Source organism: Pseudomonas sp. TCU-HL1, from assembly GCF_001708505.1.
In the GTDB taxonomy this organism is placed as follows: domain Bacteria; phylum Pseudomonadota; class Gammaproteobacteria; order Pseudomonadales; family Pseudomonadaceae; genus Metapseudomonas.
Genome location: NZ_CP015992.1, coordinates 684,004 through 795,878 on the forward strand (window position 1 = coordinate 684,004; position 111,875 = coordinate 795,878).

Genomic DNA, 111,875 nt, shown 5'->3' on the forward strand with positions numbered 1-111,875 from the left:
CGCCAAGTGATTGATGCAGCCAGTGACGAAATAATATTTCCCGGAGCCATCTATGAAGTTCCTGTCGTACAGGCGCTTCGATTCTACAGCCGCTTCTATCTGCATGGTCACCGCGTTGGCGGCACAAACCCTTCACTGGTCGAAGCCATGGGTGCCGGTTGCGCGGTCATTGCCCATGACAATCACTTCAACCGCTGGGTCGCAGGCCCCGAAGCAGGTTACTTCAAGGATGAGTCGGCTTGCGCTGCGCTTTTTGACCGTTTACTGGTAGATGATGCCGCTGTCGTACGGATGAGGGCAGCCAGCCGCGCACGCTTTCATGAGCGATTCACTTGGGATCAGGTTCTGTGTGAATACGAAAAATTGCTGACCCATTGGTATCCAGCCAAGGCTAGCGACAAAAACCAGTTAAAAGGATGATGAGCAAGATCTGCACTTGAAGTAGCACTGAAAGACCCCTTACAAGCTCATATTCAAACCAGATTGATATACTTAAAAGACGCTAGGTCAACGCAAAAACCATCCCCATTGAAGGAAATGGATCTGAAGAGATTTCCTAGTTAAATTTTCACCTTGACGACTTATACCTTATCGCAGACAGCCAAGGCGGCTGTTTACATAGCTCCATCCATCTTCAAAAGTACCCCCTATGAAAACCCGTACCCTAGTCACTGGCGGCGCCGGCTTCATCGGATCAGCCGTAGTCCGCCACCTGATTCAGAACACCCCCCATGAGGTCGCCAACCTCGATAAGCTCACCTACTCCGGCGACCACGAGTCGCTGGCTATGATCGCGGACTCACCGCGCTACCGCTTCTATCAGGTGGATATCTGCGATTCAGCCGCGCTGGATCGGGTCTTCGCCGAGTTCCAGCCGACGGTCGTGATGCATCTGGCCGCCGAGTCCCATGTTGACCGTTCCATCGATGATCCTAGCGAGTTTATCCAGACTAACGTCGTCGGCACCTACACCCTGCTGGAAGCGGCGCGTCATTACTGGAGTGGCCTGGCTCCGGAGACGAAGGAAGCTTTCCGCTTCCACCACATCTCCACCGATGAGGTGTATGGCGACCTGGAAGGCACCGACAGTCTGTTCACTGAAACCACGCCCTACGCGCCCAGTTCGCCCTACTCCGCTTCCAAGGCCAGTTCCGACCATCTGGTCCGTGCCTGGCAGCGCACTTATGGCCTGCCGGCGCTGGTGACCAACTGCTCGAACAACTACGGGCCCTATCACTTCCCCGAGAAGCTGATCCCGCACATGATCCTCAACGCCCTGGCCGGCAAGTCGCTGCCGGTGTACGGCGACGGGTCGCAGATCCGCGACTGGCTGTACGTGGAAGACCATGCCCGCGCGCTGGTCGAGGTGGTTACCCGCGGCAGGGTCGGCGAGACCTACAACATCGGTGGGCACAACGAGAAGCGCAATCTGGAGGTGGTAGAGACCCTCTGCGACCTGCTCGAGGAGTTGGCTCCGCAGAAACCGCAGGGCGTCGCGCGCTATCGAGACCTGATCACCTTCGTCAAGGACCGTCCGGGCCACGACCTGCGCTACGCCATCGGCGCCTCGAAGATCCAGCGCGAACTGGACTGGGTGCCACAGGAAACCTTCGAGTCGGGCATCCGCAAAACAGTGCTGTGGTATCTCGACAACCGCGAGTGGTGGCAGCGGGTACTGAGTGGTGACTATCGCTTGGGGCGCTTGGGCGAAAAGGTCTAAGTCGCGAATCGCGAGCACGCTCGCTCTTACAGTTTGTGCATGTTATGAATATCTGGAGCTTTGAATGAAGGGCATCATCCTCGCCGGCGGTTCCGGCACCCGTCTGCACCCCATCACCCGTGGCGTATCCAAGCAGCTGCTACCGATTTACGACAAGCCGATGATTTATTACCCGCTGTCGGTGCTGATGCTCGCTGGCATTCGCGAGGTGTTGATCATCTCCACCCCGGAAGACCTGCCCAACTTCCGCCAACTGCTGGGCGATGGTTCCGACTTCGGCATCGAGCTGAGCTATGCCGAGCAGCCATCGCCGGACGGGCTGGCCCAGGCCTTCCTGATCGGCGAGGAGTTCATCGGCGATAGCAGCGTGTGCCTGATCCTTGGGGACAACATTTTCTACGGCTACGGTTTCAGTGCCATGCTGCGTGAGGCTGCCAGCCGTGGGATCGGCGCGACCGTGTTCGGCTATCATGTCACCGATCCCGAGCGTTTCGGTGTGGTCGAGTTCGATGCCAGCGGCAAGGCCATTTCCATCGAGGAAAAACCCAAGGCGCCGAAGTCCAACTATGCCGTCACCGGCCTGTATTTCTACGACAACTCAGTGGTGGAAATTGCCAAGCAGGTGCGGCCCTCCGCCCGTGGCGAGTTGGAAATCACCGACGTGAACAACGCCTACCTGCAACGCGGCGAGTTGCATGTGAGCGTGCTCGGCCGAGGCTTCGCCTGGCTGGATACCGGCACCCATGACTCGCTGATGGAGGCCAGTCACTTCGTGCACACCATCGAGGCGCGTCAGGGCTTGAAGGTCGCCTGTCTGGAGGAGATTGCCTACCATCAGGGCTGGCTTTCCGCCGAGCGACTGGCGCAGCAGGCCGAAGCACTGAACAAGACCGGCTACGGCCAGTACCTGCAGCGTCTGCTCGCGCAGGAGGCTGCCCAGTGAAGGTGATTGAAACGGCGCTGCCGGGTGTATTGATCCTAGAGCCCAAGGTGTTTGGCGATCAGCGCGGTTTTTTTCTCGAAACCTTCCAGGTCGAGCGCTACCGCGAAGCCGGCATCGATCTGCCTTTCGTGCAGGACAACCACTCGCGCTCGCAGCGCGGCGTGTTGCGTGGGCTGCATTTCCAGCGTACCCGGCCGCAGGGCAAGCTGGTCAGCGTCAGCCGCGGTGCGGTGTATGACGTGGCAGTGGATATCAACCCGGGATCACCGACCTGTGGCCAGTTCGTCGGTGTTGAACTCACTGACGAAAATCATCGTCAGCTCTGGGTACCGCCGGGTTATGCCCATGGCTTCTGCGTGCTCAGCGACTTTGCCGACTTCCAGTACAAGTGCACCGACCTGTACTTCCCCGAGGATGAAGGCGGGTTGATGTGGAACGACCCGGACGTGAACATCCCCTGGCCGGTGGAGGAGCCGCAGCTGTCGGCCAAGGATCAGCGCAACCCCACTCTGCGTCAGCTGTCTGGTAAAGGGGATTGAGCATGCGCGTACTGATTGCCGGTGCCCGTGGTCAGGTTGGCCATGAGCTGATGCGTCGGGTGCCCGAAGTCTTCGAAGCTGTAGGCATGGGCTCGACCCAACTGGATCTTGCCGATACCGAGCAGGTAGCTGCCGTAGTTAACAATGTTCAGCCGCAGTTGATCATCAACGCCGCAGCCTACACCGCCGTGGACAAGGCAGAGAGCGAGCCGGAGCGTGCCTGGGCGGTGAACCGCGATGGCGTTGCTCACCTGGCCATTGCTGCCGAGGGGCTGGGCATTCCGCTGCTGCATATTTCCACCGACTATGTGTTTGCCGGCGACGCCCGCGAGCCGTATCGGGAAACCGATCCTACTGACCCCACCGGCGTGTATGGCGCCAGCAAGCTGGACGGCGAAGTGGCGTTGGCGGCTAACTGCAGTCAACACATCATTTTGCGTACCAGCTGGGTGTTCGGTGCATATGGCAACAACTTCGTCAAGACGATGCTGCGCCTCGGGCGCGAGCATGAAGAGCTGGGGGTGGTGGCGGATCAGCATGGCTGCCCGACTTCGGCGGCGAGCATTGCTTCGGCCCTCTGGAGCCTGGCCAGTCAGTACCGTGAGCAGGGCTCGTTGCAGTGGGGTATTTATCACTACGGTGGCAGCCCGGCCTGTACCTGGCATGGGTTTGCTCAGGAGATTTTCCGCCAGGCGCATGGGCGAGGGTTGCTGGGTCGTGTGCCTGTTTTGCGGGCGATTGCCACCGCTGACTATCCCACCCCGGCCAAACGTCCGGCGTGGTCGGTCTTGGATTGCAGCAAGCTGCGTCAAGCGCATGGCATTGCCCAGGCGGACTGGCGTGAGGAGTTGGGGCTGGTACTGCGAGAACTGGCTTAGCGCCTTGCATTTGCGGCGGGGGGGGCCGCTCACAGGGGCTCATCGCGATTTTTACAGGAGCGCCGCCTCGGCGCGAGCTTTTCGCTTTATTTGAGCGGATGCTTCTTTGTGACTGAAAAAATCTTGGCAACCGGCGGCGCCGGTTAAATCGGTTCACACACCACCTTGGCCCTGCTCGAAGCCGGTTTCGAGGTCGTGGTGCTGGATAACCTCTGCAACAGCTCCGGGGAATCGTTGCTGCGCCTGGAGCGGCTCTGCGGGAAGGCCCCCTTGTTCATTCAGGGCGATATTCGTGACCGCGCTCTGCTCGATGAGCTGTTCGCGACCCAGCGAATCAGTGTGGTACTGCATTTTGCCGGATTGAAGGCGGTAGGGGAGAGCGTGTAAAAGCCGCTCGACTACTACGGCAACAACGTTTCCGGCAGCTTGACCCTGTGCTAGACCAGGGCCCAGGCCGGGGTGTTTCGGCTGGTGTTCAGTTCGTCCGCGACCGTGTACGGCGAGCCGGCGCAGATGCCAATCAACGAAGCCTTCCCAACCGGAACGCCCACCAACCCTTATGGCCGTTCCAAGTTGATGGTCGAGGAGTCGCTCAAGGACCTTTCGCACTCCGACCCACGCTGGAGCATCGCTTTGCTGCGTGCGCTACTTCGTAAGCGCTCCACAAACCCCACCTTCAACTGAACGATCCGCTTGCGGATGCTGGGCTCCCGTTTTCCCAGTGGAGCCCCGTCATGATGCGTCCGGACGCCAAGGTCAAAGCCGTCTACCTCTATCCGAAACCCGTCGACTTCCGGAAATCCATCGATGGTCTGGCGGCCTTGGTGGAGCTGGATATCAAGGTGGCCGTGTTCGACCCGGTGTTGTTCGTCTTCCTCAACAAAACACGCAACCGGGTGAAGATCCTCTATTGGGAACGCAATGGCTTTTGCCTGTGGCTCAAGCGCCTGCAGGCCGAGCGTTTCAAGACCAAGCCTGATGCTGAAGAGTCCATCGTGTTGACGGTGCGGGAACTCAATCAGTTGCTGGCCGGTTTCGACCTCTGGGGGAACCAGCCACACAAGGTGCTGACCCCGCGTTTTGTGAGCTGAGTCGGTATAATCCGGCGCCATGAAATCTGGCGCAGACTCCCTTCCCGACGATCCCGTCCTGCTCAAGGCCTTGGTTCTGCAATTGCAGGAACAGGTTGCTCTGCTGCGCCACAAACTGTTCTCGCCAAAGTCCGAGCGCAGCCCCGAGGATGCCGACTCCCCTCAGTTGGCCATGTGTCGGCGCTGATTGAAAACTGACCCACCCTGCCGATTGAAAAATGACCCAGGGCGGCTTGCTGATTTTCACCTCAGCAATTGTGGATAAGCCTAGCAGTCGTCAGGTGGGTAAACGAAGCTGACCCCACCCAATGCATCCTGTGGTGAGGTCGCTTCGACCGGCTCAAAAGGGATCGTCCTCCGGCTCCACGACATCGGTGCGCTTGCGCTCCCGTGCCTGGATCTTGATCTGGGCAACCAGACTGCTGTGTTGCAAGCGGTAGGATTCGTTGCCGGTTTCGACGATGTGACAGTGATGCGTCAGCCGATCCAGCAGCGCCGTGGTCATCTTCGCGTCACCAAACACACTCGACCATTCGGCGAAGCTGAGGTTGGTGGTGATGATCACGCTGGTGTGCTCGTACAGCTTGGAGAGCAGGTGAAACAGCAGCGCGCCACCGCTTTGGCTGAAGGGCAAATACCCCAGCTCATCGAGGATCACCAGATCCGTTCGCAGCAGCCCCCGGGTGATGCGTCCCGCCTTGCCCTCGTGTTTTTCTCGCTCCAGCAGGTTGACCAGGTCGACCGTGGAGTAGAAGCGCACCCGCTTGTTGTGCTGTGTGATGCCAGATACGGCCAGTGCCGTCGCCAGGTGCGTTTTCCCCGTCCCCGGGCCACCGATGAACACCACATTCTGCGCGGTGTCCGTAAACGTCAAACTGGACAGTTCCTTGACCAGCCTGGCGTCGGCACTGGAGGCACTGAAGTCGAAGCCAGCCAAGTCGCGGTGCAGGGGGAGCTTGGCCATGTTCATCTGGTGGCTCACTGAGCGCACGGCGCGGTCGGCATGCTCCTGTTCGAGCAGATGTTCGAGCAACCATTTGGATGACGCCGTGGTGGATTCGCCTTGCGCGGCCAGCTCTGCCCAAGCGTTGGCCATACCATGCAAACGCAGCCCTTTGAGTTCGTCGGTCAGATCACGCATTGCGCACCTCCTCATCGGTGCTGCGCAGTCGGTCATAGCGCGCCGTATTGGCGACAGGGGCGACCTTGAGTGGCAGGCTGGTCTCGACCGAGGGCGGGGCTTCAGTCGACGTCAAACGGGCCACGACGTTAAGGATGTGATCGGCACTCAGGCTGCCGGATTGCAGTACCAGTTCCACGGCGACCAGCACGGCATCCAGGCCGGCAATGGGAACAGCCGCCAGCACCTGGGTCATGATCCGATCGCCCTGGGCGTGTCGCCTCAGCCCCTGCCTGAGCAGGCGCAATGGCTTAGGCAAATCAGCAAACGGGGCGCCGTTGCGCAAGGCACCGGGTTTGCGCTCGATCAGCGGGATGTAGTGCTGCCAGTCATAGCTGACCTGGTCTCGAACAAACAGGCGCTCATGACTGGCAATCATGCCGTCATCGGCCATCACGACGATCCGAGCGGGATAGAGCCGGCTACTGACCCACTGGCCAACGCGTTCACACGGGACTGAATAGCGGTTGCGTGCCACGCTGATCAGGCAGGTGCTGGAGACGCGAACCGTGCGTTCGACGTAGCCATCGAAGGCGGTGGGCATCGGCATCATTTCCACCCGCTCCAACTCCAGGACTTCCGCCACCGTCAGCCCGTTGTACTGCGGGTGCACCAACTCGCCCCACAATGCTCGACAGCGCTGAGCGAGCCAGGCATTCAGCTCTTCGAAGCTGTGAAAGGTGCAGGCTCGGGCGTCCAACCAGATGCGGCGCCGGCTATCCTGCACGTTCTTTTCGACGATGCCTTTTTCCCAGCCGGAAGCGACGTTGCAGAAGTCTGGGTCGAACAGGTAGTGCGAACACATCACGGTGAAGCGGGCATTGACCGTCCGACCTTTGCCCTTGCTGACCTTGTCGACCGCCGTCTTCATGTTGTCGTAGATGCCGCGCCGGGGTACCCCGCCCAGTGCCGCGAATGAGCGGGTATGGGCATCGAACAGCATTTCATGTCCCTGGCTGGGGTAGGCGACCAACCAGAAGGCACGACTGGCACACAGCTTCATGTGCGAGACCTGGATGCGTCGGAAGATGCCGCCAATCAGCATCCCTTCCTCGCTCCAATCAAACTGAAAGGCCTCACCCAGCGCGAACGCCAACGGCACAAAGGCGCGTACCGCCTTGCCTTGTTCACCACGCCAGTGACGGATGAAGGCGGTGAGCTGGCTATAGCCGCCGTCATACCCTTCAGCCCGGATCATCAACAGCAACGCCTTGGCGCTCCGGCGATTCTGCTTCGCCCTGAAGGCATCAGCCCGGAGTGCCTGCTCCAACGTCTCGTGAAAGGGGCTGAGCTTGTTGAACACGGCCCGCCGCTGGTAGACCAGCTGCGTTGACTCAGGTGCTCTGACCCATTTTCGGATGGTGTTACGCGACAGCCCGGTACGCTTGGCTATCTCATGCAAGGACAGCTTGTCGCGAAAGTACATCCGCCGAATTTTGCCCATCATTTCCATGCTGATCACCCTGTGTTCTCCTGCTCAAAAATTGAGCAGGCGCAGTGGAACACCTGGGTCAGTTTTCAGTCAGCACAACGGGCTTTACTGGGTCAGTTTTCGGTCAGCGGCAACAATGTGTAGCCTGCAGCGCAGCGAGGCACCCAGCTTACGGGGGGGGGGGGGCATATCATGCTCTTGTAGGAGGCCCGGCCTCGGGTGAAACTCTTGTCTTTCCAACGGTCTTACTGACTACAAGCGTTACTTGCAAGGACGGCCGATGAGCATCCCCGACATACGCTGGCAACAGCGCCTTAACAATTTTCGCAAGGCCCTGCACCAGCTTGATGAGGCCATGGAGCTGATGCAACAGCGCAACCTGTCAAAGCTGGAAAAACAGGGCGTGATCCAAGGGTTTGAATGCAGCTACGAGCTTGGCTGGAACACGCTGAAGGACTTTCTCGTCTGGCAAGGCATCGAGGGACTCGTCGGCTCGCGCGACATCATCCGCGACGCCTTCAGCAAGGGGCTGATCAGCGATGGGGAGGGCTGGATGCACATGCTGACCGACCGCAACCGTACCTCTCACACCTACAACGAAGACACGGCCGAAGCCATTCTCCTCAACATCCAGCAGCAGCATCACCCGCTGCTTAAGGAATTGGAGAGCACGCTGTCCAAGCGAGTCGAACCTACAGCATGAAGCCCGACGAGGCTGGTCTTCCAGCGCAGGCCATCCAGGCCATGCAGCAGGTCTTCAGCCAGTTTCCGGCCGTGCAAGAGGCCGTGCTCTATGGTTCCCGGGCCATAGGTACCTATCGGCCCGGCTCGGACATCGACCTGACCCTAAAGGGCGAGAAGCTGACCTACCAGGATCTGCTGGATATCGAACTGGCCCTGGACGACCTGCTGCTGCCCTACAAAATCGACCTCTCGTTGTACCGGCACATCGATAATCCAGTGCTTGTCGAGCACATCGCCCGAGTCGGCAAGGTTTTCTATTCACGCTAATTCCTCAAAGTCCTTCGCTACATCCTGACCTCGGGCATCTTCTTTGCGCGTGCCTTCAACACCCATTCGAAAATTTGCGAGTCTCTAGTTCTTATGCGGTATCTGCGTGCTCTTCCCTTTTTTGTGGTGCTGGCAGTTGTCCTGTTCTCGGGCTTGAAGCCTGAGCCCGTGCCCCAGGTGTTTGATCAGCAGGACAAGTTGCACCACCTGCTCGGTTTTGCGGCGTTTGCCTTTACCCTGCGTCTGGCGTTTCCCCGCCCTCATTTCATCTGGCTATTGCTTGCCAGCCTGGGGGCTGCATTGGTCATTGAGCTGGGCCAGGGCTTGTTGCCGCACCGCACGCCTTCCGTGGGCGACATGCTTGCCAATGGCCTGGGCGTATTGGCGGGCTGGGTGAGTTCGCTGCTGGTGCAAGGTTGGTTGTGGAGAGGCCGCTCCGGCGCGGAGCGGCAGGGTGGTGACGAAGTCATTCGCTAAGCAGGCCGCAGGTTCGCCCTGCCGGCTGCACAGGGGCCCGCTGCGCGGGCCTTCACGACTGAAGTCGCTCCTACGGGATCCGGGACGCGCCGCTTCTTGTCGGAGATTTCAATCGCGATGCGGAGCGCAGGTTTGCCCGGCCAGGTTCCAGGGGCAGCTGCGCTGCCCTTTCGCGAATCAGTTTGCTCACAAGGCCAGGTCATCCTACCTGGCCAGGTTTTTCAACAGCCTGCCAATGCCGGCTCCGTCAGCTCCACTGCGGGCTTTCCTGGCGTGTGCGCGGGTTGCTGTGGCTGTTCGCGAGGATGGCGATGGCGCAGAGCACGACCAGGGTCGCGGCATTGGCCGGGATCTGCAGGTTGAAGTCGGTGCTGGAGTGGATCAGCAGGGCAATGATGCCCATGGCCGCGCCGAAGCCGACCCCGCTGCGGTACACCGACTCTCGGCGCCACAGTGCGCGGAGTGCGTGCCACAAGGCCATCAGCACGAAGGCCGCCAGCGGCAGGCTGCCCAGCAGGCCGAACTCGATGGCGAACTGGATGTAGTCGTTGTGCGCATGGTCGAAGTGGATACGGATGTCTTCGCCCGGGTACTTGGGGTACACCGCTTCGAAGCTGCCGGCACCTTGCCCCAGCAGGGGGCGCTCCTGCAGCAGGGGGATGGCGTAGTTGAACACGTCATCGCGAACCTCGTTGGCCTGCTGGACCACTTCGCCATTGACCACCACGTCGTTGAGGCGGGTGTTGAGCACGCGGTCCTTGAGCTTTTCCAGGCCGAAATACTGGCTGATCACCAGCACGTCGATGAGGATGATGCTGGCGAGGATCAGGCCGTTGCGCAGGCGGTGTTTTTTCTCCAGCAGTACGAAGAGGGTGCCCACCATCAACAGGCTGGCAAAGAACGCGGTGTTGCCCATACGCGAGTGGGTCATGACCAGGGCGATGACCATCACCACCAGGGCCAGGCGCAGCCGTGCCTTGGGTCCCATCAGCAGTTCGAGCAGGTTGATCAGGTTGAAGGGGCGCCCGTCGCGCAGGGCCAATAGCAGGCCAATGCCGCAGGCGAGGGTCATTTCCAGGTAGCCCGCCAGGTGGTTGCGGTTGACGAAGGTGCCGGTGGCATCGCCCAGGTAGCTGGTCTTGGGACCGGCCAGCAGCCACTCCACCCCCGACAGGGTCATGAAGGCGCCGTGGAATGCCTGCAGGGTGCCGCTGGCGATGAGCGTGACCAGGAGCAGGTTCAGCCGCTTGCGCGTGTTGAACTGGCTGAGCACGAGCACAAACAGCAGGCAGTAGGACAGGCCAAGGACCAGGTACTGGAAGGTCGACCCGCTATCCACGCTCAACCCAGCCAGCCATTGCAGCGCGACCCAAGCCTGGCTGAGCAGGAGCAGGCCCAGCATGGGCAGTCCCAACTTCACGGCCTTGCTGTGCAGGCCCTGCGCCGGTGCGCCGCGCAACTGTCCAACGGCCCAGAGGCTGCCGACACCCCCCATGAGGCAGACGAACAGCCCCATGGACCAGTCCCGGTTGCTGCCCAGGGGAAGGGGCAGCCACACCAGGAGGAAGAGGGTGGCGCATAACAGGAACCGCTCGAGGAAGCTTGTGGGCTGGGACATAGGCGCTGCTGGTTGGTGGTGTCGCCGTCAGGCAGACGTGATGTGCCGAGGGGGCTCGGAAGGGCTGCAATTGTAGGGGGTTCTGCGGCTGATCACCACGCTGCGAGGAACAGCAGGCAAGCCTGTGGACGGGCGGCTGGAAGCGCGTAGCTCGGTAAACGGTCAGGCAGCGCAGGTTGCGTGATGATGCCCAGCTTTGCGGTAGCCCGGGCCATTCCCCTGCACCATCACCAGGGGGGCGATCATCCGCCATCAGATATCTTTTTCGCGCCCCCAGGCATTGCCCTGGGGGCGGCGTTCCTCCTTTCGCCGCTCCTCTTCGAAGCGTATCAGCTGGCGGTGATCGGCCAGTTTGCGCCGCTCGTGGTGGCTGCGCGTATTGACCAGGATTTTGGCCTTGCCCGAACCCATCGAGGGGCGGTTCGACATCTTCATGACTTGCCATTGCGCTGCTCCCCATGGCCGCGGCATTGCCCGGCGTTCCGGAAAATACCGAACAGGGTAGTACCGGCTCGTCCCTGGCGCCTGATCCAGCCTTGGCTGGTCGAGCACCGGTCGGTTTGAGCAGACGAACAGGACAGGCTGTGAGTGCCCGGTGCGCGGCCTGTTACGGCTGGACCTGTAACGGTTTGGCGGGTGGCAACAGCAAGGGGCAGGTGGCGTGGGGCTGCGGTCGGGGACCTGTACGACGCCCTTGCCTCGGTGGCTCCTGCGGGGCGGGAGGGCTGAACTGTGCTGTAGCAGCCTGCGCCATGAGTGGGTGTGCATTAAAGGCCACTTGCCATCATTTTGGCTTCATGGCAGGTTCTGTAAGAGCCGAGGAGCAGGCATTTTCATTTGCGCCAATCATAAGCCGTGGACGGCTGTCGGTAGGACGGTCTGCGACGGTTTATGCGGGCCCGCCAGGTCGACGCAAGTTCTGACCTGCCGGGGAAGTCTCCAACAGGGAACGTGCGGGGCTAGGGTGCGTTCTCATTTGATGCCAGTAGCGCCGCCCATTACTCTCGCCACTTTTTGAGGTAACGGATGTGCCGCTATTGGTTGCGTGATGATCAGTGGGAGCGGATCAAGGAGCTGTTGCCGGGTAAAACCAGCGACAGAGGCGTAACTGCCCGAGATAACCGACGTTTTATCGAGGCGGTGCTCTGGATCGCTCGAACCGGCTCGCCCTGGCGTGATCTCCCAGAAACCTATGGCCATTGGCACCGTGTTTATGTGCGTTATAGCTGCCGGTCACGCAAGGGTGTTTGGTTACAGCTGATGGAGTCGCTTGCAGCTGACGCGGATGTGGAGCACCTGATGGTAGATGGCAGCATCGTGCGGGTTCATCAGCATGGCGCGGCAAAAAAACCGATCAGGACACCGAAGCCATGGGCAAGTCCCGGGGTGGACTGAGTACCAAGATCCACGCTGCCGTGGATGCTCTTGGAAATCCGGGGCGCCTGCTGCTGGCGCCCGGACAGACCTCGGAATACGGCCAAGCCCAAGCACTGATCGAGGGCTTTACCCCCGAGGCGGTATTGGCAGGCAAGGGCTATGACTTAGACGCGTTCATTGATGCTATCCAACGCAAAGGAGCTGAAGCGGTCATCCCCTCGAGAAAAAACCGCCTGAAACCTCGCCAACTGGATCGGCATCTTTACAAGGCACGTAACCTGGTAGAGCGCTTTTTCCAGAAGCTGAAGCAGTTCCGGCGGATCGCGACAAAGTATGAGCGACTGGCAAGAAACTACCAGTCGATGCTGAGCCTTGCGTCAGCTGTCATATGGTTGGCCTGATTGAGAACGCCCCCTAGACCGAGCTACGCATGTGAGAGAGGAGCCGAATGCGGCATTTCCGGACGTACGGATCTGTGTGAGACGTGGCACGTAACCTGTCATAGGTTGGCCCTCGCCCAATGAGAAAGGCAGCGGAACGATGGCGCTTATACCTCATCCTGCGTCTCGGTCTCTGTAGTCTCATCCTTGTGCTTGGCCAGGCTGTGGTGGAGGAAGGCTTGGGCGATCACGGCGCGGAGCTGGTCGTCGTCCCAGGGCTTGGTAAGAAACTGGTAGATGGCGCCCTGGTTGATGGCGTCGGTGACGGACTTCAGGTCGGTGTAGCCGGAGAGGACGATGCGGATGGTGTCGGGGTAGAGGTCCTTGACCCGGCTGAGGAACTCGGTGCCGTTCATTCCCGGCATGCGCTGGTCGGAGAGAATGACCTGGATGTCGTGCTTGGCCAGCTGGGCGAAGGCGTCCTGGGCGCGGGTGGCGGTAAGGATCTGGTAGCCGTCGCGGCGCAACACGCGGGTCAGGGCGCGGAGGATGTTGTCTTCGTCGTCGAGCAGCAGCAGGGTCTGGGCGCTGCCGACGCCGGCGCGGGTTTCCAGGTAGGCGACCGGGCGCTTGTGGTGCTCGTGGAGGAACTGCTCCAGCTGCTTGAAAGGCATGGGGCGGGCGAAGTAGTAGCCCTGGAACTCGTCGCAGTGGCTTTTCTTCAGGAAGGCGCACTGGGGTTCGGTCTCCACCCCTTCGGCGATCACCCGCAGGCGCAGGTGGTGGGCCATGGAAATGATGCCCTGGGTGATGGCCGCGTCGTGGTGGTCGCTGATGATCTCTTGCACGAAGGCGCGGTCGATCTTCACCTTGTCGATGGGTAGGCGCTTGAGGTAGTTGAGGCTGGAGAAGCCGGTGCCGAAGTCGTCGATGGACAGGCGCACGCCCAGGTCCTTGAGCGCCTGCAGGGTGGCGATGGCGCGCTCGGCGTTGTCCAGCAGCACGGTTTCGGTGATCTCCAGCTCCAGCAGTTCGGCCGGCAGGCGCGTTTCCTCCAGGATGCGGCGCACGCTGTCGACGAAGATGTTGCGCTGGAAGTGCACCGCCGAGATGTTCACCGCGACCACGGTGCTGCCCATGCCCCGGTCGAGCAGTTCACGGCAGTCACGGCAGGCGGTGGCCAGCACCCATTCGCTGAGCGGGATGATCTGCCCGGTGTCTTCCGCCACCGGCACGAACTGCGCCGGCGAGATGAACCCCAGCAGGGGATGCTGCCAGCGCAGCAGCGCTTCGTAGCCAGTGACCCGGCCGTTCCGGCCGTCGATCTGCGGCTGGTAGTAGAGCATGAAGGCGCTGGCTTCCAGGGCCTTCTGCAGTTCATTGCGCAGGGTCACCCGTTCGCTGACCTTCTGTTCCAGGTCGCTGGTGTACCACTGATAGCAGTTGCGTCCCTGCTGTTTGGCCTTGACCATGGCCAGGTCCGCCTGCTGGATCAGTTGCATGGGCTGTTGCATGCCCTTTTCGCTCATGGCGATGCCCAGGCTGGCGGTGATGCGCAGTTCGCTGCCGGCGATGGGGTAGGGCCGGGCGATGCAGTCGATGACCCGTTCGGCCACCTGCAGGACGTCTTCCTCGCGGGCGAGGTCGGGCAGGATCAGGATGAACTCGTCGCCCCCGAGTCGCGCCACGGTGTCGCCGGGACGCACCTGCTGGCTCAGGCGCCGCGCCACTTCAACCAAGATTTGGTCGCCGATGCCGTGGCCCATGGAGTCGTTGATCGGCTTGAAGCCGTCAAGGTCGATGAACAGCACCGCTAGCTGGCGCTGGTAGCGCTGGCTGATCTGGCAGCCCTGGCGCAGGCGGTCTTCCAGCAGGGTGCGGTTGGGCAGGCCGGTGAGCACGTCGTGGCTGGCGTTGTAGGCCAGTTCGGACTCCACCCGCTTCTGCTCGGAGATGTCGTTCTGCACGCCGATGAAGTGGGTGATCTGACCGTGCTCGTTGGGCACCGGGGCGATGTAGAGGTTGTTCCAGAACGGCGTGCCGTCCTTGCGGAAGTTGCGCAGCACCACATGCACCTCACGTTTTTCCGCCAGGGCGTGGCGGATTGCGGCGATGCCGGGCTGCTCCCGGTCGTTGCCCTGGAGGAAGCGGCAGTTGCGCCCCAGGGCCTCGCCCGCGCTGTAGCCGGTGATGCGCTCGAAGGCCGGATTGACGTAGATGATCGGCAGGTCGGCGGCGGTGGCGTCGCAGATCAGCGCGCCGTTGTAGCTGGCCTCGATGCTGCGCTGGAGGATGCGCAGTTGTTTCTCCGACTCTTTGGCGCGGCTGATGTCGCGGAAGGCGATGACCCAGCCGCCGAGGGCCTGAGGATGCAGGAGCGGTGCGCAGTCGTAGGCGACATGGCGTTCGCCGTCCAGGCTGACTTCGCCATGGCGGCCAGTCGTGGCCAGGGTGCTGTAGAGGTCCAGCGGCAGGTGGTCGGCCAGGACCTGCCCGAGCAGGGCGTCGGCGCTTTGTCCGAGCAGCCCGGCGCCGGCCGGGTTGACGAAGGTCAGGCGCCCCTGGCGGTCCACGGCCAGCAGGCCTTCGCCGACGCTGTCGGTGATGGCCGAGGTGAAATCCAGCTGTTCCTGCAGGCGCTGCTCGCCGGAGAGCACCTGTTGCACCAGGCGGATGTTTTCCAGGGCGGCCACGGCCATCCGGGCGAATTGCTGGGCGATGGCGAGGTCGTCCTGGTTGAAGTCACCGTCGAACTTGTCGGAAAGCTGGAGCAGCCCCAGGTTGTGGCCGGCGTGGTCGATCAGCGGTACGGCCAGCCAGCCCCGCATGGGTGGGTGCTTTGCGCTCTCGGTACTGAAGTTGCGCCAGTGCGGGTGCGCTTCCAACTCCGCCTGGGTCAAAAGCATAGGCTGGTTGCTGGAGCAGACCTGTGTGTAGATGCCCTGGCCGGTGGGGGGCGTTAGATAATTGCGCCAGTCTGCATATTTATCGGAGAGGGAGACGGCGCTGATCCATTGGCTCCAATTGGCGCTACGAGTCAGGCTGAGGGCCGACTGATGGGTTCCGACCAGCAACCGCAAGTGTTCGCACATGAAGTCCAGCAGCGCCTGCGTGTCGAGGATGCCACCGATGCTCAGAGCCGTCTCGCTGAGGCCGCGCAGCAACTGGGCCTTGCGTTCGGATTGGGCGAGGGTTTCCTGCAAGGCGCGGGTCATGCGGTTGCGCTCACCGATGTCCTTGGCGATGCCGAACACTCCGACAATCTCACCTTCGACCACGATCGGCAGGTTGGTGATCTCCAGGTCCAGCGCCCTGCCCACCTGGGTTCGCCCGCGTATTTCAAAGTGCTGTGCCTGGCCAGCGAGTGCGGCACGGAAGTGCTGCCTAGCCCTATCGATATCCTCAGCCTGCACTAGGCTGGAGAAGTGCTGGCCGAGCAGTTCGGGTTCGCTGAAGCCGGTAAGCCTGAAGGCAGCCTGGTTCAGGCTGCGGACCAAGCCATCGCGGTCGAAGGAAAACACCGGGTTGGGATTGAAGGTGAAGAGCGAGCGGAAGCGCTGTTCGCTTTCCTGCAGGCGCAGGCGGTCGTGCTGGCGCTCGATGGCGAGGGCGGCCAACTGTCCGGCGGTGCCGATGAGCTGCAGCGCCTCGTCATCCGGACTGCAGGGCTCGCGATGGTAGATGGCGAAAGTGCCAAGTACCTCGCCATGGTGGGAGATCAGCGGGATCGCCCAGCACGCGCGCAGGCCGTGGCGCAGGGCCAGGTCACGGTAATGGTGCCAGAGCGGGTCTTCGCTGATGTCCTCGCTCACCACCATTCGCCGGCGGAACACCGCGGTGCCGCAGGAACCGACCAGCGGGCCTACAACCAGGCCATTGATGGCCTGGCTGTAGGCCTCCGGCAGGCTCGGCGCGGCGCCCAGCAGCAGGTGCTTCTGCTCCTTGTCCACCCGCAACACCGAACAGAGCGAGCCCGGCAACAGGGTTTCGCTCATCTGGCAGATGGCCTTGAGGATGTCCGGCAGCAGCTGGTCGGTGGAGATCATGCTGAGAATGTCGCGCTGGTCCTCGGCATAGGCCTCGTGACGCACCAGGCTGGTGATGTCGTGGGCGACGGCGAACAGGGTTCGCTCGTTTTCTGACCAACTGATGGACCAGAGCAGGTGGACCACACTACCGTCCTTGCTCAGGCAGCGGTTGCGCATGGCGTCCCGAGATTCACCGCGAATGATGGCCTGGACCTCGCCACGGGTGCATTCACGGTCTTCGGGTAGGATGAAGTCGGTGTAGCGGCGACCGATCAGTTCCTCGGGCCGGTAGCCCAGTACGCTGTGACAGGAGGGGCTGACCTGGGTGAAGCGCTCCTGCTCGTTGATGGAGCAGAGCACGTCCATGGAGTGGTCCATGATCCGCTGGTTCTGCGCCTGCAGCCGAGCCTGGTGCTGCAGGCTGAGTTCCAGTTCGCGGTTGCTCTCGCGCAGGCGTAGGTTGCGCTCAATGGCCAGCCTGGACAGGCTCTGGCTGATCATCAGGAAGCAGGTGAAACCTAAACCGAAGAGCAGGAACAGCGACGAGAGGTAGGCCGATGCGTAGTCGGTACGTGGCAGAGCGAGGTGGGTCGCCAGGCGCCACCGCTCGGCTCCTCTGAGGAATGTGTATTGTTCGCCAACGACAGATAGCGCTTGCTCCACATTGCCTGCGTTCGAGTCGTAAATGCGCTTTTGGCCTTCGTACACATGGAGAATGAAGCCGGCTAAATCCTTTTCCTGGTGTTGAGCCAGGGTGGCGCGCATATCCAGGCTGGCGATGAGAAGGCTAGTCGGCTTTGTGGCGAAATGTAGCGGCACTGCAATCAGAGCAATTTCGTGTCCAACGGAGAGGCTCTGAGTGGCACTAATTTGCGCGGTATTGCCTTGCTGCACCTGGCCCAGCCAGCGACGCAGTTCCGGCTGGCCGAGGAAGCGCGCCAGCCAGTCGCGCGCCGGCTGGTGGCGGCTTTGCATGCGCTGTACGTGCAGGTCGGAGTCTAAGATGCCGACCAGGTGGAGGTTCGGGTAGTCACGCAGGTAACTGCTGGCGTCCTGGCGCCAATACGCGTCCTCCGGCATGCCTCCCTGGACCTGCCAGCGGTCCGCCGCCCGTTGCAGCAGTTCTTGGTGCGACTTGAGGGCTCCTACTATTGAATCCCGAGCGTGCGATAACAACTGGCCGCTCTGTCCGTTGACTGTGGCGATGCCATTGAGGCTCAGCAGGTACCAGCTCAGCACGGTGAGCAGGACGCCAAACATCCCCGTGCCGAGCGCCTGCCGGTCCAGCAGGCGCGTGCGCTGATCGGGCAAGGCGCAAAGCAGCAGGAGGGCTATGCCGAGCAAAGCGATCAGCAGATGGGCGAGATTGGTTGACTCATAGTGCAAAGCGAATCGAAGCAAGTCGTGCTCGGGCCAGAGAATGGCCAACTGCGATAGCAGGCTGAGGCCAATGAGGACGGAGCCAATCAGCTGGCAGAGCCACCGGCCGCTACGCCGGGTGATGGAGAGCGGTAGGGCCAAACCAAGCATGCAAACGATGGTGGCCAGTTCATTGCCCACTCGCTGGGCCCCGGTGACGAGCGACAGGCCTTGGTCGCTGCCGCCGGCCAGCACGTTGTGCCCAAGGCTGTAGCCGGCCAGGCCGATTAACGCCAGCCCCGCCACTAGGACGAGCTTGCGCAGGCCGCGGGTGGCGGCTAGTAGGGCGACGCCGGCGAAGAGATTGAACAGGGCGCTGTCGGGCAGCAGCACCAGGCCGTGGTTCGCGGGGTTGTCGAGGCCTAGGAACGCCATCAGGTTGATGCCGCCCATTGCTATCAGGGCGAAGGCCAGGCCGTGCAGGTAGGCCTGGCTTACTAAGTTGCGGGTAGGGTCGGTCATGGATTCGCACGGGGCCAGGAGCTTGGGTAAGCTGACGGAAGAGGGTCAGTAGTCTACGTTGTAGCCTTCCAGAAGCACCGCGCCGTCGCGGTCGCGCCGCACCTGGGTCAGGCCCGGATGCTCAGCCTCCAGGCGCAGCAGTTCCTCGCGTTGGCGGTAAAGGACGCTCTGTTGGTCCCGTAGTTGCTTCAGCAGGCGCCGGTTTTCGTCGCGCAACAGGTAAAGGTCGAGCGCGCCCCGCAGGGCGCTTTCGATCTCGTCGTCCTGCCAGGGTTTGGAGAGGAACCGGTGGACTTCCGCCTTGTTAATCGCCTGCATCAAGGTATGCCGGTCGCCATGGGCACTGAGCAGCATGCGCAGGGCATTGGGTTGGCGCTGGCGAGCGAACTGCAGGTAGGTAATGCCGTCGAACTTGGGCATTTTCAGGTCGGAGACAATTACCGCGTAGTCGTGCTCGTCGAGCGCGGCCAGGGCGGCTTCAACATCATGGACCAGGTGCAGCTCCCAGTGATACGGCTGCAGCAGCCGTTTCAGAGCACTGAGGATATGGGGCTCGTCGTCCACCAACTGGATCTTGATCATCTTGGCGCGTCCTGTGCTGTGGTTCCGGTCGCCTGGGGATATCGGACGTAGAGGGTGTAGCGGGCGCCTTCGCTGTCTTCGAAGGCAATCAGCTTGTCGATCAGGGTGCGGCTGAGCTGCTTGCCGGCATCGAGCAGCAGTAGGCCGCTTTCGGCCTGGAGGTTGCGCGCCAGGATCATGCCGGGCTCCAGGCGCCGGGTATCGACCGCCAGGATGCTGGGGTCGGCCTCCAGCAGGTCCGGGGCGTGCCGGGTGCAGAGGTCGATGAATTGCTGGCAGAGTTCCGGGTCGTAGAGGCGTCCGGCGTATCGGGCGAGAAACTGCAGGGCGTCTTCGCGTGGCAGGGGGCGTTGCAGGATCAGGCCGCATTGCAGCTCGACGAAGTCCACCGCCAGTTTGAGCAGCCGGGCGCCCAAGGGGATTTCTTCTCCGTGGAGATGGTCGGGGAAGCCGGTGCCGTTCCAGCGCTCCTGGTGGTGGCGGATCAGCCGGCCGGCAGCGTGCAGCGGTTCCAGCGCCATCAGCAAGCTTTCGCCCAGGGCCGGGTAACGGCAGTAGCGCTCGTGCTCCTCGCGGTACAGCAGGTCGCTGGGGCGGTTGAGCAGGTGATCGTCCCAGGTGAGTTTGCCGAGGTTGTAGAGCGCCGCGGCCATGGCGAGGTCGCGGCGGTCCGTTTCCGGCAGCTGGTGTTCGACGGCAAAGGCGCGAACCAGGGCAATGACCTGGGCGTTACCCTGCTTGTCGCCGGGCAGGCGCTGGTTGAGCAGGGCGGAGAAGACTTCGGTCGACGTCACGTAGCTGCGGCGAAGTTCCTCATAGGCCAGGTCGAGCATGTCGGCGGTCTGTTGCAGCTCGGCAGTACGATCGCGGACCCGCTGCTCCAGGCTGGCGTTGAGCTCTTGCAGGCGCTGCTTCTGTTCCCGGGTCAGGCATGTCAGGCGCTGGTGTTCGCGCTCGGCGTGCTGGTGGGCCAGGGCCTGGCGCAGGGTGAAGCGCAGTTCGTCGTCGATCCAGGGTTTGCTCAGGTAGCGGTAGATCTGCCCCTGGTTGATGGCGCGCACGCTGGTGTCCAGGTCGCTTGCACCGGTCAGCAGGATGCGCAGGGTGCCTGGCCAGCGCTGCTGCACCTCGGCCAGCAGGGATGGGCCGTCCAGACCGGGCATGCGCGCGTCGGAGACCACCAGGTCCACTTCGCGCTCTTGCAGTAGCTCCAGGGCGGCGGTGCCCCCGGGGGCGGTGAGCAGGTCGTAGGGCTCGCCGCGCAGGACGCGGCGCAAGGCGCTGAGGATGTGTTCCTCGTCATCCACCAACAGCAGGGTGGGGCGGCGCTGGGCTTCATTCATGTGGTCGATCCGGCAAGCAGCGGCTGGCGTTCAGGCAGCCAGACGCGGAAGCGGGTGCCTTCGCCGGGCCGGCTGACGACTTCGATGCGACCATTGTGTTTCTGCACGATGTTGTAGGAGAGCGCCAGGCCCAGGCCGGTGCCCTTGCCCACGGGCTTGGTGGTGAAGAAGGGTTCGTAGATGCGGTTGAGGATGGCCGGCTCGATGCCCTTGCCGTTGTCCTCCACCTCCAGCCAGACCCAGTCGCCCTGGTGGCCGCTGCGCAGGGTAATGCGGCCGAAGCTTTCAATGGCGTGAGCGGCGTTGATCATGAGGTTCATCACCACCTGATTGACCTGCGAGGGAATGCACTCCACCAGGGGCAGCTCACCGTATTCGCGCACCACCTCGGCCTTGTACTTGAGTTCGTTGTTGACCAGGTTGAGCGTACTGTCGAAGCCCTTGTGCAGGTCGGTGGCGCGAAACTCGTCTTCCTCGATTTGGGAGAAGTCCTTGAGGGCGGTGATGATCTTCTTCACCCGCTCGATGCCATCCTCGGATTCGTGGATCAGCGCTTCGACGTCAGTGCGGATGTAGTCGTATTCCAGGCTGCGCTTGAGTTGCTGCAGCTCTTCCAGGCTGCCGACGCCATCCACGGCGTCGACGATGCACAGCAGGTCGCTGACGTAGCCGCTGAGGGTCTTGAGGTTGGAGAAGACGTAGCCGATGGGGTTGTTGATCTCGTGGGCCACGCCGGCGGCCAGTTGGCCGATGGCGGCGAGCTTCTCCGACTGCAGCAGTTGGGCGTTGGCCTTCTCCAGCGTGTGGAGCAGTTGCTCCTGCTCCAGTTGCTTGCTGCTCAGGGCGTTGAGGGCGGTGGCGAGCGGGTCGTTGGCGCGGGCGAACTCGGTGGTGTCGTAGAGCAGCAGGCCGAAGCAGCGTTCGCCAGCGCAATCGAAGGGGAAGAGCAGGGTGTTTTGCAGGCGCAGGGGCGTCGCCTGGCCTTCGGGGCTGTAAGGCAGTTGGATCAGGTAGGGATCGTCGCGCCAATAGGTGTAGACCTGTTCACCCTGGTCGCGAGCCTGCTCGACCATCTGCTTTAGGCGGGGAGTATCGGCCTCCGGAAAGATGCTGGTGAGGAATTGCAGATGAACCTGCTGCAAGGATTTTCCGCTGCATTGGCTGATAAATGTGTTCCAGTACCGGATGCGCAGCTCGTGATCGAGGATGATGACCCCGACCTCGATATGTTCGACAAGTGCATTGATAAGGTCTGAAGGGCATCTAGCCAAAATGTCCATCCACTCGGGTGAGAGTTTAGGGCAGGCGGGTTCGTTCACTGGTATGTCGCATTTTTTCGTATGACCAGTATGGCGAATTGCTGGCGCTGGAATTATGACAACCCAGGGCCTTCATCTCCACCGAATTTTCGTTTATCCCCAAAGGCAGATGGACCATGACACTGCATGTATTGGGCGAGTCATTTATAGGTTATGACTTCCACTTCCCTGATGGGCGTCGTTGGCACTATCAGATGGATCTTGCCAATCCCCTAGACGAGCTTCTTGACGAGGAGCTGCCGGCCTGGGTCCGCTTGGGGTGTCAGCAATGCAGCCATTGCCCGCTGAAGGAGACAGATGTTCAGTTCTGTCCCTTCGCCAGGGTGCTGGCGAAGCCGGTCGAAGTGCTGGCGCGCTCGCCCTCGTACGAAGAAGTGCAGGTGACCGTGTTCTGGCGCGGCCGGGAAATCCGCCAGCAGACCACCCTCCAGCGGGCCCTGGGCTCCCTGCTGGGGCTGCTCGGAGCCACCAGCGGCTGCCCGCATACCCGGATGCTGCGCGCCATGGCCTGGTTCCACTGGCCCTTCAGTACGTCTGCTGAAACCCTGTACCGCGCCCTCGGCACCTACCTGCTGGGCCAGCACCTGCGCCGGCAGCGCGGGCTGGAGCCGGACTGGGAAATGGACGGCCTGCGTGAGCAGTACCGCAACCTGCGCCTGGTCAACCTGGGCATGGCCGACCGCCTGCGCGCCGCAGCCGAGGAGGATGCCAGCCTCAATGGCCTGATCCTGCTGGATCTGCTGGCGGCCGATACCCTGTATTCGCTGGACAGTTACGAGGGGGAGTTAGACAGCTATTTTGCGGAGTTTTTCGAGGCAGAGTGAAACGGTTCTTAGAGGGCGTAGACATAGTCATGTTGTTAATCGGCGCGCCAATAGGCGGGCTGCGGACAGCCACACCCAGGCCTCGCTGATGCTGTGCAGCCGGTCATGGTGCATGATTAAACGCCGCGCTTTCTTGTTCCAGGCATGGGTTCGTTCCACGATCCAGCGCTTGGGTAACACGGCGAACCCGGTCGTTTGGACTGGAGGCAAGAGCAAGTCCGCCTGGCCCGTGCTCCACTGCCCTGTGTTCCGGTTTCCCAGGCTACACACCACGTGCTGGCGATCCTGAACCTGCTAGGCCCATTTGTCGGCATAGACGCTGTCCACAAACAAGGTCTTGATCGAGGGGTATGTGGCAGTTGCTTGGGTCATCGCTGAGGTACTGGCAATTCATACGCAGCATGGAAGCGCGTGAGTTTGTACTCAACCAGCAGGCGCTTCTCGTTGTAGCCGTTGCAGCATGCGTACGAATTCAAGTGTCAGTCGCTGGTTCTCCGGTGTGAGCTCACGGAAACCTTGCCGCAACTGCATGGCATTGCGGGTGTAGTCGGCTTCCTTCGTGCTTCCCGCATTTCCTTCCAGTTCTACATCAGCGGCGCCCTCCAGGCTCGCATAGATTGCGGTCACGCTGGTCCAGCGCATACGCAAGCCGCTCCAACAGTGCCCCGGAAGGTCGGCGCTGCCCGTTCTCTATGCGTGACAGGTTGCTGGTCGCTGTTTCTGCCGCCAGTGCCAGAGCCTCCTGTGTCAGTCCTTTTTCCTGACGCAGTGCGTAGATGACTTGCCCAATATGCATGGGCTGCGATTGTTTGCCCGTCTTACCTCTGAGGCAAAACCACCATGGCAACTTGCGTTTAAAACTTGCCATGGTGTCAAATCACGAGCCACCTTTAAGGCGGCCTGCGATTTTTCGAGGACAAGACGAGCACCATGCCGACACTGCACTGGGTAGGAAAGGATAAGGTCCGGCAGCACCACAGGGACGTTCCCTACCGTGTCCTGCGCGACCACTACCGCTTCCAGGCGCCCGCCGAAGCACCAGCCAACAGCACTGACAATCGAATTGTCCATGGCGACAACCTGGATGCGCTGAAGAGTCTGCTGCCTGAGTTCGAGGGCAAGGTGCAATGCATCTACATCGATCCGCCGTATAACACCGGCAACGAAGGTTGGGTGTACAACGACAACGTCAACGATCCCCGTATGCGTAAATGGCTAGGGCAGGTGGTTGGTAAGGAAGGCGAGGATATGAGCCGCCACGACAAGTGGCTGTGCATGATGTATCCGCGTCTGAAGTTGCTGCATCGCTTGCTCTCGGAGGATGGCGCGATTTTCATCTCCATCGACGACAACGAAGTGCACAACCTCCGTGGCCTGATGGACGAGATATTCGGGCGTCGCAATTTCGTTACTACGGTGATCTGGGAAAAGGTCTATTCACCCAAGAACAGCGCCCGCCACTTCTCAGAGGACCATGATTTCGTCTTGGTCTACGCAAAGGATGCTGAGCAGTGGACGCCCAACCCCATGCCGCGTTCGGAAAAGCAGAACGAGCGCTACAAGAACCTGGATCAGGACCCGCGCGGCTCCTGGAAGCCTGGTGATATCTCTGCGCGCAACTTTTACAGCCAGGGTACTTACGCAATTCGGTGCCCTGGCGGACGGCTGATCGAAAAACCGCCGACAGGTACCTACTGGCGTTACTCCGAGGAAAAATTGCGCGAACTGGATGCCGACCGGCGCATCTGGTGGGGGCCGGATGGTAACGGTGTTCCGGCCATCAAGCGCTTCCTCAGCGAGGTCAAATAAGGTGTTGTTCCCCAGACACTCTGGCGCTACAGCGAGGTTGGGCATACCCAGGACGCCAAGAAAGAGCTGCTGTCGATCATCGACTTTGACGGCTCGGAACCCGCGTCGGATAACTCGAGCGTGGTCGACGCGACCCTGCAAGTCGCGCTTGCCGCTCAGGTCGAGCTGACCGCCGCGAGTGCCGCTACGGTGGGACGGCCGATCCCCTCGGAAGTGAGAGGCGCAATGGACCTGTACCCGCTACGCCCGGCGTTTGCCGAAGAGATCCGTACCCTGCGCTTGCCACAACTCTTCCGTCAGGCGCCAGTCGGCCTGATCTTCACCGACGAAGACGGTGGCGTTCTTCTAGGCAAAGCGCAGTTGCTCGACCACGAATTTCGCTTGGCCGACTGCGATGTCAACGATTTCGCCTTGGAGCCGGCCGGTGGCGATCTGGTAAAGCTCGACCTACTGCGGGTGGGTGACGTGCAGGGCGATTACGAGCCGACGCGCATCCGACTTAAGGACACGGAAATCCGCAAATGGCGCGACTACCTGTCCAGCCTTGACCCAGAGGCGAAGCGTCGCCAACTGACCGGGTTGGTCGGTAACTGGCTGGGCAGGATGCCGCCGCTGGCGGAAAGCGATCTGCAAGCCTACATTCACAAAATTCTTGCTCGCCTGAGCCCAGCGCAGCTGGACGAAGTGCTGGAGCAGCAGAATGCTTATGTCGATAGCATCCGCCAGCGGGTGCGCCGCGAAATGGTCGACTTTGCACGTCGCAGGTTTCGCCAGTAGATTGACCTGCACAAGGTGGATACCCGGCCGTTTTACCGCTTGCCGGAGGAGATCGCCCCGCGTCAGAAAGCCCCTGTGGCCGCCGACAACAGTCTGTATCTGCGCGAGGAGCGGGGTAATGGCCTGGAGGAGCATATGGCCGACTTCCTGGCTGGCTGCGAGAACCTACGCTGGTGGCACCGCAATCCAAGTGGGCGTGGCTTTTACTTGAACGGGCCGATCAATCATTACCCGGATTTCATACTGCGCTTGCGCTCCGGGTTGATTGTGCTCTTGGAGACCAAGGGAGGTGACCGCGACAACTCCGATTCGGACGGTAAGATCGAACTCGGTCGGCTGTGGGAGCAGTGTGCTGGGCGCAACTTCCGCTACCTGATGGTGTTCGAGGGGAGCCCGTCACCTGGAGCATATTCTTGGGCTGAGGCATGTGAATTGCTAAGGAGTCTGTAATCTAGCGGCTGCAGGCGAGGCCCAGTGGTGTTTCGCCTTCACGCTCAGCGAAGGAAATGGCAATAGGCTTCATGCCGTGAAAAGACTGCACAACGGATGGTCAAAATGAGCCCCAATTTCTACCCGTCTCACCGAATCGCCGACGCCGTTGCCCTTGCGACAACTTTGCACGCGAATCAAACCCGCAAAGCCACCGGCATCCCCTATCTGTCGCACTTGCTGGGTGTTGCTGGTCTGGTGATGGAGCACGGTGGTGATGAAGAACAGACCATTGCCGCCTTACTACATGACGCCGTCGAGGATGCTGGACCGCACGCTGAAGCATTGATTCGGGAGCAGTTTGGCGAGCGGGTTACCCGCATCGTCCTCGCCTGCACCGATGGCGTGCCGGATGCACACGGCGAGAAGGGGGATTGGCACACTCGCAAGCAGCGTTACCTCGCCCACCTGGCCGAGGCGTTGACGGAGGTGTTGCTGGTGTCGGGTTGCGACAAATTGCACAACGCCCGAGCGATTGTCAGTGCTCTGCACGCCCACGGCCCAGCCATGTTCTCGCGGTTCAACGCCGGGCAGGCGGGGACGCTGTGGTACTACGAACAGTTGGCCGGGGTTTTCCTGTTTCATCTGCCCGGTTCGCTTGCCGACGAGTTGGCGCGAACTGTCGCCGAGCTAAAGCGTTTGGCCGCCTAGCCATGGGGAGGGCTGAGCCAGGCTCGAATCCTTTACTCAATCGACTGGACGAGTGGCGGCCGGGCTGCTGGTGCGCCGCCGTCATCCAACTGTTCGCGGCGTTCGAACGCGAGGAGGAGGGAGGGCATTCGCGCTATCCGGCGCAGTGGGCGTATTTCCTGTGGGCACCTACCGATACCGCTATTCCTCAGGCGCTTCCGGATGGCTGGGGAATCAGCCTGGAACCACCCTGGGAGGAGATTGCCTCCGATCTAGCTGGCGCTGCTGTCTTTGTCCTACCCGAACGCGAAGTGGACTGGCCCACTCTCTTGGATATCCTGCGGGTATGCGGGGATCCTGCTCCCTGGCTGCTGCAGGTAATCAGGCAGGTACAACGCACCAAACGGCGAGTACGACAGCGGCGCTTTCTCGAGCTCTACGGCGAGGGTGACAATTACGCCTTCGAGAAATTCATGCGCAGCGCGCTGGCGAAGCCTGCGGAGCATTGAGTTCTCAGGCTCAATTGCCATAGCCGCGAACCGAAACCGCTCGTGGTCGCGAACCGAAACCGAAACCGGAACCCGAACCGAGACCGTTGATAGCGGTGCACCGAGACTGAGAATGAGACTACCCCTGGGCTGAAGCAGCTCCTCGGAATAGAGGGGGCCAACTCGTCGTTCAGCGTTTCACTGAACAGCCTGGCGAGCCCCCCGGCTGTGGACACCAATCCCGGCCCTCAACTCCCCCGCAACACCGCCAACCCGGCCAGCGAAACTGACAGCTCGCGCAGCGCGCGGCCGGCGGTTTCGGTCTCGCGGACGCTGGCCTCGTTGTTCACGGCGATCTCCACCAGCTGGCTGAGGTTGCGCGAGATGTCCTCGGCCACCAGGGTCTGTTCCTCGGCGGCGGTGGCGATCTGCTGCGTCATGTCGCGGATGGTCTGTACCGCGTCGGTCACGCCATTGAGGATGCGCCCGGCCAGGTGCACCTACTCCACGCCTTTCTCGCTGCTGCGCCGGCCGCTTTCGATGGCCTGCACCGCGCTAGCCGCACCTTTCTGCACGGCGGCGATGATGGCGTTGATCTCCGCCGTGGACTGGGCGGTGCGCTGGGCGAGGTTGCGTACCTCGTCGGCCACCACGGCGAAGCCGCGGCCGCTTTCCCCGGCCCTGGCGGCCTCGATGGCGGCGTTCAGCGCCAGCAGGTTGGTCTGCTCAGCGATGCTGTGGATAACCTCGAGCACTTCGCCGATCCGTCCGCTGTCGACTTCTAGTTGGTGGATGACCCGGGCGGTGCTGGTGATCTCGTCGCGCACGTCGTTGATGCAGCTGACCATGCCCACCATGGCCTGCTCGCCCTGCTGGGCGGCCTGTTCCGCGTCGTCCGCCGCGCGGGCCGCCTGGGCGGTGGCACCGGCGACTTCCTGGGCCGCGGCGGACATCTCCTCCATGGCGGTGGCCACCTGGTCGGTGCGCTGGTTCTGCTCCTGGATGCCCTGGCCGAAGTGGCTGGCGATGGTGCTCAGCTCGTCGCTGGCCCGGTCCAGTTGCCGGGTGCCTTGCCCCAGGCTGGCGAAGGTGTCCGAGAGGCGATCGTTGAGCACGTTGGCGGCGGCGGCCAGGCGCCCCAGTTCGTCACGGCGATCCAGGCGCAGCCGCTCGCTGGCGCTGCCCTGGCCGAGCCGTTCGACGTAGCCGGTCAGTTGCCCCAGCGGGGCGACCAGGCGTTGCTGGATCAGCCAGCCACCGAGCAGCCAGGCCAGCACGGCGGCCGTCGGCGGCAGCGCCATCAGCCAGGCCGGCGCTGTGGGCGCACCGAGCTCGCCGAGGCGGTCGGACAGCAGGCCGAGGCCGACCAGGGCCGGAAGCAGCACGGACAACAGGCAGGCGCCGAGAAGCACCAGGGTCTTGCTACGCAGGGAGAGTTCGAGAGGCACGCGGGTATTCCTTTATCGGTTCTTGTCTGCAAGAGGTGGCGCCCGCCACCTCCATGGCCGGGGCGGTTACTTCAGGCTCTTCAAGTAGGCGATCAGGTCCTGGCGTTCCGCCGCGCCGCCCTGGCCCGGGTACATCATCAGGTTGCCCGGCAGCAGGGCGGCGGGGCTGGTCAGCCACTTGTCCAGGTTGGCGTCGTTCCACTCAAGGCCGGCACCCTTGAGTGGCGCGGAGTAGCGGAACCCCGGCGCCTGGGCGCTGGCGCGGCCGTACACGCCGTGGAGGCTCGGGCCCATGAGGTTCTTGCCGGCTTCGGTGCTATGGCAAAAGCCGCATTGGGCGGCAAACAGGGCTTGGCCCTTGGCGGCGTCGCCCTGGGCGAAGGCGAGGGAGGAGGCCAGCGCCAGGCCGGCGGCGATGAGTTGCTTGTGGAGCATGGTGTTTCCTACACGTGAAAAGGCCTCGCCGGGCTAGCCAGGCGAGGCCTTTTTGGTTTTAAAACTTGTTGGCGAGGTCGATGCCGGACTTGCCGGGCGCGAGAATGTTGTTCGGGTCCAGGGCGCGCTTGATGGCGTGTTCCACCTTGCGCTTGACGGTGCCGTAGCTCTGCGCCACGCGCTCCTGGAACGCGGTGTTGACGCGGTACACGGCGTAGCCATGTTTCTCGAACTCATCCAGCAGCTCGTGGAAGCAGGCATTGGCGCGCTGAGTTTCCTCGGGGTTGGTGCGGTCGTACAGCACGTCGATCACGTGGTGCATGTCGCGCCAGCCGACGATGAACTCGCCGACGTAGTCCAGGCCGTGCTTGTTGAGAATCTTCTTGGCCAGCGCCTGCTGCTTGTCGCACTCGCTGCCGCGGGCCTGGCTGACCGGGGCGAACCACATGGAGCCGCCGCCGCCGCGCCAGTTGTACAGGCCGAATTCCTGCAGGTTGGGCACGCCGGACATCAGCTGGGCACGGTACTTGAAGGGCTGGGTATCGCCGGCTTCTTCCTCGGTGACGATCCTGCCCTTGCCCAAGGCTTTCAGCGCCCCGGTGACAATCTTCCAGTTCACGTCCACCTGTTCCTGGGTGCCGTAGAGGGCGGCGTAGACGTTCCAGGCGCCGAGGTTCTTGTCCTTCTGGATCTGCTTGAGGATGGCGTCCGGGGTCGCGCCAGGCTCGGTGGTGTAGTCCGAGCGGCGGGTGTTGCAGGTAGAGGCTTCCCAGAGCACGCCGGCGATCACCACGGAGTTGGGGATGACCTGGGCGATGCGCAGCGGGCGGATGAATTCGACGATCTCGCTGATGTCGGACTCGTTCTCGAACTTGATCTCGAAGGGTTTGAACACCGGCGGCTTGGGCATCAGCCAGAAGCCCATCTTGGTGCAGATGCCGTAGTTGGCCTGGGTGAACATGCCGTCCAGGGTCGGGCCATAGCCCCACTTGAACACCTGCCAGGCGTTGTCGCCCTTTACCCCGCCCATGCCGGTGCGGTAGACGTCGCCGTTGGCCAGCACCACTTCCATGCCGCACTGCATGAGGAAGTGCTCGCCGTAGGGGGTGTAACCCACGCCGCGATCCATGGTGTTGCCCAGCGGGCCGGCGATGGCCGACGGCGCGGAGAAGGACAGCATCAGCGGGAGGTTGTTCTCCTGGATATAGTCGTACAGCTGGCCATAGGTGACGCCCGGCTCGACCAGCGCGGTGCACAGTTCCGGGTCGACGTGGATGATCTTGTTCATCTTCTTCAGGTCGAGGATCACCTGGCCGCGCTGGCCGGGAGCCGCCGAGCCGTAACCGAAGTTGCGGCCGGTGGAGATGGTCCACACCGGAATGCCGTGCTCGTTGCAGATCTTCACCACGCCCTGCACCTGTTCGACAGTGGTGGCGGTGAGCGCTGCGGACGGTGCGTGCTCGGCGTTGTCCACAGCCATCATGATCTTGTTGTAGGGGATCAGTTGGTCGTCCTTGACCAGGACGTTGTCCTCGCCCAGCAGCTTGCGGAACTTGGCCAGGGCTTGCTGGAAGTTGGCGTCATTCACGCCACGGGGAAGCAGGGTGTTCTTGGTTTGCTCGGTCATCTGTCAGCTCCTTCAAGCCACGATCGAGAACGAAACGAATTGGCCGGCAAGCGCCGGAAGCTGGCTGGCGAGGCCTGGGGCTGCGCCGCTGTCGGCGGTGCCCAGGCTGGCCAGGCTATGGCCTAGGCTGGCCGCCCATTGCGCGGAGCCGCCGCTGCGCGCGGCGCTGGCCAGCTTCAGGGGCCGGCCGCCCAGGGGGTGCTCTCCGCTCAGGCTGAAGCCACCGCCGCAGGCGTGCAGCTGCTGGCCCAGGCGCAGGGCGCAGCCCTGGGCGCTGTCGGCGCTGAGCAACTGGTGGCGGGTGCCGCCGGCGAGCGCGCTGTGCTGGCCAAGCCACTGCACCCGCGCACCGCTGCTGCGGGCGAGGTCGAGGATCAGCGCGGCGCTGGCGTCATCCACCAGGCCGATGATGCGTTGCGGCTGGCCGCTCAGAAGGCGCTTCTGCAGGCCCAGGACGAAGTCCAGACCGAGGTCGGTGCGCTGCACTTCCGCCTTGCCGGCCGCAGCGCTTGCGCCCACACCGGCCAGGAAGGCATTGCCGGCCGCCTGGCCATCCACCAGCACCAGGGTGGGCAGCGGCTGGGTCTGGCCGCCGAGCATGGCCTTGGTCATCGCCAGGCTGGAGGCGCCCATGGCGGCGCCGGCCAGGCCGCCCAGAGCCATGCCCTTGAGCAGGGTACGACGTTCGATGTTCATCGTCGGCACCTCAGGGCTTGGTCGCGGGGGCGGGCGACTTGGAGATGTACTCGCCGACCTGTTGCAGGGCCTTGTCGTCGATGTACGAGGCCGGGAAGGCCGGCATGGCGCGGAATCCGTTGCGCACGACGATGGAGATGTACTGCGGCGGCAACTGGCGGCCGGTGATCACCGGGCCCACCTGGTGTTCGTGGCAATGGCCGCAGACCTTCTGGTAGACGTTCTCGCCGCTCTTCCATTGACCGTCGCCATCGGCGAAGGCCTGCCCGGCGAGCAGGGCGAGGGGCAGTGCAAGGCCGGCCAGCAGAGGCCGTTTCACAGCTTGGCTGTTGAGGAGTGAAGACATTTCGTACTCCGTTTTTTATTGGGTGGGTGCGGGGTGTCGGTGATGCGGCCGCATCAGAACGGATAGGGCCGCGGGCTGTGTTGCAGTGTGATCCAGTGGTCGGTGGTGAACTCCTCGATGGCCCAGTCGCCGTTGAAGCGGCCGAGGCCGGAGTTCTTCTCGCCACCGAAGGGGGCGTTGGGTTCGTCGTTGACCGGGATGTCGTTCACATGGGTCATGCCGGCGTGGATGCGCTGGGCGAACTGCACGCCGCGCTCCAGGCTGCCGCAGAACACCGCGCTGGACAGGCCGTACTCGCTGCGGTTGGCCAGCTCCAGGGCGTGCTCGGCGTCGCGGGCGGACTGGATGCCCACCAGCGGGCCGAAGATTTCCTCGCGGGCGATTTCCATGTCGGCGGTGACGTTACCGAACACGTGGGGCGGCATGACGTTGCCCTGGGGCTCGCCGCCCACCAGCAGGGTGGCGCCTTCTGCCTTGGCGGTGGCGACCTTCTCCTTCAGGCCGGCCAGTTGCCTGGCGTTGATCACCGGGCCGACCACGGTCTCGGGCTTGCTCGGGTCTCCGTAGGGCAGGGCCTTGACCCGCTCGACGAAGCGCTGGGTGAAGGCCTCCACCAGGGGGGCCTCGACGATGATGCGGTTGACCGCCATGCAGATCTGGCCCTGGTGGAGGAACTTGCCCACCACGGCGGCGTGCACCGCCTGTTCCAGGTCGGCGTCGGCCAGGACCACGAAGGGGCTGTTGCCGCCCAACTCCAGCGCCACGTGCTTGAGGTGCTCGCCGCCGCTGGCGATGCGGCCGATGTTGCGGCCCACCTGGGTGGAACCGGTGAAGGAGATGAAGGCCGGCACCGAGTGTTCGACGAAGGCGTCGCCGATTTCCGCGCCCGAGCCCACCACCACGCTCAGCACGCCCGCCGGCAGGCCGGCCTCCTCGAAGATGCGCGCCAGCAGCAGGCCGCCGGTGACCGGGGTGTCGCTGGCCGGCTTGACCACCACGGCGTTGCCCAGGGCCAGGGCCGGGGCCAGGGAGCGGGCGGTGAGGTGCAGGGGGAAGTTCCACGGGCTGATGACGCCGATCACCCCGAGCGGCGCGCGGTACACGCGGCTTTCCTTGCCGGGGATGTTGGAGGCGACGATGCGGCCGTGCACGCGGTTTGGCAGGCTGGCCGACTCCAGGGTGATGGCACGGGCGGCGCCCCATTCGATCTGCGCCTTGATGCGGGTGCTGCCGGACTCGCGAATGATCCAGTCGATGATCTCCTCGCGGCGCTCATCGAAGATCTTCACCGCGTCCAGCAGTACCCGGGCGCGCTCGGCCGGTGCCTTCGCCGCCCACTCCCGCTGGCTGTCGCGGGCCATGCGGTAGGCCGCGTCGAGGTCCTCGCGGCTGGCCAGGGTAATGCTCAGCAGGGCCTGGTCGTTGTAGGGGTCGAAGACCTCCAGCTGGCGACCGGTACTGCCGGCGCGCCATTGCCCGGCGAGGGGCTGTAACTCGAGGTTTTGGTAGGCAGGGCGGATGGTGTCCATGGGGCCTCTCTTGTTTGAGCGGAAGGCTGCCGGTAGCAGCGATCCGCTGGTCGTATGGGTGCGTGGTGACACCTCAGGCGTGACGCGCGGGCGTCTGGCCTGTGGCGGTACGGTCGGGGATCAACAACGAAGCCGTGGTGCGGGCGGGATGGTTTGGCGATGGGAAGCGGTTCATGGGGCCGTTACCTGCGTTGTTGTTGTCTTGGGTGCACGCAGCAGGCCTTTAACAACTACTGTGCCATTCTTTTATGTTTTGAGTTTTATCCTTTATAAACAATTAGTTATGAATATTTACCGAAGGGCGGCCGAGTGCGCAGGGGTGGTTGCGAGACGGTTGGCGCGGAAAATTCTGCAGAGAAGTCTCCGGGGTGCTGAAACTTTCCCGGAGCGGCTCGCGGGAGACTGTGCGGTTATCGGGTAACGGCGAGCGTTGGCGCCGAAAGGCCAATTGACCGGCCATTTCACGCGGGCATACTGAATAGCTCTTTTCCTGCCTTCCGCCCATGACCATGACTCGCAAATCCTCGAGCAATCCCGGCCGCGCCATGGGGGATAAATTCCTCAAGCAGTTGCTCGGCCGGCAGAAGCGCCTGATCGTCGACTACGCCAACCAGTTCGGCAGCAGCGGGCTGCCTTCTGCCGAGCAATTGGCGGAGACCGTCGCCTTCGCCCCCCAGGACGGCAATATCTGGCTCTGCGGCCAGCGCATGATGCTGCTGCAGGGGGCCGCCTTCGGCGCCATCCGCCGCGAGTTGGTGGAGGCCCTTGGCCTGGACAAGGCCCGCGGCCTGCTGACGCGAATCGGCTGGCAGGCCGGGGCGCGGGATGCCGCCCAGGTCAGCGCGCAGTGGCCCGAGGGCGACCACGCCAGCCTCTACAGCGCTGGTCCGCGCCTGCACATGCTGGAGGGCCTGGTGAACGTCGAGGTGGTGCGCTTCGACATCGACTCCAGCATCGGCCATTTCTATTCGGAGTTCTTCTGGCACAACTCCCTGGAGGCCGACGAGCACATCGCCAGCTACGGGCTGGGCAGCGAGCCGGCCTGCTGGATGGAAGTGGGCTACGCCAGCGGCTACGCCTCCTCCCTGCTGGGACGTCTGGTGGTGTTCCGCGAGCAGGAGTGCCGCTGCATGGGCCATTCGGCCTGTCGCATCGTCGGCAAGCCGGCGGAGCAGTGGGAGGACATCGACACCGACCTGGCTCACCTGGATGCCAGCGATTTCCTCAGCCGCAGCACCTACGGCTCGGCTGACGAGGCGGAAATGGCAGAGCTGGATGAGCCGCCCGAGGACCAGGCCATGGTGGGCATTTCCGCCGCCTTTGTTGCCGCCAGCCAGCAGCTTTACCGCGTCGCGCCGACCCAGGCCACCGTACTGCTGACCGGCGAATCGGGGGTGGGTAAGGAGCTTTTCGCGCGCACCCTCCACCAGGCCAGCCCGCGTCGCCATACGCCGCTGGTGGCGCTCAATTGCGCGGCGCTGCCGGAAACCCTGCTGGAGGCAGAACTGTTCGGCGTGGAGCGCGGCGCCTTCACCGGCGCCGACCGTTCCCGGCCGGGGCGCTTCGAGCGGGCCAAGGGCGGCACCCTATTCCTCGACGAGATCGCCACCCTGAGCCTCAGTGCCCAGAGCAAGATCCTGCGGGTGCTGCAGGAGGGCGAGATCGAGCGGGTGGGTGGCACCACGGCGATCCCGGTGGATGTGCGGATCATCGCCGCCACCAACCTGGACCTGCGTCGCGAGGTGGAGGCCGGGCGCTTTCGCGAGGACCTCGTGTACCGGCTGAACGTCTTCCCCATTCACCTGCCGCCGCTGCGCGAGCGCCGCGAAGACATTCCGCTACTGATGAGCTACTTTCTGCGCAAGTTCAGCACGCGCCATGGGCTCAAACCCCTGGGTTTCAGCACGCGGCTGGTTAACGCCCTGCTGACCTACCGCTTCCCCGGCAATATCCGCGAGCTGCAGAACCTGATCGAGCGTGGCGTGATCGCCGCAGGCAATGGTGAGCTGATGGACCTGGTGCACCTGGCCGAGGCGGGCGAGCCGCTGCGTTCCAGCGGTATCGGCCTGACCGCTGAGGGCCGCCTGGACGCCACTGCTGGCGAGGGCCCTGCTCGGGGCGAGGCGGCGCATGGCGAGCAGCAGGTGGTGGAGCCGGAGCTGGCCGACCTGCAGGCGTTTCTCAGTGGCCGCGAGCGGGTGCTGGGGACTTCGCTGAAGGAGATCGAGCAACGCCTGGTGCGCCTGGCGCTGGAGCGCACCGGCGGCAACCTCACTGCGGCGGCGCAGATGCTGGGCATGAGCCGCGCCCAGATCAGTTATCGGCTCAAGGGGGAGTGATCCCCCCTGGTCGGTCACGGGTGGCTCAGAGGGGCATGGTGAACTTCAGCCAGTAGGTCTGGCCCTCGGCGCGGTTGCGCACGCCGCTTTCGTTCTGCCATTTGGCGCTGAGGAACCAGCCCTTGCCGCTGTACTGCACAGCCGGGCCGATGGAGAAGGTGCGGCCACGGTTGCCATCATTGGCGTCCACCAGGGCGGCCCCGGCGCAGTCGGAGACGCTGCACTTGTCGTCGCTGATCTGCTTGTAGGCGTGGCCACCCACGCCCACGACCCAGCCGTTGCCTAGGCCCCAGCCCAGGGTGTAGTCGGCGTGCAGCTCGCGGCCGGACTGGTAGTGGGTGTCGTGGTTCTCGAGGTTGTAGTCGTGCATCAGGCGCACATCGGCGTTGAAGCCGTTGGGGTCGGTGTAGGTCATCGCGTACACCGCCTGCACGGTGTAGTAGTTGTTGCCGAGGTTGATCAGGTCGTCCTTGTCGTAGCTGCCGGTGGGGGCCACGAAGTCGACGCCGACGGCGGTGTGGAACTTGTCGCTGTGGTGGAAGCCGACCACCGGGCCGAAGTGGGCGTCGCCGATGCCGCGCTTATGGTCGTGGGGGCCGTTCTTGATGTTCAGGCGGATGTCGTTGAGCGGCAGCAGGGCGTGGAATCCGAGGTTGCCGCCGAGCACCTGCTGCTCGGTGACCCAGACGAAACGCGGCACGATGGTGGTGACCCGCAGGTCGATGTCGGCGGCCTTGTCGCCGGCATTGTCGCGCAGGGAGTCGGCCAGGTAGTTGCCGACGAACACCTGACCGTAGGTTCCGGGCGGCGGCAGGATGCCCATGCCATAGATCTCGATGCCCATCGGCCAGGACGACAGGCCGCCTTCGGTGGCCTGGGCCAGTTGGGTGGTGCCGGCGAGCAGCAGGCTGGTGGTGCATGCAAGGATAGGGGTGCTGAAGAGTTTCTTGTTCATGAAAGGCAGCCTTGTTGTTATTGGGCGCGAGCAAGGCTGGTGACTTGCTCGGAAGCTGCCGTAAACAATTAGCGTGCCAGTCGTTAAGTTCCGGTTTTTGCCGAAGATGGCTTCCTGTTCGCGGTTTTTGTCCCTGGATGGGGCGGGTGGCCTTTGGTGTGGCGACAACCTGTTAAGAAAATTCCGCGGTCTGGAGAATTCTCGACGCCGGCCCCAAGGCATCGGAGCCTTCCTGGCCGCCGGCGCGGCGAAAGGCATTGGGTGTCTGGCCGTTGAGGCGGCGGAAGAAGCGCGAGAAGTAGGTGGGGTCGGTGAAACCTAGGCTGTCGGACACCTGGGCGATGGTCATGTTGGTGTAGATGAGGTTGCGCCGGGCCTCCAGCAGCAGGCGCTGGTGGATGATCTGCAGCGCGGTCTGACCAGCCAGTTGGCGGCACAGGTTGTTCAGGTGGACGCTGGACAGGTCCAGGCGGTGGGCGAAGGCCTCCACCGTCAGGTGCTCGCGGTAGTGCTGTTCCACCAGCTTGATGAAGCGCCCCAGCAACTGCCGGTTGCGTTCGTCGCGGCCGCTGGGCGGCGTGATCTGCTGGCTGCGCCGGCTGATCCAGACCATGAGCACGTTGACCAGAGAGTTGAGCACCAGCTCGCGGGACGGCGCGCTGCCTTCGTACTCCTTAAGCAGGGCAGCGAACAGAGTGTTGATGTAGCGACGGTCTGCCCCCACCGGATAGCAACCCGAGGAGGCCAGCACCGCCAGGGGCGCGCCGAGCTTCGCCTCCAGCTGCTCCACCAGGGGCGCCCCCAAGGTCAGCACATAGCCCTCGATGCTCTCGGAGAACTGGAAGCCGTGAACGCAGAGTGGCGGGGTGACCTGGATCGAGGGTTCGAGGATTTTGCTACGCCGGCCTTCCACCTCCACCACCGCCTGGCCGCGCTGCACATAGAGCAGCTGGAACAGGTCGGCGTGGCGGTGCGGCCTGATCTCCCAGTGGTGCAGGCTGCTGCGTTTTGGAATGGATTCGCAGTGCAGCAGGTCGGGGGTCGGCCAGGCTTGGTTCTCGCCATAGAGCTTGAATACGGGGACGCCTGGAATGCTGGTCTTCATGGGTTGGCCTGGGGGCGCGGGGGAGGGTTGTTCGATAATCGGACGATGTTTTTAAAAGTGCAATTACTGGTGGGATTTTGACCTTCTTTTCCGATTTATTTCAGCAAAAAATGCAGGTGAACCTAAATCCACGTGCTTCAGGCTCATACCCGCGCCCTTGGCCTAAAGCCCTTTTTGCGAGACAACAACAATGAAAACTCAGGTTGCCATCATCGGTGCCGGTCCCTCCGGATTGCTACTCGGCCAACTGCTGTACAAGGCCGGTATCGACAGCATCATCGTCGAGCGCCAGACCCCCGATTACGTGCTCGGCCGCATCCGCGCCGGGGTGCTGGAGCAGGGGACCGTCGACATGCTCCGCGAGGCCGGCGTCAGTGAGCGCATGGACGCCGAGGGCCTGGTGCACGAGGGCGTCGAGCTGGTATTCGATGGCAAGCGCGTGCCCATCCACCTGACCGAACTCACCGGCGGCAAGAGCGTGATGGTCTACGGCCAGACCGAGGTCACCCGCGACCTGATGGACGCCCGCGCTGCCAGTGGTGCGCCGATCATCTACTCGGCCAGCAATGTCGAGTTGCACGAACTGAAGGGCGAGCGCCCCTACGTCACCTTCGAGAAGGACGGTGAAACCCTGCGCATCGACTGCGACTACATCGCCGGCTGCGACGGCTTCCACGGCGTTTCCCGCAAGACCATCCCGGCCGGTGTGCTGACCGAGTACGAGCGGGTCTATCCGTTCGGCTGGCTGGGCCTCCTGTCCGATACCCCGCCGGTGCACGAAGAGCTGATCTACGCCCACCACGAGCGCGGCTTCTCGCTGTGCAGCCAGCGTTCCCTCACCCGCAGCCGCTATTACCTGCAGGTGCCGCTGACCGACAAGGTGGAAGACTGGTCCGATGAGCGCTTCTGGAACGAGCTGAAGGCGCGCCTGCCCCGGGAAGTGGCCGACCGCCTGGTGACCGGCCCGTCCCTGGAGAAGAGCATCGCGCCCCTGCGCAGCTTCGTGGTGGAGCCGATGCAGTACGGCCATCTGTTCCTGGTCGGCGACGCCGCCCACATCGTGCCGCCTACCGGCGCCAAGGGCCTGAACCTAGCCGCCTCGGACGTGTGCTACCTGTACCGCATTCTGGTGAAGGTGTACGGCGAGGGCCGCAGCGATCTGCTGGAGAAGTATTCCGAGCTGGCCCTGCGCCGAGTGTGGAAGGGCGAGCGTTTCAGCTGGTTCATGACCAACCTGCTGCACGACTTCGAAGGCCACAAGGACGCCTGGGACCGGAAGATGCAGGAGGCCGACCGCGAGTACTACCTGAACTCCCATGCCGGCTTGGTGAACATCGCCGAGAACTACGTCGGCCTGCCCTATGAAGAGGTCCGCTAGTGCGACCCGCCCCGCCGCCCGCGGCGGGGCCGAACCCAACCTGGAGGAGTAGTCCATGGGCATCTTCGATTGGAAGCACTGGCTGGTGCTGTTGCTGGTGGTGCTGGTGCTGTTCGGTGGCAAGCGCCTGAAGTGCCTGGGGAATGACCTGGGTGAGTCGATTCGTAGCTTGCGCCGCAGCCTGGCGGCTGAGCCGCAGGCCGAGGACAAGGGCGAGGTGTCGCCCGTCGAGGCCGCTCGTATTCAGGACCGGGCGCGTAGCTGAGTCCGCTCCTTTCCTTCGGGCCCCGTCCTGTGGTTGCAGGTCGGGACCTTTTTGCGCAGGGGGTGTTCGGTTCGCAGCCGTAGGATGGGTTGAACCTGCGATACCCATCAATTCCCGCAGGGGGTATCAGGTGCCCGGCTCGGTCTGCTGCCAACCCCCGCCAAGCGCCATGAAAAGGCCGATCTGCGCCTGGGTCACTTGGCCCTGGCTGGCGGCCAGCTGTTCGTCGATGGTCGCCAGGGTGCGCTGGGCATCCAGTTCGGCCAGGAACGACTCGCGGCCCGCCGCGTAGAAGGCATGGGTCTGCTCGGCGCTCAGGCGTGCCGAGCGGGCGGTTTCTTCCAGGGCGGCGTGCTGTTGCAGGGCGGCTTCGTACTGGGCCAGGGCGGTCTGGGTCTCGCGCAGGGCGTTGAGCACCACGCCGTCGAAGTGCGCCAACGCCGCCTGGGTGGCGGACTCGGCCTGGGCCACCCGCGCGGCTCATGTCGGCGAGGTCCTGCCAGCTGGAGCGGGTCATGCGCCGGGTCATCAGATCGGTGCCGAAGGGGCGGAACACCAGGGTCCAGAGGAAGGCGAAGAGCAGCCCGAGCAGGCCGGCCAGGTTGGCGTTGATGAACTCCTGGACGTTGGCTTCATAGGCGCCCTGGATGCTGATGAAGGTGGCGGTGTTCACCGCGATTAGCAGGGTGGGCAGGTAGAAGCGCGGCTGCACGGTAAGGGTGCCGACACAGATGAAGGGGCCGGCGAAGGCCAGCGCCAGCAGCGGGAAGTCGTGGACGTTGGGCAGCACCAGGAACAGGTAGAGGCTGGCCAGCACCACGCTGAAACTGGTCTAGACGAAGAAGCGGTGGATCTGCACCGCCGGCTCGTCGAGGGTGGCGAAGAAGCAGCAGGCCACCGCGGCCAGGACCACGGCGCTGGCGCCGTCGGCCCATTGCAGCCAGATCCACAGCTGGGTGGCGACGAAGATGCCGAGGACGATGTAGGCGCAGGAGTAGAGCATCAGGCCCCGGTCGAAGAAGCGCGCGCCGTTGCCCAGGTGCCAGTGGCGGTAGACCGGCGTTCAGGGGCTGTGGTCGTCGGCGTCGAGGCGCTGGTGCAGGCTGCGGCAGTCCTGCCAGAGGTCGAGCCACTGGCGCAGCCGGTAGAGGGCGCTGCTGAGCAGCGATTGGCCAGGGGCGGCGAGGCTGTGGATATCCGGTTCCTGTTCTTCCAGCTCGCGGCGAAGCCTGGCGCGGGTGCCTTCATGGCCCGGGCCTTGCAGCCAATCGAGGCAGCCGGTGAGAGTGGGGGAGAGCCGGTCGGCCAGGTGCGGGGCGGTGCTTCGCACGCGGCAGAGGCTGTCCTGCAGGGTGTTCACCGCCGGCAGCAGCAGGGCCATGCGCTCGCGCAGTTCGCGGGCATTGCGCACCACCCGCGGGTGGGCGCCCTCGTGGGGCAACTGGCCGATCATCAGCTCCAGGCCGTTGAAGGTGGTGATCATGTTGGCGCGCAGATGGGCCAGCTTCTGCCGGTCGCCGCCCCGTTGCAGCTGCAGGGCGCAGTAGCCCCGGGCATCACCGAACCAGCGGCGGGCGTTGCCGGCCAGCACCGGGGCCTGGCGGCTGGGCCAGAACAGGCGGCCCACCACGCTGGCGCAGATGATGCCGAGGAGGATTTCGAGAAAGCGCGAGTAGGCGAGGTCGAACACCCCCAAGGGATTGTCCACCACCGGCAGGGCGATCATCGGCATGGTGTAGCCGGCCAGCATCAGCGCGTATTTGTCGGCGGTGCGCACATGCATCGAGAGGAACAGCATGCCGCCGGTCCATAGCGCCACCACCAGGCTCTGCAGCAGGGGCTGCTGGGACAGCAGCGGCACGAAGAACAGCGCCGCGCCGGCGCCCAGCAGGGTGCCCAGGGCGCGATACAGGGCCTTGGAACTGGTGGGCCCGACGAAGGGGTTGGCGACGATGTACACCGTGGCCATGGCCCAGTAGGGGCGGGGCAGCTGCATGTAGAGGGCGATGTACAGCGCCAGCATGGAGGCGGCGAACACCTTGATCGAATAGAACCAGTCGCGGGCGGGAGGCAGTTGCGGCACGGTCATTGCGCCTGGCTGAAGCGGTCGAAGGCGTCGAACACGCGCAGGGCGGCCTGCAGGTCGGCTTCGGGCAGGTGGGCCAGGACCTCGCGGCGCAGCAGGATCAGCTCGCTTTCCAGCCTGGCGGACAGCTCGCAGCCCGTCGGGGTGACGTTGAGGATCTTGGCGCGGCGGTCGCTGGGGTCTTCCTGGCGTTCGATCAGGCCGGCTTCGCAGAGCTGGTCCAGCAGGCGCACCAGGGACGGGCCCTCGATGCCGATGGCCTGGGCCAGTTGCACCTGGCGTATTCCGCCGCCGAGGCGGCCGATGGTCAGCAGGGGCCCGCAGCAGGCCTCGCTGATGCCGAAGCCGGACAGGCTTTCCTGGCAGGTGCGGCGCCAGTTGCGGCCGCTGATCACCAGGCGGCTGCTGACTTGCAGATGAAGGGATTCGACTGGCATGTATAAAGAATGCAGGCTATCTATTAGGATGCTATCTAATCATCCGGATAATGGCCCTTCAAGGGGTGATTCGCGCAACAGTGCGTTGCGCCGGATGCGCCGTCCACCGGCTCCCTGACACCGACCTTCTGAAATCACTGCCCATGACCGCACCCCAACGCCCGGCGACGGCCGCTCCTGTCCATCCACCGCTCGTGGCCGCCCCGGCGAACCTATCCTTGCCAGCGAGCGTCACCACCGGTACCGGCAGGAGCAGCAGGGGATGAACCGCAACGAATTGCGCAAGGCCGACATCAACCTGATGGTGGTGATCGAGACCCTGATGCAGGAACGCAACGTCACCCGCACGGCGGAAAAGCTCTTCCTCGGCCAGCCCACCATCAGCTCGGCGCTCAATCGCCTGCGCGGGCTGTTCAACGACCCGCTGTTCGTGCGCATCGGCCACCGCATGGAGCCCAACGCCCGCGCCGAGCAGATCTACCAGCACCTGTCGCCGGCCCTGGACGCCCTGTCCGTGGCGCTGAGCCTGACCCACGAGTTCGACCCGGCCACCAGCAGCATGACCTTCCGCATCGGGCTTTCCGACGACGTCAGCTTCGCCCTGCTGCCGCCGGTGCTGCAGGCCCTGCGCAGCGAGGCACCGAACATCGTCATCGTGGTCCAGCACGCCGACTACTGGCGGATTCCCGAACTGCTGGCCAATGGCGACATCACCGTCGGCATCACCCGTACCCGTGACCTGCCGGCCAACGCCAAGCGCAAGCGCCTGCGCCGGGTCCACGCTAAGGTCCTGCGGGCTGATGGCGGGGAGGCGCCCCTGAGCCTGGACGAATACTGCGCTCGGCCCCGCGTGCAGGTGTCCCACACCGCGAGCATCCACGGCATGGCCGATGAGTGGCTGCAGGCCCTGGGCCGCAAGCGCCAGGTGGTGCTCTCGGTGCCGCAGTTCAGCGCGCTGCCGGGCCTGTTGGCCGGCACCGACCTGCTGGTGAGCCTGCCGGACTACACCGCCGAGGCCATGGCCGCCTCCGGCCAGCTGCGCTGCGAGCCGCTGCCCTTCGACAGCCCGGTGCTGGAGCTGGACATGGTCTGGCTCAGCCTGCTGGACAGCGACCCGGCGGAAAGCTGGCTGCGCCAGCGGTTGCAGGACCTGATGGGGGAGTAGGGCGTACCCGGGCCCGTTGTACGGGCCGGGCCGTCAGAAGGTGGCGGGGGTGTTCACCCAGAGAATCCGTGCCACCGCCTTGCCGGGGTTGCGATAGCCGTGGGGCAGATTGCTGGGGAAGTGGAAGGAGTCGCCGGCTTCCAGGAGGTAGGTGGTTTCGCCCAGGGTCAGTTCCAGGCAGCCCTCGATCACGTAGCCCATTTCCTCGCCGGCGTGCTCGATCATCTCGCTGACCATGCCGGGGGCGATGATGTGGATATCGCCTTGCAGGAGGCCGCCCTTCTGCGGATGGGTGACCCGTTCCAGGTCGATGTAGCCGCTGTTGCCGCTGCGGGCGAAGCGATTGATCTGGCGGGCGCCGGCACGCAGCACCGGCTCTTCCGATACCCAGTCCTCGGAGGTGAGTTCCGAGACGTTGCTGCCCAGGGCGCGGGCCAGGCGGTGGAGCATGGCCAGGGACGGCGAGGCGGCGTCGTTCTCCAGCTTGGAAATCAGGCTTTCCGAACAGCCAGCGGCCTCGGCCACCTGCTTCAGGGTCAGGCCCGCCACCTTGCGCGCGTGGCGCAGGCGAACGCCCAGGCTGGGTAGGCCGTCGGTGTGCTGGGCCTTGATGGTGGGTGGCTTGCCGGGCTTCGACATGTATCCCTCGTGGCTGGGGTCGGGCGGGCGTGGCGACAGGCATCCTAGAGGGACGGGATGCCCGTCGTCCACAGCGCCGCCGAGGGTCAGGCGTGGACGGAGAACTGGACTTCGACCGGGTTCAGGTCGTTGATCGGGACGATGTCCTGCGGGCAGGCGGACATCACCACCACCACGTCCATTTCGGCACGGATTTCCACGTAGTCACCGGCCTTGGAGACCGGCGGCAACCACTCGACGCTGTAGTTGGCCTTGACCGGGATGTTCATCCACAGGTTGAACGGTTGTGGCACTTCCCGGGAGCGCAGGCCGATGGCCTGAAGGGCCAGGCGCATGTTGTCGGCGCAGCTGTCGTGGTAGCCATCTACGCCGAGGTTGGTGTAGCGGTGCAGGTCACAGGCGGCCATTAGCGTGTCGTGGATGCCGGGGGAGGTGTCGCTGAGCAGGGTGCCGATGGCGCGGCGGCGGTTGCTGAACAGGGCGTCGCCCACTTGGGGAATGATGCGATCGCAGTGGACGCGGGCGTGTTCCATGGAGAGGAATTCACTCAGGTCCTCGGCATTGAACAGCCAGGTATCGCACACCTGGGTGCCGTGGGTGTTGGTGATCTTGATGACCTGGCCGGCCTTCAGGCGCACGGCGCGGCCGCAGCGCGCGGGTACGGTGTAGGTCTCGCCGAGCACCGGGGTGCCGTCGGCGGAGATGGGCTCGTGGAGGGTGGCGTTCAGGCCCAGGGACGAGCCGTTGTCGGTGTGGCAGCAGCCGGGGTAGTCGTGGGAATGGGTGATGGTGTTCATGGTGACTCCTGTGGTTCTAGGGCTGTTCGGCGAGTGAAACCAGGGCCCAGGCCAGGGCTCGGGTGCCTGCTTCCAATTGCGCGGGTTCGGTGAATTCCAGGGGGTTGTGGCTGATGCCGGCGCGGCTTGGCACGAAGAGCATGCCGGTGGGGCAGTGCCCGGCCAGGTACATGGCGTCGTGGAATGCGCCGGAGCGGATCGGCAGCCGGGCCAGGCCGGTGGCGTCGCAGGCCTGCTCCAGCACGTCGAGCACGGCGGGGTGGAAGGTCGTGGGGGCGTGGCTGAACAGACACTCCACTTCGGTGTCGGCCGGCAGGCAGGCGGCCAGGCTCGCGTCGAAGGCGTGCAGCACCGCCGGGTCGGCATGGCGGAAGTCGAGGGTGAAGACCACCTCGCCAGCGATGGTGTTGATGGCGTTGGGCTTCACGTTCCAGCGGCCGAAGGTGAGGCGCTTGTCGTCACCGGCCAGGCGTTCGGCCAGGGCGTCGATGGGGGGCAGGCAGGTCATGGCCAGCAGCAGGGCGTCGCGGCGCATGGACATGGGCGTCGTGCCGGCGTGGGCGGAGGTGCCCTTGCAGCGCACCTGGTACCAGCGCACGCCCTGGATGCCGGTGACGACGCCGAGGGGAATGCCGGCCTGTTCCAGGACCGGGCCCTGCTCGATGTGCAGCTCGATGAAGGCGTGGGCGGCGATGGGCGCGCGCTGGGGCAGGCCGGGGAAGCGCCGGGCGTGGGCATCCAGGGCCTCTCCCAGGGAGACGCCCGCGGCATCGCGGTTGGGCCGATAGCCTTCCAGCCGCGCGGGCTCTACGAAGGCGCTGGAACCCATGGCGCCGGGGCTGAAGCGGCTGCCTTCTTCATTGGTCCAGACCACCAGTTCGATGGGCCGGCGGGTGCGGATACTGGCGTCTTCCAGGGCGTGGAGGCATTCCAGTCCGGCCATCACGCCGTAGCAGCCGTCGAGGGTGCCGCCGCTGGGTTGGGTGTCGATGTGGCTGCCGGTCATCACGGGCGGCAGGTCCTCGCGGCCGTCGCGGCGGATGAACAGGTTGGCGCAGCCATCGGTCCAGACCCGGCAGCCCAGGGCCTGGGTGCGCTCGATCAGCCAGGCGCGGGCCAGCAGGTCGCCCTCGGAGAGCGCCTGACGGTCCATGCCGCCGTTTTCCCCGGGACCGAAGCCGGCCAGGGTCTCCAGCAGGCTGTGCAGGCGCTCGGCACGGACCGCCGCCAATGCGGCCGGGGCGCTCATGCCGGCACCTCCTGACGGGCCACCAGGCTGCGGTTGTACCAGGGTGTGAGGAAGCGCCGCAGGCGTTCGGTCTTCGGCGCCTGGAACAGCGGCCCGGGGGCGCCGGTCTCGACGATCCGTCCAGCCTCCATGAACACGACCTGGCTGGAGATCTGCGCGGCGAAGCTCATCTCGTGGGTCACCATGACCATGGTCATCCCGTCGTCCGCGAGGCTGCGGATCACCTGCAGCACCTCTTCCACCAGCTCCGGGTCCAGGGCCGAAGTGGGTTCGTCCAGCAGCATCAGGCGCGGCTTCACCGCCAGCGCCCTGGCGATGCCGACCCGCTGTTGCTGGCCGCCGGAGAGACGCGCCGGGTAGGTGTCGGCCTTGGCCGCCAGTCCCACCCGCGCCAGGGCGGATTCGGCCAGGGTGCGGGCGTCGGCCCTGGTCATGTGCTTGCCGAGGACCAGGGGCGCCATGACGTTCTCCCGCACGGTCATGTGGGGCCAGAGGTTGAACTGCTGGAAGACCATGGCCAGGGGGTTGCGGATCTCGTCGATGCGTGCCTCGCTGTCGCGGTCCCTGGCCTGGCGGCGGGGACCGCTGTAACCCAGCAACTGGCCGTCGATCCAGATTTCGCCCTCGTCATAGGTTTCGAGGAAATTCATGCAGCGCAGGGCGGTGGTCTTGCCGGAGCCGGAGGGACCGATCAGGGAGACGATCTCGCCAGGACGCACGCTGAGGTCGAAGCCCTCGAGCACGCGGTGGGGGCCATAGGACTTGCCTACGCCGCGCAGTTCCAGAAGGGGGAGTGTGCTCATCGCATCAGCCTCGCAGGTGGCGCGTCGTGCGCTGGGCGAGGTACTCGGCCAGGGCCGCCACCGAGGTGGTCAGCAGCCAGTAGCTCAGTACCAGGAGCGCGTAGGGCACGACGTAAGAGAAGGTGGTGGAAACGATTCGCCCGGCGGTCATGGTCAGCTCCGGCACGGTGATGATGGAGGTCACGGCGCTTTCCTTGATGGTAAGGATCACCTGGTTGCCCAGCAGTGGCAGGGCGAAGGCGAAGGCCTGGGGCGCCTGGATATGCCAGAACACCTGGCGCCGGGTGAGGCCGTGGACCCTGGCAGCTTCCAGTTGTCCGGCGGGCACGCTGGACCAGGCGGAGCGAAACAGTTCGGCGAAGTAGGAGGCGCTGTAGAGGCCGAGGGCGAGGATGCTGGCGTCCACCGCGTCGAGCCGCAGCCCGAGCACCGGCAGGCCGAAATAGACCACGGCGAGCTGGGCCAGGAAGGGCGTGCCACGGATCAGCCAGATGTAGGTCCGGTAAGGGCCGGCGAATGCGGGAAGGGCCAGGCGCAGGGCGTTCAGGCTGAAACCGAGCAGCAGCCCCAGCAGTGCGGCGGCCAGGCTGACGCCCAGGGTGACCAGCAGCGCGGTGCCGAAGTCCGGCAGGTGAATGAGGATCTCGTGCATCAGGCGCGCTCCTGCCAACGGCGTTCAAGCATCCGGCCGAGCAGGCTCAGCAGGCTGGTCAGCGCGAGGTAGAACAGCGCTGCCACCAGGTACACCTCCAGGGGTCGGTAGGTCTGGGAAACCAGTTGCTGGCTGACTCGCATCAGGTCGGTGATGGAGATGACCGAGACCACGGCGGAGACCTTGATCACATCGATCAACTCGGAGATCAGCGCTGGTGACGTGAGCCGCAGGACCTGGGGCAGCTGGATATGGATCAGCGTGTTCCACTTGCCGATGCCGAAGATGGCGGCCGCTTCCAGCTGCCCCTTGGGAATGGCCGCGAAGCCGCTGCGCAGGATCTGCGACTGGTAGGCCGCGGTGTTCAGCGCCAGAGCCAGGGCGGCCGCCGCCAGGGGCGGCACGTCCAGGTTGAGGGCCGAGGGCAGGTAGAACAGCAGCAACAACTGGGCGAGTATCGGCGTGCCACGGAAGAAGCTGACGTAGACCCTGACGAACGCCGCGCCACCCCGGCTGCGGCCATGGCCGAGCAGGTGGAGGAACACGCCGAGGACGAAGCCCAGGACCATGCCAGCGGCGCACAGCCACAAGGTGGTCAGGGCGCCGTCGAGCAGGGCGGGCCAGTAGAGCGCGAGGCGTCCGCTGAAGTCATTCATCGCCGGCTACTCAGATGCTCGGGGCCGGCATGGCGTCGGCGGGCAGTTCCATGGTGAAGCCGAACCACTTCTGCTGCAGCGTCTTCAGGGTGCCGTCGGCATTGGCCCGGGCGATGCCGTCGCTGAAAAGCTTCACCAGGCTGGCGCTGTCGGCGTCCTTGCGGCCTACCCAGCCGAAGTAGGTGGTGGGGCCGACCATTTCCGGCAGCGTGTCGAACACGCCGGGACGCGCCTTCATCAGCGGGCCGAGGTTGGAGAGCGACTGGGCGACGCCGTCGAGGCGGCCGGTGGCGAGGTCGGCGTAGGCCTCATCGAAGCCGACGTACTGCTTGATCTCCTTGATCCCCGGCTGGCCGGCGGCCTTGAGCTTGGCATCGTAATCCTGCAGCACCGCCAGCTGGCCGGAGCCGGACTGGGAACCGATGACCTTGCCGTTGAGGTCCGCCAGGGATTTCAGCGAGCCATCGTCGGCGCGCTTGAGCAGGGCCACGGTGGATTCGGCAATGGGTACGGTAAAGGCGAACTGCTCGAAGCGGGCCTTGTTCACGGTGACGGAGGTGACCACGAAATCGAACTTGCGCGAGTCCAGGCCCGGCAGGATGCCCTGGAAGGGCAGGTCCAGCTGACGCACGTCGACCCCGGGCAGGTCGGCCCCCAGTACGTAATGCATCAGGTCCGCGCCGTAGCCGACGATCTTGCCGTTCTCCACCGACTCGAAGGGGGCGAAGCGGGCCTCGGTGGCGACCACGATCTCGTTCTTCTCCTTAATCCGTTGCATCAAGTCCCCGGCCTGGGCCATGGAGGCGGTGAAAAGTGTGACCAGCGACAGGGACAAGGCTTGGAGCGCATGACGTTTCATTGGTAGTGCCTCATGTTGAATGGACATGATCTTCATTCATGTAACTTGAATAAAAGTACAAAGGCATGAAGTGTGCCAACGCGCTGGAGTGGCGGATCGGGCGGGCGTCGAGGTGTTATTCAGCGGAAACCGTGCGCCGAACGTGCACAGGGATGGGGCGGGGTGCATCGGTTTTGTGCGGAGCCGGCCGCGAATACTGGTTGCGTATTTCTTGCGTTATCGGGAGAGCGCTGTGGAGCAGCCTGGCTACCGACCACCTTCAAGATGCCGCTCGGCTTGGACCAGCAATCGCGTGCTGACCGCCGCCCTACGTTCCTGGTCCGGTTCTTAGTTTGACGCCGCGGCCTGTGGGCGCTTATTGGTCTGTCCCGGAGCTGGTGGACAGGTAGTTAAGAGTTACTGCTCGAATAGCGCCGCTCAAACTCCATCGGACTGAGATAGCCCTGCGTCGTGTGGCGACGGCGGTGATTGTAAAAGCGGATGTAGTCGAACAGGTCGGTTTTCGCCTCTTGGTAGCTGGCATAGCGCATCAGGTACACCCGCTCGGCCTTCAGCGAACGGAAGAAGCTCTCCATCGCGGCGTTGTCCCAGCAGTTCCCCGGACGTGAATGGCTGGCACGATTCGATGTCGCCGAAGCAAGGCTTGATAGTCGTAGGCGCAGTATTGGGCGCGATCCGAGTGCAGCAGCACCTCCGCTTGTCGCTGACAGCGTGCAACGGCCATCTCCAGCGCGGCGTGCATCCCCGGTCGCAATAAGGAAAGAGCGATGGCCACAAAGACCCGCCGCGTGTCGGCGCCCCGACCGGCTTCGTGGTTATGCCCAAGCGTTGGGTGGTGGAGCGGACTCATGCCTGGAATGAGAGGGCTCGGCGACTGATCATGCACCACGACCGACTGCTCGCCGTGAGCGAGGCGTGGGTGTGGCTGGCCGAGGCACGCATACTCGCGCGCCGGCTCACTACATGATTTTGTCTACACCCTCTTAGGGGCTGTTGACGTTTCACATGGGTAGCCAGAGGAAGCCGCAGGCCATGGCTACCAGGCTTTCGTAATTCCGCTTCAGCTTGTCATGGCGGAACGCCACAGGCCGGTAATTGCGCCGCGTAAAGGCGTTCTCGACCAGATGTCGGTAGCGATACGGTCCCCGGTCCAGACCGGCATTGCCCTTGATCGAGTTGCGCTTCCTGGGTATCACCGGTCGGGCCCCTTGCACCGCGATCTGTTCGCGGATGCGCTCAATGTCATAGCCCTTGTCCGCCACAATTACCTCGGCAGACGGTAGCTGTGCAATCAGTGCGGGGGCCGCTGTACAGTCGTTGACGTCGCCTCCGGCAATCTCGAAAGCCACAGGTAAACCGTGCGCATCGACCGCCAGGTGGATCGCGGCTTACCGACATGGTCAGTCACGGCTTAGCGAAAACCTTCCCCTTCATTGCGCATGACCTGACGTGACCGCCTCCCTCGCCCGATTTCGGGAGACGAGGGATGGCGGCGCCGCGACTAGCCGTGCGAAACATCAAAGAATGTCTGCGCCTCAAGCTTGAGGCCGGTCTGTCTCACGAGAAGGTTGTCCGCACCTTACAGCTGCCTGCGGTGCCAGTGGTCAGTCGGGGGCATGTGTGTCCCTCTTCAGCAGCACTTGGCCAGGCATTTCTGCTGCAGCGCGATACATGCGAGAATCCCGGCTTTAGTGCGGGCGCTTCACGATCGTCGACGCAGGGGTATCCAAAGGAAAAGCGGGTATCTAAGCGGGTATCAAATCTGGTGATTGGGTTGAGTGCTCAGTAAAATCAAGAGGTTAATCCGCATATGCTGCTGATGATCGACAACTACGATTCCTTTACCTACAACGTGGTGCAGTACCTCGGTGAGCTGGGCGCGGATGTGCATGTGATCCGCAACGACGAGCTCTCCATCGCCGAGATCGAGGCGCTGAACCCCGAACGCATTGTGGTCTCCCCCGGCCCCTGCACGCCCAACGAGGCGGGCGTGTCGCTGGAGGTGATCCGCCACTTCGCCGGCAAGCTGCCGATCCTTGGCGTCTGCCTGGGCCACCAGAGCATTGGCCAGGCCTTCGGTGGCGACGTGGTCCGCGCGCGCCAGGCCATGCACGGCAAGACCAGCCCGGTGTTCCATAAGGACCAGGGTGTGTTCGAAGGACTGAACCACCCGCTGACCGTCACCCGCTACCATTCCCTGGTGGTAAAGCTGGATACCCTGCCCGACGAGCTGGAAGTCACCGCCTGGACCCAGCATGCAGACGGCTCGGTGGACGAGATCATGGGGCTGCGTCACAAAACGCTGAACATTGAGGGTGTGCAATTCCATCCGGAGTCCATCCTTACCGAACAGGGCCATGAACTGCTGGCCAACTTCCTCAAACAGACCGGTGGAGCGCGCTGATGGACATCAAGGAAGCCCTGAACCGGGTGGTCAACCAATTGGACCTGACCACTGAAGAAATGCAGGACGTGATGCGCCTGATCATGACCGGTCAATGCACTGACGCGCAGATCGGCGCTTTCCTCATGGGCATGCGCATGAAGAGCGAAACTATCGAGGAGATCGTCGGTGCCGTTTCGGTCATGCGTGAGCTGGCCACCCGCGTGGAGCTCTCCAGTCTCAACCATGTGGTCGACGTGGTGGGCACCGGTGGCGATGGCGCCAACATCTTCAACGTCTCCTCGGCCGCCACCTTCGTGGTCGCAGCGGCAGGTGGCAAGGTGGCCAAGCATGGCAACCGCGCGGTGTCCGGCAAGACCGGCAGCGCCGATGTGCTGGAAGCCGCCGGCATCTACCTCGACCTCAAGCCGGAGCAGGTGGCGCGTTGCATCGAAAGCATCGGCGTCGGCTTCATGTTCGCCCAGGTCCACCACAAGGCCATGAAATACGCCGCCGGCCCGCGCCGTGAGCTGGGTCTGCGCACCCTGTTCAACATGCTTGGCCCGCTTACGAATCCGGCCGGGGTGAAACACCAGGTGGTCGGCGTGTTCAGCCAGGCCCTGTGCCGCCCGCTGGCCGAGGTGCTCAAGCGCCTGGGCAGCGAGCACATCCTCGTCGTGCATTCCCGTGACGGCCTGGATGAGGTGAGCCTCGCTGCGCCAACCCACGTCGCTGAGCTGAAAAACGGCGAAGTGACCGAGTACCAGATCCAGCCCGAGGACTTCGGCATCAAGAGCCAGAGTCTGATCGGCCTGACCGTGGGCAGCCCGCAGGAGTCGCTGGAATTGATCCGCGATGCACTCGGCCGGCGCAAGACCGAGAATGGCCAGAAGGCTGCCGACATGATCGTGCTGAACGCCGGCGCAGCGCTTTATGCCGCTGATTTGGCTTCCAGCCTGAAAGAAGGCGTGAGCCTGGCCCAGGATGCCCTGCACACAGGCCTCGCCCGCGAGAAGCTGGACGAGCTGGCCTCCTTTACCGCGGTGTTCCGAGTGGAGAATGAAGCGTGAGCATCCCAACCGTTCTTGAGAAAATCCTGGCGCGCAAGGCCGAGGAAGTGGTCGAACGTCGCGCCCGCGTTTCCCTGGCTGAGCTCGAAGCCCTGGCACGCACCGCCGATGCCCCTCGCGGCTTCGCCCGCGCGCTGCTGGAGCGTGCCGAACGCTACGAGCCGGCGGTGATCGCCGAGGTGAAGAAAGCGTCGCCGAGCAAGGGCGTGTTGCGCGAGAACTTCCTGCCGGCACAGATCGCCAAGAGCTACGAAGCCGGCGGCGCGGCGTGCCTGTCGGTACTGACCGATATCGATTTCTTCCAGGGTGCCGATGCTTACCTGCAGGAGGCCCGTGCGGCCTGCTCGCTGCCGGTGATCCGCAAGGACTTCCTGGTCGATCCCTACCAGGTGGTCGAAGCCCGCGCCATTGGTGCCGACTGCATCCTGCTGATCGTTTCCGCTCTGGATGACGTCCACATGAAGGAGCTGGCCGCCACGGCCAAGGACGTCGGGCTCGATGTGCTGGTGGAAGTGCATGACGGTGACGAACTGGACCGCGCGCTGAACTGCCTGGATACCCCGCTGGTGGGCATCAACAACCGTAACCTGCACACCTTCGAGGTCAGCCTGGAAAACACCCTCGACCTGCTGCCGCGCATTCCGCGCGATCGCCTGGTGATCACCGAGAGCGGCATTCTCAATCGCGCCGACGTGGAGCTGATGGAAGTCAGTGGTGTTTACGCGTTCCTGGTGGGCGAGGCGTTCATGCGCGCCGAGGAACCGGGCGTCGAGCTGGGCCGACTGTTCTTCCCCGAGCGCAATCGCGTGGTGGCGGGTATCGATCCCGACTGACCCGGGTCTTTGCTTCGGACACGAAAAAGCCGGCTTGCGCCGGCTTTTTCGTGTGTGGCCTCAGCGGGTGCCGAAGACCACCATCGTCTTGCCCTTCACATGCACTAGGCCTTGTTCTTCCAGGCTCTTGAGTACGCGGCCGACCATCTCACGGGAGCAGCCGACGATGCGGCCGATTTCCTGGCGGGTGATCTTGATCTGCATGCCGTCCGGATGGGTCATGGCATCGGGCTGCTTGCACAGGTCCAGCAGCGTGCGGGCCACGCGACCGGTTACGTCGAGGAACGCCAGGTCGCCCACCTTGCGCGTGGTGTTGCGCAGGCGGTCGGCCATCTGGCTACCCAGGGCGTAGAGGATTTCAGGATCCTGCTGGGTCAGCTCGCGGAACTTGGCGTAGCTCAGTTCCGCCACTTCGCACTCGGTCTTGGCGCGGACCCAGGCGCTACGTTCCTTCTCGGAGCCTTCCTTGTCGAACAGGCCCATCTCGCCGAAGAAGTCCCCGGCATTGAGGTAGGCGATGATCATTTCCCGGCCATCGTCATCTTCGATCAGGATGGTGACGGAGCCCTTGATGATGAAGAAGAGAGTTTCGCAGCGATCGCCCGCGTAGATGATGGTGCTCTTGGCCGTATAACGGCGGCGGTGACAATGCGCGAGTAGTTTGTCCAGGCTCTTTATTTTTGGTGTAAGGGTGATTGCGACCATGCCCGAGTCCCGAAAAAGAGAAGGTAAGCCTTTGTCCAACAGGCAATTTTCTAATAGTTGTCTGGCTAAGTGTGCCAGTAATCCGGCGCCAGCTTAACAGAGGCCCCTGATTCGACAATGTGATTTTGCGACGCACCTAACACCTGTCCGGGAAGTATTTCGGGCCCGGCGTGGAAAAGGCGCTGTGATAAGCTACCGCACCTTTTTCCGAGCGGAGTTCCAGGCGATGAAAGCACGCATCCAATGGGCAGGCGAAGCCCTGTTCCTTGGCGAGTCCGGCAGTGGCCACGCGGTCGTGATGGATGGCCCGCCCGAGTCCGGTGGTCGCAACCTGGGCGTGCGCCCGATGGAAATGCTGCTGCTCGGCCTCGGCGGCTGCACCAACTTCGACGTGGTGAGCATCCTGAAAAAATCCCGCCAGCCGGTGGAAAGCTGTGAAGCCTTCCTCGACGCCGAGCGCGCCGATGAGGACCCCAAGGTCTTCACCAAGATCCACGTGCACTTCGTGGTGAAAGGCCGCGGCCTCAAGGAGGCCCAGGTCAAGCGTGCGGTGGAGTTGTCCGCGGAGAAGTACTGCTCGGCCTCGATCATGCTCGGCCGCGCCGGCGTTGAGATCACGCATGACTATGAGATTGTCGAGCTGAGCGCCTGACCCGGCTCCGATGGCCGGTCGTCTGAAGACATCCGGCCATCATATTTGCACGGCAAACTCTGGCAGATGGCGCCCGTCGTCTGCATAATTCGCCCCCTTCCAATTTCCGGGGCGTCGGGCCCCGAACCTACGACCACAATCGCCAACGCGAAGAGGTGTAAACCGTCCTACGCAGAAGTGTCGTGCGCTTCTGACGGGCATGCTCAACCACGCGGCAGAGCCGCATATGCACAGAGAGCTCTCAACGGTGAAAAGCAAACTCAAGCTCCACGGGTTCAACAACCTGACGAAGACCTTGAGCTTCAACATCTATGACATCTGCTACGCAGAGACCCCCGAGGACCAGCAGGCCTACGTCCAGTACATCGACGAAGAGTACGACGCCGAGCGCCTGACCCAGATCCTCACCGACGTGGTCGACATCATAGGTGCCAACATCCTCAATATTGCCCGCCAGGATTACGATCCCCAGGGTGCGAGCGTGACCATCCTGATCTCCGAGCAGCCGGTGACCCCCACCGACAGCCAGATCGAGGAGTCTCCAGGTCCGCTGCCGGAAACCATCCTGGCGCACCTCGACAAGAGTCACATCACCGTTCACACCTACCCGGAAATCCATCCGGTGTCGGGTATCGCCACTTTCCGCGTGGACATTGATGTCTCTACCTGCGGCGTGATTTCCCCGCTGAAGGCGCTGAACTACCTCATCCATCAGTTCGACTCGGACATCGTCACTGTCGACTACCGCGTACGCGGTTTCACCCGTGATGTGGAAGGCAAGAAGCACTTCATCGACCACGAGATCAACTCGATCCAGAACTACCTCTCCAATGACACCCAGGACGCCTATCAGATGACGGACGTCAACGTGTACCAGGAGAACATGTTCCACACTAAGATGCTGCTCAAGGACTTCGAACTGGACAATTACCTGTTCGGCGATGCGACCCGCAACCTGACTGCCGAGCAGCGCAAGGAAGTCGAAACGCGTGTGCGTCACGAGATGCTGGAAATCTTCTACGCGCGGAACGTGCCTCACTGAGGCGGTCCGCAGCGGGAAACGAAAAAGGGCGCCTGAGAAGGCGCCCTTTTTCATGTGCGGGGTTCAGACCCGATAGGTGGTCTTGGTCATGACCTTGGAGAGCAAAGTCATGCCGAACTTCACCGGGGCCGGGAAGCGCAGGCCGCCGGCTTCCAGCGCGCTGGTGGCGTGTTGCTCTTCGTCGGTACGCATCTGCTCAAGAATGGCACGGGACTTGGCGTCTTCGGCCGGCAGTTGCTCAAGATGCTCGTCGAGGTGTTTGCACACCTGATCCTCGGTCGCGGCGACGAAGCCCAGGCTGACCCGGTCGCTGATCATCCCGGCCACGGCGCCGACGCCAAAGGACAGGCCATAGAAGATCGGGTTGAGGACGCTCGGGCGGCTGCCCAGTTCGCGGATGCGCTGTTCGCACCAGGCGAGGTGGTCGATCTCTTCCTCGGCGGCGTGCTCCATGGCGGAGCGCACGTCCGGCAACTTGGCGGTCAGTGCCTGGCCCTGGTAGAGCGCCTGGGCACAAACTTCTCCGGTGTGGTTGATGCGCATCAGCCCGGCGATATGGCGGGCGTCTTCTGACTTGAGTTCGGCATCGGGCTGGCCATCGGCGGGGGACGGACGGAAGGGCTGGCCGGTGAACGGCAGCAGGGTGCGCAGCGCGGCATCAGCTTGCAGCAGCAAGCGGTCGGCGGGGGAGTAGGAACGTTCGCTGGCCATGCGGCACCTCCGTGGAATTCCGGCGGGCATTCTAACCCAAGGTGTGGGCCATGGCTTGACGGGCGTCAGGCCCAGGCTCTGTACGAAAAGTGCCTGCGGGCTTCGCGCGTGATGCTGCGTTGAAATCGGCCTCGTGCGCGAGTCCGATCAGAATGCTCATTTACAACGCGTAAACTGCGCTTCTTCGGCCGATTGACTCGCTCGCGCTCGCCCTTCGGGTCAGCCTTCGGCTGTTACTCCCGTTGGTCGTTGCGCCTTGCCTGACCTTCGCTCGACGACTTTTCGTACAAGGTCCAGGGCGATGGGCGGGAGGCTTCTCGCCTTGGACGGTGGCGTCCGGTCAGCCCGGTGGCCAGTGCATCTGGCGCTGCCCGAGCACATGCATGTGGATGTGGTGGACAGTCTGGCCACCCAGATCGTTGCAATTCATCACCACGCGAAAACCTTCGTCGCAGCCCTGTTCCATCGCCAGGCGCTGGGCGGTGTAGGCAATGTGACCGACGAGCGCCTTGTCCGATTCGGTGAGGTCGGTAAGGGTGGGAATGTGCTTCTTCGGAATGACCAGGAAGTGCACCGGGGCCTGCGGGCCAATGTCGTGGAAGGCGACGACCTGGTCGTCCTCATAGAGCTTGCGCGCAGGAATCTCCCCGGCGGCGATTTTGCAAAACAGACAGTCCACGGGAATTCTCCGGCCTGTTATAAGAGCCCCCGAGTTTAACGGCGAGCGAATGCCCCGGCCAGCACTGGCCGACGCCCACAAGGAGCCTCTGTGAAGAACGATATCCATGACCTGGGACTGGTGCTGGACTCGCGGGTCAAGCTGATCCTGATCGAGTCCTGGGATGAGCGGCGGGTACTGGAAACCCTCACCAGTCTGGCGGTCAAGCGCGGGCTCGGACTCTTCACCTGGGCGGTCAGTGAAGGCTTGCAGCGCCTGGGCTTCGGCGGTGAAAGCCTGGGCGAGGGTGACAGTCGTGATGCGGAAACCGCGCTCAAGCTGATCAAGGCCGATCCGCAGCTCAGCCTGTATGTCATGTGCGACTTGCACCCCTTCCTGAATGACAACCCCAAGGTGGTGCGCCTGCTCAAGGAAGTGGCCATGGCCGAGGGCAACCACAAGCCGACGCTGGTGCTGGTGTCCCACGCCCTCAAACTGCCGCCGGAAGTGCAGCGCTATGCGGCGCGCTTCGATCTGGCTCTTCCCAGTGAAGATGAACTGCTTAGCATCGTGCGCGAGGAAGCGTCGCGCTGGAGCGAGCACAATCGCGGCGCACGGGTTCGCACTGATAACCGCACCTTGCAGCAGGTGGTGAAGAACCTGCGTGGCATGAGCCACGGCGAGGCTCGCGCGCTGGCACGCAACGTGATCTGCGACGACGGCGCGATCACCCAGGAAGACCTGCCGGAACTGAACAAGGCCAAGTTCCAATTGCTGGACCTGGAGGGTGTGCTCAGCTTCGAATATGAGACCGCGCGCTTCGCCGAAGTGGGTGGCTTGGCCAATCTCAAGCGCTGGCTGGCCGACCGCCAGGCGGCGCTGCTCGACGCCAAGGGCGTGGACCGTCCCAAGGGCGTGCTGCTGGTCGGCGTTCAAGGGGGCGGCAAGAGCCTGGCGGCCAAGGCGGTTGCGGGGCTGTGGGGACTGCCGTTGCTGCGGTTGGACTTCGCCTGCCTGTACAACAAGTTCTTCGGCGAAACCGAGCGCAACCTGCGCGAAGCCCTGAAACTTGCCGAGCAGATGGCGCCCTGTGTGCTCTGGATGGATGAGGTTGAAAAGGGCCTGGCCAGTGGTGACCACGACGGCGGGGTCAGTCAGCGGGTGCTGGGTACCTTGCTGACCTGGATGGAGGAGCGCAACGCTCCGGTATTCATGGTGGCGACAGCCAACGCGATTGACCGGCTGCCGCCGGAGCTGCTGCGAAAAGGGCGCTTCGACGAGCTTTTTTTCGTCGATCTGCCGCAAGGAGAGGTTCGCACCGAGATTTTCCGCATCCATCTGGGGCGCCGCGAACTGGACCCGGCGCAGTTCGATCTCCATCAACTGGCGGCGGCCAGCGAAGGCTTCTCGGGTGCGGAGATCGAGCAGGCCGTGGTTGGAATGCTCTATGCGGCCCAGGCGCAGCAATGCCCAGCCGATCAGGCGCTTCTACTGCGCGAGCTTAAAAGCACGGCGCCGCTTTCGGTGCTGATGGCCGAGCCGTTGGCGAGCCTGCGTGCCTGGGCGGAAGGCCGTTGCGTGAAGGCCGATTGAGATCGATCAGGGCTGGGCGAAGGTGCGGATGACACGTCCCAGCAGCCGGCGAACCAGCCAGCGCGGGGCCAGGCGGGGAAGCAAGGTGGCCAGCCGATTGCGCCATCCGGGGATGATGATGGCGCGGTTCTTCTCCAGGGCGCGGACGGTTTCCAGCGCCACTTCTTCGGGGCTCATCATCAGTTTGCTGCCGTCGAGCCGATCGACGTTCAAATGGGCGCTGCGGAAGAAGGCGGTGCGGGTCGGACCGGGGCACAGCACCGAGACCTTCACGCCGCGCGGGCGCAGTTCCTCGCGCAGGCCTTCGGAGAAGTTCAGGACGTAAGCCTTGCTGGCGTAGTAGTTGCTCATCCAGGCGCCGGGCTGAAAGCCCGCCACCGAGGCGATGTTGAGGATCTGCCCGCCACCCTGGCGCACCATCAGGCCGCCGATGCCGTGGCAGAGCCGGGCGAGGGCGAGGATATTCACTTCGATCAGTTCCTGCTCGCGCCCCCAATCCTGGTCGATGAACGCGCCAGAGCTGCCGATGCCGGCATTGTTCACCAGCAGATCGATCTCCCATTCGCCCTGTTCGAGGTCCATCAACATGCCGGAGACTTGCAGCGGTTCGGCCAGGTCGCAGTAACGGAACAGCACCTCTACGCCAAAACGTTGGGTCAGCTCGCAGGCGATGCTTTCCAGAACGTCCCGCTGTCGGGCCACCAGCAGCAGGCGCCGCCCCCGACGCGCCAGAGCCTCGGCCAGGGCCAGGCCAATACCGCTGGAGGCTCCGGTAATCAGGGCGTAACGAGGCATCTGGAGGTTCTCCGTATCAGGGCCGGGTTGGACACGCCGGCCCCGGGAGGTTGCTTACTCGGCGGACTCGCCTTCGAGGGCGGGTGCTTCGGCCGGCTGCTCGAAGCTGGCGGCGTCGCCCATCTGGGCGCGAGTCAGGTAGTCCTGATAGGCCGGCATGGAAATGGCGGCGACTATACCGATTACTGGGACCAGAATGATCAGCCAGGCCAGCACTTTCACTGCACGGCTGTTCGGGGGCGGTGGCGGACCGTAGCGGTTGGGGCCATCGGTGCCAGGCATGAACAGCATCAGCAGGGCGAAAACGCTGCCGACGATGGGCGCGAAGTTCAGCAGCCAGAGCCAGCCCGACCAACCCATGTCGTGCAGGCGCTGCACGCCGATGCACACGCTGACTACGACCAGCGCAAGGCAGGCCGCGATCGTCAGCAGCCCGGCCAGGGCATCGGACAGCGCAAAGCTGCCAAGGATGATGCCGCCGATCGGCAGGAAGGCGAGCATCAACGCCATGCTCCACCCGAGGTAGCGCACGCGACCAATTCGACCGCTGGTGCCGAAGACCTTCAGCTCACCGAATTCCGGTAATTGTTCACCAACCTGAGCCTGGGGCGGTGCGTAAGGCGAGACGGATTCACTGCTTGTGATGGAGGCTTTGACTACAGCGGCCTCCTCAGCCAACTGGGCCTGGCGCGCGATGAACTTGTCGATGATGATCCCGCAAGCCTGACACTCGGGTGCCTTGGGTTGCTCGTGGCCGCATTTCGGACAGCTCATGGTGTTGCCGCCGCTAGCGTCTGCTTCAGCGACACCGGGGGCGGCCGGGGCCGGATGGCCTTCCAGGCTGAGGCCGACAACCCTGTCCTGTTCCTTGCGCACCTTGGCACCGGCGCGCTGCAAGGCCGCGAGGTAGTTATCCGCTTCGTCCTCCGCCAGGTCCCGTTTGAGGGCGACACTGCGTCCGACGAACAGGCTGTCGATTTTGCTGGCGTCACTTTTGAACAGTCGGGCGAGGTTTTCCTTGACGGTGTCCAGTGCCACACCGGGCATGGGCTCTCCGTCAAAGACGATCTTGTAGCGGGCTTCGGTCATGCGGGCATCCTTGTCGGTGACGGAAAGATCATGATGGCACAGCGTAATTGCGCTCCGTGCCACGGCACAAGCGGCCTGGAGCACAAAAATGCGCCGGTTTCAGGTCAGTCGCAGGGGGCTCCAGCGACCCACCAGGCTACCGTGGAGCAGCAGCGAACTGGCCCGGTGTACTCTCCGACTGCGCAGGGCGCGGGAAGATCCAGTTGCCACAGGCCGAGGTCGGCAGGTGCACAGGGCCCGAGCAAGGTGCGCCGCCTCATCGTGCCCAGCGCTGGCTCAATTGTCCGGCCTTGTCGCGAGCCGCACGGTACTCATGGTCCAGGCGGGCGACCAACTCTGTCACGGTCGGCAGGTCGCGGATGTTACCCACCCCCTGTCCGGCGGACCAGACGGACTTCCATGCCTTGGCTTCGTCACTGATGGGTTTGAGCTTCTCACCGTAGTTGATGTCGGCCTTGTCGGTGAGGCGCTTGAGATCGTATCCGGCCGCTTCCAGGCTCTGCCGCATGAAGCTTGCGGGTACACCGGAAACGGCCGGGGTGTGGATGATATCCGCGGCACGGGCGTCGAGGATCATCTGCTTGTAGCGGGATTCGGCGTCGCTTTGCTGGGTGGCAATGAAACGGGTGCCCAGATAGGCCAGGTCGGCGCCAAGCATCTGCGCCGCGAAGATTTCGTGGCCGTGGTTGAGGCAGCCGGCCAGCAACAGGGTCTTGTCGAAGAACTGGCGGATTTCCGCAATCAACGCGAAGGGGCTCCAGGTGCCTGCATGGCCGCCAGCACCTGCAGCCACCGCGATCAGGCCGTCTACGCCGGCTTCGGCGGCTTTTTCCGCATGACGGCGGGTGGTCACGTCGTGAAACACCAGTCCGCCGTAACTGTGCACGGCATCTACCACTTCCTTCACGGCTCCCAGGCTGGTGATGACGATGGGGACGCGCTTCTCGACGCAGATTGCGAGGTCCGCCTGCAGCCGCGGGTTGCTGTGGTGGACGATGAGATTGACCGCGAAGGGGGCCGCGCCTGCACCCAGTCCCGACTCGATTTCGTCGAGCCAGGCCTTGAACCCACTGCTCTCTCGCTGGTTCAGCGCGGGAACGCTGCCGACGATGCCGTTATTGCAGCAGGCCAGGACCAACCTGGGGTTGGAAACCAGGAACATAGGCGCAGCCACGACCGGCAAGCGCAGGCGTTGATCGAGCAGGGCAGGCAGGGACATCGGGCATTCCTCTTGTCAGATCAGAAAGGCTTGACCACCACCAGGATCACGATGGCGATCAGGAAGAGCACCGGAACCTCATTGAACCAGCGATAGAACACGTGGCCTCGCCGGTTCTCGTCACGAGCGAAGCGCTTGAGCAGCGAGCCGCAGGCATGGTGGTAGCCAATCAGCAGTACCACGACGGTCAACTTGGCGTGCAGCCAGCCCTGGCTCAGCCAGCCCGGGTTGAGATAGAGCATCCAGATGCCGAAAACCAATGTGGCGATCATCGACGGGCCCATGATGCCCCGGTAGAGCTTGCGCTCCATGACCTTGAACCGTTCGCGGCTGGTTTCGTCCTCGGCACAGGCGTGGTAGACGAAAAGGCGCGGCAGGTAGAACAGGCCGGCGAACCAGCAGACGATGGCGATGATGTGCAGGGCCTTGAGCCACAGGTAGAGCATGGGGACGGTTTCCATCAGGCAGATTGCCCGGATAGTAGAGGCTCGACGGGCCGCACGTCACCTCGGCGGTTGGCCCCTGGCCGATGCGGCCTTATTATCGGCAGCTTTCCAATCGGTTCTTTGAGGGGCAAGTGATGGTCAAGGTCGGAATCGTCGGCGGCACGGGCTACACCGGTGTCGAACTGCTGCGTCTGTTGGCTCAGCATCCGCAGGCGGAGGTCGCAGTGATTACCTCGCGATCCGAGGCCGGGGTGAAAGTCGCCGACATGTATCCGAACCTGCGCGGCCACTATGACAACCTCGTGTTCAGCGTACCGGACGTGGCTACCCTGGGTGCTTGCGACGTGGTTTTCTTCGCCACGCCCCATGGTGTCGCCCATGCTCTGGCCGGCGAGCTGCTGGATGCTGGTACTCGCGTAATCGACTTGTCTGCCGACTTCCGTCTGCAGGACGCCGAGGAGTGGGCCAAGTGGTACGGTCAGCCCCATGGCGCTCCGGCCCTGCTGCCGGGAGCCGTCTACGGCCTGCCGGAAGTCAACCGCGAAGCCATCAAAGGCGCGCGCCTGATCGCCGTGCCGGGCTGCTACCCTACGGCCACCCAGCTCGGTTTCATTCCACTGCTGGAGGCCGGTCTCGCCGATACCCACCAATTGATCGCTGACTGCAAGTCCGGCGTCAGTGGTGCGGGTCGCGGTGCGAAGGTGGGCTCGCTGTTCTGCGAAGCGGGCGAGAGCATGATGGCCTACTCGGTGAAGGGGCACCGCCACCTGCCGGAAATCAGCCAGGGCCTACGTCGAGCTGCCGGTGGCCCGGTCGGGCTGACTTTCGTTCCGCACCTGACACCGATGATCCGCGGCATTCATGCCACCCTGTACGCCAACGTCGCGGACAGAGGCGTCGACCTGCAGGCCCTGTTCGAGAAACGTTATGCCAACGAGCCGTTCGTCGATGTGATGCCTGCGGGCAGCCACCCGGAAACCCGCAGCGTGCGCGGTGCCAACGTTTGCCGTATCGCGGTGCATCGTCCCCAGGGTGGCGATCTGGTGGTGGTGCTCTCGGTAATCGACAACCTGGTCAAGGGTGCGTCCGGCCAGGCGGTACAGAACCTGAACATCATGTTCGGCCTGGAAGAGCGCCTGGGCCTGTCCCACGCGGCCATGCTGCCGTGATGCCTCGTGGCGCCGGTGATTCGTGGGCCGGCGCCGCACTTCGATCCATAGACAGGGTCGAATCGCTTAATAGTTGACCAGTTTTCTAGGGTAAGCGGATAATGCGTCGCCCTAGTGCAGTATGGCGGCGTCAAGCCGGGAGAGTTGCAGCATGAGCGTCGAAACCTTCACCCCTTCAGCCCTGATGTTCACCGAGGGCGCGGCCAGCAAGGTGAAGAACCTGATCGATGAAGAGGGCAATCCGCGCCTGAAGCTTCGTGTCTTCGTCACCGGTGGAGGCTGCTCGGGTTTCCAGTACGGCTTCACCTTCGATGAAGACGTGGCGGACGACGACACTATCGTCGAGCGCGACGGCGTCAGCCTGGTGGTCGACCCGATGAGCTTCCAGTACCTGGCGGGTGCCGAGGTGGATTACCAGGAAGGCCTCGAGGGGTCTCGCTTCGTGATCAAGAACCCGAATGCCACCACCACCTGTGGTTGCGGTTCGTCTTTCTCGATCTGATCCTGCGTCCGAACACAGAAACGCCGTGCCCAAGGGCACGGCGTTTTCGTTTGTGCATCAGGCGGGGTAGATTGCGCCGAGGATGCGCAAACCTCTTGCGCCAGTGACGCTGGGGCGATTGGTGGGAATGCCTTCCAGGCAGCAGTGCGCCAGCCAGGCGAAGGCCATCGCTTCGACCCAATCCGGATCCACGCCGAATTCCGCCGTGCTGCAGACGCGGGTACCCGGCAGCAAGGCGGCCAGGCGCAGCATCAGTTGTCGGTTGTGGGCGCCGCCACCGCACACCAGCAGATCATCGGTCTTTGCCTGCGCCGCACGGAGCGCGTCGGTGATGCTGCGGGTCGTGAGTTCCAGAAGGGTGGCTTGCACGTCTTCGGGTTTGAAGATCGGCAGGCGTGCCAGGTGGGATTGCAGCCAGCTCAGGTTGAACAGCTCGCGGCCTGTGCTTTTCGGTCCGCGGGTGGCGAAGAACGCATCGCCGAAGAGTGCGTCCAGCAGGCGCTGCTGTACCGCGCCGGTGGCGGCCCAGTCACCATTTCGGTCGAAACTGTCTCCGCGCTGGAGGTGAATCCAGGCATCCAGCAGCACGTTACCGGGGCCGCAGTCGAATCCGTGAACGGCGTTGCCGGGCTCAATAAGGCTCAGGTTGCTGAAACCGCCTACGTTGAGCACGGCGCGGTGATTGTCCGCATCGCCGAACAGCGACTCGTGGAAGGCCGGAACCAGTGGCGCGCCTTGGCCGCCGGCCGCAACGTCACGCCGACGGAAATCGCCAACCACTGTGATGTTCGTAAGTTCGGCAAGCAGCGCAGGGTTGCCTATCTGGATGGTGAAGCCGCGACCGGGTTCGTGGCGCACGGTCTGGCCGTGGCTTCCGATGGCGCGGATATCCTTCGCTCCCAGATTGTTGCGAACCAGCAGGGCGTTGATCCCAGCTGCGGCCAGTTCAACCCAGCCTTGCTCTGCCAGGGCCGCCCGGGCCAGTTCGTCTGGACCCGATGCGCAAAGTGCCAACAGCTCGTTGCGAAGCGGGCCGGGCATGGGGATGTAGTGAGTATCCAGGAGGGTGATGCCGTCCTTCTGTTCGACCAGGGCGATGTCCAGGCCGTCAAGGCTGGTTCCAGACATCACCCCCAGGTAGCGTGCCATGAGGTCAGCGCTTGTTCAGGGCCAGCATGCTGGCCTTTTCCTGATCCATGCGAGCCATCAACGGCTGGCTCATTTGCAGGAAGCGCTTCTTCTCGCTGGCAATCAGCGGGTCGGCCATCGGCAGCTTCACGCCCAGCGGATCGACATGCACGCCGTTCACCTGGAACTCGTAGTGCAAGTGTGGTCCTGTGGAGAGCCCCGTAGTGCCCACGTAGCCAATGATCTGCCCTTGCTTCACGCTGCCACCGGTGCGGATGCCCTTGGCGAAGCCTTGCATGTGGCCGTAGAGGGTCTTGTACTTGCTGCCGTGCTGGATGATCACCGCGTTGCCATAACCGCCGCGTCGACCTGCCAGAACGATCTTGCCGTCGCCGGTCGCCTTGATGGGAGTGCCACGCGGAGCAGCGTAATCCACACCCTTGTGGGCGCGGATCTTGTTCAGGACTGGATGACGGCGGCCGTTGGAAAAGCGTGAGCTGATGCGGGCAAAGTCGACCGGGGTACGTATGAAGGCCTTGCGCATGGCAGTGCCGTCGCCGCGTAGGTAGCTTGCAGTGCCCTGCTTGTCCACATAGCGGATGGCCGTGAACGTCTTGCCACGGTTGGTGAAGCGTGCGGCGAGGATTTCCCCGCTGCCAACCTTCTTGCCCTCAACCACCTTCTCTTCGTAGACCATTTCGAATTCATCGCCTTCGCGGATGTCGAGTGCGAAATCGATGTCGTAGCCGAAAATATTGGCCAGGTCCATGGTCAAGTCGTGGGAGAGGCCCGCGCGCTTGGCAGAGAGGAACAGGGAGCTGTCGATCACGCCTCGGGCATAGGCCGAGCGCAGATCCGGCTTGATCAGATCACGCTTGAACGCGTAACCCTTGGATGTCTTCTCCAGGTGAACGCTCTCGAGGCCGCTGAGCTTGGTGCTGATCTTCTCGAGCTCACCGTTGGGAGTCAGCTTGAATTCGAAACTCTGGCCAACCTTGAGGCGGCTGAGTAGCTTTGCGTTTTTGCTGCTGTTCAGGACGTCGTGCAGGACGTTCGCGGAAAGGCCGACCTTGGCAAACACCGTGGACAAGGTGTCGCCATTACCCACGGTCACGGTCTTGAGACTGGGATCGGTAGGCGCTTGCTTGGCGGCGAGGTCGCTGGATTCTTGCTTCTTATCCGCGTCTTTTCCGGCGCTGTTGTGGTTCTCGGCTGGGTTCTCGATCTTGGTGAATGGCGAGATACCCTCATCCCCGGTGACGGAAGCCGGTCGAAGGTCGTCCTTCTCCTGAATCACCATCTCCGAGCCGTTTTCCAGCTCCAGGTTGATGTAGGTCTTCTTCGCCTCGACTTCGCGAGACGGGAACACCAGCAGGGCCAGGCTGAGCAGCGCAGCCACACCGCTAGCAGCCAACAAATGGCTCTTCGGGTACGGCGGCGCTTTGGGTACTGAATGCGTCATGGCGTGTGGTGTTTGTTTTGCATTGTGAACTAACTGCCTAAAATATAATCAAAATCCGCCCTAGGCAACCTTGGAGTGCTGCCTTCCGCTGACTGGCATGGTGCTGGGCGCAAAACTTGTAATTAGTTCGCGATCTTGTATGGTTGGTTCCCCTTTGTCTATCGAACGGTCAACGAGTCCTGTCATGAAGTCGGTTGAAGAGCAGCTGGCGCTGATCAAGCGCGGTGCGGAAGAGGTTCTGGTCGAGTCCGAGCTGGTCGAGAAGCTCAAACGTGGCCAGCCACTGCGCATCAAGGCCGGTTTCGATCCGACCGCTCCCGATCTCCACCTGGGGCATACCGTGCTTATTAATAAGCTGCGGCAGTTTCAGGAGCTTGGGCATCAGGTGATCTTCCTGATCGGTGACTTCACCGGGATGATTGGCGATCCCAGTGGCAAGAGCGCTACTCGCCCGCCGCTGACTCGCGAGCAGGTCCTGGATAACGCTGAGACCTACAAGGCTCAGGTATTCAAAATCCTCGACCCGGCGAAGACCGAGGTGGCCTTCAACTCCACCTGGATGGACCAACTGACTCCAGCTGACTTCATTCGCCTGGCGTCGCAGTACACCGTTGCTCGTATGCTCGAGCGTGACGACTTCAATAAGCGCTACAGCACCAATCAGCCCATCGCCATTCATGAGTTCCTCTATCCGCTGGTCCAGGGGTATGACTCTGTAGCGTTGCGTGCCGATGTTGAGCTGGGTGGCACCGATCAGAAATTCAACCTGCTCATGGGGCGTGAGCTGCAGCGCGCCTACGGGCAGGAGTCTCAGTGCATCCTGACCATGCCATTGCTGGAAGGCTTGGATGGCGTGAAGAAGATGTCCAAGTCCCTGGGTAACTACGTGGGTATCCAGGAAGCGCCGGGCGTCATGTACAACAAGCTGGTGTCCATTCCGGACCAGTTGATGTGGCGCTACTTTGAACTGCTGAGCTTCCGTTCCATGGAGGAGATCGAGCAGTTCAAGCGTGACGTTGATGCAGGTTCCAATCCTCGCGATATCAAGATCAAGCTGGCTGAGGAGATCGTGGCTCGCTTCCATGGCGAGGAGGCTGCGGCCACTGCGCACCGTTCTGCGGGCAATCGTATGAAGGAAGGCGAGCTGCCGCTTGACCTGCCGGAGGTGCGGGTGTCTGCATCAGAGGATATGCCAATCGCTTCCGTCCTTAATAAAGCTGGCTTGGTAAAGAACGCGGCAGTCGCTCGTGATCTGCTCGGCTCTGGTGGCGTGCGCGTAGATGGTCAGGTGGTCGATCGTGGTTTCCTGTTCAAGTTGGGTGCTACCCATGTCTGTCAGGCCGGCAAGAAGGCTTTTGCGCGCATCTCGTTGGTTGCAGAGTAAAAAAGTTCGAATAAGTGTTGACGGCAGATTCTGCATCCCTATAATGCGCCCCACTTCCGGCGCAGTTGCCAAGCAAAACTCCTTGTAAATCAATGGGTTGAATGTTTGGTGAAGGTGGCGGGAGGTTCCGCTTCGCAAGATTCGCCGCAGGCGAATGAAGTGGGAGCGGAGGCGTTGACAGCGGGTTTGAACGCTGTAGAATGCGCCTCCCGCTGACGAGAAGAGTGATTCGGATCGGCAGCGCAAGCGGTTGAGTAGAAAAGAAATTTTCGAAAAACAGCTTGACAGGAAGAAGGGCTGCGGTAGAATGCGCGGCCTCGGTTGAGACGAAAGACTTGATCGAAACGCTCTTTAACAACTGAATCAAGCAATTCGTGTGGGTGCTTGTGAGGTAAGCCTGATAGTCAACTGATTATCAGCATCACAAGTAACACTCGTGAATTCGAGAGTTTATTTGCGATTGCTGAGCCAAGTTTAGGGTTTTCTCAAAACCCAAGCAGTATTGAACTGAAGAGTTTGATCATGGCTCAGATTGAACGCTGGCGGCAGGCCTAACACATGCAAGTCGAGCGGCAGCGGGTCCTTCGGGATGCCGGCGAGCGGCGGACGGGTGAGTAATGCCTAGGAATCTGCCTGGTAGTGGGGGATAACGTTCGGAAACGGACGCTAATACCGCATACGTCCTACGGGAGAAAGTGGGGGATCTTCGGACCTCACGCTATCAGATGAGCCTAGGTCGGATTAGCTAGTTGGTGGGGTAATGGCTCACCAAGGCGACGATCCGTAACTGGTCTGAGAGGATGATCAGTCACACTGGAACTGAGACACGGTCCAGACTCCTACGGGAGGCAGCAGTGGGGAATATTGGACAATGGGCGAAAGCCTGATCCAGCCATGCCGCGTGTGTGAAGAAGGTCTTCGGATTGTAAAGCACTTTAAGTTGGGAGGAAGGGCAGTCAGTTAATACCTGGTTGTTTTGACGTTACCAACAGAATAAGCACCGGCTAACTTCGTGCCAGCAGCCGCGGTAATACGAAGGGTGCAAGCGTTAATCGGAATTACTGGGCGTAAAGCGCGCGTAGGTGGTTCAGCAAGTTGGAGGTGAAATCCCCGGGCTCAACCTGGGAACTGCCTCCAAAACTACTGAGCTAGAGTACGGTAGAGGGTAGTGGAATTTCCTGTGTAGCGGTGAAATGCGTAGATATAGGAAGGAACACCAGTGGCGAAGGCGACTACCTGGACTGATACTGACACTGAGGTGCGAAAGCGTGGGGAGCAAACAGGATTAGATACCCTGGTAGTCCACGCCGTAAACGATGTCGACTAGCCGTTGGGATCCTTGAGATCTTAGTGGCGCAGCTAACGCGATAAGTCGACCGCCTGGGGAGTACGGCCGCAAGGTTAAAACTCAAATGAATTGACGGGGGCCCGCACAAGCGGTGGAGCATGTGGTTTAATTCGAAGCAACGCGAAGAACCTTACCTGGCCTTGACATGCTGAGAACTTTCCAGAGATGGATTGGTGCCTTCGGGAACTCAGACACAGGTGCTGCATGGCTGTCGTCAGCTCGTGTCGTGAGATGTTGGGTTAAGTCCCGTAACGAGCGCAACCCTTGTCCTTAGTTACCAGCACGTTATGGTGGGCACTCTAAGGAGACTGCCGGTGACAAACCGGAGGAAGGTGGGGATGACGTCAAGTCATCATGGCCCTTACGGCCAGGGCTACACACGTGCTACAATGGTCGGTACAAAGGGTTGCCAAGCCGCGAGGTGGAGCTAATCCCATAAAACCGATCGTAGTCCGGATCGCAGTCTGCAACTCGACTGCGTGAAGTCGGAATCGCTAGTAATCGTGAATCAGAATGTCACGGTGAATACGTTCCCGGGCCTTGTACACACCGCCCGTCACACCATGGGAGTGGGTTGCTCCAGAAGTAGCTAGTCTAACCGCAAGGGGGACGGTTACCACGGAGTGATTCATGACTGGGGTGAAGTCGTAACAAGGTAGCCGTAGGGGAACCTGCGGCTGGATCACCTCCTTAATCGAAGACATCAGCTTCTTCATAAGTTCCCACACGAATTGCTTGATTCAATTGCGAAGGCGATTGGGTCTGTAGCTCAGTTGGTTAGAGCGCACCCCTGATAAGGGTGAGGTCGGCAGTTCGAATCTGCCCAGACCCACCAATTGTCGCGGGGTCGACTGACCGCTGGACATTGGGGCCATAGCTCAGCTGGGAGAGCGCCTGCTTTGCACGCAGGAGGTCAGGAGTTCGATCCTCCTTGGCTCCACCATCTCCAGGCTGACCAAGAGCTCAGAATTGAATATCCGTTGTGGGATATTGAATTCTGGACTTTGTTTCAGAATCGTTCTTTAAAAATTCGGGTATGTGATAGAAGTGACTTGTTGAGTGTTTCACTGCACTCAATGATTCAAGGTAAAATTTGCGAGTTCAAGCGCGAATTTTCGGCGAATGTCGTCTTCACCGCCATGCTCACAGGCAGATTGCTTGGGGTTATATGGTCAAGTGAAGAAGCGCATACGGTGGATGCCTTGGCAGTCAGAGGCGATGAAAGACGTGGTAGCCTGCGATAAGCTTCGGGGAGTCGGCAAACAGACTTTGATCCGGAGATCTCTGAATGGGGGAACCCACCTAGGATAACCTAGGTATCTTGTACTGAATCCATAGGTGCAAGAGGCGAACCAGGGGAACTGAAACATCTAAGTACCCTGAGGAATAGAAATCAACCGAGATTCCCTTAGTAGTGGCGAGCGAACGGGGATTAGCCCTTAAGCTTCTTGGATTTTAGCGGAACGCTCTGGAAAGTGCGGCCATAGTGGGTGATAGCCCCGTACGCGAAAGGGTCCAGGAAGTGAAATCGAGTAGGACGGAGCACGTGAAACTTTGTCTGAATATGGGGGGACCATCCTCCAAGGCTAAATACTACTGACTGACCGATAGTGAACCAGTACCGTGAGGGAAAGGCGAAAAGAACCCCGGAGAGGGGAGTGAAATAGAACCTGAAACCGTATGCGTACAAGCAGTGGGAGCCTACATTGTTAGGTGACTGCGTACCTTTTGTATAATGGGTCAGCGACTTATATTCAGTGGCGAGCTTAACCGAATAGGGGAGGCGTAGCGAAAGCGAGTCTTAATAGGGCGTTTAGTCGCTGGGTATAGACCCGAAACCGGGCGATCTATCCATGGGCAGGTTGAAGGTTAGGTAACACTGACTGGAGGACCGAACCGACTACCGTTGAAAAGTTAGCGGATGACCTGTGGATCGGAGTGAAAGGCTAATCAAGCTCGGAGATAGCTGGTTCTCCTCGAAAGCTATTTAGGTAGCGCCTCACGTATCACTCCAGGGGGTAGAGCACTGTTTCGGCTAGGGGGTCATCCCGACTTACCAAACCGATGCAAACTCCGAATACCTGGAAGTGTCAGCGTGGGAGACACACGGCGGGTGCTAACGTCCGTCGTGAAAAGGGAAACAACCCAGACCGTCAGCTAAGGTCCCAAAGTTCTAGTTAAGTGGGAAACGATGTGGGAAGGCTTAGACAGCTAGGAGGTTGGCTTAGAAGCAGCCACCCTTTAAAGAAAGCGTAATAGCTCACTAGTCGAGTCGGCCTGCGCGGAAGATGTAACGGGGCTCAAACTAGACACCGAAGCTACGGGTTCGTCGTAAGACGAGCGGTAGAGGAGCGTTCTGTAAGCCTGTGAAGGTGAGTTGAGAAGCTTGCTGGAGGTATCAGAAGTGCGAATGCTGACATGAGTAACGACAATGCGAGTGAAAAACTCGCACGCCGAAAGACCAAGGGTTCCTGCGCAACGTTAATCGACGCAGGGTGAGTCGGCCCCTAAGGCGAGGCAGAAATGCGTAGTCGATGGGAAGCGGGTTAATATTCCCGCACTTCTAGTTACTGCGATGGAGGGACGGAGAAGGCTAGGCCAGCTTGGCGTTGGTTGTCCAAGTTTAAGGTGGTAGGCCGAACACTTAGGCAAATCCGGGTGTTCAAGGCCGAGAGCTGATGACGAGTGTTCTTTTAGAACACGAAGTGGTTGATGCCATGCTTCCAGGAAAAGCTTCTAAGCTTCAGGTAACTAGGAACCGTACCCCAAACCGACACAGGTGGTTGGGTAGAGAATACCAAGGCGCTTGAGAGAACTCGGGTGAAGGAACTAGGCAAAATGGCACCGTAACTTCGGGAGAAGGTGCGCCGGTGAGGGTGAAGCATTTACTGCGTAAGCCCATGCCGGTCGAAGATACCAGGCCGCTGCGACTGTTTATTAAAAACACAGCACTCTGCAAACACGAAAGTGGACGTATAGGGTGTGACGCCTGCCCGGTGCCGGAAGGTTAATTGATGGGGTTAGCGCAAGCGAAGCTCTTGATCGAAGCCCCGGTAAACGGCGGCCGTAACTATAACGGTCCTAAGGTAGCGAAATTCCTTGTCGGGTAAGTTCCGACCTGCACGAATGGCGTAACGATGGCGGCGCTGTCTCCACCCGAGACTCAGTGAAATTGAAATCGCTGTGAAGATGCAGTGTATCCGCGGCTAGACGGAAAGACCCCGTGAACCTTTACTGTAGCTTTGCACTGGACTTTGAGCCTGCTTGTGTAGGATAGGTGGGAGGCTGTGAAGCGAGGACGCCAGTTCTCGTGGAGCCATCCTTGAAATACCACCCTGGCATGCTTGAGGTTCTAACTCTGGTCCGTCATCCGGATCGAGGACAGTGTATGGTGGGCAGTTTGACTGGGGCGGTCTCCTCCTAAAGAGTAACGGAGGAGTACGAAGGTGCGCTCAGACCGGTCGGAAATCGGTCGTAGAGTATAAAGGCAAAAGCGCGCTTGACTGCGAGACAGACACGTCGAGCAGGTACGAAAGTAGGTCTTAGTGATCCGGTGGTTCTGTATGGAAGGGCCATCGCTCAACGGATAAAAGGTACTCCGGGGATAACAGGCTGATACCGCCCAAGAGTTCATATCGACGGCGGTGTTTGGCACCTCGATGTCGGCTCATCACATCCTGGGGCTGAAGCCGGTCCCAAGGGTATGGCTGTTCGCCATTTAAAGTGGTACGCGAGCTGGGTTTAGAACGTCGTGAGACAGTTCGGTCCCTATCTGCCGTGGACGTTTGAGATTTGAGAGGGGCTGCTCCTAGTACGAGAGGACCGGAGTGGACGAACCTCTGGTGTTCCGGTTGTCACGCCAGTGGCATTGCCGGGTAGCTATGTTCGGAAGAGATAACCGCTGAAAGCATCTAAGCGGGAAACTCGCCTCAAGATGAGATCTCACTGGGATCTTGAATCCCCTGAAGGGCCGTCGAAGACTACGACGTTGATAGGTGGGGTGTGTAAGCGCTGTGAGGCGTTGAGCTAACCCATACTAATTGCCCGTGAGGCTTGACCATATAACACCCAAACAATCTGGTGATTGTGGGTGCGATGGGTGAAGTCGACAGACCGAAAATTGGCCTGAACCGCAAAACCAGACTGTCACATACCTGATTCGGGATCGCGTCTCGCGACGAGATCCCTACCGAATTGCTTGACGACCATAGAGCGTTGGAACCACCTGATCCCATCCCGAACTCAGCAGTGAAACGACGCATCGCCGATGGTAGTGTGGAGCTTCTCCATGTGAGAGTAGGTCATCGTCAAGCTTCTATCCCAAACCCCCGATCCGCTCACGCGGTTCGGGGGTTTGTCTTTGTGCGCGGAAAAGCTCGGGTCTTTTTTGCTGGGGGCAGAGACCGGTAGCGTTTCTATGCAACCTGAGTGTGCATCGATATGATGCCTGCCTCATTGTGAGCCGGACCCGGCATATGCTGACACTATTGAATCTTCTGCAGGATGGGCGATTCCATTCTGGCCAGGCACTTGGTGCTGCCCTTGGTGTGAGCAGAAGTGCTGTCTGGAAGCAGCTGCAACAATTGGAGGCGGACCTTAACCTGCCGATCTACAAAGTTCGTGGTCGTGGTTATCGACTGCAGGCACCTCTGAGCCTGCTCGATTACGCTTCCGTGAATGAAGCGGAGGCTCCCTGGCCGTGTCAGGTGTTCGACTCGCTGGATTCCACTAATGCGGAAGTCATGAGGCTTTTGGCCTCGGGGGGCGTTCCTCCGTTTGCGGTTACTGCAGAGCGGCAAACGGACGGCCGAGGTCGAAGAGGGCGTCGTTGGGTCAGTCCTTACGCTCAGAATCTCTACTACAGCCTTGCCCTTCGCATAGAGGGTGGTGCCCGGCAGCTCGAGGGGCTGAGCCTGGTCGTGGGACTTGCGGTCCTGAGCGTGCTTCGTTCATTTGGGCTGGACGCAGTTGGCCTCAAGTGGCCGAACGATCTCCTGGTCAACAATCAAAAGATTGCGGGTATTCTCCTGGAACTTGTTGGTGATCCAGCAGATATCTGTCACGTAGTCATCGGGATTGGCATCAACGTCAATATGCAGCAGTCGGTCGAGCAAATTGAGCAGCCGTGGACTTCCATGCAGCGGGAGTCTGGCGGGCTGGTCGATAGGAGTGCATTGGTTGTCCGGCTGGGTCAGTGTCTCAATGACTACCTTGAGCGGCATAGACGACAAGGATTTGCGACTTTGCGTGAGGAGTGGGAGGCTGGTCATCTTTGGCAGGGGCGGTCGGTCAATCTAATCGCAGGAGTGCAGCGGATCCAAGGGCGGGTTCTTGGGATCGATGAGACTGGCGCCTTGCGCCTTGATATCGACGGGGAAGAACGAGCTTACAGTGGTGGCGAGCTCAGTTTGAGGTTGAGTGATGATTCTTGAGCTTGACTGTGGCAATAGCTTTATCAAATGGCGAGTCATCGATAGTTCGCAGGTAGTTGTCCTTGCGGGTGGCGTGGTTGGGTCGGACGAAGAGCTGATTTCTGCGTTGCGGGGGGTGGACGGTCTTGCGCTTCGCAATTGTCGATTGGTCAGTGTCCGCTCTGACGACGAGACACGTTCTTTGACGGCGCGATTGCGAAACGCATTTGGGGTGCATTGTGTCTGTGCTGCGCCGGCCCTACATATGGGGGGGGTGCGTAACGGCTACTCTGAGTACCAGCGTTTGGGCTTGGATCGCTGGCTGGCAGTGTTGGGTGCCTACAATATCGCTCATAAGCCTTGCTTGGTACTGGATCTCGGGACTGCGGTGACGTCAGATCTGGTTACTGCCAGTGGCGAGCATCTTGGTGGGTTTATCTGCCCTGGTATGCCGCTGATGCGTAACCAGTTGCGTACTCATACTCGCCGCATTCGCTATGACGATGAGGCTGCAGAGAAGGCGCTACTTGATATGGCGCCTGGGCGTTCGACAGTTGAAGCGGTCGAGCGGGGTTGTCTTCTCATGTTGCGTGGGTTTGTCCTGGCGCAGGTCGCCCTGGCGGCGGAGCATTTGGGCGAAGACTTTGAGGTATTCCTCACGGGTGGCGATGCGCTCCTTGTTCGTGACGTGCTGCCGCGGGCAAGGGTGCTGCCAGACTTGGTATTTGCTGGCCTGGCAATCGCCTGTCCATTGCGTTGAGGTTGATTCATGCGTTGGTTGTTCCTGTTCCTCCTTGTCCTCAATCTTTTCTACTACGTGTGGCACCAGCAGCAGGCCCCGCTGCGGCCGAAGGAAGTCGAGACACTGTCGCTCTATAAGGGCGGGCAGCAGGATATTCGGTTGCTGAGTGAGTCTGGCGGTGGTCAGCCGCGTCGAAACGTTGCGCCTTCGGTGCCGGCGGAGCCCGCTGTGTGCTTATTTCTGGGGGGCTTTGAGCGGGAGGAACAGGCCAGGGAAGTGGAGCAGCGCCTGATCAGTCTCGATGTACGTGCGACGGTTCAGCCCGTCGATGCTGCGGCGGGCACTGATTATTGGGTGTACCTCGCACCACTCGCATCGCGGGAGGCGTCATTGCGCCAACTGAAGGAACTGCAGGCACGGAGAATTGACAGCTACATCGTGACCCAGGGGGATCTCGTAAATGGCATCTCGCTAGGTATCTTCCCGCGTCTCGATTCTGCGGAAAGTGTTATGCAGCGTTTGCGCGACTCCGGTTATGAGCCATTCATGCGTGAATTGTCCCGTGCGCACAGGGATTACTGGGTTCGTGTGGCCCCTGAAAGTCGTCGTCTGGTTGATGATTTGCTGCTCGAACAGCTGTCTCGGGATTTTTCAGGTTTAAAACATCAACTTATCTCGTGCGAAGGTGTTGCATCCCCTCGTTAGCTTGAATAGAATGGCGCCCGCTTCGCAGGGTGGCCCGAAAGGTGGAACTGCGGAGTTGCTGTCAAATGAAGCTAACCTCAAGATTTTAATGAGAAAAAGCTTGACAGTAGGGTGGCAGAAGAAGAGAATGCCGCCTCCCTTGGAGGGATTCCCGAGCGGCCAAAGGGATCAGACTGTAAATCTGACGTCATAGACTTCGAAGGTTCGAATCCTTCTCCCTCCACCAGATTCAAGGCGAGAGCTGCAGGCTCCGCGGGTATAGTTCAGTGGTAGAACCTCAGCCTTCCAAGCTGATGATGCGGGTTCGATTCCCGCTACCCGCTCCAGGTTTGCTGTTTTCGTAATGTGTTTGGCTCATGTAGCTCAGCTGGTAGAGCACACCCTTGGTAAGGGTGAGGTCAGCGGTTCAAATCCGCTCATGAGCTCCATCTCAACAAAGGCAGATATGAAAATATCTGCCTTTGTTTTAATGGTGGCGTGACTCGCTCAATTTTTGATGGGAGACGTTCTCGATGGCTAAAGAAAAGTTCGAACGTAACAAACCGCACGTCAACGTTGGCACCATCGGTCACGTTGACCATGGCAAGACCACTCTGACTGCTGCTCTGACCAAGGTCTGCTCCGAGACCTGGGGCGGTTCCGCTCGTGCGTTCGACCAGATCGACAACGCGCCGGAAGAGAAGGCTCGCGGTATCACCATCAACACTTCCCACGTTGAGTACGATTCCGCTGTTCGTCACTACGCTCACGTTGACTGCCCTGGTCACGCTGACTATGTGAAGAACATGATCACTGGTGCTGCCCAGATGGACGGCGCGATCCTGGTTTGCTCTGCTGCTGACGGCCCCATGCCGCAGACTCGCGAGCACATCCTGCTGTCCCGTCAGGTAGGTGTTCCCTACATCGTCGTGTTCCTGAACAAGGCCGACATGGTTGACGATGCTGAGCTGCTGGAACTGGTCGAGATGGAAGTTCGCGACCTGCTGAACACCTACGACTTCCCGGGCGACGACACTCCGATCGTGATCGGTTCCGCTCTGATGGCCCTGGAAGGCAAGGACGACAACGAAATCGGCGTTTCCGCCGTTCGTAAGCTGGTTGAGACCCTGGACTCCTACATTCCGGAGCCGGTACGTGCCATTGACCAGCCGTTCCTGATGCCGATCGAAGACGTGTTCTCCATCTCCGGCCGCGGCACCGTGGTAACCGGTCGTGTTGAGCGTGGCATCGTCAAGGTTCAGGAAGAAGTGGAAATCGTCGGTATCCGTGCGACCACCAAGACCACCTGCACCGGCGTTGAAATGTTCCGCAAGCTGCTCGACGAAGGTCGTGCTGGTGAGAACGTTGGCGTCCTGCTGCGCGGCACCAAGCGTGACGACGTAGAGCGTGGTCAGGTTCTGGCCAAGCCGGGCACCATCAAGCCGCACACCAAGTTCGAGTGCGAAGTGTACGTGCTGTCCAAGGAAGAAGGCGGTCGTCACACTCCGTTCTTCAAGGGCTACCGTCCGCAGTTCTACTTCCGGACCACTGACGTGACCGGTAACTGCGAACTGCCGGAAGGTGTCGAGATGGTAATGCCGGGCGACAACGTCAAGATGGTTGTTACCCTGATCGCTCCGATCGCCATGGAAGATGGCCTGCGCTTCGCGATCCGCGAAGGCGGTCGTACCGTTGGCGCCGGCGTGGTTGCCAAGATCTTCGAATAACGACTTGATCTTGGTGTGTCGGGCCGGCATAATGGTCGGCCTGACTTTGTTACAGGCCAGTAGCTCAATTGGCAGAGCGGCGGTCTCCAAAACCGCAGGTTGGGGGTTCGATTCCCTCCTGGCCTGCCAGATTCCAAGAACGAGAATCTGGCATTTCTCTCACAGGATCCTAGCTGATGAATGCCAAGGCTGAAGCCAAAGAAGCGCGCTTCGATGTTGTGAAGTGGGTCGTTGTGGTGGCTCTTGTTGCTGTTGGCGTGATTGGCAATCAGTACTTCTCTGCTGAGCCGATCCTGTATCGCGTGCTTGCGCTTCTCGCTCTTGCGGCTGCGGCTGCGGCTGTGGCGCTGCGGACCGCCAAGGGGCAGGCCTTCTTTGTTCTTGCAAAGGAGGCTCGTGCAGAGATTCGCAAGGTTGTGTGGCCGACTCGTCAGGAAACCACTCAGACCACGCTTGTTGTCGTGGCTGTCGTGCTGGTTATGGCGCTGCTGTTGTGGGGGCTTGATACCCTGCTCGGCTGGCTTGTTTCGTTGATTGTTGGTTAATAGGTGCGCCGTGGCTAAGCGTTGGTACGTTGTGCATGCTTACTCAGGTTACGAGAAGCATGTCATGCGCTCGCTCATCGAGCGCGTCAAGCTTGCCGGCATGGAAGATGAGTTCGGCGAGATTCTGGTTCCCACCGAAGAAGTGGTGGAAATGCGTAATGGCCAGAAGCGCAAGAGCGAACGCAAGTTCTTCCCTGGCTATGTGCTGGTTCAGATGGAGATGAACGAGGCGACTTGGCACTTGATCAAGGATACGCCGCGTGTCATGGGCTTTATCGGTGGTACTGCCGATAGGCCTGCTCCTATCACTGAGAAAGAGGCTGAGGCTATTCTGCGTCGCGTTGCCGATAGTGGTGACAAGCCGAAGCCGAAGACCCTGTTTGAGCCGGGTGAGACTGTCCGTGTTGTTGATGGTCCGTTTGCCGATTTCAATGGTGTCGTCGAAGAGGTCAATTACGAGAAGAGCCGGATCCAGGTGGCCGTGCTCATCTTCGGCCGCTCTACCCCGGTAGAGCTGGAGTTCAGTCAGGTCGAGAAGGCTTAACTGACAATGGCATCCCAACCCCGCAGCCCTAGGTTGCGGGGTTTTGTCGTCACTGGGATAAACGCGAAAGCAATCGGGGAGCCTTCGGGCGCTAGAACCCGTAACTGGAGTTATACATGGCTAAGAAGATTCAAGCTTATATCAAGCTGCAAGTGAAGGCCGCTCAGGCCAATCCGTCGCCGCCGGTCGGCCCTGCTCTGGGTCAGCACGGCGTGAACATCATGGAATTCTGCAAGGCGTTCAACGCCAGGACCCAGGGTATGGAACCCGGTCTGCCGACTCCTGTGATCATCACCGTTTACAGCGACCGCAGCTTCACCTTTGAGACCAAGAGCACCCCGGCTTCCGTGCTGCTGAAAAAAGCGGCCGGCATCACCAGCGGCTCTCCGCGTCCTAACACCCAGAAAGTAGGCACCGTTACCCGTGCTCAGTTGGAAGAGATCGCCAAAGCCAAGAAGGCTGATCTGACTGCAGCTGACCTGGATGCGGCCGTGCGCAGCATCGCCGGTTCCGCTCGTAGCATGGGCCTGAACGTGGAGGGTGTGTAATGGCTAAGCTGACCAAGCGCCAAAAGGCAATTGCCGAGAAAGTAGAGGCTGGCAAACAGTACGGTTTCGAAGATGCCGCCAAACTGCTGGCCGAGTTGGCGACCTCCAAGTTCAAGGAGTCCGTCGACGTCTCCATCAACCTGGGCGTCGATCCGCGTAAATCCGACCAGGTCGTTCGTGGTGCAACCGTTCTGCCGAACGGCACCGGCCGGAGCGTCCGCGTTGCTGTGTTCACCCAGGGGCCGGCTGCTGAAGCTGCTCTGGCTGCCGGCGCTGAAAAAGTCGGTATGGACGAACTGGCCGCCGAAATGAAAGCTGGTGACCTGAACTATGACGTCGTAATCGCCTCTCCGGATGCGATGCGTGTTGTCGGTCAGCTGGGCCAGATCCTCGGTCCGCGCGGCCTGATGCCGAACCCGAAGGTCGGTACCGTAACTCCGGACGTCGCTACCGCCGTGAAGAATGCCAAAGCTGGTCAGGTGCGTTTCCGTACCGACAAGAACGGCATCATCCACGCCTCTGTCGGTAAGGTCGACTTCGAGCCGATCAAGCTGAAGCAGAACGTCGAAGCTCTGCTGGCTGATCTGAAGCGTCTGAAGCCGTCCACCTCCAAGGGCGTGTACCTGAAGCGCGTGACCCTGAGCACCACCATGGGCCCGGGTCTGCAGATCGATCAGGCTTCCCTCGAAGGCTAAGTGATAAAGGTGCGACGGACCAGTCCGTCGCACCAGGTATTGGGGTCCCTGCCTGGCGGGGGCTATCCAAGACCGTAGGCGGCGCAAGCCTCAAACTGGAAAGCGATTTCCGAGCCTACGCAGATGGTGCTCCCGATTCGTTTACCGAATCAGACACCAAAACGCCGTCCGGCCCCGGCTGGACGAAACGGTAACATCCAGGAGTTAGACCCGTGGCAATTAAACTCGAAGACAAGAAGGCCATCGTCGCTGAAGTCAACGAGGCTGCCAAAGCTGGCCTGTCCGCTGTCGTGGCTGATGCCCGTGGCGTGACCGTAGCCGCTATGACCGGACTCCGTAAAGAGGCCCGCGAAGCCGGTGTATATGTGCGTGTCGTACGTAACACCCTGGCTCGCCGCGCCGTTGCCGGCACTCAGTTCGAAGTGCTCAACGACGTGTTCAAAGGCCCGACCCTGATTGCGTTCTCTAACGAACATCCGGGCGCTGCTGCCCGTATCTTCAAAGAGTTCTCCAAGGGTCAGGACAAGTTCGAGATCAAGGCCGCTGCATTCGAGGGCCAGTTCCTCGCAGCCAATCAGATCGACGTACTGGCGACCCTGCCGACCTACAACGAAGCTGTTGCACAGCTGATGAGCGTGATCCAAGGCGCTACCAGCAAGCTGGCTCGTACTCTGGCGGCAATTCGCGACCAGAAAGAAGGCGCTGCTGCCTGATCCGGGCCGCATAACCCTCTTTCAAGCTGAATCTTTCAAATTTTGATGAGCCGCGAGGCCATCTACCAATACAGGAATTAGAGTCATGGCTCTGACCAACGAAGACATCATCAACGCCGTATCCGAAATGTCCGTCATGCAGATCGTTGAACTGATCAAGGCGATGGAAGAGAAGTTCGGTGTTACCGCTGCAGCTGCCGTTGCCGCTGGCCCGGCTGCCGCTGCTGCCGTTGCTGAAGAACAAACCGAGTTCAACATCATCCTGACCGAAGCCGGCGAGAAGAAAGTGAACGTGATCAAGGTCGTTCGCGAACTGACCGGTCTGGGTCTGAAAGAAGCCAAGGCAGTTGTTGACGGCGCCCCGGGCGTGGTCAAGGAAGGCGCTTCCAAGGAAGAAGCCGAAGCTGCGAAGAAGGCTCTGGAAGAAGCTGGCGCCAAAGTCGAGCTCAAGTAAGCGACGACCTTGCGTCAACAGCCGAAGCGCATCGCGCAAGGCTGACGGCTGGTGGCTTATGCCACCGGCCTTTTTCCGTTCTAGGTGGTTGTCTCAAGGCGCCACCTGGAATGTGACCCGACCTCCATTGGGAGGCGGAGCAAACCAAGGGGTTTGCACGATTTTCTGGCTACTCCCGTCGGAGGGGCCAAACAAGCAGGTGACCAAGCTGGGGAACGCTGATGGCTTACTCATACACTGAGAAAAAACGTATCCGCAAAGACTTTAGCAAGTTGCCGGACGTCATGGATGTACCCTACCTCCTGGCCATCCAGCTGGATTCGTATCGCGAATTCCTGCAGGCGGGAGTCAGCAAAGAGCAGTTCCGTGACATCGGCCTGCACGCGGCCTTCAAGTCTGTTTTCCCGATCATCAGCTATTCCGGTAACGCCGCTCTGGAATACGTTGGCTATCGCCTCGGCGAGCCGGCGTTCGATGTCAAGGAATGTGTGCTGCGTGGCGTGACCTTCGCCGTGCCGCTGCGGGTAAAAGTCCGTCTGATCATCTTCGACAAAGAGTCGTCGAACAAAGCGATCAAGGACATCAAGGAACAAGAAGTCTACATGGGGGAAATCCCCCTGATGACCGAGAACGGTACCTTCATCATCAACGGTACCGAGCGTGTCATCGTCTCCCAGCTGCACCGTTCTCCGGGTGTGTTCTTCGACCACGACCGTGGCAAGACCCACAGCTCGGGCAAGCTGCTGTACTCCGCTCGTATCATCCCCTACCGCGGTTCCTGGCTGGACTTCGAGTTCGATCCGAAGGACTGCGTGTTCGTTCGTATCGACCGTCGTCGCAAACTGCCGGCTACCGTCCTGCTGCGTGCGCTGAACTACAGCACTGAAGAAGTGCTGAATGCCTTCTATGCCACCAACGTCTTCCACGTGAAAGGCGAAGGTCTGCACCTGGAGCTCGTTCCGCAGCGTCTGCGCGGCGAAATCGCCGTGTTCGACATCAAGGACCAGAACGGCAAGGTGATCGTGGAGCAGGGCCGTCGTATCACTGCCCGCCACATCAACCAGCTGGAAAAAGCTGGCATCAAAGAGCTGGAAGTCCCTATGGACTACGTGCTGGGTCGTACCAGCGCCAAGGCCATCGTTCATCCGGCCACCGGCGAAATCATCGCCGAGTGCAACACCGAGTTGACCACCGACCTGCTGGTGAAGATCGCCAAGGCCCAGGTCGTCCGCATCGAAACGCTGTACACCAACGACATCGACTGCGGTCCGTTCATTTCGGACACCCTGAAGATCGACTCCACCGGCAACCAGCTGGAAGCCCTGGTCGAGATCTACCGCATGATGCGTCCCGGCGAGCCGCCGACCAAGGAAGCGGCCGAAACCCTGTTCAACAACCTGTTCTTCAGCGCCGAGCGTTACGACCTGTCCGCCGTCGGCCGCATGAAGTTCAACCGTCGTATCGGTCGCACCGAGATCGAAGGTTCGGGTGTGCTGAGCAAGGAAGACATCGTCGACGTACTGAAGACCCTGGTCGACATCCGTAACGGCAAGGGCATCGTCGACGATATCGACCACCTGGGTAACCGTCGCGTGCGTTGTGTCGGCGAGATGGCCGAGAACCAGTTCCGCGTTGGCCTGGTGCGCGTCGAACGCGCGGTCAAGGAACGCCTGTCGATGGCCGAAAGCGAAGGCCTGATGCCGCAGGACCTGATCAACGCCAAGCCGGTGGCTGCTGCGATCAAGGAATTCTTCGGCTCCAGCCAGCTGTCGCAGTTCATGGACCAGAACAACCCGCTCTCCGAGATTACCCACAAGCGCCGTGTTTCTGCACTCGGCCCAGGTGGTCTGACCCGTGAGCGCGCGGGCTTCGAGGTTCGTGACGTACACCCGACCCACTACGGCCGTGTGTGCCCGATCGAAACCCCCGAAGGTCCGAACATCGGTCTGATCAACTCCCTGGCGACCTACGCCCGCACCAACCAGTACGGCTTCCTGGAAAGCCCATATCGCGTTGTGAACGGCACCCAAGTGACCGACGAGATCGTCTTCCTCTCCGCTATCGAAGAGGCCGACCACGTGATCGCTCAGGCGTCCGCCACCCTCAACGAAAAGGGGCAGTTGGTCGACGAGCTGGTGGCCGTGCGTCACCTGAACGAATTCACTGTGAAGGCGCCGGAAGACGTCACCCTGATGGACGTCTCTCCGAAGCAGGTCGTTTCCGTCGCTGCCTCGCTGATTCCGTTCCTCGAACACGACGACGCCAACCGCGCACTCATGGGCTCGAACATGCAGCGTCAGGCCGTGCCGACTCTGCGTGCCGACAAGCCCCTGGTCGGTACCGGTATGGAGCGCAACGTTGCGCGCGACTCCGGTGTCTGCGTCGTGGCCCGTCGTGGCGGCGTGATCGACTCGGTCGATGCCAGCCGTATCGTGGTTCGTGTCAACGATGACGAAGTCGAGACTGGCGAAGCCGGCGTCGACATCTACAACCTGACCAAGTACACCCGCTCCAACCAGAACACCTGCATCAACCAGCGTCCGCTGGTGCAGAAGGGTGACGTGGTTGCTCGCGCCGACATCCTCGCCGATGGTCCGTCCACCGACATGGGTGAACTCGCCCTGGGTCAGAACATGCGCGTCGCGTTCATGCCCTGGAACGGCTTCAACTTCGAGGACTCCATCTGCCTGTCCGAGCGCGTGGTGCAGGAAGATCGCTTCACCACCATCCACATTCAGGAACTAACCTGTGTGGCGCGTGACACCAAGCTCGGCCCAGAAGAAATCACCGCAGACATCCCCAACGTGGGTGAGGCTGCGCTGAACAAGCTGGACGAAGCTGGCATCGTCTACGTCGGTGCGGAAGTCCAGGCGGGCGACATCCTGGTTGGCAAGGTCACTCCGAAAGGCGAGACCCAACTGACTCCGGAAGAGAAGCTGCTGCGTGCGATCTTCGGTGAGAAGGCGTCCGACGTGAAGGACACCTCCCTGCGCGTGCCGACTGGCACCAAGGGCACCGTGATCGACGTCCAGGTCTTCACTCGCGATGGCGTAGAGCGCGACTCCCGCGCGCTGTCCATCGAGAAGATGCAACTGGACGAGATCCGCAAGGACCTGAACGAAGAGTTCCGCATCGTTGAAGGCGCGACCTTCGAGCGTCTGCGTTCTGCCCTGGTCGGCCAGGTTGCCGAGGGTGGCGCTGGCGTCAAGAAAGGCACCGAGATCACCGACGAGTACCTCGACGGTCTCGAGCGCGGCCAGTGGTTCAAGCTGCGCATGTCGGAAGACGCGCTGAACGAGCAGCTGGAAAAGGCCCAGGCCTACCTGTCCGATCGTCGCCAGATGCTGGACGACAAGTTCGAAGACAAGAAGCGCAAGCTGCAGCAGGGCGACGACCTGGCTCCGGGCGTGCTGAAGATCGTCAAGGTCTACCTGGCCATCAAGCGTCGCATCCAGCCGGGCGACAAGATGGCAGGCCGTCACGGTAACAAGGGTGTGGTCTCCGTGATCATGCCGGTCGAAGACATGCCGCACGACGCCAACGGCACTCCGGTGGACATCGTCCTGAACCCGCTGGGCGTACCGTCTCGTATGAACGTCGGTCAGATCCTCGAAACCCACCTGGGCCTCGCGGCCAAGGGCCTGGGCGAAAAGATCAACCGCATGATGGAAGAGCAGCGCAAGATCGCTGAACTGCGCGAGTTCCTCCACGAGATCTACAACGAGATCGGTGGCCGTCAGGAAAGCCTGAACGAGCTGAGCGACCAGGAGATCCTGGACCTGGCGAAGAACCTGAAGGGCGGCGTACCCATGGCCACCCCGGTGTTCGACGGCGCCAAGGAAAGCGAAATCAAGGCCATGCTGAAGCTTGCCGACCTGCCGGAAAGCGGCCAGATGCGCCTGTTCGACGGCCGTACCGGCAACCAGTTCGAGCGTCCGACCACCGTCGGCTACATGTACATGCTCAAGCTGAACCACCTGGTCGACGACAAGATGCACGCACGTTCCACCGGTTCTTACAGCCTGGTTACCCAGCAGCCGCTGGGTGGTAAGGCGCAGTTCGGTGGCCAGCGTTTCGGGGAGATGGAGGTCTGGGCGCTGGAAGCCTACGGTGCCGCCTACACCCTGCAGGAAATGCTGACCGTGAAGTCGGACGACGTGAACGGCCGTACCAAGATGTACAAGAACATCGTGGACGGCGATCACCGCATGGAGGCCGGCATGCCCGAGTCCTTCAACGTGTTGATCAAAGAGATCCGCTCGCTCGGCATCGACATCGAACTGGAAACCGAATAACACGCGACGCCCAAAACGCTACGGCTGGTCAAGGCCGGTCGTAGCGGGTCCGTGAGGAGGAAAGGCCTTGAAAGACTTGCTGAATCTGTTGAAAAACCAGGGTCAAATCGAAGAGTTCGATGCCATCCGTATTGGTCTGGCCTCGCCCGAGATGATCCGTTCCTGGTCCTTCGGTGAAGTGAAGAAGCCGGAGACCATCAACTACCGTACCTTCAAACCGGAGCGCGATGGCCTGTTCTGCGCCAAGATCTTCGGCCCGGTGAAGGACTATGAGTGCCTGTGCGGTAAGTACAAGCGCCTCAAGCATCGCGGTGTGATCTGCGAGAAGTGCGGCGTAGAAGTCGCCCTGGCCAAGGTGCGCCGTGAGCGCATGGGCCATATCGAACTGGCTTCGCCGGTCGCCCACATCTGGTTCCTGAAGTCCCTGCCGTCCCGTATCGGCCTGCTGCTGGACATGACCCTGCGTGACATCGAGCGCGTGCTCTATTTCGAGAGCTACGTCGTAATCGATCCGGGCATGACCACCCTGGAAAAGGGCCAGCTGCTGAATGACGAGCAGTACTTCGAAGCCCTCGAAGAGTTCGGTGACGACTTCGACGCCCGTATGGGTGCCGAGGCTGTTCGCGAGCTGCTGAACGCCATCGACCTGGATCACGAGATCGGCCGCCTGCGCGAAGAGATTCCGCAGACCAACTCCGAAACCAAGATCAAGAAGCTGTCCAAGCGCCTGAAGCTGATGGAAGCCTTCAAGGACTCCGGCAACCATCCCGAGTGGATGGTCCTGACCGTCCTGCCGGTGCTGCCGCCGGATCTGCGCCCGCTGGTTCCGCTGGATGGCGGTCGTTTTGCGACTTCCGACCTGAACGATCTATATCGTCGCGTCATCAACCGTAACAACCGTCTGAAGCGCCTGCTTGACCTGGCTGCTCCGGACATCATCGTGCGCAACGAAAAGCGCATGCTGCAGGAAGCTGTCGACGCCCTGCTGGACAACGGTCGTCGTGGCCGTGCCATCACCGGTTCGAACAAGCGCCCGCTGAAGTCCCTGGCTGACATGATCAAGGGTAAGCAGGGCCGCTTCCGTCAGAACCTGCTCGGTAAGCGCGTGGACTACTCCGGCCGTTCGGTAATTACCGTAGGTCCGACCCTGCGCCTGCACCAGTGCGGTCTGCCCAAGAAGATGGCTCTGGAGCTGTTCAAGCCCTTCATCTTCGGCAAGCTGGAAGCCCGCGGCATGGCCACCACCATCAAGGCGGCCAAGAAGATGGTCGAGCGCGAACTGCCTGAGGTCTGGGACGTTCTCGCCGAAGTCATCCGCGAACACCCCGTACTGCTGAACCGCGCGCCGACCCTGCACCGTCTGGGTATCCAGGCGTTCGAGCCGGTCCTCATCGAAGGCAAGGCCATCCAGCTGCACCCGCTGGTCTGTGCTGCGTACAACGCCGACTTCGACGGTGACCAGATGGCCGTCCACGTTCCGCTGACCCTCGAGGCCCAGCTGGAAGCGCGCGCGCTGATGATGTCCACCAACAACATCCTCTCGCCCGCCAACGGCGAGCCGATCATCGTTCCGTCGCAGGACGTGGTTCTGGGTCTGTACTACATGACCCGCGAAGCCGTTAACGCCAAGGGCGAAGGTCGCGTGTTCGCGGACCTGCAGGAAGTCGACCGCGTGTTCCGCGCCGGCGAAGCGTCCCTGCACGCCCGTGTGAAAGTGCGCATCAACGAGACCGTGAAAGACAAGGACGGCTCGATTACCAAGAACACCCGTATCGTTGACACCACTGTCGGCCGTGCGCTGCTGTTCCAGGTGGTCCCGGCCGGCCTGTCGTTCGACGTGGTCAACCAGCCGATGAAGAAGAAGGCGATCTCCAAACTGATCAACCAGTGCTATCGCGTGGTAGGTCTGAAGGACACCGTCATCTTCGCTGACCAGCTGATGTACACCGGTTTCGCCTACTCGACCATTTCCGGTGTTTCCATCGGTGTGAACGACTTCGTCATCCCCGATGAGAAGGCGCGCATCATTGATGCCGCTACCGAAGAAGTGAAGGAAATCGAGTCCCAGTACGCCTCCGGCCTGGTAACCCAGGGCGAGAAGTACAACAAGGTGATCGACCTCTGGTCCAAGGCTAACGACGAAGTGTCCAAGGCGATGATGGCCAACCTCTCGAAAGAGAAGGTGGTCGATCGCGAAGGCAAGGAAGTCGACCAGGAGTCCTTCAACTCCATGTACATGATGGCGGACTCCGGTGCGCGGGGTTCCGCGGCCCAGATCCGTCAGCTGGCCGGTATGCGTGGCCTGATGGCCAAGCCGGACGGCTCCATCATCGAGACCCCGATCACCGCGAACTTCCGTGAAGGCCTGAACGTACTCCAGTACTTCATCTCCACCCACGGTGCTCGTAAGGGTCTGGCGGATACCGCGCTGAAGACCGCGAACTCCGGTTACCTCACCCGCCGTCTGGTTGACGTCGCCCAGGACCTGGTTGTGACCGAGGTCGACTGCGGCACCGAGCACGGCCTGCTGATGACCCCGCACATCGAAGGCGGCGACGTGGTCGAGCCCCTGGGCGAGCGCGTACTGGGCCGTGTCATCGCCCGTGACGTGTTCAAGCCGGGTTCCGACGAAGTCATCGTTCCGGCCGGTACCCTGGTCGACGAGCAGTGGGTTGAGTTCATCGAGCGCATGAGCGTCGACGAAGTGATCGTGCGTTCGCCGATCAGCTGCGAAACCCGCTACGGCATTTGCGCCAAGTGCTACGGTCGCGACCTGGCTCGTGGTCACCAGGTGAACATCGGTGAAGCGGTCGGCGTAATCGCTGCCCAGTCCATCGGTGAGCCGGGTACCCAGCTGACCATGCGTACCTTCCACATTGGTGGCGCGGCCAGCCGTACTTCGGCCGCGGACAACGTCCAGGTGAAGAACGGCGGTACCATTCGTCTGCACAACCTGAAGCACGTCGAAAACCTCAGCGGCAACCTGGTTGCTGTGTCCCGTTCCGGTGAGCTGGCCGTGGCTGACGACTTCGGTCGTGAGCGCGAGCGTTACAAGCTGCCGTACGGTGCTGTGATCTCGGTGAAGGAAGGTGACAAGGTCGACCCGGGCGCAATCGTTGCCAAGTGGGACCCGCACACCCACCCGATCGTGACCGAAATGAAGGGTACCGTTACCTTCGTCGGCATGGAGGAGGGCATCACCATCAAGCGCCAGACCGACGAACTGACCGGTCTGACCAACATCGAGGTTCTGGATCCCAAGGATCGTCCGGCAGCCGGCAAGGACATTCGTCCGGCCGTCAAGCTGGTGGACGCCAATGGCAAGGAGCTGCTGCTGCCGGGTACCGACGTGCCCGCCCAGTACTTCCTGCCGGCGAACGCCCTGGTTGGCGTGGCCGACGGTGCCCAGGTGGGCGTGGGTGATGTAATCGCCCGTATCCCGCAAGAAACCTCGAAGACCCGCGACATCACCGGTGGTCTGCCGCGCGTGGCCGACCTCTTCGAAGCGCGTCGCCCGAAAGAACCTTCGATCCTGGCGGAAATCAGCGGCACCATCTCCTTCGGCAAAGAGACCAAGGGCAAGCGCCGCCTGGTCATCACGCCGAACGACGGTACCGATCCTTACGAGGAGCTGATTCCGAAGTGGCGTCACCTGAACGTGTTCGAAGGTGAACAGGTGAACCGCGGTGAAGTGATCTCCGACGGTCCGAGCAACCCGCACGACATCCTGCGCCTGCTGGGTGTGAGTGCGCTGGCCAAGTACATTGTCAACGAGATCCAGGACGTGTACCGCCTGCAGGGCGTGAAGATCAACGACAAGCACATCGAAACCATCCTGCGTCAGATGCTGCGCAAGGTTGAGATTGCCGAGTCGGGTGACTCCAGCTTCATCAAGGGCGATCAGATGGAGCTGACCCAGGTGCTGGAAGAGAACGAGCGTCTGGCGACTGAAGACCGCTTCATCGCCAAGTTCGAGCGCGTCCTGCTGGGTATCACCAAGGCGTCGCTGTCGACCGAGTCGTTCATCTCCGCGGCTTCCTTCCAGGAAACTACCCGCGTCCTTACCGAGGCGGCAGTTACTGGCAAGCGCGACTACCTGCGTGGCCTGAAGGAGAACGTCGTCGTAGGTCGTCTGATTCCGGCCGGTACCGGCTTGGCCTACCACAGCGAGCGCAAGCGTCAGCGCGAGGCCGGCAAGCCGGTTCGAGTGAGCGCGAGCGAAGTGGAAGCAGCGCTGACCGAAGCGCTGAACTCCAGCAGCAGCTAAGTGCGACGCCCCTGACGACCTCGGTCGTTGGGGGCTTTGCCTTGACGGGGACATGGAGTCTCTTTAGACTCATGCACCCCTAAATTTGACAGGGCGCTTTGCCCTGTCATTTTGCTTTCTTTGTAAGGCAATAGCGTCGAAAGACAACAGTGGAGCAATTAGATGGCAACTATTAACCAGCTGGTGCGTAAGCCGCGCAGCCGTATCGTCGAGAAATCCGACGTACCTGCGCTGCAGAACTGCCCGCAGCGTCGTGGCGTATGCACCCGCGTCTACACCACCACGCCGAAAAAACCGAACTCCGCACTGCGTAAAGTGTGCCGTGTTCGCCTGACCAACGGCTTCGAAGTTACTTCGTACATCGGTGGTGAGGGTCACAACCTGCAAGAGCACAGCGTAGTGCTGATCCGTGGCGGTCGTGTAAAGGACCTTCCGGGTGTGCGTTACCACACCGTGCGCGGTTCGCTGGATACCACCGGCGTTAAAGACCGTAAGCAGGGTCGTTCCAAGTACGGTACCAAGCGTCCGAAGTAATTCGGTGCCTGACCAGTTTTCCTATTTATTGAGTCGATAAGAGTAAGGTCGGGCGTAACCGAATGGTTATGGTTCCGGGCTAACCTGAAGACCGTTTGAGGGCTTATCAATGCCAAGACGTCGTGTAGCAGCCAAGCGTGAGATCCTGGACGATCCGAAGTACGGAAGCCAGATTCTCGCCAAGTTCATGAACCACGTGATGGAAAGCGGCAAAAAGGCCGTAGCCGAGCGCATCGTTTACGGTGCCCTGGATACCGTCAAAACCCGCAAGAACAGCGATCCCCTGGAAATCTTCGAGAAAGCTCTCGACGCCATCGCTCCGCTGGTCGAAGTAAAGTCCCGCCGTGTTGGCGGTGCCACTTACCAGGTTCCGGTCGAAGTTCGTCCGTCCCGTCGTAATGCCCTGGCCATGCGCTGGCTGGTTGAATCCGCGCGCAAGCGTGGCGAGAAATCCATGGCCCTGCGTCTCGCAGGCGAGCTGCTGGATGCCTTTGATGGCAAAGGCGCTGCTGTCAAGAAGCGTGAAGACGTGCATCGCATGGCAGAGGCCAACAAGGCCTTCTCGCATTATCGCTTCTAATCTAGCGAGGATTTTTTCGTGGCTCGTACAACCCCTATCAACCGCTACCGTAACATCGGTATCTGCGCCCACGTAGACGCCGGTAAGACCACTACCACGGAGCGGATCCTGTTCTACACAGGTCTCAGCCACAAAATGGGTGAGGTGCACGACGGCGCCGCTACTACCGACTGGATGGTGCAGGAGCAAGAGCGTGGTATCACCATTACCTCTGCTGCCATCACCACCTTCTGGGAAGGTTCGCGTGGTCAGTACGACAAGTACCGCGTAAACGTCATCGACACCCCCGGTCACGTGGACTTCACCATTGAGGTGGAGCGTTCTCTGCGTGTGCTGGACGGTGCTGTTGTTGTGTTCTGTGGTACTTCCGGCGTTGAGCCTCAGTCCGAAACCGTATGGCGTCAAGCCAACAAGTACGGCGTTCCGCGTATTGTCTACGTGAACAAGATGGACCGTGCTGGCGCCAACTTCCTGCGCGTGGTCGGTCAGATCAAGAATCGCCTGGGTCACACCCCGGTTCCGGTTCAGTTGGCCATCGGTGCGGAAGACGAGTTCCAGGGGCAGGTCGACCTGCTGAAGATGAAGGCCATCTACTGGAACGAAGACGACAAGGGCACCTCTTATCGCGAGGAAGAGATTCCCGCTGAGCTGGTGGACCTGGCCAACGAGTGGCGCAACAACATGGTTGAGGCTGCTGCTGAGGCCAACGAAGAGCTGATGAACAAGTACCTGGAAGAAGGTGAGCTGACGATCGAGGAGATCAAGGCCGGCCTGCGTCAGCGTACTATCGCCTGCGAAATCGTTCCGGCTGTCTGCGGTTCCTCTTTCAAGAACAAGGGCGTGCCGCTGGTTCTTGACGCTGTCATCGACTTCCTGCCGGCTCCGACCGAGATCCCTGCGATCAAGGGCGTTCACCCGGACAGCACCGACGACAACGAAATCCACGACGAGCGTCCTGCAGACGATGGCGCGCCGTTCTCTGCGCTGGCGTTCAAGATCGCTACCGACCCGTTCGTCGGTACCCTGACCTTCGTTCGTGTCTACTCGGGCGTTCTGGAGTCTGGCCAGTCGGTCATCAACTCCGTGAAGGGTAAAAAAGAGCGCGTTGGTCGTATGGTGCAGATGCACGCCAACCAGCGTGACGAGATCAAAGAAGTGCGCGCGGGCGACATCGCTGCGTTGATCGGCATGAAGGATGTCACCACTGGTGACACTCTGTGCGACATCGACAAGCCGATCATCCTTGAGCGCATGGACTTCCCGGAGCCTGTCATCTCGGTAGCTGTTGAGCCGAAGACTAAAGCTGACCAGGAGAAGATGGGTATCGCCCTCGGCAAGCTGGCCCAGGAAGACCCGTCGTTCCGCGTCAAGACCGACGAAGAAACCGGCCAGACCATCATTTCTGGCATGGGTGAGCTGCACCTGGATATCCTCGTCGATCGCATGAAGCGCGAGTTCGGCGTCGAGGCCAACATCGGCAAGCCGCAGGTTTCCTACCGCGAAACCATCACCAAGGAAAATGTCGAGATCGAAGGCAAGTTCGTTCGTCAGTCCGGTGGTCGTGGTCAGTTCGGTCACTGCTGGATTCGTTTCTCGGCTGCCGATGTGGACGAGAAAGGCAACATCACTGAGGGTCTGGTGTTCGCCAACGAAGTCGTGGGTGGTGTGATTCCGAAGGAATACATTCCTGCGATCCAGAAGGGCATCGAGGAGCAGATGAAGAACGGCGTTGTCGCCGGCTACCCGCTCATCGGCCTGAAGGCTTCCGTGTTCGATGGTTCCTACCACGACGTCGACTCCAACGAGATGGCGTTCAAGATCGCTGCCTCCATGGCGACCAAGCAGCTGGCCCAGAAGGGCGGCGGTAAAGTGCTTGAGCCGATCATGAAGGTAGAGGTGGTGACCCCCGAGGACTACATGGGTGACGTGATGGGTGACCTGAACCGTCGTCGTGGCCTGATTCAGGGGATGGAAGACAGCGTTTCCGGTAAGGTAATTCGTGCCGAGGTTCCGCTGGGCGAGATGTTCGGTTATGCGACCGACGTGCGTTCCATGTCCCAGGGTCGCGCGAGCTACTCCATGGAATTCTCCAAATACGCCGAAGCTCCGTCGAACGTCGTCGAAGCACTGGTTAAAAAACAAGGTTGATTCAGCCCTTTAAGTAAGAGGTTTACTGTCGTGGCTAAAGAAAAATTTGAACGTAACAAACCGCACGTCAACGTTGGCACCATCGGTCACGTTGACCATGGCAAGACCACTCTGACTGCTGCTCTGACCAAGGTCTGCTCCGAGACCTGGGGCGGTTCCGCTCGTGCGTTCGACCAGATCGACAACGCGCCGGAAGAGAAGGCTCGCGGTATCACCATCAACACTTCCCACGTTGAGTACGATTCCGCTGTTCGTCACTACGCTCACGTTGACTGCCCTGGTCACGCTGACTATGTGAAGAACATGATCACTGGTGCTGCCCAGATGGACGGCGCGATCCTGGTTTGCTCTGCTGCTGACGGCCCCATGCCGCAGACTCGCGAGCACATCCTGCTGTCCCGTCAGGTAGGTGTTCCCTACATCGTCGTGTTCCTGAACAAGGCCGACATGGTTGACGATGCTGAGCTGCTGGAACTGGTCGAGATGGAAGTTCGCGACCTGCTGAACACCTACGACTTCCCGGGCGACGACACTCCGATCGTGATCGGTTCCGCTCTGATGGCCCTGGAAGGCAAGGACGACAACGAAATCGGCGTTTCCGCCGTTCGTAAGCTGGTTGAGACCCTGGACTCCTACATTCCGGAGCCGGTACGTGCCATTGACCAGCCGTTCCTGATGCCGATCGAAGACGTGTTCTCCATCTCCGGCCGCGGCACCGTGGTAACCGGTCGTGTTGAGCGTGGCATCGTCAAGGTTCAGGAAGAAGTGGAAATCGTCGGTATCCGTGCGACCACCAAGACCACCTGCACCGGCGTTGAAATGTTCCGCAAGCTGCTCGACGAAGGTCGTGCTGGTGAGAACGTTGGCGTCCTGCTGCGCGGCACCAAGCGTGACGACGTAGAGCGTGGTCAGGTTCTGGCCAAGCCGGGCACCATCAAGCCGCACACCAAGTTCGAGTGCGAAGTGTACGTGCTGTCCAAGGAAGAAGGCGGTCGTCACACTCCGTTCTTCAAGGGCTACCGTCCGCAGTTCTACTTCCGGACCACTGACGTGACCGGTAACTGCGAACTGCCGGAAGGTGTCGAGATGGTAATGCCGGGCGACAACGTCAAGATGGTTGTTACCCTGATCGCTCCGATCGCCATGGAAGATGGCCTGCGCTTCGCGATCCGCGAAGGCGGTCGTACCGTTGGCGCCGGCGTGGTTGCCAAGATCTTCGAGTAATCGAATATCTTGCTAAAAAGGAGGGGCCCTTCGGGGCCCTTTTCTTTTGGTTGGTCAAAAGTTGACACCCCCATGGCGCGTCCGTACAATCACGCCTCCTTTTAACGGGCGTAGTCCGTCCGTTAGGGAAAGCAGAGATAGAGTCTGAGGTCAAAATGCAAAACCAACAAATCCGTATTCGGTTGAAGGCTTTTGACCATCGCCTGATCGATCAATCCACCCAGGAAATCGTGGAAACCGCGAAACGTACTGGTGCTCAGGTGCGTGGTCCTATTCCTCTGCCTACTCGCAAAGAGCGGTACACCGTTCTGATCTCCCCGCACGTCAACAAAGACGCGCGTGATCAGTACGAAATTCGTACCCACAAGCGTGTTCTGGACATCGTCCAGCCGACGGATAAAACCGTCGATGCGCTGATGAAGCTCGACCTTGCGGCAGGCGTGGAAGTGCAGATCAGCCTCGGCTAATAACCTTCGGGTTTTAGTCGTGTAACGCTCTGAAATGGGCGGCCATAGCGGGTGAAAGCCCCGTACACTCATGAGGTTTACAACATGACTATTGGTGTAGTCGGTCGTAAGTGCGGCATGACCCGCATTTTCACCGAAGAAGGCGTCTCCATTCCGGTTACGGTCATCGAGATCGAGCCGAATCGTGTGACCCAGTTCAAAAACGAAGAGAGCGATGGCTATCGCGCTGTGCAGGTAACTGTCGGTGAGCGTCGTGCCTCTCGTGTGACCAAGGCGCAAGCCGGTCATTTCGCCAAGGCGAGCGTGGCTGCTGGTCGCGGTGTCTGGGAATTCCGTCTTGAAGAAGGCGAGTACCAGGCTGGTGATCAGATCACTGCCGAGCTGTTCCAGGCGGGTCAACTGGTAGATGTTACCGGTCAGTCCAAGGGTAAAGGCTATGCCGGTACCATCAAGCGCTGGAACTTCCGTGGTCAGGACAACACCCACGGTAACTCCGTTTCCCACCGCGCCCCGGGTTCTATTGGCCAGTGCCAGACTCCTGGTCGTGTCTTCAAGGGCAAGAAGATGTCCGGTCACCTCGGTGCCGAGCGTGTGACTGTTCAGTCCCTGGAAGTTGTGCGTGTCGATGCAGAACGCAATCTGCTGCTGGTCAAGGGTGCCGTTCCTGGCGCTACCGGCGGTGATGTGGTTGTGCGTCCGGCAGCCAAGGCTCGCGGTTAAGAGGGGAAGCTGAGATGCAACTGAATGTAAATGGCGCTCAGGCTATCGAAGTCAGCGAGCGCACCTTTGGCGGTGAGTTCAACGAGACCCTGGTTCATCAGGCTGTCGTAGCCTACATGGCTGGTGGCCGTCAGGGCACTCGCGCGCAAAAGACCCGCTCCGAAGTTTCCGGTGGCGGCAAGAAGCCGTGGCGTCAGAAGGGCACTGGTCGTGCTCGTGCTGGCACCATTCGTAGCCCCATCTGGCGCTCCGGTGGCACCACTTTCGCAGCCAAGCCGCAAGATCACTCCCAGAAGCTCAACAAGAAGATGTACCGCGCAGCTCTGCGCTCCATCCTCGCTGAGCTGGTTCGTCAAGAGCGCCTGGTTGTGGTTGAAGACTTCGCTGTCGATGCACCCAAAACCAAGACTCTGCTGGGCAAGCTGAACGGCTTGGGTCTGACCGACGTGCTGATCGTTTCCGAGGGCGTCGACCAGAACCTGTACCTTGCAGCTCGCAACCTGCCGCACGTTGATGTTCGTGATGTGCAGGGTTCCGACCCGGTCAGCCTGATCGCCTACGACAAGGTGCTCATCACCGTGTCTGCCGTGAAGAAATTCGAGGAGCTGCTGGGATGAACCAGGAACGCGTATTCAAGGTGCTGGTTGGTCCGCACGTCTCCGAGAAAGCCACGATGCTGGCGGACAGCAAGGGCCAATTCGTTTTCAAGGTTGCTACTGATGCAACCAAGCTGGAAATCAAGAAGGCTGTCGAAAGCCTGTTCAGCGTGAAAGTCGCTCGTGTCACCACCCTGAATGTCAAGGGTAAGACCAAGCGCACTGTTCGCGGTCTGGGCAAGCGTAACGACTGGAAGAAGGCGTACATCGCTCTTCAGCCGGGCCAAGATCTCGATTTCGCCAGCAGCGCTGAGTAAAGGGGTGCATCATGGCAATCGTTAAATGCAAGCCGACCTCCGCTGGCCGCCGTTTTGTGGTCAAGGTGGTCAACCAGGAGCTGCACAAAGGCGCTCCTTACGCACCGCTGGTCGAGAAAAAATCGAAATCCGGTGGTCGTAACAACAACGGCCGCATCACCACTCGCCACATTGGTGGTGGTCACAAGCAGCACTACCGTCTGGTCGACTTCCGTCGCAACAAGGATGGCATTCCTGCCACCGTTGAGCGTATCGAATACGATCCGAACCGTACTGCTCACATCGCGCTGCTGAAGTACGCTGACGGCGAGCGCCGCTACATCATCGCTCCGAAAGGCGTGAGTGCTGGCGACCAGCTGATCTCCGGTGTTAACTCGCCGATCAAGGCTGGTAACACCCTGCCGCTGCGCAACATTCCCGTAGGTAGCACCATTCACGGTGTCGAGCTCAAGCCTGGCAAGGGTGCGCAAATCGCCCGTTCCGCTGGCGCTTCTGTTCAGCTGGTTGCCCGCGAAGGCGCCTATGTGACCCTGCGTCTGCGTTCCGGCGAGATGCGTAAAGTGCTGGCTGAGTGCCGTGCGACCCTGGGCGAAGTCTCGAACTCCGAGCACAGCCTGCGTTCGCTGGGTAAAGCTGGTGCCAAGCGTTGGCGTGGTGTTCGCCCGACCGTTCGCGGCGTGGCAATGAACCCGGTAGACCACCCGCATGGTGGTGGTGAAGGTCGTACCTCTGGTGGCCGTCATCCGGTGTCTCCGTGGGGCTTCCCGACCAAGGGTGCGAAGACCCGCGCGAACAAGCGCACCGACAACATGATCGTCCGTCGCCGTAAATAACTGAGGATACGACAGTGCCGCGTTCTCTGAAAAAAGGTCCTTTTATCGATCTTCACCTACTGAAGAAGGTCGAAGTGGCGGTGGAAAAGAATGATCGCAAGCCGGTGAAAACCTGGTCGCGCCGTTCCATCGTACTGCCGCAAATGGTCGGTCTGACCATCGCTGTTCATAACGGTCGTCAACACGTCCCGGTCCTCGTGAACGAAGACATGGTCGGCCACAAACTGGGCGAGTTCGCTGCCACCCGCACCTATCGCGGTCATGCTGCGGACAAGAAAGCCAAGCGTTAAGGGGTAAGGAACGATGGAAGTAGCCGCTAAGCTGTCGGGCGCTCGAATCTCCGCCCAGAAAGCCCGCTTGGTCGCCGACCAGATCCGCGGGAAGAAGGTGGGCGAAGCGCTCAACCTGTTGACTTTCAGCAGCAAGAAAGCCGCTGAAATCATGAAGAAAGTGCTCGAATCGGCCGTGGCCAACGCCGAGCACAACGAAGGCGCAGACGTGGATGACCTGAAGGTTTCCACCGTTTTCGTTAACGAAGGGCGTTCGCTGAAGCGCATCATGCCGCGTGCCAAAGGCCGTGCTGATCGCATCGTCAAGCGGTCTTGCCATATCACTGTCAAGGTTGCGGACAAGTAACGGAGTCGATCAGATGGGTCAGAAAGTACATCCCACTGGCATTCGCCTGGGCATCGTCAAGGAGCACACCTCCGTTTGGTACGCAGATAAGCGCACTTATGCCGATTATCTGTTTGCCGACCTGAAGGTGCGTGAGTACCTCCAAGACAAACTAAAAAGCGCGTCCGTAAGCCGTATCGATATTCATCGTCCGGCTCAAACCGCACGCATCACCATCCACACCGCTCGTCCCGGCATCGTGATCGGCAAGAAAGGTGAAGATGTTGAGAAGCTGCGTCAGGACCTGACCAAGCAAATGGGTGTGCCGGTGCACATCAACATCGAAGAGATCCGCAAGCCGGAGCTCGACGGTATGCTGGTTGCGCAGAGCGTAGCTCAGCAGCTTGAGCGTCGCGTGATGTTCCGTCGCGCCATGAAGCGTGCTGTACAGAACGCCATGCGTATTGGTGCCAAGGGCATCAAGATCCAGGTGAGTGGTCGTCTCGGTGGCGCTGAAATCGCCCGTACCGAGTGGTATCGCGAAGGTCGTGTGCCTCTGCACACCCTGCGTGCCGATATCGACTACGCAACCTATGAAGCGCACACCACCTACGGTGTGATCGGTGTGAAGGTTTGGATCTTCAAGGGTGAGGTCATCGGTGGCCGCCAGGAAGAGCTGAAGCCGGTAGCGCCCGCTCCTCGTAAAAAAGCTGCTAAGTAAGGGGTACGCCAAATGCTGCAACCAAAGCGTACGAAGTTCCGCAAGCAGATGACCGGCCACAACCGTGGTCTGGCTCAGCGCGGTAGCAAGGTCAGCTTCGGCGAGTTCGCGCTGAAGGCTACTGGCCGTGGTCGTCTCACTGCCCGCCAGATCGAGGCTGCACGTCGTGCCCTCACCCGTCACGTGAAGCGTGGCGGCAAGATCTGGATCCGTGTGTTCCCTGACAAGCCTGTTACCAAAAAGCCCCTCGAAGTTCGTATGGGTAAAGGTAAGGGTGGCGTCGAGTATTGGGTAGCCCAGATTCAACCGGGCAAGGTCCTGTACGAGATCGAGGGTGTTTCCGAAGAGCTGGCGCGTGAGGCATTCGCCCTGGCTGCTGCAAAGCTGCCGCTCGCCACCTCCTTTGTTAAGCGGACGGTGATGTGATGAAAGCGAATGAACTTCGTGAAAAATCCGTACAGCAGCTGAACGAGCAACTGCTCGGCCTGCTGCGCGACCAGTTCAATCTGCGTATGCAGAAAGCAACTGGCCAGTTGGGGCAGTCTCACCTGCTCTCGCAAGTGAAGCGCGACATCGCTCGCGTGAAAACTGTGCTCAACCAGCAAGCAGGTAAGTAATCATGGCTGAAGCTCAGAAAACCGTCCGTACGCTGACCGGCCGTGTCGTCAGCGACAAGATGGACAAGACCATCACCGTTCTGATTGAGCGCCGCGTCAAGCACCCGATCTACGGTAAATACGTGAAGCGTTCGACCAAGCTGCACGCCCACGACGAAACCAACCAGTGCCGTATCGGCGACAAGGTCACCATTCGTGAGACCCGCCCGCTGGCCAAGACCAAGTCCTGGTCCCTGGTGGAAGTCGTCGAACGTGCCGTGGAAGTCTAAGGACTAAGGGTCGGAGAAAGATATGATTCAGACTCAATCCATGCTCGACGTCGCTGACAACAGCGGTGCTCGTCGCGTTATGTGCATCAAGGTCCTTGGTGGTTCGCACCGTCGTTACGCTGGTATCGGCGACATCATCAAAGTGACCGTGAAGGAAGCGATTCCGCGCGGCAAGGTGAAGAAAGGCCAGGTGATGACCGCTGTTGTGGTCCGCACCAAGCACGGCGTTCGTCGCCCTGACGGCTCGATCATCCGCTTCGACGGCAACGCCGCCGTCCTGCTGAACAACAAGCAGGAGCCGATCGGCACCCGTATCTTCGGGCCCGTGACCCGTGAACTGCGTTCCGAGAAGTTCATGAAGATCGTCTCGCTCGCCCCCGAAGTGCTGTAAGGAGAAGCCGTCATGCAAAAGATTCGTCGTGACGACGAGATCATCGTCATCGCCGGCAAGGACAAGGGCAAACGTGGCAAGGTGCTGAAGGTTCTCGCTGACAGCCGTGTGCTGGTCGGTGGTGTAAATCTGATCAAGCGCCACACCAAGCCCAATCCTATGGCCGGTGTCCAAGGCGGTATCGTCGAGCGAGAGGCGCCTCTGCACCTCTCCAACGTGGCCATCTTCAATGCCGAAACCAACAAGGCTGATCGCGTTGGTTTCAAAGTTGAAGACGGTAAGAAAATTCGTGTCTTCAAGTCGACCCAAAAGCCGGTTGATGCTTGAAAACTGCTAGGTAGATAACCATGGCACGACTGAAAGAGATTTACCGGAACGAAATCGCTCCCAAGCTGAAGGAAGAACTTCAGCTTGCCAACGTGATGGAAATTCCGCGCATCACCAAAATCACCCTGAACATGGGCCTCGGCGAAGCCATCGGTGACAAGAAAGTCATCGAGAGCGCTGTGGCCGACCTGGAAAAGATCACCGGTCAGAAGGTCGTAGTGACCTATGCCCGCAAGTCGATTGCAGGTTTCAAGGTTCGTGAGGGTTGGCCGATCGGTGTCAAGGTAACCCTGCGCCGTGATCGCATGTACGAGTTCCTGGATCGTCTGCTGTCTATCTCCCTGCCGCGCGTGCGTGACTTCCGCGGCCTGAATGCCAAGTCCTTCGATGGTCGTGGCAACTACAGCATGGGCGTTAAAGAGCAGATCATCTTCCCGGAAATCGATTACGACAAAATCGATGCGCTGCGCGGTCTGGATATCACCCTGACCACCACCGCCCGTACGGACGAAGAAGGTCGTGCCCTGCTGCGCGCCTTCAACTTCCCGTTCCGCAACTGATTGGAGTAGGAACATGGCCAAACAGAGCATGAAGAACCGCGAGCTGAAGCGTCAGCAGACGGTTGCTAAGTACGCCAAGAAGCGTGCTGAGCTGAAGGCTACCATCGCCAACCCGAACTCCACTCCGGAAGCTCGTTGGGAAGCCCAGGTCGCCCTGCAGAAGCAGCCCCGTGACGCCAGTGCCTCGCGCCTGCGTAACCGCTGCCGCATCACCGGCCGTCCGCACGGCGTTTACCGCAAGTTCGGCCTTGGCCGTAACAAGCTGCGTGAAGCTGCCATGCGTGGTGATGTGCCTGGTCTGGTTAAAGCCAGCTGGTAATGATCGACGGCTAGGCTGGCTTCGTCCGGCCAAGCCCAGGTCACTCGAATCAAGCCCCTTTTGGGGCTTGATTCGTTTCTGGAGTATCTCTAGAATGTCCGGCTCGCCCGGGCCTGGCATCAGTCCGTCCAGTGTTCGCGCGTGACTCTAGCCGCAAGGCTATTTCTTTTTGTATCAGGAGCATCTAGCCCATGAGTATGCAGGACCCGTTAGCGGACATGCTAACTCGTATCCGTAATGCCCAGATGGCTGAAAAGTCTGTCGTAAGCATGCCGTCCTCCAAGCTGAAGGTGGCAGTGGCCAACGTTCTGAAGAGCGAAGGTTACATCACAGGATACCAAGTCAGCAGCGACATCAAGCCTCTGCTGTCCATCGAGCTGAAGTACTTCGAAGGCCGTCCGGTCATCGAGGAGCTGAAGCGCGTAAGTCGTCCTGGCCTGCGCCAGTACAAGTCCGTCGATCAGCTGCCGAAAGTACGTGGCGGCCTGGGCGTGTCGATCGTTTCCACCAACAAGGGTGTGATGACTGATCGTGCTGCTCGCGCTGCTGGTGTTGGTGGCGAAGTGCTCTGCACTGTGTTCTAAGGGGGGTTGAAAGCATGTCTCGCGTTGCTAAGAACCCCGTCAAGCTGCCTGCTGGCGTCGAAGTCAAGATCGCTGGTCAGCAGCTTTCGGTGAAGGGTGCCAAGGGCGCTCTCGAACTGAAAGTGCACCCGTCCGTGGAAGTTCTGGAAGAGTCCGGTGAGCTGCGTTTTGCTGCTCGCAATGGCGATCAGCAGAACCGTGCCATGGCCGGTACCACCCGTGCGTTGGTCAACAACATGGTGATCGGCGTCAGCCAAGGCTTCGAGCGCAAGCTCCAGCTGGTCGGCGTTGGTTACAAAGCTCAGGCCAAAGGTCAAACGCTGTCCCTGGCTCTCGGCTTCTCGCATCCGGTGGATTACGAACTGCCGCAAGGCATCACTGCTGAAACCCCCAGTCAGACCGATATCCTGATCAAGGGCATCGACAAGCAGCTGGTTGGTCAAGTGGCCGCCGAGATTCGCGACTTCCGTCCGCCGGAGCCTTACAAAGGCAAGGGTGTGCGTTACTCCGACGAAGTCGTGCGTCGTAAAGAAGCTAAGAAGAAGTAGGGCATAGCAAATGAGCGTAAAGAAAGAAACTCGTCTGCGTCGCGCTCGCAAGGCACGCCTGAAAATGCGCGAGCTGGAAGCCGTACGCCTCTGCGTGTACCGCTCTTCCCAGCACATCTACGCCCAGGTCATTTCGGCCGACGGCGCCAAGGTTCTGGCCAGTGCCTCGACCCTGGACAAAGAACTGCGTGACGGCGCCACCGGCAACGTCGACGCGGCCAAGAAGGTTGGTCAGCTGGTTGCCGAGCGTGCGAAAGCCGCAGGCGTCACTCAGGTGGCATTCGATCGTTCTGGCTTCAAGTACCACGGCCGCGTCAAGGCGCTGGCTGATGCTGCTCGTGAAGGCGGGCTGGAGTTCTAAGTTATGGCAAATAACGAGCAAAAGCGCGACGAAGGCTACATCGAGAAGCTGGTCCAGGTTAATCGCGTTGCCAAGACCGTAAAAGGTGGTCGTATCTTCACCTTCACCGCGCTGACTGTTGTTGGCGACGGCAAAGGTCGTGTTGGTTTCGGTCGCGGCAAGTCCCGCGAAGTGCCGGCTGCCATCCAGAAAGCGATGGAAGCTGCCCGCCGCAACATGATCCAGGTTGATCTGAACGGTACCACCCTGCAGTACCCGATCAAGTCCGCCCATGGCGCCTCCAAGGTGTTCATGCAGCCGGCTTCCGAAGGTACCGGTATCATCGCCGGCGGCGCCATGCGCGCTGTTCTGGAAGTGGCCGGTGTGCAGAACGTTCTGGCCAAGTGCTACGGCTCCACCAATCCGGTGAACGTGGTTTACGCCACTTTCAAGGGTCTGAAGAACATGCAGTCCCCTGAGTCCGTTGCGGCCAAGCGTGGTAAGAGCGTCGAGGAGATTCTCTAATCATGGCAACTGTCAAAGTAACGCTGATCAAGAGCGTTAACGGCCGTCTGGCTAACCACAAGGCTTGCGTCAAGGGTCTCGGCCTGCGTCGCATTGGTCACACCGTAGAGGTTCAGGACACTCCTGAAAACCGCGGCATGATCAACAAGGCTTACTACCTTCTGCGTGTCGAGGGTTAATCCATGAAACTGAACGATCTGCGTTCCGCGCCGGGTGCCCGTCGCGAAAAGCACCGTCCGGGCCGTGGCATCGGTAGCGGTTTGGGTAAGACTGGTGGCCGCGGTCACAAAGGTCAGACCTCCCGCTCTGGTGGCACCATTGCTCCGGGCTTCGAAGGCGGCCAGCAGCCGCTGCACCGCCGTCTGCCGAAGTTCGGCTTCGTATCTCTGAAAGCTATGGATCGCGCCGAAGTGCGTACCTCCGAGCTGGCCAGGGTCGAAGGCGACGTCGTCACTGTGCAGGCGCTGAAGGATGCCAACGTGATTAACCAGAACGTACAGCGTGTGAAAGTCATGCTGTCCGGCGACGTTACTCGCGCGGTCACCCTGAAGGGTATCGCCGCCACCAAAGGTGCGCGTGCGGCTATCGAAGCAGCTGGCGGTAAGTTCGAGGACTAAATGGCTAAGCAAGGTGCTCTCTCCGCGCTCAGCAATGGCGGGTTGTCCGAGCTCTGGGCTCGACTGCGTTTCCTGTTCCTGGCGATCATCGTCTACCGGATCGGCGCGCACATCCCAGTGCCCGGTATAAACCCTGACCGGCTGGCCGAGCTGTTCCGGCAGAACGAGGGGACCATTCTTAGCCTGTTCAACATGTTCTCCGGCGGCGCGCTGGAGCGGATGAGTATCTTTGCGCTGGGGATCATGCCGTACATCTCGGCGTCGATCATCATGCAGCTCATGACCGCTATCAGCCCGCAGCTTGAGCAGTTGAAGAAGGAAGGTGAAGCTGGCCGTCGCAAGATCAGCCAGTACACCCGCTACGGCACTGTAGCTCTGGCATTGGTCCAGGCCATCGGCATGTCCGTTGGTCTGGCCAGTCAGGGTGTCGCGTTCTCGACTGATTTCGGCTTCTACTTCGTGGCTGTCACCACCTTCGTGGCTGGTGCGATGTTCATGATGTGGTTGGGCGAGCAGATCACTGAGCGCGGTGTCGGCAACGGTATCTCGATGCTGATTTTTGCTGGCATCGTGGCCGGTCTTCCGAGAGCGATTGGGCAGTCCTTCGAGTCTGCTCGTCAGGGCGATATCAACATCTTCGCCTTGGTCGCCATCGGTCTGTTGGCAGTAGCGATCATCGGTTTCGTGGTGTTCATCGAGCGTGGCCAGCGTCGCATTGCGGTGCACTACGCCAAGCGTCAGCAAGGTCGTAAGGTCTTCGCTGCGCAAACCAGCCACCTGCCGTTGAAGGTGAACATGGCCGGCGTAATTCCGGCTATTTTCGCCAGCAGCATCTTGCTGTTCCCGGCCTCTCTGGGCGCCTGGTTTGGCCAGTCCGAAAGCATGGGCTGGCTGCAGGACGTCGCACAGGCTATCGCTCCTGGTCAACCGTTGAACATTCTGCTGTTTAGTGCAGGGATCGTATTCTTCTGCTTCTTCTACACAGCGCTGATGTTCAATCCGAAAGACGTGGCGGAGAACCTGAAGAAGTCCGGTGCCTTTATTCCGGGCATCCGTCCGGGCGAGCAGTCGGCGCGCTATATCGATGGCGTACTGACCCGCTTGACCATGTTCGGTGCTCTGTACATGACGGCTGTTTGCCTGCTTCCCCAGTTCCTGGTGGTGGCAGCGAACGTACCGTTCTACCTTGGCGGGACCTCGTTGCTGATCGTGGTTGTGGTTGTGATGGACTTTATGGCCCAAGTACAATCCCACCTCGTTTCGCACCAGTACGAATCCCTGATGAAGAAAGCCAACCTGAAGGGCTACGGCAGCGGCATGCTCCGCTGACCCAGTTCCGTAAGGTTCTAGGAGTTACTGATGAAAGTTCGTGCATCGGTGAAAAAGCTGTGCCGTAACTGCAAAATTATTCGCCGCGAAGGTGTCGTGCGAGTGATCTGCAGCGCGGAACCGCGTCACAAGCAGCGCCAAGGCTGAGTGTGATTCACGCGTTATGAGCCCGGCAGCTAGTGCGCTGCCGGGTTGATTATTCGTTTTTACAGCGCTAATATCGCGCGCCCTTTTCTTGGCTTCCGGGGCGTAGGTAGCTGTCAACTGGAGTTTCACTGAATGGCCCGTATTGCAGGCGTCAACATTCCAGATAACAAGCACACTGTTATCTCGCTGACCTACATCTACGGTGTTGGTCGCACCACCGCGCAGAACATTTGCGCTGTCACCGGCGTTAACCCGGCGGCAAAGATCAAGGATCTCTCTGACGAGCAGATCGAACAGCTGCGTGGCGAAGTCGCGAAGCTCACCACTGAAGGTGACCTGCGTCGCGAAATCAACATGAACATCAAGCGTCTGATGGATCTGGGCTGCTACCGCGGTCTGCGTCACCGTCGTGGTCTGCCTGTTCATGGTCAACGCACCAAGACCAACGCGCGTACCCGTAAGGGCCCGCGTAAGCCGATCCGCAAGTAATTGCGCCCGCGAATCGACAGGAATTAAGTCATGGCTAAGCCTGCTGCTCGTCCTCGTAAGAAAGTCAAAAAGACAGTGGTGGATGGGATCGCCCATATCCACGCTTCTTTCAACAACACCATCGTGACCATCACCGACCGTCAAGGTAACGCCCTGTCCTGGGCTACCTCCGGTGGTTCCGGTTTCCGCGGTTCCCGTAAGAGCACCCCGTTCGCTGCCCAGGTTGCAGCCGAGCGTGCCGGTCAGGCTGCTCTGGAATACGGCCTGAAGAACCTCGACGTGAACGTCAAGGGCCCGGGTCCGGGTCGCGAATCCGCTGTGCGTGCTCTGAACGCCTGCGGCTACAAGATCGCCAGCATCACCGACGTGACGCCTATCCCGCATAACGGGTGCCGTCCGCCGAAGAAGCGTCGCGTGTAAAAGGAGACAGTGAGAAATGGCTCGTTACATTGGTCCCAAGTGCAAACTGTCCCGTCGTGAAGGTACCGACCTCTTCCTGAAGAGTGGTGCTCGCGCGCTCGAATCCAAGTGCAACATCGAATCCGCTCCTGGCCAGCACGGCGCCCGTCGTGGCCGTCTGTCCGACTACGGCACCCAGCTGCGCGAGAAGCAGAAAGTGCGCCGTATCTACGGTGTTCTGGAGCGTCAGTTCGGTAACTACTACAAAGAAGCTGCTGCCCGCAAAGGCGCTACCGGCGAAAACCTGCTGCAACTCCTCGAGTGCCGCCTGGACAACGTCGTGTACCGCATGGGCTTCGGCGCTACTCGTTCCGAGTCCCGCCAGTTGGTTTCCCACAAGGCCATCAGCGTCAACGGCCAGACCGTGAACGTTCCGTCCTACCAGATCAAAGCTGGTGACGTCGTTGCCGTTCGCGAGAAGTCGAAGAACCAGCTGCGTATCGCCCAAGCCCTCGAACTGTGCGGTCAGCGTGGCCGTGTCGAGTGGGTTGAGGTTGACGCAGAGAAGAAGTCCGGCGTGTTCAAAAGCGTGCCGGCTCGCAGCGATCTGTCCGCCGACATCAACGAAAACCTGATTGTCGAGCTCTACTCCAAGTAAGGGCTAGAAAATAGGTGCATCCATGCAGAGTTCGGTAAATGAGTTCCTGACCCCCCGCCATATTGATGTGCAGGTGGTCAGTCCGACCCGCGCCAAGATTACGCTCGAGCCTCTCGAGCGTGGTTTCGGCCATACCCTGGGCAACGCGCTGCGTCGCATCCTGTTGTCCTCCATGCCTGGCTGTGCAGTAGTCGAGGCCGAAATCGACGGCGTACTCCATGAGTACAGCGCCATCGAGGGTGTTCAGGAAGATGTCATCGAGATCCTCCTGAACCTCAAAGGTCTGGCTATCAAGCTGCATGGTCGTGACGAAGTAACGCTGAGCCTTTCCAAGAAGGGCTCGGGCGTGGTCACTGCCGCCGATATTCAGCTGGATCATGATGTCGAAATCGTCAACGGCGACCACGTAATCGCCAATCTGGCGGATAACGGCGTGCTGAACATGAAGCTCAAGGTGTCCCGCGGTCGTGGCTATGAGCCCGCCGACGCGCGCCAGAGCGACGAAGACGAGAGCCGCAGCATTGGTCGTTTGCAGCTCGATGCCTCGTTCAGCCCCGTCCGTCGTGTTGCTTACGTGGTTGAAAACGCCCGTGTCGAGCAGCGTACCAACCTGGACAAGCTGGTCATTGACCTCGAAACCAACGGCACCCTGGACCCTGAAGAGGCCATCCGTCGTGCCGCTACCATCCTGCAACACCAGCTGGCTGCGTTCGTCGACCTGAAGGGCGACAGCGAGCCGGTAGTTGTTGAGCAGGAAGACGAGATCGATCCGATCCTGCTGCGTCCGGTTGATGACCTCGAGCTGACCGTACGTTCGGCCAACTGCCTCAAGGCGGAGAACATCTACTACATCGGCGACCTGATTCAGCGCACCGAAGTAGAGCTGTTGAAGACTCCGAACCTGGGCAAGAAGTCCCTGACCGAGATCAAGGACGTCCTGGCCTCCCGTGGTCTGTCCCTCGGCATGCGCCTCGACAACTGGCCGCCGGCAAGTCTCAAGAAGGACGACAAGGCGACTGCCTGATCGTCGTAATCACCGAACGTAGAAGTTTGGTAAGGAATTGAACCATGCGTCATCGTAAAAGTGGCCGTCACCTCAGCCGCACCAGCGCACACCGCAAGGCCATGTTCCAGAACATGGCGGTGTCGCTGTTCGAGCACGAACTGATCAAAACCACCCTGCCGAAAGCCAAGGAACTGCGCCGCGTTGCCGAGCCGCTGATCACCCTGGCCAAGGAAGACAGCGTTGCCAACCGCCGCCTGGCTTTCGACCGTACCCGTTCGAAAGCCGCTGTAGGCAAACTGTTCAACGATCTGGGCAAGCGCTACGCCAACCGTCAGGGCGGCTACCTGCGCATCCTGAAGTGCGGTTTCCGCGCTGGCGACAACGCTCCGATGGCTTACGTCGAACTGGTTGACCGTCCGGTCGCTGGTGAAATCGAAGCTGCTGCCGAGTAAGTCGGTCGTTGCATGAAAAACCGGGCCTTGTGCCCGGTTTTTTTATGTCTTTGCTGTTTGTAATTATCTATTGATTCTCTTCTTTTAATAAATTGGCTCAGTGGTGTTGCGGTCTGGATACTCGTCTTCATCCGGTCTAGCCGGAACCAAAGCGCCCCAGATGGAGATCGAGAATGAGCCAGAAGCCGACCCTGACTACAACCGCCGGCAATCCCGTTGCGGACAACCAGAATTCGTTGAGCGCCGGGCCACGTGGCTCGCTGCTGATGCAGGACTACCACCTGATCGAGAAGCTGGCGCACCAGAACCGGGAGCGTATCCCAGAGCGCGCGGTGCACGCCAAGGGGTGGGGTGCCTATGGCACCTTGACCATCACTCACGACATCACCCAGTACAGCAAGGCCAGTCTGTTCTCCGAGTTGGGGAAGAAGACGCACGTGCTGGCCCGCTTCTCGACGGTCGCCGGTGAGTTGGGTGCCGCCGATGCAGAACGCGACGTGCGCGGCTTCGCCCTGAAGTTCTACACAGAGCAAGGCAACTGGGACATGGTTGGGAACAACACCCCGGTGTTCTTTGTTCGCGATCCCCTGAAGTTTCCCGATTTCATCCACACCCAGAAGCGCCATCCCAGGACCAACCTGCGTTCAAACACCGCTGCATGGGACTTCTGGTCGCTGTCGCCGGAAAGCCTGCACCAAGTCACGATCCTGATGTCTGATCGTGGCTTGCCTACTGACGTGCGCCACATCAATGGCTATGGATCGCACACCTATAGCTTCGTTAACGCTGCCCAGGAGCGCTTCTGGGTCAAGTTCCATTTCAAGACGCTGCAGGGCCATAAGCATTGGACCAATACCGAGGCTGCTGAAGTGGTTGGGTGCAGCCGGGAAACCACCCAGGAGGACTTGTACTACAGCCTCGAGAACGGTGACTTTCCGAGATGGCGTTTCTGTGTCCAGGTGATGACTGAGGAACAGGCGCGCGACACGAGCTACAACCCGTTTGACCTGACGAAGGTCTGGCCCCACAGCGAATTCCCGTTGATCGAGGTTGGCATCCTCGAACTGAATCGTAACCCGGAGAACTACTTCGCGGAGATTGAGCAGGCCGCTTTCTCGCCATCGAATGTCGTGCCTGGCATCGGCCATTCGCCGGACAAGATGCTCCAGGCCCGTGTGTTCAGCTACGCCGATGCGCACCGTTATCGCCTGGGCACTCATTACGAGGCGCTGCCGGTGAACGCTCCTAAGTGCCCGGTGCATCACTATCACAAGGATGGTGCGATGCGTTTCTTCGCCAACAACGCGATCCCGGATGCCTACTACGAGCCGAACTCCTTCGGCGGTCCGGTTCAGGCGGCGGAGTATGCGGAGCCTCCGCTGGCGATCGACGGTGCCGCCGATCGTTATGACCACCGCGAGGGCAATGACGATTACAGCCAGCCGCGAGCGCTGTTCCAGTTGTTCGATGAAGGACAGAAGCAGCGCTTGTTTGCCAACATCGCCGGGTCCATGACAGGTGTCCCGCAGTTCATCATCGACCGTCAGCTGGCCCACTTCGATATGGTGCATCCCGACTACGGCAATGGTGTTCGCGCAGCGCTGGAGGCCGGCCAGTAACCCGCAAGTCACGTTAGCGAAAAAGGCCGGGCATCACTGCCCGGCCTTTTTCATTGCACCGTCTACGGGATCAGGCCCGATCACGCTCCAGCAGCGGCTTGAGGAATCGCCCTGTGTGGGATTGCGGCATGTCCGCGACTTCCTCCGGCGTACCGGTTGCGATGATCTGGCCGCCTTTGGAGCCGCCTTCCGGGCCCAGATCCACCAGCCAGTCGGCAGTTTTGATCACGTCCAGGTTGTGCTCGATCACCACAACGGTGTTGCCGTGGTCGCGCAGGCGATGGAGCACATCCAGCAACTGCTGGATGTCCGCGAAGTGCAGGCCGGTGGTGGGTTCGTCGAGGATGTACAGCGTCTTGCCGGTATCGCGCTTGGAGAGCTCGCGGGACAGCTTCACGCGCTGGGCCTCACCACCGGAGAGGGTGGTCGCCGACTGGCCCAGGCGGATGTAGGAAAGGCCTACGTCCATCAGGGTCTGCAGCTTGCGGGCGATGGCCGGGACGGCGTCGAAGAATACGCGGGCCTCTTCGATGGTCATCTCCAGCACCTCGTGGATGCTCTTGCCCTTGTAGCGGATCTCCAGGGTCTCGCGGTTGTAGCGCTTGCCCTTGCAGACGTCGCAGGGGACGTAGATGTCCGGCAGGAAGTGCATCTCCACCTTGATCACGCCGTCGCCCTGGCAGGCTTCGCAGCGGCCGCCCTTCACGTTGAAGGAGAAACGCCCCGGGCCGTAGCCACGGGAGCGGGACTCCGGCACGCCGGAGAACAGCTCGCGGATCGGTGTGAACAGGCCGGTGTAGGTTGCGGGGTTGGAGCGCGGTGTGCGACCGATCGGGCTCTGGTCGATGTCCACCACTTTGTCCAGGTGCTGCAGGCCATCAAAGCTGTCGTGGGCCGAGGCTTCCAGTGACGTTGCGCCGTTCAGGGCGGTGGCGGTGATGGGGAACAGCGTGTTGTTGATCAGGGTCGACTTACCCGACCCGGACACGCCGGTCACGCAGGTCAGCAGGCCCACTGGAATCTCCAGATTCACCTGTTGCAGGTTGTTGCCGCTGGCACCCTTGAGCTTGAGGGATTTCTTCTTGTCCCGCGGGGTGCGGTTGGCCGGCACTTCGATCTTCACCCGGCCGGACAGGTATTTGCCGGTGAGCGAGTTCGGGTGCGCCATCACCTCGTCCGGCGTGCCTTCGGCGACGATCTGGCCGCCATGCACGCCCGCGCCGGGGCCGATGTCCACCACGTAGTCGGCGAGGCGGATTGCGTCCTCGTCGTGCTCGACCACGATCACGGTGTTACCCAGGTTGCGCAGGTGGGTGAGGGTGGCCAGCAGGCGCTCGTTGTCCCGCTGGTGGAGGCCGATCGACGGTTCGTCGAGGATGTACATCACCCCCACCAGCCCGGCACCGATCTGGCTGGCGAGGCGAATGCGCTGGGCCTCGCCACCGGACAGGGTGTCGGCGCTGCGGTCCAGGGTCAGGTAGTCGAGACCGACGTTGACCAGGAACTGCAAGCGCTCGCGGATTTCCTTGAGGATCTTCTCGGCAATCTCACCGCGTCGGCCCGTCAGGCTCAGGCCGCCGAAGTAATCCGCCGCATCGCCCACCGGCAGGCCGGTAACCGCCGGCAGTGTCTTGTCGCCCACCCACACATGGCGTGCTTCACGGCGCAGGCGGGTGCCCCGGCAGTCGGGGCAGGGCTGGGTGCTGAGGAACTTGGCCAGCTCCTCGCGCACGGTCGCCGACTCGGTTTCGCGGTAGCGGCGCTCCAGGTTGGGGATGATCCCCTCGAAGGGGTGGGAGCGTTTGACGATGTCGCCGCGGTCATTGAGGTAGCGGAAATCCACATCCTCGCGGCCACTGCCGAAGAGGATCGCCTTCTGGTGTTCGGCCGAGAGCTCGTCGAAGGGCTTCTCCAGGCTGAACCCATAGTGCGAAGCCAGCGAACCGAGCATCTGGAAGTAGTAGACGTTGCGTCGATCCCAGCCGCGGATGGCGCCTTCGGCCAGTGTCAGCTCTCCGTTGACCAGGCGCTTGGCGTCGAAGAACTGCTTCACCCCCAGACCGTCGCAGGTGGGGCAGGCGCCGGCCGGGTTGTTGAAGGAGAACAGCTTGGGTTCCAGCTCGCTGATGGAGTGGCCACAATGGGGACAGGCGAAGCGCGCGGAGAAGATGATCTCGTCGCCTTCTTCGTCGTCCATGGGCGCCACCAGGGCGATGCCGTCGGCTAGGTTGATGGCTGTCTCGAAGGATTCCGCCAGGCGCTGCTGCAGGTCTTCACGGACCTTGAAGCGGTCCACCACCACATCGATGGAATGCTTCTTCTGCTTGTCCAGCTTGGGCAGTTCATCCAGTTCGTAGAGCCTGCCGTTCACCCGTGCACGGACGAAGCCCTGGGCGCGCAGCTCTTCGAACACCGCCAGGTGCTCGCCCTTGCGTTCGCGGATCACCGGCGCCAGCAGCATCAGCTTGCGGCCTTCGGGCAGGGCCAGGACCTGGTCGACCATCTGGCTCACGGTCTGGGCTTCCAGCGGCACATCGTGGTCCGGGCAGCGTGGCGTACCGACGCGGGCATAGAGCAGGCGCAGGTAGTCGTAGATCTCGGTGATGGTACCGACCGTGGAGCGGGGGTTGTGGGACGTGGATTTCTGCTCGATGGAAATGGCCGGGGAAAGGCCCTCGATGGTGTCCACGTCGGGCTTTTCCATCATCGACAGGAACTGCCGGGCGTAGGCCGACAGAGACTCCACATAACGGCGCTGGCCCTCGGCGTAGAGCGTGTCGAAAGCCAGCGACGACTTGCCGGAGCCGGACAGGCCGGTAATCACGATC

112 protein-coding genes, 6 tRNA genes, 3 rRNA genes and 8 pseudogenes (2 of these 129 only partly in view) are annotated in these 111,875 nt (G+C 61.2%); 87 read left to right on the top strand and 42 right to left on the bottom strand.

Annotated features, from left to right (window positions below):
• The 8 genes and pseudogenes from THL1_RS03055 to THL1_RS28730 form a co-directional block, all read left to right on the top strand.
• Positions 1-420, top strand: partial view of a DUF1972 domain-containing protein gene (locus THL1_RS03055; RefSeq protein ID WP_069081896.1) — the end only. 720 nt of this gene lie to the left of the window's left edge; the window shows 420 of its 1,140 coding nt (coding positions 721-1,140); the start codon falls outside the window, past its left edge; the stop codon is at positions 418-420.
• A gap of 229 nt (positions 421-649) precedes the next feature.
• The gene (gene rfbB, locus THL1_RS03060) at positions 650-1,720 is read left to right on the top strand and encodes a dTDP-glucose 4,6-dehydratase (protein WP_069081897.1); all 1,071 of its coding nucleotides are present in this window, start codon (positions 650-652) and stop codon (positions 1,718-1,720) included.
• Between the two features lie 64 nt (positions 1,721-1,784).
• A complete protein-coding gene (gene rfbA / locus THL1_RS03065; RefSeq protein ID WP_069081898.1) occupies positions 1,785-2,663 on the top strand; it encodes a glucose-1-phosphate thymidylyltransferase RfbA in 879 nt (292 codons plus the stop codon).
• Positions 2,660-3,202, top strand: a complete 543-nt coding sequence (rfbC, locus tag THL1_RS03070) for a dTDP-4-dehydrorhamnose 3,5-epimerase (RefSeq protein WP_069081899.1) — start codon at positions 2,660-2,662, stop codon at positions 3,200-3,202. Before rfbA ends, rfbC begins: the two co-directional genes overlap by 4 nt.
• 2 nt (positions 3,203-3,204) lie before the next feature.
• Positions 3,205-4,080, top strand: coding sequence for a dTDP-4-dehydrorhamnose reductase (gene rfbD, locus THL1_RS03075; protein ID WP_069081900.1), 876 nt, complete (start codon positions 3,205-3,207; stop codon positions 4,078-4,080).
• Between the two features lie 147 nt (positions 4,081-4,227).
• A pseudogene (locus THL1_RS03080) lies at positions 4,228-4,722 on the top strand (NAD-dependent epimerase/dehydratase family protein); the annotation flags it as partial.
• Positions 4,723-4,814: 92 nt separating this feature from the next.
• Complete coding sequence (tnpB, locus tag THL1_RS03085) at positions 4,815-5,171, top strand: IS66 family insertion sequence element accessory protein TnpB (protein WP_069081901.1); 357 nt, start codon at positions 4,815-4,817, stop codon at positions 5,169-5,171.
• A 19-nt stretch (positions 5,172-5,190) separates the two neighbouring features.
• Positions 5,191-5,346, top strand: a pseudogene (locus THL1_RS28730) (IS66 family transposase); the annotation flags it as partial.
• A 165-nt stretch (positions 5,347-5,511) separates the two neighbouring features.
• On the opposite strand, the gene istB reads toward THL1_RS28730, so the two are convergent.
• Positions 5,512-6,312: an IS21-like element helper ATPase IstB gene (istB, locus tag THL1_RS03090; protein WP_069081902.1), complete on the bottom strand. Its 801-nt coding sequence runs from the start codon at positions 6,310-6,312 to the stop codon at positions 5,512-5,514.
• Positions 6,305-7,804 (bottom strand): IS21 family transposase, encoded by a 1,500-nt coding sequence (istA, locus tag THL1_RS03095; RefSeq protein ID WP_177343854.1) that lies wholly within the window; start codon positions 7,802-7,804, stop codon positions 6,305-6,307. The genes istB and istA overlap by 8 nt, the downstream gene beginning before the upstream one ends.
• Before the next feature lie 259 nt (positions 7,805-8,063).
• Between istA and THL1_RS03100 the strand changes: the two genes are divergently transcribed.
• The 3 genes from THL1_RS03100 (at position 8,064) to THL1_RS03110 (ending at position 9,271) form a co-directional block, all read left to right on the top strand.
• Positions 8,064-8,486, top strand: a complete 423-nt coding sequence (locus tag THL1_RS03100; protein ID WP_069081904.1) for a nucleotidyltransferase substrate binding protein — start codon at positions 8,064-8,066, stop codon at positions 8,484-8,486.
• Complete coding sequence (locus THL1_RS03105) at positions 8,483-8,794, top strand: nucleotidyltransferase domain-containing protein (RefSeq protein ID WP_069081905.1); 312 nt, start codon at positions 8,483-8,485, stop codon at positions 8,792-8,794. Before THL1_RS03100 ends, THL1_RS03105 begins: the two co-directional genes overlap by 4 nt.
• A 72-nt stretch (positions 8,795-8,866) precedes the next feature.
• The gene (locus tag THL1_RS03110; RefSeq protein ID WP_237234810.1) at positions 8,867-9,271 is read left to right on the top strand and encodes a VanZ family protein; all 405 of its coding nucleotides are present in this window, start codon (positions 8,867-8,869) and stop codon (positions 9,269-9,271) included.
• A 247-nt stretch (positions 9,272-9,518) separates the two neighbouring features.
• Here the strand turns inward: THL1_RS03110 and THL1_RS03115 are convergent, their stop codons facing one another.
• Together THL1_RS03115 and THL1_RS29480 are read right to left on the bottom strand one after the other, a co-directional pair.
• A complete protein-coding gene (locus THL1_RS03115) occupies positions 9,519-10,889 on the bottom strand; it encodes an O-antigen ligase family protein (RefSeq protein ID WP_069081907.1) in 1,371 nt (456 codons plus the stop codon).
• Between the two features lie 252 nt (positions 10,890-11,141).
• On the bottom strand, positions 11,142-11,324 hold the full coding sequence (locus THL1_RS29480; RefSeq protein WP_145928253.1) for a hypothetical protein: 183 nt from the start codon (positions 11,322-11,324) through the stop codon (positions 11,142-11,144).
• A 591-nt stretch (positions 11,325-11,915) separates the two neighbouring features.
• Here THL1_RS29480 and THL1_RS28735 point away from each other — a divergent pair.
• A protein-coding gene (locus tag THL1_RS28735; protein ID WP_414703725.1) for an IS5 family transposase occupies positions 11,916-12,667 on the top strand; the annotation gives its coding sequence in 2 pieces (ribosomal slippage) (positions 11,916-12,239 and positions 12,242-12,667; 750 coding nt in all).
• A 146-nt stretch (positions 12,668-12,813) separates the two neighbouring features.
• Here THL1_RS28735 and THL1_RS03125 read toward each other — a convergent pair.
• Genes THL1_RS03125 through THL1_RS03140 form a run of 4 tightly spaced genes read right to left on the bottom strand, consistent with a single transcriptional unit; the run spans position 12,814 to position 21,667 of the window.
• Positions 12,814-18,555, bottom strand: coding sequence for an EAL domain-containing protein (locus tag THL1_RS03125; protein ID WP_069081909.1), 5,742 nt, complete (start codon positions 18,553-18,555; stop codon positions 12,814-12,816).
• Positions 18,556-18,600: 45 nt separating this feature from the next.
• Positions 18,601-19,137 carry a response regulator gene (locus tag THL1_RS03130; RefSeq protein ID WP_069081910.1) on the bottom strand — a complete coding sequence of 179 codons (537 nt, stop codon included), beginning with the start codon at positions 19,135-19,137 and terminating at the stop codon, positions 18,601-18,603.
• Positions 19,134-20,480, bottom strand: a complete 1,347-nt coding sequence (locus THL1_RS03135; protein WP_069081911.1) for an HD domain-containing phosphohydrolase — start codon at positions 20,478-20,480, stop codon at positions 19,134-19,136. Before THL1_RS03135 ends, THL1_RS03130 begins: the two co-directional genes overlap by 4 nt.
• Positions 20,477-21,667 (bottom strand): ATP-binding protein, encoded by a 1,191-nt coding sequence (locus THL1_RS03140; protein ID WP_237234811.1) that lies wholly within the window; start codon positions 21,665-21,667, stop codon positions 20,477-20,479. Before THL1_RS03140 ends, THL1_RS03135 begins: the two co-directional genes overlap by 4 nt.
• On the opposite strand from THL1_RS03140, the gene THL1_RS30960 reads away from it, so the two are divergent.
• Both THL1_RS30960 and THL1_RS03145 read left to right on the top strand, forming a co-directional pair.
• Entirely contained in the window at positions 21,608-21,736 is a 129-nt protein-coding gene (locus tag THL1_RS30960) for a hypothetical protein (protein WP_257785040.1), read from the top strand. The two genes, THL1_RS03140 and THL1_RS30960, sit on opposite strands and share 60 nt — an antisense overlap.
• A 179-nt stretch (positions 21,737-21,915) precedes the next feature.
• The gene (locus tag THL1_RS03145; protein WP_069081913.1) at positions 21,916-22,623 is read left to right on the top strand and encodes a DUF6901 family protein; all 708 of its coding nucleotides are present in this window, start codon (positions 21,916-21,918) and stop codon (positions 22,621-22,623) included.
• A gap of 27 nt (positions 22,624-22,650) precedes the next feature.
• Here THL1_RS03145 and THL1_RS30495 read toward each other — a convergent pair.
• The 3 genes and pseudogenes from THL1_RS30495 to THL1_RS31240 form a co-directional block, all read right to left on the bottom strand.
• Positions 22,651-23,010, bottom strand: a pseudogene (locus THL1_RS30495) (transposase); the annotation flags it as partial.
• A gap of 36 nt (positions 23,011-23,046) precedes the next feature.
• Positions 23,047-23,265: a hypothetical protein gene (locus THL1_RS29485; protein WP_069081914.1), complete on the bottom strand. Its 219-nt coding sequence runs from the start codon at positions 23,263-23,265 to the stop codon at positions 23,047-23,049.
• Positions 23,213-23,491, bottom strand: a complete 279-nt coding sequence (locus tag THL1_RS31240; RefSeq protein WP_202969624.1) for a helix-turn-helix domain-containing protein — start codon at positions 23,489-23,491, stop codon at positions 23,213-23,215. The genes THL1_RS29485 and THL1_RS31240 overlap by 53 nt, the downstream gene beginning before the upstream one ends.
• 62 nt (positions 23,492-23,553) lie before the next feature.
• On the opposite strand from THL1_RS31240, the gene THL1_RS30500 reads away from it, so the two are divergent.
• The 5 genes from THL1_RS30500 to THL1_RS03175 all read left to right on the top strand — a co-directional run bounded on the left by THL1_RS30500 (position 23,554) and on the right by THL1_RS03175 (position 26,837).
• Complete coding sequence (locus THL1_RS30500; RefSeq protein WP_069081915.1) at positions 23,554-24,432, top strand: site-specific DNA-methyltransferase; 879 nt, start codon at positions 23,554-23,556, stop codon at positions 24,430-24,432.
• 120 nt (positions 24,433-24,552) lie between these two features.
• Entirely contained in the window at positions 24,553-25,209 is a 657-nt protein-coding gene (locus tag THL1_RS30505; protein ID WP_237234767.1) for a hypothetical protein, read from the top strand.
• A gap of 75 nt (positions 25,210-25,284) precedes the next feature.
• Positions 25,285-25,659, top strand: coding sequence for a hypothetical protein (locus THL1_RS03165; RefSeq protein ID WP_145928254.1), 375 nt, complete (start codon positions 25,285-25,287; stop codon positions 25,657-25,659).
• Between the two features lie 105 nt (positions 25,660-25,764).
• The gene (locus tag THL1_RS03170) at positions 25,765-26,349 is read left to right on the top strand and encodes an HD domain-containing protein (RefSeq protein ID WP_069086397.1); all 585 of its coding nucleotides are present in this window, start codon (positions 25,765-25,767) and stop codon (positions 26,347-26,349) included.
• Positions 26,350-26,351: 2 nt separating this feature from the next.
• Positions 26,352-26,837 (top strand): hypothetical protein, encoded by a 486-nt coding sequence (locus THL1_RS03175; RefSeq protein ID WP_069081918.1) that lies wholly within the window; start codon positions 26,352-26,354, stop codon positions 26,835-26,837.
• 227 nt (positions 26,838-27,064) lie between these two features.
• On the opposite strand, the gene THL1_RS30510 is transcribed toward THL1_RS03175, so the two are convergent.
• The 7 genes and pseudogenes from THL1_RS30510 to pchA all read right to left on the bottom strand — a co-directional run bounded on the left by THL1_RS30510 (position 27,065) and on the right by pchA (position 32,897).
• Entirely contained in the window at positions 27,065-27,316 is a 252-nt protein-coding gene (locus tag THL1_RS30510; RefSeq protein WP_069081919.1) for a methyl-accepting chemotaxis protein, read from the bottom strand.
• 41 nt (positions 27,317-27,357) lie between these two features.
• Positions 27,358-28,117: pseudogene (locus THL1_RS03185) on the bottom strand (methyl-accepting chemotaxis protein); the annotation flags it as partial.
• A gap of 213 nt (positions 28,118-28,330) precedes the next feature.
• Positions 28,331-28,699 (bottom strand): c-type cytochrome, encoded by a 369-nt coding sequence (locus THL1_RS03190; RefSeq protein ID WP_069081921.1) that lies wholly within the window; start codon positions 28,697-28,699, stop codon positions 28,331-28,333.
• A 58-nt stretch (positions 28,700-28,757) separates the two neighbouring features.
• The gene (locus THL1_RS03195; RefSeq protein WP_069081922.1) at positions 28,758-30,326 is read right to left on the bottom strand and encodes an FAD-binding oxidoreductase; all 1,569 of its coding nucleotides are present in this window, start codon (positions 30,324-30,326) and stop codon (positions 28,758-28,760) included.
• A 12-nt stretch (positions 30,327-30,338) separates the two neighbouring features.
• Complete coding sequence (locus tag THL1_RS03200; RefSeq protein WP_069081923.1) at positions 30,339-31,022, bottom strand: hypothetical protein; 684 nt, start codon at positions 31,020-31,022, stop codon at positions 30,339-30,341.
• A gap of 10 nt (positions 31,023-31,032) precedes the next feature.
• On the bottom strand, positions 31,033-31,368 hold the full coding sequence (locus THL1_RS03205) for a c-type cytochrome (protein WP_069081924.1): 336 nt from the start codon (positions 31,366-31,368) through the stop codon (positions 31,033-31,035).
• Positions 31,369-31,421: 53 nt separating this feature from the next.
• Complete coding sequence (gene pchA, locus THL1_RS03210) at positions 31,422-32,897, bottom strand: 4-hydroxybenzaldehyde dehydrogenase (RefSeq protein WP_069081925.1); 1,476 nt, start codon at positions 32,895-32,897, stop codon at positions 31,422-31,424.
• Positions 32,898-33,406: 509 nt separating this feature from the next.
• On the opposite strand from pchA, the gene THL1_RS03215 reads away from it, so the two are divergent.
• Positions 33,407-35,236 (top strand): sigma-54-dependent Fis family transcriptional regulator, encoded by a 1,830-nt coding sequence (locus tag THL1_RS03215; protein WP_069086398.1) that lies wholly within the window; start codon positions 33,407-33,409, stop codon positions 35,234-35,236.
• 25 nt (positions 35,237-35,261) lie between these two features.
• Here THL1_RS03215 and THL1_RS03220 read toward each other — a convergent pair whose 3' ends face one another.
• Together THL1_RS03220 and THL1_RS03225 are read right to left on the bottom strand one after the other, a co-directional pair.
• Positions 35,262-36,191 (bottom strand): SphA family protein, encoded by a 930-nt coding sequence (locus THL1_RS03220; RefSeq protein WP_069081926.1) that lies wholly within the window; start codon positions 36,189-36,191, stop codon positions 35,262-35,264.
• A 172-nt stretch (positions 36,192-36,363) separates the two neighbouring features.
• The gene (locus THL1_RS03225; protein WP_069081927.1) at positions 36,364-37,296 is read right to left on the bottom strand and encodes a helix-turn-helix domain-containing protein; all 933 of its coding nucleotides are present in this window, start codon (positions 37,294-37,296) and stop codon (positions 36,364-36,366) included.
• A gap of 190 nt (positions 37,297-37,486) precedes the next feature.
• Here THL1_RS03225 and pobA point away from each other — a divergent pair, with 190 nt between their 5' ends.
• Entirely contained in the window at positions 37,487-38,674 is a 1,188-nt protein-coding gene (gene pobA, locus THL1_RS03230) for a 4-hydroxybenzoate 3-monooxygenase (RefSeq protein WP_069081928.1), read from the top strand.
• Between the two features lie 55 nt (positions 38,675-38,729).
• A complete protein-coding gene (locus tag THL1_RS31160; RefSeq protein WP_069081929.1) occupies positions 38,730-38,939 on the top strand; it encodes a twin-arginine translocase TatA/TatE family subunit in 210 nt (69 codons plus the stop codon).
• A 126-nt stretch (positions 38,940-39,065) separates the two neighbouring features.
• On the opposite strand, the pseudogene THL1_RS03240 reads toward THL1_RS31160, so the two are convergent.
• From THL1_RS03240 to THL1_RS03250, 3 genes and pseudogenes are all read right to left on the bottom strand, one after another.
• Positions 39,066-39,416: pseudogene (locus THL1_RS03240) on the bottom strand (TolC family protein); the annotation flags it as partial.
• A gap of 1 nt (position 39,417) precedes the next feature.
• Positions 39,418-41,028, bottom strand: a pseudogene (locus THL1_RS28755) (FUSC family protein); the annotation flags it as partial.
• A complete protein-coding gene (locus THL1_RS03250; protein ID WP_069081932.1) occupies positions 41,025-41,462 on the bottom strand; it encodes a MarR family winged helix-turn-helix transcriptional regulator in 438 nt (145 codons plus the stop codon). The pseudogene THL1_RS28755 and the gene THL1_RS03250, both read right to left, overlap by 4 nt.
• 262 nt (positions 41,463-41,724) lie before the next feature.
• On the opposite strand from THL1_RS03250, the gene THL1_RS03255 reads away from it, so the two are divergent.
• Positions 41,725-42,627: a LysR substrate-binding domain-containing protein gene (locus tag THL1_RS03255; RefSeq protein WP_069081933.1), complete on the top strand. Its 903-nt coding sequence runs from the start codon at positions 41,725-41,727 to the stop codon at positions 42,625-42,627.
• A 33-nt stretch (positions 42,628-42,660) separates the two neighbouring features.
• On the opposite strand, the gene THL1_RS03260 is transcribed toward THL1_RS03255, so the two are convergent.
• The 8 genes from THL1_RS03260 to THL1_RS28760 all read right to left on the bottom strand — a co-directional run bounded on the left by THL1_RS03260 (position 42,661) and on the right by THL1_RS28760 (position 49,037).
• On the bottom strand, positions 42,661-43,266 hold the full coding sequence (locus THL1_RS03260) for a cupin domain-containing protein (protein WP_069081934.1): 606 nt from the start codon (positions 43,264-43,266) through the stop codon (positions 42,661-42,663).
• A gap of 86 nt (positions 43,267-43,352) precedes the next feature.
• On the bottom strand, positions 43,353-44,063 hold the full coding sequence (locus THL1_RS03265; protein ID WP_069081935.1) for a DUF1989 domain-containing protein: 711 nt from the start codon (positions 44,061-44,063) through the stop codon (positions 43,353-43,355).
• Positions 44,064-44,079: 16 nt separating this feature from the next.
• Positions 44,080-45,312 (bottom strand): M20 family metallo-hydrolase, encoded by a 1,233-nt coding sequence (locus THL1_RS03270; protein ID WP_069081936.1) that lies wholly within the window; start codon positions 45,310-45,312, stop codon positions 44,080-44,082.
• Positions 45,309-46,115 carry an amino acid ABC transporter ATP-binding protein gene (locus THL1_RS03275; protein WP_069081937.1) on the bottom strand — a complete coding sequence of 269 codons (807 nt, stop codon included), beginning with the start codon at positions 46,113-46,115 and terminating at the stop codon, positions 45,309-45,311. The genes THL1_RS03270 and THL1_RS03275 overlap by 4 nt, the downstream gene beginning before the upstream one ends.
• Positions 46,116-46,119: 4 nt before the next feature.
• Positions 46,120-46,767 carry an amino acid ABC transporter permease gene (locus THL1_RS03280; RefSeq protein WP_069081938.1) on the bottom strand — a complete coding sequence of 216 codons (648 nt, stop codon included), beginning with the start codon at positions 46,765-46,767 and terminating at the stop codon, positions 46,120-46,122.
• Positions 46,767-47,423, bottom strand: coding sequence for an amino acid ABC transporter permease (locus THL1_RS03285; protein ID WP_069081939.1), 657 nt, complete (start codon positions 47,421-47,423; stop codon positions 46,767-46,769). Before THL1_RS03285 ends, THL1_RS03280 begins: the two co-directional genes overlap by 1 nt.
• Before the next feature lie 10 nt (positions 47,424-47,433).
• Positions 47,434-48,282, bottom strand: coding sequence for a transporter substrate-binding domain-containing protein (locus tag THL1_RS03290; protein WP_069081940.1), 849 nt, complete (start codon positions 48,280-48,282; stop codon positions 47,434-47,436).
• Between the two features lie 389 nt (positions 48,283-48,671).
• A complete protein-coding gene (locus THL1_RS28760) occupies positions 48,672-49,037 on the bottom strand; it encodes an IS3 family transposase (RefSeq protein ID WP_335721736.1) in 366 nt (121 codons plus the stop codon).
• A 47-nt stretch (positions 49,038-49,084) separates the two neighbouring features.
• Between THL1_RS28760 and THL1_RS28765 the strand changes: the two are divergent.
• Positions 49,085-49,249, top strand: a pseudogene (locus THL1_RS28765) (IS5/IS1182 family transposase); the annotation flags it as partial.
• A 34-nt stretch (positions 49,250-49,283) separates the two neighbouring features.
• Here the strand turns inward: THL1_RS28765 and THL1_RS03300 are convergent.
• Positions 49,284-49,664, bottom strand: a pseudogene (locus THL1_RS03300) (transposase); the annotation flags it as partial.
• Between the two features lie 428 nt (positions 49,665-50,092).
• Between THL1_RS03300 and THL1_RS03305 the strand changes: the two are divergent.
• From THL1_RS03305 to trpC, 3 genes are read left to right on the top strand one after another with little or no spacing between them, the layout of a single operon-like run.
• The gene (locus THL1_RS03305) at positions 50,093-50,686 is read left to right on the top strand and encodes an aminodeoxychorismate/anthranilate synthase component II (RefSeq protein WP_069081941.1); all 594 of its coding nucleotides are present in this window, start codon (positions 50,093-50,095) and stop codon (positions 50,684-50,686) included.
• The gene (gene trpD / locus THL1_RS03310; RefSeq protein WP_069081942.1) at positions 50,686-51,735 is read left to right on the top strand and encodes an anthranilate phosphoribosyltransferase; all 1,050 of its coding nucleotides are present in this window, start codon (positions 50,686-50,688) and stop codon (positions 51,733-51,735) included. Before THL1_RS03305 ends, trpD begins: the two co-directional genes overlap by 1 nt.
• Positions 51,732-52,568 carry an indole-3-glycerol phosphate synthase TrpC gene (trpC, locus tag THL1_RS03315; RefSeq protein ID WP_069081943.1) on the top strand — a complete coding sequence of 279 codons (837 nt, stop codon included), beginning with the start codon at positions 51,732-51,734 and terminating at the stop codon, positions 52,566-52,568. Before trpD ends, trpC begins: the two co-directional genes overlap by 4 nt.
• Positions 52,569-52,628: 60 nt before the next feature.
• Here the strand turns inward: trpC and crp are convergent, their stop codons facing one another.
• The gene (crp, locus tag THL1_RS03320) at positions 52,629-53,273 is read right to left on the bottom strand and encodes a cAMP-activated global transcriptional regulator CRP (protein WP_069081944.1); all 645 of its coding nucleotides are present in this window, start codon (positions 53,271-53,273) and stop codon (positions 52,629-52,631) included.
• Positions 53,274-53,499: 226 nt separating this feature from the next.
• Between crp and THL1_RS03325 the strand changes: the two genes are divergently transcribed.
• Entirely contained in the window at positions 53,500-53,925 is a 426-nt protein-coding gene (locus THL1_RS03325; RefSeq protein WP_069081945.1) for an OsmC family protein, read from the top strand.
• Positions 53,926-54,172: 247 nt separating this feature from the next.
• On the top strand, positions 54,173-54,967 hold the full coding sequence (gene speD, locus THL1_RS03330; RefSeq protein WP_069081946.1) for an adenosylmethionine decarboxylase: 795 nt from the start codon (positions 54,173-54,175) through the stop codon (positions 54,965-54,967).
• Positions 54,968-55,030: 63 nt separating this feature from the next.
• Here the strand turns inward: speD and coq7 are convergent, their stop codons facing one another.
• Positions 55,031-55,678, bottom strand: coding sequence for a 2-polyprenyl-3-methyl-6-methoxy-1,4-benzoquinone monooxygenase (coq7, locus tag THL1_RS03335; RefSeq protein ID WP_069081947.1), 648 nt, complete (start codon positions 55,676-55,678; stop codon positions 55,031-55,033).
• A 340-nt stretch (positions 55,679-56,018) separates the two neighbouring features.
• Complete coding sequence (locus tag THL1_RS03340) at positions 56,019-56,357, bottom strand: histidine triad nucleotide-binding protein (RefSeq protein WP_069081948.1); 339 nt, start codon at positions 56,355-56,357, stop codon at positions 56,019-56,021.
• Between the two features lie 90 nt (positions 56,358-56,447).
• On the opposite strand from THL1_RS03340, the gene THL1_RS03345 reads away from it, so the two are divergent.
• Entirely contained in the window at positions 56,448-57,929 is a 1,482-nt protein-coding gene (locus THL1_RS03345) for an AAA family ATPase (RefSeq protein ID WP_069081949.1), read from the top strand.
• Between the two features lie 6 nt (positions 57,930-57,935).
• Here THL1_RS03345 and THL1_RS03350 read toward each other — a convergent pair whose 3' ends face one another.
• From THL1_RS03350 to hemJ, 4 genes are all read right to left on the bottom strand, one after another.
• Positions 57,936-58,724, bottom strand: coding sequence for an SDR family NAD(P)-dependent oxidoreductase (locus THL1_RS03350; RefSeq protein WP_069081950.1), 789 nt, complete (start codon positions 58,722-58,724; stop codon positions 57,936-57,938).
• Between the two features lie 54 nt (positions 58,725-58,778).
• Positions 58,779-59,813 (bottom strand): DUF805 domain-containing protein, encoded by a 1,035-nt coding sequence (locus THL1_RS03355; protein WP_069081951.1) that lies wholly within the window; start codon positions 59,811-59,813, stop codon positions 58,779-58,781.
• Between the two features lie 256 nt (positions 59,814-60,069).
• The gene (locus THL1_RS03360) at positions 60,070-61,032 is read right to left on the bottom strand and encodes an NAD(P)H-dependent flavin oxidoreductase (RefSeq protein ID WP_069081952.1); all 963 of its coding nucleotides are present in this window, start codon (positions 61,030-61,032) and stop codon (positions 60,070-60,072) included.
• Between the two features lie 20 nt (positions 61,033-61,052).
• Entirely contained in the window at positions 61,053-61,478 is a 426-nt protein-coding gene (gene hemJ / locus THL1_RS03365) for a protoporphyrinogen oxidase HemJ (RefSeq protein ID WP_069081953.1), read from the bottom strand.
• 134 nt (positions 61,479-61,612) lie between these two features.
• Between hemJ and argC the strand changes: the two genes are divergently transcribed.
• Positions 61,613-62,647, top strand: a complete 1,035-nt coding sequence (argC, locus tag THL1_RS03370; protein WP_069081954.1) for an N-acetyl-gamma-glutamyl-phosphate reductase — start codon at positions 61,613-61,615, stop codon at positions 62,645-62,647.
• Between the two features lie 151 nt (positions 62,648-62,798).
• A complete protein-coding gene (gene erpA, locus THL1_RS03375; protein WP_028631048.1) occupies positions 62,799-63,149 on the top strand; it encodes an iron-sulfur cluster insertion protein ErpA in 351 nt (116 codons plus the stop codon).
• 57 nt (positions 63,150-63,206) lie between these two features.
• Here erpA and THL1_RS03380 read toward each other — a convergent pair whose 3' ends face one another.
• Positions 63,207-64,298: an anhydro-N-acetylmuramic acid kinase gene (locus THL1_RS03380; protein ID WP_069081955.1), complete on the bottom strand. Its 1,092-nt coding sequence runs from the start codon at positions 64,296-64,298 to the stop codon at positions 63,207-63,209.
• Positions 64,299-64,302: 4 nt separating this feature from the next.
• Complete coding sequence (locus THL1_RS03385; RefSeq protein ID WP_069081956.1) at positions 64,303-65,739, bottom strand: peptidoglycan DD-metalloendopeptidase family protein; 1,437 nt, start codon at positions 65,737-65,739, stop codon at positions 64,303-64,305.
• A 184-nt stretch (positions 65,740-65,923) separates the two neighbouring features.
• On the opposite strand from THL1_RS03385, the gene tyrS reads away from it, so the two are divergent.
• From tyrS to THL1_RS03660, 55 genes are all read left to right on the top strand, one after another.
• Positions 65,924-67,123 carry a tyrosine--tRNA ligase gene (gene tyrS, locus THL1_RS03390; protein ID WP_069081957.1) on the top strand — a complete coding sequence of 400 codons (1,200 nt, stop codon included), beginning with the start codon at positions 65,924-65,926 and terminating at the stop codon, positions 67,121-67,123.
• A gap of 504 nt (positions 67,124-67,627) precedes the next feature.
• Positions 67,628-69,164 (top strand): 16S ribosomal RNA (locus THL1_RS03395).
• Between the two features lie 65 nt (positions 69,165-69,229).
• Positions 69,230-69,306: transfer RNA gene (locus THL1_RS03400), tRNA-Ile, on the top strand.
• A gap of 32 nt (positions 69,307-69,338) precedes the next feature.
• Positions 69,339-69,414: transfer RNA gene (locus THL1_RS03405), tRNA-Ala, on the top strand.
• 227 nt (positions 69,415-69,641) lie between these two features.
• Positions 69,642-72,532: ribosomal RNA gene (locus THL1_RS03410) — 23S ribosomal RNA — on the top strand.
• A 136-nt stretch (positions 72,533-72,668) separates the two neighbouring features.
• A 5S ribosomal RNA gene (gene rrf / locus THL1_RS03415) occupies positions 72,669-72,784 on the top strand.
• The 16S, 23S and 5S rRNA genes sit together here with 2 tRNA genes alongside, the layout of an rRNA operon.
• 162 nt (positions 72,785-72,946) lie before the next feature.
• On the top strand, positions 72,947-73,903 hold the full coding sequence (gene birA / locus THL1_RS03420; protein WP_069081958.1) for a bifunctional biotin--[acetyl-CoA-carboxylase] ligase/biotin operon repressor BirA: 957 nt from the start codon (positions 72,947-72,949) through the stop codon (positions 73,901-73,903).
• Positions 73,893-74,642 carry a pantothenate kinase gene (locus THL1_RS03425; RefSeq protein WP_069081959.1) on the top strand — a complete coding sequence of 250 codons (750 nt, stop codon included), beginning with the start codon at positions 73,893-73,895 and terminating at the stop codon, positions 74,640-74,642. The genes birA and THL1_RS03425 overlap by 11 nt, the downstream gene beginning before the upstream one ends.
• Before the next feature lie 9 nt (positions 74,643-74,651).
• Complete coding sequence (locus tag THL1_RS03430) at positions 74,652-75,329, top strand: SPOR domain-containing protein (RefSeq protein ID WP_069081960.1); 678 nt, start codon at positions 74,652-74,654, stop codon at positions 75,327-75,329.
• Positions 75,330-75,470: 141 nt separating this feature from the next.
• Positions 75,471-75,555: transfer RNA gene (locus THL1_RS03435), tRNA-Tyr, on the top strand.
• 26 nt (positions 75,556-75,581) lie between these two features.
• A tRNA-Gly gene (locus tag THL1_RS03440) sits at positions 75,582-75,655 on the top strand.
• A 26-nt stretch (positions 75,656-75,681) separates the two neighbouring features.
• A tRNA-Thr gene (locus THL1_RS03445) sits at positions 75,682-75,757 on the top strand.
• Between the two features lie 84 nt (positions 75,758-75,841).
• Positions 75,842-77,035 (top strand): elongation factor Tu, encoded by a 1,194-nt coding sequence (gene tuf / locus THL1_RS03450; RefSeq protein ID WP_069081961.1) that lies wholly within the window; start codon positions 75,842-75,844, stop codon positions 77,033-77,035.
• A gap of 53 nt (positions 77,036-77,088) precedes the next feature.
• Positions 77,089-77,164: transfer RNA gene (locus THL1_RS03455), tRNA-Trp, on the top strand.
• Positions 77,165-77,211: 47 nt separating this feature from the next.
• On the top strand, positions 77,212-77,580 hold the full coding sequence (gene secE / locus THL1_RS03460; RefSeq protein ID WP_069081962.1) for a preprotein translocase subunit SecE: 369 nt from the start codon (positions 77,212-77,214) through the stop codon (positions 77,578-77,580).
• A gap of 10 nt (positions 77,581-77,590) precedes the next feature.
• Positions 77,591-78,124 (top strand): transcription termination/antitermination protein NusG, encoded by a 534-nt coding sequence (gene nusG, locus THL1_RS03465; protein WP_069081963.1) that lies wholly within the window; start codon positions 77,591-77,593, stop codon positions 78,122-78,124.
• 116 nt (positions 78,125-78,240) lie between these two features.
• Positions 78,241-78,672 (top strand): 50S ribosomal protein L11, encoded by a 432-nt coding sequence (rplK, locus tag THL1_RS03470; protein WP_069081964.1) that lies wholly within the window; start codon positions 78,241-78,243, stop codon positions 78,670-78,672.
• Positions 78,672-79,367 (top strand): 50S ribosomal protein L1, encoded by a 696-nt coding sequence (rplA, locus tag THL1_RS03475; RefSeq protein WP_016490523.1) that lies wholly within the window; start codon positions 78,672-78,674, stop codon positions 79,365-79,367. The genes rplK and rplA overlap by 1 nt, the downstream gene beginning before the upstream one ends.
• 212 nt (positions 79,368-79,579) lie before the next feature.
• A complete protein-coding gene (gene rplJ / locus THL1_RS03480; RefSeq protein WP_069081965.1) occupies positions 79,580-80,080 on the top strand; it encodes a 50S ribosomal protein L10 in 501 nt (166 codons plus the stop codon).
• An 85-nt stretch (positions 80,081-80,165) separates the two neighbouring features.
• The gene (gene rplL / locus THL1_RS03485; RefSeq protein WP_069081966.1) at positions 80,166-80,534 is read left to right on the top strand and encodes a 50S ribosomal protein L7/L12; all 369 of its coding nucleotides are present in this window, start codon (positions 80,166-80,168) and stop codon (positions 80,532-80,534) included.
• Positions 80,535-80,755: 221 nt separating this feature from the next.
• Positions 80,756-84,829: a DNA-directed RNA polymerase subunit beta gene (gene rpoB / locus THL1_RS03490; RefSeq protein ID WP_069081967.1), complete on the top strand. Its 4,074-nt coding sequence runs from the start codon at positions 80,756-80,758 to the stop codon at positions 84,827-84,829.
• Positions 84,830-84,896: 67 nt separating this feature from the next.
• Positions 84,897-89,096, top strand: coding sequence for a DNA-directed RNA polymerase subunit beta' (gene rpoC, locus THL1_RS03495; protein WP_069081968.1), 4,200 nt, complete (start codon positions 84,897-84,899; stop codon positions 89,094-89,096).
• A gap of 162 nt (positions 89,097-89,258) precedes the next feature.
• Positions 89,259-89,630 carry a 30S ribosomal protein S12 gene (gene rpsL, locus THL1_RS03500; RefSeq protein WP_044870883.1) on the top strand — a complete coding sequence of 124 codons (372 nt, stop codon included), beginning with the start codon at positions 89,259-89,261 and terminating at the stop codon, positions 89,628-89,630.
• A 109-nt stretch (positions 89,631-89,739) separates the two neighbouring features.
• On the top strand, positions 89,740-90,210 hold the full coding sequence (gene rpsG, locus THL1_RS03505) for a 30S ribosomal protein S7 (protein ID WP_069081969.1): 471 nt from the start codon (positions 89,740-89,742) through the stop codon (positions 90,208-90,210).
• An 18-nt stretch (positions 90,211-90,228) separates the two neighbouring features.
• Positions 90,229-92,358 (top strand): elongation factor G, encoded by a 2,130-nt coding sequence (gene fusA / locus THL1_RS03510; protein WP_069081970.1) that lies wholly within the window; start codon positions 90,229-90,231, stop codon positions 92,356-92,358.
• 30 nt (positions 92,359-92,388) lie between these two features.
• Positions 92,389-93,582 carry an elongation factor Tu gene (gene tuf / locus THL1_RS03515; RefSeq protein WP_069081961.1) on the top strand — a complete coding sequence of 398 codons (1,194 nt, stop codon included), beginning with the start codon at positions 92,389-92,391 and terminating at the stop codon, positions 93,580-93,582.
• 155 nt (positions 93,583-93,737) lie between these two features.
• A complete protein-coding gene (gene rpsJ, locus THL1_RS03520) occupies positions 93,738-94,049 on the top strand; it encodes a 30S ribosomal protein S10 (RefSeq protein WP_003243886.1) in 312 nt (103 codons plus the stop codon).
• An 84-nt stretch (positions 94,050-94,133) separates the two neighbouring features.
• Positions 94,134-94,769 carry a 50S ribosomal protein L3 gene (gene rplC / locus THL1_RS03525; RefSeq protein ID WP_069081971.1) on the top strand — a complete coding sequence of 212 codons (636 nt, stop codon included), beginning with the start codon at positions 94,134-94,136 and terminating at the stop codon, positions 94,767-94,769.
• A 14-nt stretch (positions 94,770-94,783) separates the two neighbouring features.
• Positions 94,784-95,386, top strand: a complete 603-nt coding sequence (rplD, locus tag THL1_RS03530; protein WP_069081972.1) for a 50S ribosomal protein L4 — start codon at positions 94,784-94,786, stop codon at positions 95,384-95,386.
• On the top strand, positions 95,383-95,682 hold the full coding sequence (rplW, locus tag THL1_RS03535; RefSeq protein ID WP_028629287.1) for a 50S ribosomal protein L23: 300 nt from the start codon (positions 95,383-95,385) through the stop codon (positions 95,680-95,682). The genes rplD and rplW overlap by 4 nt, the downstream gene beginning before the upstream one ends.
• A gap of 11 nt (positions 95,683-95,693) precedes the next feature.
• Entirely contained in the window at positions 95,694-96,515 is an 822-nt protein-coding gene (rplB, locus tag THL1_RS03540) for a 50S ribosomal protein L2 (protein WP_069081973.1), read from the top strand.
• A gap of 14 nt (positions 96,516-96,529) precedes the next feature.
• Positions 96,530-96,805, top strand: a complete 276-nt coding sequence (gene rpsS, locus THL1_RS03545; protein ID WP_027590504.1) for a 30S ribosomal protein S19 — start codon at positions 96,530-96,532, stop codon at positions 96,803-96,805.
• A gap of 13 nt (positions 96,806-96,818) precedes the next feature.
• Positions 96,819-97,151 (top strand): 50S ribosomal protein L22, encoded by a 333-nt coding sequence (gene rplV / locus THL1_RS03550; RefSeq protein WP_007161246.1) that lies wholly within the window; start codon positions 96,819-96,821, stop codon positions 97,149-97,151.
• A 13-nt stretch (positions 97,152-97,164) separates the two neighbouring features.
• A complete protein-coding gene (rpsC, locus tag THL1_RS03555) occupies positions 97,165-97,851 on the top strand; it encodes a 30S ribosomal protein S3 (RefSeq protein WP_028629286.1) in 687 nt (228 codons plus the stop codon).
• Positions 97,852-97,863: 12 nt separating this feature from the next.
• Positions 97,864-98,277 carry a 50S ribosomal protein L16 gene (gene rplP / locus THL1_RS03560; RefSeq protein ID WP_016490537.1) on the top strand — a complete coding sequence of 138 codons (414 nt, stop codon included), beginning with the start codon at positions 97,864-97,866 and terminating at the stop codon, positions 98,275-98,277.
• Positions 98,277-98,468, top strand: coding sequence for a 50S ribosomal protein L29 (gene rpmC, locus THL1_RS03565; protein WP_016490538.1), 192 nt, complete (start codon positions 98,277-98,279; stop codon positions 98,466-98,468). Before rplP ends, rpmC begins: the two co-directional genes overlap by 1 nt.
• A 2-nt stretch (positions 98,469-98,470) precedes the next feature.
• The gene (rpsQ, locus tag THL1_RS03570; RefSeq protein ID WP_003448733.1) at positions 98,471-98,737 is read left to right on the top strand and encodes a 30S ribosomal protein S17; all 267 of its coding nucleotides are present in this window, start codon (positions 98,471-98,473) and stop codon (positions 98,735-98,737) included.
• Between the two features lie 22 nt (positions 98,738-98,759).
• Positions 98,760-99,128 carry a 50S ribosomal protein L14 gene (rplN, locus tag THL1_RS03575; protein ID WP_003448734.1) on the top strand — a complete coding sequence of 123 codons (369 nt, stop codon included), beginning with the start codon at positions 98,760-98,762 and terminating at the stop codon, positions 99,126-99,128.
• A gap of 12 nt (positions 99,129-99,140) precedes the next feature.
• Entirely contained in the window at positions 99,141-99,455 is a 315-nt protein-coding gene (rplX, locus tag THL1_RS03580; RefSeq protein WP_069081974.1) for a 50S ribosomal protein L24, read from the top strand.
• Between the two features lie 20 nt (positions 99,456-99,475).
• On the top strand, positions 99,476-100,015 hold the full coding sequence (rplE, locus tag THL1_RS03585) for a 50S ribosomal protein L5 (RefSeq protein WP_069081975.1): 540 nt from the start codon (positions 99,476-99,478) through the stop codon (positions 100,013-100,015).
• Between the two features lie 13 nt (positions 100,016-100,028).
• Positions 100,029-100,334 carry a 30S ribosomal protein S14 gene (rpsN, locus tag THL1_RS03590; RefSeq protein WP_028629283.1) on the top strand — a complete coding sequence of 102 codons (306 nt, stop codon included), beginning with the start codon at positions 100,029-100,031 and terminating at the stop codon, positions 100,332-100,334.
• Positions 100,335-100,525: 191 nt separating this feature from the next.
• On the top strand, positions 100,526-100,918 hold the full coding sequence (gene rpsH / locus THL1_RS03595) for a 30S ribosomal protein S8 (protein ID WP_069081976.1): 393 nt from the start codon (positions 100,526-100,528) through the stop codon (positions 100,916-100,918).
• Between the two features lie 14 nt (positions 100,919-100,932).
• Positions 100,933-101,466, top strand: a complete 534-nt coding sequence (rplF, locus tag THL1_RS03600) for a 50S ribosomal protein L6 (protein WP_069081977.1) — start codon at positions 100,933-100,935, stop codon at positions 101,464-101,466.
• A 10-nt stretch (positions 101,467-101,476) separates the two neighbouring features.
• On the top strand, positions 101,477-101,827 hold the full coding sequence (gene rplR, locus THL1_RS03605) for a 50S ribosomal protein L18 (protein ID WP_044872684.1): 351 nt from the start codon (positions 101,477-101,479) through the stop codon (positions 101,825-101,827).
• A gap of 3 nt (positions 101,828-101,830) precedes the next feature.
• On the top strand, positions 101,831-102,331 hold the full coding sequence (rpsE, locus tag THL1_RS03610; RefSeq protein ID WP_028629279.1) for a 30S ribosomal protein S5: 501 nt from the start codon (positions 101,831-101,833) through the stop codon (positions 102,329-102,331).
• 2 nt (positions 102,332-102,333) lie between these two features.
• Positions 102,334-102,510, top strand: coding sequence for a 50S ribosomal protein L30 (gene rpmD, locus THL1_RS03615; RefSeq protein ID WP_016490545.1), 177 nt, complete (start codon positions 102,334-102,336; stop codon positions 102,508-102,510).
• A gap of 3 nt (positions 102,511-102,513) precedes the next feature.
• Positions 102,514-102,948 carry a 50S ribosomal protein L15 gene (gene rplO / locus THL1_RS03620; RefSeq protein ID WP_069081978.1) on the top strand — a complete coding sequence of 145 codons (435 nt, stop codon included), beginning with the start codon at positions 102,514-102,516 and terminating at the stop codon, positions 102,946-102,948.
• Entirely contained in the window at positions 102,949-104,277 is a 1,329-nt protein-coding gene (gene secY / locus THL1_RS03625; protein ID WP_069081979.1) for a preprotein translocase subunit SecY, read from the top strand.
• A 30-nt stretch (positions 104,278-104,307) separates the two neighbouring features.
• Positions 104,308-104,424, top strand: coding sequence for a 50S ribosomal protein L36 (gene rpmJ / locus THL1_RS03630; RefSeq protein WP_002555468.1), 117 nt, complete (start codon positions 104,308-104,310; stop codon positions 104,422-104,424).
• A 132-nt stretch (positions 104,425-104,556) separates the two neighbouring features.
• Positions 104,557-104,913 (top strand): 30S ribosomal protein S13, encoded by a 357-nt coding sequence (rpsM, locus tag THL1_RS03635; RefSeq protein WP_028629276.1) that lies wholly within the window; start codon positions 104,557-104,559, stop codon positions 104,911-104,913.
• A gap of 30 nt (positions 104,914-104,943) precedes the next feature.
• Positions 104,944-105,333, top strand: coding sequence for a 30S ribosomal protein S11 (gene rpsK / locus THL1_RS03640; protein WP_003093689.1), 390 nt, complete (start codon positions 104,944-104,946; stop codon positions 105,331-105,333).
• Between the two features lie 16 nt (positions 105,334-105,349).
• On the top strand, positions 105,350-105,970 hold the full coding sequence (gene rpsD / locus THL1_RS03645) for a 30S ribosomal protein S4 (protein ID WP_069081980.1): 621 nt from the start codon (positions 105,350-105,352) through the stop codon (positions 105,968-105,970).
• Between the two features lie 22 nt (positions 105,971-105,992).
• Complete coding sequence (locus THL1_RS03650) at positions 105,993-106,994, top strand: DNA-directed RNA polymerase subunit alpha (RefSeq protein WP_069081981.1); 1,002 nt, start codon at positions 105,993-105,995, stop codon at positions 106,992-106,994.
• A 44-nt stretch (positions 106,995-107,038) separates the two neighbouring features.
• On the top strand, positions 107,039-107,428 hold the full coding sequence (gene rplQ, locus THL1_RS03655) for a 50S ribosomal protein L17 (protein ID WP_069081982.1): 390 nt from the start codon (positions 107,039-107,041) through the stop codon (positions 107,426-107,428).
• A gap of 173 nt (positions 107,429-107,601) precedes the next feature.
• A complete protein-coding gene (locus THL1_RS03660; protein WP_069081983.1) occupies positions 107,602-109,047 on the top strand; it encodes a catalase in 1,446 nt (481 codons plus the stop codon).
• A 70-nt stretch (positions 109,048-109,117) separates the two neighbouring features.
• On the opposite strand, the gene uvrA is transcribed toward THL1_RS03660, so the two are convergent.
• Positions 109,118-111,875, bottom strand: the 3' portion of a protein-coding gene (gene uvrA / locus THL1_RS03665; protein WP_069081984.1) for an excinuclease ABC subunit UvrA. Its footprint extends 77 nt past the window's final position; only the last 2,758 of its 2,835 coding nucleotides appear in the window; the start codon falls outside the window, past its right edge — the gene reads right to left on this strand; it ends in the stop codon at positions 109,118-109,120.

Coding starts and splice junctions, on each gene's coding strand:
- rplW (WP_028629287.1), top strand. CDS start 95,383: ATGAACCAGGAACGCGTATTCAAGGTGCTGGTTGGTCCGCACGTCTCC.
- tnpB (WP_069081901.1), top strand. CDS start 4,815: ATGATGCGTCCGGACGCCAAGGTCAAAGCCGTCTACCTCTATCCGAAA.
- THL1_RS03105 (WP_069081905.1), top strand. CDS start 8,483: ATGAAGCCCGACGAGGCTGGTCTTCCAGCGCAGGCCATCCAGGCCATG.
- THL1_RS03660 (WP_069081983.1), top strand. CDS start 107,602: ATGAGCCAGAAGCCGACCCTGACTACAACCGCCGGCAATCCCGTTGCG.
- rplV (WP_007161246.1), top strand. CDS start 96,819: ATGGAAGTAGCCGCTAAGCTGTCGGGCGCTCGAATCTCCGCCCAGAAA.
- THL1_RS03200 (WP_069081923.1), bottom strand. CDS start 31,022: ATGAACATCGAACGTCGTACCCTGCTCAAGGGCATGGCTCTGGGCGGC.
- THL1_RS03215 (WP_069086398.1), top strand. CDS start 33,407: ATGACTCGCAAATCCTCGAGCAATCCCGGCCGCGCCATGGGGGATAAA.
- THL1_RS03385 (WP_069081956.1), bottom strand. CDS start 65,739: ATGACGCATTCAGTACCCAAAGCGCCGCCGTACCCGAAGAGCCATTTG.
- rpmC (WP_016490538.1), top strand. CDS start 98,277: ATGAAAGCGAATGAACTTCGTGAAAAATCCGTACAGCAGCTGAACGAG.
- rpsD (WP_069081980.1), top strand. CDS start 105,350: ATGGCTCGTTACATTGGTCCCAAGTGCAAACTGTCCCGTCGTGAAGGT.
- argC (WP_069081954.1), top strand. CDS start 61,613: ATGGTCAAGGTCGGAATCGTCGGCGGCACGGGCTACACCGGTGTCGAA.
- rpsG (WP_069081969.1), top strand. CDS start 89,740: ATGCCAAGACGTCGTGTAGCAGCCAAGCGTGAGATCCTGGACGATCCG.
- THL1_RS03135 (WP_069081911.1), bottom strand. CDS start 20,480: ATGAATGAAGCCCAGCGCCGCCCCACCCTGCTGTTGGTGGATGACGAG.
- rpsM (WP_028629276.1), top strand. CDS start 104,557: ATGGCCCGTATTGCAGGCGTCAACATTCCAGATAACAAGCACACTGTT.
- rfbA (WP_069081898.1), top strand. CDS start 1,785: ATGAAGGGCATCATCCTCGCCGGCGGTTCCGGCACCCGTCTGCACCCC.
- THL1_RS03350 (WP_069081950.1), bottom strand. CDS start 58,724: ATGCCTCGTTACGCCCTGATTACCGGAGCCTCCAGCGGTATTGGCCTG.
- rplK (WP_069081964.1), top strand. CDS start 78,241: ATGGCTAAGAAGATTCAAGCTTATATCAAGCTGCAAGTGAAGGCCGCT.
- rplO (WP_069081978.1), top strand. CDS start 102,514: ATGAAACTGAACGATCTGCGTTCCGCGCCGGGTGCCCGTCGCGAAAAG.
- THL1_RS03380 (WP_069081955.1), bottom strand. CDS start 64,298: ATGGCACGCTACCTGGGGGTGATGTCTGGAACCAGCCTTGACGGCCTG.
- rplR (WP_044872684.1), top strand. CDS start 101,477: ATGAGCGTAAAGAAAGAAACTCGTCTGCGTCGCGCTCGCAAGGCACGC.
- THL1_RS03280 (WP_069081938.1), bottom strand. CDS start 46,767: ATGCACGAGATCCTCATTCACCTGCCGGACTTCGGCACCGCGCTGCTG.
- rplE (WP_069081975.1), top strand. CDS start 99,476: ATGGCACGACTGAAAGAGATTTACCGGAACGAAATCGCTCCCAAGCTG.
- THL1_RS03115 (WP_069081907.1), bottom strand. CDS start 10,889: ATGTCCCAGCCCACAAGCTTCCTCGAGCGGTTCCTGTTATGCGCCACC.
- THL1_RS03205 (WP_069081924.1), bottom strand. CDS start 31,368: ATGTCTTCACTCCTCAACAGCCAAGCTGTGAAACGGCCTCTGCTGGCC.
- hemJ (WP_069081953.1), bottom strand. CDS start 61,478: ATGCTCTACCTGTGGCTCAAGGCCCTGCACATCATCGCCATCGTCTGC.
- THL1_RS03125 (WP_069081909.1), bottom strand. CDS start 18,555: ATGACCGACCCTACCCGCAACTTAGTAAGCCAGGCCTACCTGCACGGC.
- rfbB (WP_069081897.1), top strand. CDS start 650: ATGAAAACCCGTACCCTAGTCACTGGCGGCGCCGGCTTCATCGGATCA.
- THL1_RS03255 (WP_069081933.1), top strand. CDS start 41,725: ATGAACCGCAACGAATTGCGCAAGGCCGACATCAACCTGATGGTGGTG.
- THL1_RS03190 (WP_069081921.1), bottom strand. CDS start 28,699: ATGCTCCACAAGCAACTCATCGCCGCCGGCCTGGCGCTGGCCTCCTCC.
- THL1_RS31240 (WP_202969624.1), bottom strand. CDS start 23,491: ATGGCAAGTTTTAAACGCAAGTTGCCATGGTGGTTTTGCCTCAGAGGT.
- THL1_RS03650 (WP_069081981.1), top strand. CDS start 105,993: ATGCAGAGTTCGGTAAATGAGTTCCTGACCCCCCGCCATATTGATGTG.
- THL1_RS03195 (WP_069081922.1), bottom strand. CDS start 30,326: ATGACCGAGCAAACCAAGAACACCCTGCTTCCCCGTGGCGTGAATGAC.
- erpA (WP_028631048.1), top strand. CDS start 62,799: ATGAGCGTCGAAACCTTCACCCCTTCAGCCCTGATGTTCACCGAGGGC.
- secY (WP_069081979.1), top strand. CDS start 102,949: ATGGCTAAGCAAGGTGCTCTCTCCGCGCTCAGCAATGGCGGGTTGTCC.
- rplP (WP_016490537.1), top strand. CDS start 97,864: ATGCTGCAACCAAAGCGTACGAAGTTCCGCAAGCAGATGACCGGCCAC.
- rpoB (WP_069081967.1), top strand. CDS start 80,756: ATGGCTTACTCATACACTGAGAAAAAACGTATCCGCAAAGACTTTAGC.
- crp (WP_069081944.1), bottom strand. CDS start 53,273: ATGGTCGCAATCACCCTTACACCAAAAATAAAGAGCCTGGACAAACTA.
- THL1_RS03260 (WP_069081934.1), bottom strand. CDS start 43,266: ATGTCGAAGCCCGGCAAGCCACCCACCATCAAGGCCCAGCACACCGAC.
- trpD (WP_069081942.1), top strand. CDS start 50,686: ATGGACATCAAGGAAGCCCTGAACCGGGTGGTCAACCAATTGGACCTG.
- THL1_RS03305 (WP_069081941.1), top strand. CDS start 50,093: ATGCTGCTGATGATCGACAACTACGATTCCTTTACCTACAACGTGGTG.
- THL1_RS03425 (WP_069081959.1), top strand. CDS start 73,893: ATGATTCTTGAGCTTGACTGTGGCAATAGCTTTATCAAATGGCGAGTC.
- THL1_RS03225 (WP_069081927.1), bottom strand. CDS start 37,296: ATGAAGACCAGCATTCCAGGCGTCCCCGTATTCAAGCTCTATGGCGAG.
- rplX (WP_069081974.1), top strand. CDS start 99,141: ATGCAAAAGATTCGTCGTGACGACGAGATCATCGTCATCGCCGGCAAG.
- THL1_RS03145 (WP_069081913.1), top strand. CDS start 21,916: ATGACACTGCATGTATTGGGCGAGTCATTTATAGGTTATGACTTCCAC.
- istA (WP_177343854.1), bottom strand. CDS start 7,804: ATGGAAATGATGGGCAAAATTCGGCGGATGTACTTTCGCGACAAGCTG.
- THL1_RS03100 (WP_069081904.1), top strand. CDS start 8,064: ATGAGCATCCCCGACATACGCTGGCAACAGCGCCTTAACAATTTTCGC.
- THL1_RS03355 (WP_069081951.1), bottom strand. CDS start 59,813: ATGACCGAAGCCCGCTACAAGATCGTCTTTGACGGAGAGCCCATGCCC.
- THL1_RS03325 (WP_069081945.1), top strand. CDS start 53,500: ATGAAAGCACGCATCCAATGGGCAGGCGAAGCCCTGTTCCTTGGCGAG.
- rplN (WP_003448734.1), top strand. CDS start 98,760: ATGATTCAGACTCAATCCATGCTCGACGTCGCTGACAACAGCGGTGCT.
- THL1_RS29480 (WP_145928253.1), bottom strand. CDS start 11,324: ATGAAGATGTCGAACCGCCCCTCGATGGGTTCGGGCAAGGCCAAAATC.
- rplQ (WP_069081982.1), top strand. CDS start 107,039: ATGCGTCATCGTAAAAGTGGCCGTCACCTCAGCCGCACCAGCGCACAC.
- THL1_RS03360 (WP_069081952.1), bottom strand. CDS start 61,032: ATGTCCCTGCCTGCCCTGCTCGATCAACGCCTGCGCTTGCCGGTCGTG.
- THL1_RS03170 (WP_069086397.1), top strand. CDS start 25,765: ATGAGCCCCAATTTCTACCCGTCTCACCGAATCGCCGACGCCGTTGCC.
- rplC (WP_069081971.1), top strand. CDS start 94,134: ATGACTATTGGTGTAGTCGGTCGTAAGTGCGGCATGACCCGCATTTTC.
- rpsL (WP_044870883.1), top strand. CDS start 89,259: ATGGCAACTATTAACCAGCTGGTGCGTAAGCCGCGCAGCCGTATCGTC.
- rplA (WP_016490523.1), top strand. CDS start 78,672: ATGGCTAAGCTGACCAAGCGCCAAAAGGCAATTGCCGAGAAAGTAGAG.
- THL1_RS03270 (WP_069081936.1), bottom strand. CDS start 45,312: ATGAGCGCCCCGGCCGCATTGGCGGCGGTCCGTGCCGAGCGCCTGCAC.
- rpsN (WP_028629283.1), top strand. CDS start 100,029: ATGGCCAAACAGAGCATGAAGAACCGCGAGCTGAAGCGTCAGCAGACG.
- THL1_RS03275 (WP_069081937.1), bottom strand. CDS start 46,115: ATGAGCACACTCCCCCTTCTGGAACTGCGCGGCGTAGGCAAGTCCTAT.
- THL1_RS03285 (WP_069081939.1), bottom strand. CDS start 47,423: ATGAATGACTTCAGCGGACGCCTCGCGCTCTACTGGCCCGCCCTGCTC.
- rplL (WP_069081966.1), top strand. CDS start 80,166: ATGGCTCTGACCAACGAAGACATCATCAACGCCGTATCCGAAATGTCC.
- rplF (WP_069081977.1), top strand. CDS start 100,933: ATGTCTCGCGTTGCTAAGAACCCCGTCAAGCTGCCTGCTGGCGTCGAA.
- THL1_RS03250 (WP_069081932.1), bottom strand. CDS start 41,462: ATGCCAGTCGAATCCCTTCATCTGCAAGTCAGCAGCCGCCTGGTGATC.
- THL1_RS03430 (WP_069081960.1), top strand. CDS start 74,652: ATGCGTTGGTTGTTCCTGTTCCTCCTTGTCCTCAATCTTTTCTACTAC.
- rplB (WP_069081973.1), top strand. CDS start 95,694: ATGGCAATCGTTAAATGCAAGCCGACCTCCGCTGGCCGCCGTTTTGTG.
- istB (WP_069081902.1), bottom strand. CDS start 6,312: ATGCGTGATCTGACCGACGAACTCAAAGGGCTGCGTTTGCATGGTATG.
- THL1_RS30960 (WP_257785040.1), top strand. CDS start 21,608: ATGAACCTGCTGCAAGGATTTTCCGCTGCATTGGCTGATAAATGTGTT.
- THL1_RS30500 (WP_069081915.1), top strand. CDS start 23,554: ATGCCGACACTGCACTGGGTAGGAAAGGATAAGGTCCGGCAGCACCAC.
- pobA (WP_069081928.1), top strand. CDS start 37,487: ATGAAAACTCAGGTTGCCATCATCGGTGCCGGTCCCTCCGGATTGCTA.
- rpsQ (WP_003448733.1), top strand. CDS start 98,471: ATGGCTGAAGCTCAGAAAACCGTCCGTACGCTGACCGGCCGTGTCGTC.
- pchA (WP_069081925.1), bottom strand. CDS start 32,897: ATGGACACCATCCGCCCTGCCTACCAAAACCTCGAGTTACAGCCCCTC.
- THL1_RS29485 (WP_069081914.1), bottom strand. CDS start 23,265: ATGCGCTGGACCAGCGTGACCGCAATCTATGCGAGCCTGGAGGGCGCC.
- rpsC (WP_028629286.1), top strand. CDS start 97,165: ATGGGTCAGAAAGTACATCCCACTGGCATTCGCCTGGGCATCGTCAAG.
- rpmD (WP_016490545.1), top strand. CDS start 102,334: ATGGCAACTGTCAAAGTAACGCTGATCAAGAGCGTTAACGGCCGTCTG.
- rpsE (WP_028629279.1), top strand. CDS start 101,831: ATGGCAAATAACGAGCAAAAGCGCGACGAAGGCTACATCGAGAAGCTG.
- rpsJ (WP_003243886.1), top strand. CDS start 93,738: ATGCAAAACCAACAAATCCGTATTCGGTTGAAGGCTTTTGACCATCGC.
- THL1_RS03265 (WP_069081935.1), bottom strand. CDS start 44,063: ATGAACACCATCACCCATTCCCACGACTACCCCGGCTGCTGCCACACC.
- THL1_RS03220 (WP_069081926.1), bottom strand. CDS start 36,191: ATGAACAAGAAACTCTTCAGCACCCCTATCCTTGCATGCACCACCAGC.
- THL1_RS31160 (WP_069081929.1), top strand. CDS start 38,730: ATGGGCATCTTCGATTGGAAGCACTGGCTGGTGCTGTTGCTGGTGGTG.
- THL1_RS03290 (WP_069081940.1), bottom strand. CDS start 48,282: ATGAAACGTCATGCGCTCCAAGCCTTGTCCCTGTCGCTGGTCACACTT.
- THL1_RS03175 (WP_069081918.1), top strand. CDS start 26,352: ATGGGGAGGGCTGAGCCAGGCTCGAATCCTTTACTCAATCGACTGGAC.
- birA (WP_069081958.1), top strand. CDS start 72,947: ATGCTGACACTATTGAATCTTCTGCAGGATGGGCGATTCCATTCTGGC.
- rpsK (WP_003093689.1), top strand. CDS start 104,944: ATGGCTAAGCCTGCTGCTCGTCCTCGTAAGAAAGTCAAAAAGACAGTG.
- tyrS (WP_069081957.1), top strand. CDS start 65,924: ATGAAGTCGGTTGAAGAGCAGCTGGCGCTGATCAAGCGCGGTGCGGAA.
- rpmJ (WP_002555468.1), top strand. CDS start 104,308: ATGAAAGTTCGTGCATCGGTGAAAAAGCTGTGCCGTAACTGCAAAATT.
- rpsH (WP_069081976.1), top strand. CDS start 100,526: ATGAGTATGCAGGACCCGTTAGCGGACATGCTAACTCGTATCCGTAAT.
- coq7 (WP_069081947.1), bottom strand. CDS start 55,678: ATGGCCAGCGAACGTTCCTACTCCCCCGCCGACCGCTTGCTGCTGCAA.
- secE (WP_069081962.1), top strand. CDS start 77,212: ATGAATGCCAAGGCTGAAGCCAAAGAAGCGCGCTTCGATGTTGTGAAG.
- rplD (WP_069081972.1), top strand. CDS start 94,784: ATGCAACTGAATGTAAATGGCGCTCAGGCTATCGAAGTCAGCGAGCGC.
- rfbD (WP_069081900.1), top strand. CDS start 3,205: ATGCGCGTACTGATTGCCGGTGCCCGTGGTCAGGTTGGCCATGAGCTG.
- THL1_RS03130 (WP_069081910.1), bottom strand. CDS start 19,137: ATGATCAAGATCCAGTTGGTGGACGACGAGCCCCATATCCTCAGTGCT.
- tuf (WP_069081961.1), top strand. CDS start 75,842: ATGGCTAAAGAAAAGTTCGAACGTAACAAACCGCACGTCAACGTTGGC.